The organism is Kribbella sp. NPDC055110 (assembly GCF_053607525.1).
The window spans coordinates 1-114,670 of the sequence record NZ_JBSGTS010000022.1; the positions used below are offsets into that span (position 1 = coordinate 1).

The window sequence follows — 114,670 nt, forward strand, 5'->3', positions numbered from 1 at the left end:
ACACGGACACGACTCCTTCGGTCTCCGGTACGACGGCAGTCACCCGGAGGCGATGTCGCGCGTTGCGCCAGATCGGTACGCCGATCCGGTACACGAGCACGGCCGCGGCGGCGACTGCCCAGAGCGTCCACCAGAACACAATCCGGCCGGTCGACGCGAGGAACTCCTGCCCCGTCCACAACTGGTGCGGGAGCGCGATGCCGACACCGAGGTACGCGTAGAGGTGCAGGAGGTGCCACGACTCGTAGCGGATCCGCCTGCGTGCCGCTCTGATGCTCGTCAGCACGCTCAGACAAAGGCAGACGGTGCCACCGATCGCCAGCAGCCCGGGTAGTCGACCGTCAGGTCCCACAGGGTCGCTGGTGTCCGACGCAGTTCGCCCGCTGCGTATCCCCAGGTGATCGTGACCAGGTGCGCCAGCATCAGGTTGAACGACGTGAACCCGGTGATGCGGTGAATGCGTGCCAGACGGTCCTGTCCGAACGCGGCTTCCAGCATCGGCACTCGGGCCATCAACACGACCTGCGCCAGCAGCAGGATCGCCGCGACCAGCCCGGTGAGTCGCCCCACCGAGGTCAGTCCTGTTGCCCAGCCGCCGAGCTCCTGCACGCCGCCGTCGGCGACCCACCAGTACGTGACGAGCAGCAGACCGAGCCAGAGTGCAGCGACGGCACCAAGCCGTACGGCGCTGTCGTGACGAGACCGCATGCACGTCAGTGTTGCGGCGCCGGCTGAGCACGTCCTTCGGCTTGTCTGTGAGTCCGCTGTGAAGCGCTCGTTTGGCGCGCGGTTGCCGGCCGACCGGGAAATAGGTACCGTTGAGTGTTTGTGCCGGAAAACAAAAAAGAAGCCCTCTTGGGGCTTCTAAGTTCAGATTATCAGAGCTTTTCGGTGAATGCAAGAACGGATCGGGGGCAGGGGTGCTCGAGCAGGAGATCGCTGTGGAGCAAGGCGAAGTGACGGTCATGTACGAACGGCTGGATGTGTTGCGTGAAAAGGCACGTGGTGAGCTCGGCCGGGTGCAGGGCGAGGAAACCACCGGGACGGATCAGGCCTGGTCAGAGCGGGAGTCGTTCACGGATCTGTTCTCCGGGCGGTTCTCGCAATTGTCGTCGGTGGAACGCGGATTGTGTTTCGGGCGGATCGACGAGACCGCGGGCGATCGGTTCCACATCGGCCGGATCGGGTTGTTCGACGAGGACTACAACCCGCTGCTGATCGACTGGCGAACGCCGGTCGCGCAAGTGTTCTACCGGGCCACCGCGGCCCAGCCGCTCGGCGTCAAACGCCGTCGGCACATCCGGTTGCGGGGCCGGACCGTGGTGGGGGTCGACGACGACCTCCTGGACGCCGAAGCGATCGACGACGGTGAACGCAGCACGCTGATCGGCGAGGCGGCGCTGCTCTCGTCGCTCGGCGCGAGCCGCACCGGGCGGATGAACGAGATCGTCGCGACGATCCAGTCCGAGCAGGACGAGATCATCCGGTCCGGCCTGCCCGGGGTGCTCGTCGTGCAGGGTGGTCCGGGCACCGGCAAGACCGTGGTCGCGCTGCACAGAGCGGCGTACCTGCTCTACACGCATCGCGAGCAGCTCGGGCGTAGCGGCGTACTGGTCGTCGGACCCAACAGCACGTTCCTGCGCTACATCGACCAGGTCCTCCCCTCGCTCGGTGAGACCGACGTCGTACTCGCGACGATCAGCGAGATGTTCCCGGGCGTCGCGGCGACCGCGCCGGAGTCGGCCGAGGCGGCGCGGATCAAGGGCAACCTGTCGATGGTCGACGTGATCGAGCAGGCGATCGCCGGCTACCGGGTCGTGCCGGCCAAGCCGATCCGGCTGAAGATCAACCAGGACGAGCTCGTACTGCGTCCCGACGCGATCCGCAAAGCGCAACAGGGCGCACTCGCGGCGCAATCCCAGCACAACCGGGCTCGACCGCTGTTCGTCCGGCGCGTCCTCAAGACCCTCACCAATCAGGTGGTCGACCGCATCGGCCGGCAGTACGTCGGGGACACGGACATCGAGGACATCCAGCAAGAACTGTTCGACGACGATCAAGTCCTCGAGCTCCTCGACCAGTTATGGCCCGAGCTCACACCAGAGCTCCTCATCTCGGTGCTGTTCTCGTCGGACGACCGCTTGGCCGCCGCCGCACCGCATCTCAGTGCGTCGGAGCGTTCCGCCGTACTGCGTCCACTCACCGCGGACTGGGCCGCGTCGGACGTCGCATTGCTCGACGAAGCAGCTGAACTGCTCGGCGAGACTGCGGACGTTGTTGTCGGACGCAAGCGCCAGGCGGCCGAAGAAGCTGCTGCAGAGGAGGCGGGCCGGGAGTACGCGCACGGCATCGTCGACATCGAGCTGACCGCCGAGCGGATCACCATCGAGCCGTGGGAGATCGAGCAGTTCAAGGATCTGATCGCCCAACGCACACGGGTCTTCAACCGCCCGGCGGTCGGCACCGAGAGTGCGGCGTACGACCGCAACTGGGTGTTCGGCCACGTCATCGTCGACGAGGCGCAGGAGCTGTCCGCGATGGACTGGCGGATGCTGATGCGCCGCTGCCCGCGCCGGTCGATGACGATCGTCGGCGACATCGCACAGACGGCGTCCGCCGCCGGCGTACGGTCCTGGGCCGAACTCCTCGACCGGTACGCGCCCCGCCGCTGGCGGACCGCCGAACTGACCGTCAACTACCGCACCCCGTCCGAGATCATGACGGTCGCCGCCGACGTCCTCGCCGCCATCGACCCGACCTTGCAGCCACCCACCTCGGTCCGCGAAACCGGCACCGAACCCTTCATCGATCCCGTCCCGGCCGCGGCCCTCACCGACGCGGTGCGGACCTCGATCACGTTCGAGCGCCGGGCGATCGGCGACGGCCGCCTGGCCGTGATCGTCCCGGCATCCCGGTACGACGAGTTCGCCGCCGCACTGCCCGACGTTGCCCACAGCCACGACCCGTCCGTCCTCGACGGCACGGTCGCCCTGCTCGACGTACCGCAGTCCAAAGGCCTCGAATTCGACGCAGTCCTGATCGCCGACCCCGCCACCATCGTGGCCGAGTCCGACCGAGGCCTGTCCGACCTCTACGTAGCCATCACCCGCGCCACGAAACGCCTCAGCATCCTCGGCGAGCTCCCCGACGTGCTCACTCCGGTGTGAGGGGTGGGATGATCGTCGGGTAGTGAAGTTGTGGTCACTGACGGTGAGATCGTTGGGCTAATGTGTAAATTCCGTAACGAGGAGACTCCCGGAAAGCACTCTCCTCACGTAATCTGCCCAACCATGCACAGAGGCGAGCGGCGGGCCAAGCGGCCCAATGTCGCGTGGTCAGTGTTCGTGTTCCTCGTGGTCAGCGCGCTCGCCGGCGCCCTGACCGCCGGGCTCGCCCTCCCCTTCGCCGGGCTGGCCGGGGTGACCACGGCCAAGGCACACGACACCGTACAGTTCCTGCCCCAGGACCTGCAGACGGCGCCGCTGGCGCAGAAGTCGATCATCCAGGCCGCGGACGGCAAGGTGATCGCGACGCTGTACCAGCAGAACCGGACCCCGGTCACGCTGAAGGCGATCAGCCCGGTGATGCTGAAGGCGATCGTCGCGATCGAGGACGACCGCTTCTACGAGCACGGTGCGCTGGACTTCAAGGGCACCCTGCGCGCGCTGCTGCGCAACCAGTCGTCCGGCGGGGTCTCCCAGGGCGGCTCGAGCATCACCCAGCAGTACGTGAAGCTGAGCCTGATCAACAAGGCCCGTACGCCGGAGGAGGTCAAGGACGCCACCGCCGAGACCTACGAGCGGAAGATCGCCGAGCTGCGCTACGCGATCGCGGTCGAGAAGGAGATCCCGAAGACCGAGATCCTCAACCGCTACCTGAACCTGGCCTTCTTCGGTGACCGTTCGTACGGCGTCGAGGCCGCGGCGATGCACTACTTCGGCGTCCACGCCGCGAAGCTGAACCTGCCGCAGGCCGCGATGCTGGCCGGCCTGGTGAAGAACCCGACCGGGTACGACCCGATCGACAGCCCGCTGCGCGCGAAGGCCCGGCGCGACGTCGTCCTGCGCCGGATGAACGAACTGAACATCATCACCGCCAAGCAGGCCCAGGACGCGATCAAGACCCCGGTGATCGACCCGAAGAAGGTCCGGGTGATCCCGAGCGGCTGCGCGAACTCGGCGTACCCCTTCTTCTGTGAGTACGTCGTCTCCAAGCTCAAGGCGAACAACGCGTTCGGGAAGACGCCGGAGGAACGCGAGAACTACATCGAGACCGCCGGCCTGGTGATCAAGACCTCACTGGACCGGAACGTGCAGACCGCCGCCCAGTCCGCGATCGCGCAGCATTCGAAGGCCGGCGACCAGGCCGTCGCCGCGATCACGATGGTCGAGCCGGGCACCGGCCTGGTGAAGGCGATGGCGCAGAGCCGCCCGTACGGTTCGAAGAAGGGGCAGACGGCGTACAACTACAACGTCGAGAAGTCCTACGCCGGCGGGTTCGGGGGGTTCCAGAACGGGTCGACGATGAAGGCGTTCACGATCGCCGCCGCGATCGGCAAGGGCGTGCCGACGACGTACCGGATCCGCTCGCCGCAGACGATCAGCCTCGGCGGCCAGAACTTCAGCACCTGCAACGGCCCGATCTCGGTCGACTCGTACAACCCGAAGAACTCCACGAAGACCGTCCTCGATCCGTCGATGGTCGACGCCGCCCGGTCCTCGACCAACACCTACTTCCTGCAGTTGTCCCAGCAGATCGGTCTCTGCCCGATCACCACGATCGCGTCCCAGCTCGGCATGTTCGACGCGCAGACGCTGAAACCGCTGCAGCAGGTGGTCTCGTTCACCCTCGGCTCGGCGGGTCTGATCACGCCGCTGATGCTGTCCAACGCGTACGCGACGTTCGCCGCGCGCGGCATGTACTGCAACCCGCAGATCGTCACGTCGATCACCTCGCTGAAGACCGGCAAGGCGATCCCGACGCCCGGCCCGAACTGCCACCGGGTGTTGTCGCCGGGCGTCGCGGACGGCGTCAACTACGTGCTGCAGCAGGTGATGGCGAAGGGCGGTACCGGCGCCAAGCTGAAGTTCGGGAACAGCGACCTGGCCGGCAAGACGGGCACGATCCAGGAGAACCAGGCCGTGTGGTTCGCCGGCTACTCGTCGAAGCTCGCGGCGGCCTCGGTGGTCGCTGACGCCGACCCGCCCGCGAAGAACCTGATCGACCAGGTCTTCAACGGTAAGAAACTCAGGGACGCCTCGGGTTCCGGGACCGCCGGACCGATCTGGGAGGCTGCGATGCAGGGCGCGTTGCTCGGGCTGCCGACCAGCAAGTTCGTGAAGCCGGACGACATCATCATCCGCGGCAAGGTGAAGGACCTGCCGTACCTGAAGGGCATGACGCCCGCGGACGCTGCCGCGAAGCTGTTGTCGATGGGCTTCAAGGTCCAGATGAGTCACGGTCCGCAGGTCGACTCGGATGCGCCGCTCGGGACGGTCGCCTGGACGAACCCGCGGCAGGAGGACGGCGCACCGGAAGGCGCGACGGTCCTGCTGTACATCTCCAACGGCAGCAAGGCCCAGCCACCGACGCCACCGGTCACCCCGCCGACCACACCCCCGACGATCAAGCCACCACCGGGCTTCCCCACCTGCCCGCCGTGGGACCCGCGCTACCCCAAGTGCAAGGGTCGCTGACCCCGGTTCTCGCCTACCGTTCGGAGTGCAAACCGGACGAGGGGTGAGGGTGTGCGGCGTCGGAAGCTCGCGGTCACAGGTCTGATCGGTTTCGTACTCGGGGCGTTGATCGCCACGGTGATCGTGGTCCTCGTGACCCGCGACGACTCAGGTAGGGCGCCGTCCGCCAGCGGTACTGCGCCGGTGCCGACCGCGACCCCGCTCACCGCCAAGCTGCCGAAGCTGAACGTCACCGCGGCGAACCGCCGGGCACCGGTCCCGGGGCTCCCCGACTGGAGCAAGGCCGGGTACCGCGAAGGCGCCGGACTGCCCGACGACTCGTTGGTCAACCCTGACCAGACGTGCAGGATCGGCGCGGACCGGCTGGCGAGCGAGTACGGCGTGAAACCGGACGACTCGAAGGACGACTCCGACGGTCTGCAGAAGGCGATCGACGCGATCCGGACGGGCTGCTCGGCGCAGGCGTCGTACGACAAGCTCTCGCTGATCTCGTTGCCCGCTGGTCAGCTCGACGTGTCGAGGCAGCTCGCGGTGGACGCCGACTACCTGATCATCCGGGGTGCCGGCGCGGACAAGACGCACTTCGTGTTCCGGCCGGACGAGAACACCCGGTACGACGCGCTCACCAAGGACGGCGGTGACTGGGACGAGGACGGGATGGAGTTCGAGGACGGCACCGGCGGCTGGCTGTGGCCGGGGCGCGGGCTGTTCCGGGTGCAGAGCCGCGGCGTCGATCCGGACTACCAGGAGGCGTACGAGAAGGCGCCGGCGAACCGCAAGGATCTGTTCGAGGGCACCGTCAATGTGCATTGGAAGGCGGGCCTGAAGCTGCGCGAGAAGCCCGGTGGCGCGGGGTTCTCCGCGAAGGCCGGTGACACGGTGATCTACCTGGACGAGAAGGCCAAGCTCGACACGGTGAAGCCCGGCGGGTACGTGAACGTGCGCGCCGCGAACACGATGAAGTTCTACGAGCAGCAGCAGGCGCTGCCGACCGAGCACGAGCTGCAGAACCTGCACATGCGGCAGCAGATCTTCACCGTCAAGGCTGTCGACGAGGCACAGCACACCGTCACGATCGACAAGCCGCTGGAGTACGACGTACCGGTCGACTCGACCTCGGACGGGTCGGAGAAGATCGAGAACAAGTCGTACGCGTCGAAGCTCTCGCCGCTCGTCGACCCGGTGCTCGGGGTCGGGCTGGAGAACTTCTCGCTCACCCAGGCCGTCGACGCCAATGCCGCCGACGCCGTACACAACTACGGCAACCTCGCGCCCGCGGATGAGATGCACGGGATCGTGCTGAAGTGGGCGGTGAACTCGTGGGTGCGCGGCATCCGGACCACGATGACCGGCTCGCACGCGATCGTCACCGAGGAGGCCAAGAACCTGCAGATCCAGGACAACGTCTTCGACGGCGCCTGGAACAAGGGCAAGGGCGGCAACGGCTACCTGCGCGGCTCGCGGGTCTGGGACTCGGTGTACGCCGGCAACATCTCCCGCGGCCTCCGGCACCTCACGCTGCAATGGTCCGCGTCCGGCAACGTTGTCATCGGCAACGACCTGGACTCGGACCTGAACCTGCACGGCGGCTGGGAACGCCGCAACCTGTTCGAGCTGAACACCGTGCACGTCCCGTACGAGCACCGCTCCGCGAACTGCAGGTCGAACTGCGGCGGCGAAGGCGGCGAGCAGAAGGACGACTCCACCTGGTTTCCGATCTGGTGGGGCGCCGGCCAGAAGGCAGTCAAGTGGTCCGGCGCGACCGGCCCGCAGAACGTCTTCTTCAACAACACCCTGACGAAGCAGCTGCAGGCCGGCGGCTCGTACCAGCCGTACCTGCCGAACGCGCACACCGTCTACCAGTTCGGCTGGAACGGAACGACGTACCAGCACCTGTCCCAGGACGCCAAACCGATCCCCGACTGGGCCGGTCACGAACAAGACGACTTCACCAAGTCCTCCGGAGTCGACACCACCAAAACCGACCCAGGCCAGTCCCTGTTTCTGCGCTCCATCGGGTAATCACTAGGCTGGGGGTCAACACCTAGTACTTGTGAAAGGACTCCCCAGTGAGTGTCGACGAGCTGACTGCCCAGGTTGAGCGTGCGCGCCAGGACTACGAGGCGCTGGTGGCCAAGGGGCTCAAGTTGGATCTGACGCGGGGGAAGCCGTCACCCAAGCAGCTGGATGCGGCGAACGGGGTGCTTACGCTGAGCGGGGACCCGGTGGCCGCCGATGGGACCGATCTGCGGAACTACGGCGGGCTCAACGGGCTACCGGAGATGCGGGCGATCTTTGCCGAGGATCTTCAGGTGCCGGTGGAGCAGCTGCTTGCGGCCGGGAACTCCAGCCTCGAGCTGATGCACGACGCGATCGTGTACGCGTTGCTCGGCAAGGTGCCGGGTGCGGAGCAGCGGTGGGCCGACGTGGAGGGGCTGGCGTTCCTCTGCCCGGTTCCCGGGTACGACCGGCACTTCGGGATCTGCGAGCGGTACGGGATCAAGATGATTCCGGTGCCGATGACGCCCGAGGGCCCGGACATGGATGTCGTCGAGCGGCTGGTCGCCGAGGACGCCGCGATCAAGGGCATCTGGTGCGTGCCGAAGTACAGCAACCCGGACGGCACGGTGTACTCCGACGAGACCGTCCGGCGGCTCGCCGCGATGGACACCGCGGCACCGGACGTCCGGATCTTCTGGGACAACGCGTACGCCGTACACCACCTGACCGACTCCCCTGCGCAGCTCGCCGACATCCTCGCTCTGTGCGACGCGAACGGGCACCCCGACCGCGCGTTCGTGTTCGGGTCGAGCTCGAAGATCACCCTCGCCGGCGCCGGCGTCGCGTTCTTCGGGTCGTCACCGGCGAACATCGAGTGGTGGCTGAGCCACACGGTCAAGCGGAGCATCGGGCCGGACAAGATCAACCAGCTGCGGCACGTGCAGTTCCTCCGCGATGCCGACGGCCTGCACGAGCACATGCGGACGCTGGCCGCGCTGATCCGGCCGAAGTTCGACGCGGTCGACAAGATTCTCACCGCCGAGCTCGGCGGCACCGGCCTCGCGTCCTGGACCGCCCCGGCCGGCGGCTACTTCGTCAGCCTGCAGGTCCCCGAGGGCTGCGCCCGCGAGGTGGTCGCCAAGGCGAAGGCGGCCGGTATCGCGATCACCCCGGCCGGCGCCACCCACCCGTACGGTGACGACCCGACCGACCAGGTCATCAGGATCGCCCCGACATTCCCGGAGCTGCCCGAGGTCGAGACCGCGATCACCGGCCTCGCCACCTGCGTCCGCCTGGTCGCAAGCGAGAAGCTGCTCGCCGATCAGGCCTGAGGTAGCTCGAAGAGCAGGCAGTTGGACGTTGCGTGGGCGAGGAGTTTGCCGCGTTCGTCGTACAGGTGGGCCTCCGCGACCGCCGTACGACGGCCGCGGCTGATGATCCCGCCCTCGCAGCGCAGCACGCCCGAGTCGATCGTGACCGGCTTGATGAAGCGGGTCATCAGGTCGAGTGACGTGTAGCCGACGCCGGCCGGCAGCGTCGAGTGGACCGTGCAACCGGCGGCGGTGTCGAGCAGCGTCGCGATAACGCCGCCGTGCACCGTGCCGAGCGGGTTGTAGTGGAACTCGGCCACCGGCATCAGCACCGTGACCTTGCCCTCCTCGACCTCGAGGCCGGTCCCGCCGACCAGGTGCAGGATCGGCGGCGCCGGGAGCTCCCCGTCGCGCATCGCCTGCAGCATCTCCAGCCCGGACGAGCGCCCGACCCGGGCCGCGGTCTCGGCCGGATCATTCCAGGTGAACGTCCGGCTCCGGGTCGCCTGCTCAGTCTCCGTCATGGATCGAGCCTCACACCACCTACCTGAGTCTGTCAACGAGACTTAGCACTCAGTGCCGGACAAACGTATGAAATACAGGGGATTCGAGGGGTAGAGGTTTCTCCTTGCGGCAGGGTGGCTAGGGTGCCTGCTGGGAGGATGCAGTGAGGCAGTTCAACACGCCACCGGAGTGGCCCGACCCGCCGACGCCGGACTGGCGACCACCACGACGGTGGCAGCCGCCGGAGTCCTGGCCGGCCGCACCGGATGGATGGGCGTTCTGGGTCGACAAGCACGGCCGATCGGTGCGCGGACCCATCGGGAGGTACGGCGGACCACGTCCGCTGGCGGCCGCGGCGATCATCGCGATCCCCGTGACGCTGATGGTGCTCGTGGTGCTGAGCCCGTTCGGTCGCGGCGGAGAACCCACGAGTACGGCGCCGACGCTCCGGCCCAGCGCGCCCGCGACGATACCGGTGCCGCAGGCCCCGACCCGTCACACCGAGGAGCCCGCACGAGTCGTCGTACGGACGCCAACACCGACGCCGACGCCCACACCGACGCCCACCGAGTCACCGTCGCCGTCCGCGACGATCACCTCGGCGCCGACCACCCCGACTCCCACGCCCAGCGTCGTACCGAAGCCGACCTCGACATCAACGCCCACGACGGTCGTGTTCCAGAGCTGTGCGGAGGCGCGCGCCGCCGGCAAGGCGCCGCTGCACCGCGGGGACCCGGGCTACTCGGCGGCGCTGGATCGCAACGGTGACGGGGTGGCCTGCGACCGCGGCAACTCCTGACGGATCCCGTCGTGCCACAGCTCCTCGGTCTGGCTGATCCAGAAGGCCGCGAACAGCAGGATCAGCGTGCCCTCGATCCAGAGCACCGCATGTTCCCAGCCGAAGATCTTCCTCCAGGCAAACATCACCAGCGGTACGACGACCATCGCGAGCGCGATCACCGAGTACCGGTTCGCCGGTGAATGCGGGACCGCGTGCTTGCGTTGCTTGCGCCGGAACTGTTCCGCGTTCAGCACGACGACCGCGACGATGCACACGAACATCACGATCGCGGCCGCGTAGTGCGCGTTGCCGATGAACCCGGACCGGTCGACGAAGAACCAGGCCAGCCCGCCGCCGAAGATCGCCACCGCGACGGCGAGGCCGAGCACGTACATCGGCGTCCACCCGTCCGGCCGGCGGATCCGGTCCCGGACGATGAAGATCGCGGCGAGGACCAGGCACGGACCGCCGGCCACGAACAGCGCGAGCATGTTGTTCGCGACGTTCGCGGCCGCGTCGCCGAGCGCGACCTGCACCGAGTGACACGTGCCCTGTCCCGGCGTCGGCACGAGCGCGACGGCCGGGGCCAGGATGCCGGCCACGTTGAGCAGGATGTCCTCCGGCTCGGTGTTGCCCTTCAGCACCACCATGCAGACGCCGATGGTGACGAGCGAGCCGACGAAGATCGCGCGGACCGGCGTGTAGTAGTACGCGCTGATCGACGTCTGCAGGCAGTGCGGATCGGTCTTCGCCCATTCGATCACCAGCGCGGCGGCGAGCACGGCGATCATCGCCGGCATCGCCATCCGCAGGTACCGATAGGTCTTGATGGAGTACTCACCGGGCACGGTCATCCTCGGCCCCCCTCGACACGAGCTCCCTGGTGCCGTCAGTATGCGCCCGTTCAGGGGCGTACGACGAGGGGCCGGAACGCCGCCTGGACCTGCGCGTCGCTCGGGGTCACGCTCTCCTCGTCCGTACTGCTGGAGCTCAGGCGGTACGGGCAGGCCTCCCCCGACATCTGCACGGTGGTGGACATCACCAGTCGCCCGGTACGCAGCTCGTACACCTTGGCCGGGACCGTCACCTTGCGGAACGTCACGTACGTGACCTCGCCGCCGTACGGATTCGTCTCCGGCACGTACGGGCAGGTCCGCACCGCCGCGCCCAGTCCGGCCGCCTCGGTGCACACGATGACGGCCGCCCGGTACGGGTCGTCGATCGACCAGGCCGGCGGCAGCTGGTCGGCGTACTGCGAGCCGTCGCCGAGGAAGATCGCCGGGTTGAAGCCACGGTGGTACGGCTTCGCGCCGCTGTACTTCGCGGGGCTCGCGCAGTACGCCCCGCCCACCATCAGGCTCCGGACGTTGTCCAGCTCGATCGCCAGCGTGGCCCGCGCGAGTCCGGCGCGTGCGCGCGTCGCCTGCTTGGCCTTCGGGTACGCCGTGACGAGCCGCTGGTACATCGCGCGCGCGGACACCCAGGTCTTCTGAGACGCGTAGCCGTCAGCACACGCCAGCAGAGCGTTCGGTTCGATCCGGGGTACGACGGCATTGGCGCGATCGACCAATGTGCCGGACAGCTTGCGGGTCCGCAGCCATGCGGTCATCGTGACCTGCTCGCACGGCTGCATCGCCTGCAGGTCCTTGACGAACCGATCCATGACGGCGCCCGCGGTCGCCTGCTGCCGCGGGTCGGAGGCGATCGGGCCGAGGATGCCGTAGCCCTTTTGGAGCGACACCACGTCGCCAAGTCCTACGGCTGCCGTGAGGTGGCCCTTCGCCATGTCCAGCCGGCCGCAGGTCTCTACGTCGCGGTCACCACGGTCCATGTCCTTCCCGGCGAGGACCCGGTCGCCGAGCCAGACCTCGTCCTGCGCCGACACCACCTGCGCGCAGTCGCCCGCCTCCCGTGCCGCCGTCACCTGGTCGGCGACATCGGCGGCACCGCGCTTGAGCAGGACGCCCGAAGTCACGACCGCGAGCATCACCACAGCGGCGACGATCCGCTTCGGAATGCTGGCCGTCCGCTCGGGCGGCCGGGTCGCCAAGAACAGGCCGTGCAGCACCTGCAGCAGCCCCCACCCGATCAGCCCGAACTGGTACGCCGCGTCCTTGCGCTGGTACATGAGGACGAGGAGTACCGCCGTACCGGCGAGACCGAGGATCCCGAAGAACCAGCGGCGGATCAGGAAGTAGCCGAGGCCGAGCAACGAAGCGTTGCCCAGGGCAACGGCCAGCGGATCGTACCGCTTCGGCCGTGGTCCCGGGTACGGCGTGCCTTGCGGAGGCGGGAGCTGCTGCTGGTAGGTCACCTCCACGACTGTGACGCCGACGACCTCCGCCCGCGGCGCGCTGGCCGGTTCCTGTCACCCGAGCCGGATCGACTTCTTGTTCATGAATTCCTCGATACCGGCCGGGCCGAGTTCGCGGCCGAGGCCGGAACGTTTGATGCCGCCGAACGGGAGGTCGGCCTGGGAGCCGCCGGCGCGGTTCAGGTAGACCATGCCGGCGTCGATGCGGTCGGCGACGCGGCGGTTGCGGTCGGGATCGGTGCCCCAGACCGAGGCGCCGAGCCCGAACGGGGTGTCGTTGGCGATCCGGATCGCGTCGTCGTCGTCCGTTGCCCTGAAGACGATCACGACGGGTCCGAAGATCTCCTCGTAGTACGCGTCCATCTCCGGCGTGACATCGGTGAGGACGGTGGCTTCGAGGTACGCGCCGGGCGTGATCCGGTGGCCTCCGGCGCGCAGGGTCGCGCCCTGGCCGACCGCCTTCGCGACCTGTGCGGCCACCTCGTCCGCGGCGGCGATCGAGGCGAGCGGCGGGAGCTTCGTCGCGGGATCGGCCGGGTCGCCGGGGACGTAGTACTCCGTGACGCGCTTGGTCAGCCGGTCGACGTACTCGTCGTACAGCTCGGCGAGCACGATCATCCGCTTCGGGGCGTTGCAGGACTGGCCGCAGTTCCGCATCCGCGCGGTCGCGGTGGCGTTGACGGTCTCGTCAAGGTCGTCCGTGTCGAGAATGATCAGCGGGTCGGAGCCGCCAAGTTCGAGCACGGTCTTCTTCAGGTTCTTCCCGGCCTCGGCGGCGACCGAGATCCCGGCCTGCTCGCTGCCGGTCAGCGAGACGCCGGCGATCCGCGGGTCGGCGAGGATCGCGGGGATCTGCCGGCTGGACGCGTACGTGTTCACATAGACGTCTTCCGGTACGCCGGCCGCGTGCAGGATCTCCTCGATCGCGCGTGCCGACCGCGGGCAGATCGAGGCGTGCTTGAGTAGGATCGTGTTGCCGAGCACCAGGTTCGGGGCGACGAAACGGGCGACCTGGTAGCACGGGAAGTTCCACGGCATGATCCCGAGCAGCGCACCGATCGGCCCCTTGGTGATGATCGCCTTCCCGTCCTTGAGGTCGATCGGTTCGTCCGCGAGCAACGCCGGCCCGCGCTCCGCGTAGTACCGGAAGATGTCGACGACGATCCCGACCTCTCCGCGGCCCTCGTTGATCCGCTTGCCCATCTCGAGCGTCATGATCGCGGCCAGCTCGTCGGCCCGCTCCGCGAACAGGTCCGCCGCCCGCGCCACGACCGCGGCCCGCTCCCCCACGGTCCGCCGTCGCCAGTCCGGGTACGCCGCGTGCACCCGCCCGATCGCCGCGCGCACCTCCTCCTCCGTCGAGTTCGCCACTTCCTCCACCAACACCCCACGCGCCGGATCGCTGACCGAATACATCCCAACCTCCATCCAAACCCCGAACCGTCAGCATACGGTATACAGTCTTCCCGTACCTGATCAACTTTGAGAAGCCACCAACCGTTTCGCGGCGCCCGGAATGGTTGGTGGCTTCTCAAAGACACGCGTACGGCGGGAAGTTTCGTCGTGTTGTGCGGCTGGTCGCCGTGCTGGCCCAAGGGGTCGACCGCGTTCGGCAATCTGAGCGCCGCCGCGAACGGCGTACCGCGGGACCAGACCGCCCAGTTCTACAGGAACTTCCTCAACACGCCCGAGCCGCTGAACCACGGTCACACGCTGCACGAGTACTGGATGGAGGACTCCGGCGGCCGGTACGGCGTCGACCTCACCGCGTTCGGGCCGTACCGGATGCCGGGCAAGTCGCACGAGTACGCGATGGAATTCCAGAGCGCCGAGGACTGCCCGGCCGGTGACAACTGCTCGCGGAACATCCGCACCGACGGCCAGGCGGCGTGGGTCGCCGACCAAGGTCCCGACGTACCGGCCGGGTACGACTTCGTGTTCTTCCTCAGCGCCGGCCAGGACGAGTCGTCGACCTGGCAGGAGTTCGGGATGATGAAGTTCCCGACCAAGGAGGACATCACCGAGGAGTTCGGTCCGCCGGATCCCGCGCAGCGCAACTGGTCGCAGACCCGGTACGTCGACTGGACGTCGTGGGCGGCCGGCTCGTCGATCTGGCCGAACGCCGGCGGCGGCTCGTCCACCCAGGCGGAGAGCTCCGGCATGGCGGTGTTCGCGCACGAGTTCAGCCACATCCTCGGCATCGGCGACAACTACAACAACCCGTACGGCGTCCCGCCGAGACGCGCGTACACAGGCATCTGGGAGATGCTCAGCCGGGGCAGCTTCAACGGCCCGGGCGGCCCGCACAGCCGCTGGATGATCCCCGCGACCGGTGGCGCGGGTGATCTCGACGCGCCGTGCGATGTGACGAAGGATCCGCTCTGCGACGGCCGCGGGTACCAGAACTACACGGTCGAGGTCGTGGACCGGATGGGTACCGACTCGTTCACGCCCGACGCCGGCGTACTGCTCGCGAAGACCAAGAACCAGGACCGCGCACCGTTCGAGTGGGTGGTCGACGCGAACCCGCAGGACATCAACCTGACCGACCACGTGCTGCCCGACGGCGCGAAGGTCCCGATCACGATCGGCGACTACCGGCAGCTGTCCGACGCACTGTTCCACGCGGGCACGAACTCGGGCAGCGAGTACGAGTACACCGACACCGCGAACCGCCTGCACTTCTACATCGCAGGAGTGCACCGCAACGCGAAGGGTGAGTTGTCGTACACGGTCGCGGTCCGCTCGCTCGACGGCGCGGGCGCTCAGAAACGCGGCGTACGGCTGCTGCCGACGGTCGCGAAGCCGGATCGCAGCGGGGTACAGACCTGCAACTTCAGCCTCACCAACACGGGCAAGGCGGGTACGACGACCGGCCCCGAGGACGTCACGCAGTACGTGAAGGGCGACGTCTACCGCCTGTCCGCGAAGACCAACGGCTGGCCGATCGCCCTCCCCAACGCCCTCGCCACCGCGAACGCGGGCCAGCAGGTCACAGTCCCCGTCTACACGAAGCCCGACACCGGCCCCCTCGCCAAGATCACCCTCACCGCCACCTCCGAAAGCGACCCCACCAAGTCATCCACCGCCACCTGCATCGCCGTCAAGCACTGACAACAGCGCGCCGGGCGTCCACCCGAGTTGGACGCCCGGCGCCGCGTGCAGGTACTCGACCACCTGTTGGGGCGACCAACGGTGGGCCTCAACCAGACCGGTCGCGATCCAGCGCAGGTACGCCGCTGTTGGCGCGACCGGTTCGAGGTCCGCGACCGTTCCGTGGGTCACTGTGAACATCGGCATGCCGTCCAACTCCCCCAACCGAACCACCGTCTCGTACCGGCCCGGCCCCATCGTGTGGATCGCGTCCACGCCGGGCAGGAGTGCCGCCACCTCAAGGGCGAACGGGCCGCCCGGAGCGCGCCACATCTCCTGGGCTGCCACGTCACCGAGTTGGTCAGCGGTGAGGAGATACGCGCGGCCGGCCAGCTGCGTGGACGCAGACGGGTTGTAGAACGCCGACCCACCACCCCAGACCTTGGACGCCCCGGCGAACACCAGTCCGCCTGGCACGGTGACCGCCGCGGTGCGCTCGGGCGGGGTCTGGTCGCGGCAGCCAGGATATTTGCGGGCACCCCCTCGCGGCCGGCCGCCGGACAGGTAGCAGCTGAAGCGGTCGAGCGCGAGGTTCGACCCGTAGGCGACGTACCAGACGCGTTCCATCGGGGCCTCTCTCAACATATTGATTGCTATTGGCAACAACCTGGTCGGTGACATCACCAGCCATCATCCCACTGCTGCCCGAATTTGTTGGCTGTGGATAACTCCGGTCACCGAATTCCCTTGAAAACAAGGAGATCTGGGTTTGAAAACTGTCGGTGGGGCTGTCTACGCTGTGGGTATGGAGATTCTCGGGGAGCGGCCGGTGTGGTCGATGAGCGGTGGCGAGATGGTGTCAGCGCTCGACGCCACGTGTGCCGAGATCGCGCGCCTGAAAACCTACGCTCTGCAGCTGACCGGCGGCCTCGAGACGATCGGTTACGCCAAGGAGGTCGGCGCCGGCACCACCGCGCGGTTCCTGACCTTCCGCTACCGCGTCGACCCCATCGAGGCCCGCCGCGACGTCCATCTGGCCAACGCTCTGCCGAAGTACCCGGCCGTCGCGGCTGCACTCCCCGATCCCGATCCCGACCATGCTCCGGAGACGGCAGGCGACCAGGCCGGCCAGGGCGGTGCAGGTTCCGGGGTGCTGGTGCATCCAGCGCAGGCCGAGGCGATCGTGTCCGCGCTGGACAAACTGCCGAACACGGTGCCGGTCGAGGACCTGCGCGTCGCCGAGCAGGAAATGGTGGAACTGGCGCGGACTCACGGTCCGCTCGACCTGCGCAAGGCCGGCGTACAAGTCCGCAACCGACTGGACACCGACGGCCCCGAACCCGCCGAGCAGAAGGCCTACGACCGCGAGACGCTGAAGTTGAAGACGACCGACAACGGCGTCGCGTTCACCGGGTTCCTGGCCAACGAGAACGCCGAACTGTTCCGGACCCTGATCCACACCCACGCCAAACCACACAAAACCGTCGACGGCGCCCTAGATCCCCGCAGCCGCGACAAACGCCAGGCCGACGCGCTCACCACCGTCCTCGCCGCCGCCACCGGCGACGGCCAGAAGCCGCAGGTCCTCGTCACCATCGACTTCAACGATCTCAAGGCCGCCACTGCAACCGCGACCGGTCAACTGATCTACGGCGACGCCCTGTCCGCGGCCACCATCCGTCGACTCGCCTGCGACGCGCACATCCTGCCGATCGTTCTCGGCTCGGACTCGCAGCCCCTTGACGTCGGCACCACCGTCCGGCTCGCCACCGGCACCATGCGGAAGGCCCTGATTGCCCGAGACAAGGGTTGCGTCTGCTGCGGAGCCCCACCGATCTACTGCGACGCCCACCACGTCATCAGCTGGATAGACGGCGGTGAAACCAAACTCACCAATCTCGTCCTGCTCTGCAAACGCTGCCACCGCGACCTACACGCCGGCCACTGGAACATCCACATCACCCACGGCGTGGTCCATGTCGCCCGCCCAAGCTGGGCCGTTCCCGACCCGGTCCCCCGCGGCAGATACAGACCACCCACCACCGAGCCTCTCACCACCGCAACCACCACGGGCGGTACATCCGCTCGCGTCTGGCCACGTGAGACCGATCCGCCCTGGATCACCGCCGAGGACGCCACCCGCCTCAACCCCTGGGGAGACGCGCCTGACGAACAGCCAGCCCGCACTCGAACGCGCCCACCTACCGCTGACTTCGATCCCTGGGGCGACGGCGGGAGCTCAACTGCGAACGTCAATCCTCACAGCAACTTCATGCCGCCCAACACCCTCGCGTTCGACCCGTGGGGTGACCTTGCCACCGTGTCCGGCGACAACGAGAGCAGCCCTGGCGACGATTCCAAACTCAAGCCCGGCACTACTGACGCCTCACCTGATTCCGCGGAGCCTCGCACCACGACCGCCGCATAGACGCTGCAGCCCACCTCACCACCTCTGATGAAACGACCACGACCCCCCGCGGCAGATACCGCCCACCAACAACCACGCCCGGCACCAGCAGACCCAACGCGACCAGCCATCGACGGTCGCGCCGGCATGACGTCTGAGCGGTCTGCGGACGGGATGATTACCAGCACTAGCATCAACGCATGCCTTTGCTTGTGGGTCCGGCCTTGCTTCGGGGGACGTTGCGGGATGTTGCGCAGCCGCGGCTGGCAGGTGATGGGCTGATGCTGCGGCCCTGGCGGAGGAGTGACGCTGCGATGGTGCGGACCGCGTTTGCCTGTCCTGACATTCAGCGCTGGCACGTTCGGCGGTTCGACAGTCTCGATGAGGCAGGTGAGTGGGTCGCGGGGTGGGCCGATAGCTGGGACGGCGAGACGGCGGCGAGCTGGGCGGTTGTTGATGGGGACGACCAGCCGCTCGGCCAGGTCGGACTGCGCAATATCTCGCTGGCCGAGGGGTCAGCCTCGCTGTCCTACTGGGTGACCCCGGCAGCCCGGGGCCGAGCCGTCGCCGCGCGATCAGTCGACGCTCTGTCTGCCTGGGCCTTCGGGCTGATCGGTTTCAACCGGCTCAACATCCACCACTCCACCGCCAATACCGGGTCATGCCGGGTCGCCGAGCGCACCGGGTACAGGCTGGAGGGGACGCTGCGGCAGGCGATCAAGCACGCCGACGGCTGGCACGACTGGCACGTCCACGGACGGCTGCACACCGACACCTGAGGGAGAGTTCATCTTCCGTCGGTTAATCGTTCAGATTAGGGTGCCTGCGACGCAGTGCTGGTGTTTCAGACTCCATCCGCCCCACCGCCCGTCAGGAGGCTTTGCATGCCAGATATCAATCGTCGTAGGTTCCTGCAGCTCGCCGGAGCGTCGGCTGCGTTCGCCGCGATGGCGAACAGCATCGAGCAGGCCGCCGCGATCCCCGCGCACCGCCGGTTCGGCAACATCCAGGACGTCGAGCACATCGTCGTACTGATGCAGGAGAACCGGTCGTTCGACCACTACTTCGGCAGCCTCAGCGGCGTTCGCGGGTTCGGTGACCCGCGCCCGGTGACGCTGCCCAGCGGACAGTCGGTGTGGCACCAGAAGAACGCCGTCGGCAAGGAGATCCTGCCGTTCCACCCGGACGCCGACGACCTGGGGATGCAGTTCATCCAGGACCTCGCGCACAGCTGGTCCGACGCGCATCTGGCGGTGAACAACGGCAAGTACGACCAGTGGATCCCGGCGAAGACGTCGACCACGATGGCGTACCTGACCCGCGAGGACATCCCGTTCCACTACGCGCTCGCGGACAAGTTCACGCTGTGCGACGCGTACCACTGCTCGTTCATGGGCTCCACCGACCCGAACCGCTACTACATGTGGACCGGCTACACGGGGAACGACGGCACCGGCGGCGGCCCGGTCCTCGGCAACGACGAGGCGGGCTACGGCTGGACGACGTACCCGGAACGGCTCGAGCAGGCCGGTGTGTCGTGGAAGATCTACCAGGACATCGGCGACGGCCTCGACGCCGCCGGCGGCTGGGGCTGGATCAACGACGCGTACCGCGGGAACTACGGCGACAACTCGCTGCTGTACTTCAACAACTACCGCAACGCCTCGGCCGGGAACCCCTTGTACGACAAGGCGCGGACCGGCACGAACGCGAAGGCCGGCGAGAGCCTGTTCGCGCAGCTCGCCGCCGATGTGAAGGGCAATCGCCTGCCGAAGATCTCCTGGATCGCGGCGCCCGAGGCGTTCACCGAGCACCCGAACTGGCCGGCCAACTACGGCGCCTGGTACATCTCCCAGGTCCTCGACGCGCTCACCGCGAATCCCGAGGTGTGGAGCAAGACCGCGCTGTTCATCACGTACGACGAGAACGACGGCTTCTTCGACCACGTCGTACCGCCGTATCCGCCGATCGACGCCAACCAGGGCCTGTCGACGGTCGACCCGAACCCGGATCTGTACACCGGCTCGAAGGCCGCGCACGGCGCCTACGGTCTCGGTCAGCGGGTGCCGATGCTCGTGGTGTCGCCGTGGAGCACCGGCGGCTACACCTGCTCCGAGGTGTTCGACCACACGTCGATCATCCGTTTCATGGAGTCCCGTTTCGGCGTCCACGAACCGAACATCTCGCCGTGGCGCCGCGCGATCTGCGGCGACCTGACATCGGCGTTCGACTTCGGTACGGCGTCGACGCAGCCGGCCACCCTCCCGGACACCAGCTCCTACGAGCCACCGGACAACAAGCGGCACCCGGACTACGTGCCGACACCGCCCGCGGTCGGCAAGATCCCGGCGCAGGAACGCGGACGCCGGCGTACCCGGCCGTTGCCCTACGCACCGGTCGTCGACGGAGCCGTTGCCAACAGCAAGTACCGGCTGACGTTCAGCTCCGGGGCGCAGGCCGGCGCACAGTTCCTGATCACGTCCGCGAACCGCACCGACGGCCCGTGGACATACACCACCGAGGCCGGCAAGACCGTCGCCGACAGCTGGAACCCGATCTACTCCGGCGGCGTCACCGACCTCACCGTCCACGGCCCGAACGGCTTCCTCCGCACCTTCAAGGGCAAGCCCGCGACCGGCCTGGAACTCACCGCCCGCGAGAACGCCACCACCGGCAACGTCGACCTGACCATCACCTCCGACGTGGCCCGGCGCATCACGATCACCAACACGTACGCCGGAACCACCCAGCAGCTCGACCTGCCCAAGGGCACCACCAAGCGCACCATCACCACCACGGGCCGCTGGTACGACGTCTCGATCACCACCGCCACCGACACGACGTACCTCCGCCGCCTCGCCGGCCACGTAGAAACCGGCACCCCCAGCCTCAGCGACCCCGCCATCAAGACTGTTTGACGGCCGGAGCCGGAGCCCCGATTTACAGGATCGGGGCTTCCGGCTTGGTGTCGGCTGCGGGGTTTGCGTCGTCGACGCGTTCCAGTTCGTCGACGGCGATGCGGGTGGTCCAGCGTTGGTCGGGGTCGGGTTGGGGGATGGAGTCGAGGAGGAGTTTGGTGTACGGGTGGGTGGGCTCGTGCATCACGGTGGAGACCGGGCCGCGTTCGACGATCTGGCCCTTGGTGATGACCATGACCTCGCCGCCGAGGTAGTAGACCGTGGACAGGTCGTGCGTGATGAACAGCGTCGTCATCCCGTGCTCGGTCTGGAAGTCGAGCAGGATGTCCAGGAAGTGCCTGCGCACCTGGGCGTCCAGCATCGACACCGGCTCGTCCGCGATGATGAACGACGGGCGCAGCATGTGGACCCGGGCCAGCATGATGCGCTGGCGCTGACCGCCGGAAAGCTGGTGCGGGTACCGCCCGAGCACGTTCTCCGGCTCCAGCCGGACCGCGCGCAACGACTCCTCGATCAGCGCGAGCCCGGCCGCCCGGGTCGACGCCAGTTTGAACTTCTTCACCGCCTTCCAGAGGACGCGATCGACCCGGTAGAACGGGTTGAAGATCGCGTACGGGTCCTGGAACACCGGTTGGACGTCGCGCCGGTACTCGTCGTACTCGGCCCGGTTCAGCTTGAAGATGTCCTTCCCGCCGTACAGCACGGATCCGGCTGTGGGCTTCTGCAGGCCGAGGACGTTGCGGGCGATCGTGCTCTTCCCGCTGCCGCTCTGGCCGACCAGGCTGACGATCTGCGGCGGTGACGCGAGCAGGCTGAAGCTCACGTCGTCGACCGCGGTGATGTAGCCGTCGGCGACCCCACGGGCGTGGAATCGTTGCTGTACGCCACGAAGTTCGAGCTCCGACTTCATGAGGCCCTCCGTCCAAGCTTCGGGATCGACTCGATCAGCTGCCGCGTGTACGGATCCCGCGGATCCTTGAAGACCTGCCGTACGTCGCCGACCTCGACCAACTGCCCCTCGTACATGACCGCGACCCGGTCCGCGAGCTGTGCGTGCACGCCCATGTCGTGCGAGATCACCATCAGGGTCACCCCGAAATCGGTGCGCAGATCCGCGAGCGACTGCAGGATCACCCGCTGGATCGTCACGTCCAGCGCGGTGGTCGGCTCGTCCGCGATCACCAGGTCGGGTTCGAGCGCGACCGCGATCGCCATCAGCACCCGCTGCTTCATCCCGCCGGACAGCTCGTGCGGGTACATCTTGGCCACCCGCGGCTCAAGACCGACTTGCGCCAGCAGCCGCGGGATCATCTCGTGCAAGGAGTTCTTGCGTTCCGGCGCGTGCTCCAGGATCACGTCCTTGAACTGGTCCTGCACGCGCATCACCGGGTTCAGCGAACTCATCGAGCCCTGCGGGAGATACGAGAGCGCGCTCCACCGCAGTACCCGCAGTTCCTCGCCGTGCACCTTCAGCAGATCCACCGGCGAACGACCGGCCGGGTGGAACATCACCGAGCCGCCGGCCACCTTGCCCGGTGCCTTCAGGAGCCGGAGCAGTGCGACCGCGAGCGTGCTCTTCCCGCTGCCCGACTCCCCCGCGATCCCGAGGATCTCACCGCGACGTACGTCGAGATCGATCCCGCGGACCGCTTTCACGTCACCGCGGTTCGTGGAGTAGACGACCTCGAGCCCCGTGATCTCCAGGACAGAGTCACTCACCGGCCACTCCTCTCAGCCGCGGGTTGTAGACCTCTTCCAACCCGATGTTCACCATGTTCAAAGCCGCGAACAGCAACGTCAGCAGCCCGACCGGTACGACGAACATCGGCCAGGCTCCAAGTGTCAGCGCACCGGTGCTGATCGCGCTGTAGATGATCTGGCCGAGGTCGATCACACCACCGGGCCCGAGTCCGATGATCTCCAGACCGACGAGCCCGAAGATCGCGCCGAGGGCCGACGAGGCGAACCCGACCCCGATGAACGGCAGCAGGTTCGGTAGCAGTTCAGTGGCGATGATCTCCAGGTCGCGCGCCTTGCTCACCCGGGCCAGATCGACATACGGCCGGGTCCGGAGGCTCAGCACCTGTGAGCGGATCGTCTTCGCGGCGAACGGCCAGGCGAAGATCGAGATCATCACGCCGACCTGGAACAGGCTGACGTTCTTCGCGTAGGCCGAGAGCGCGATCAGCAACGGGAACGTCGGGATCACCAGCAGGATCCCGGTGAACGTCGACAAGATCCCGTCGATCCAACCGCCCTTGTACCCGGCCACGAACGCGACGATCACGCCGACCACGGTCGAGATGATGCCGGCGATCGCGCCGATCTGCAGTGAGACAGCGAGCGCCTTCACCACCATCGCGAACACGTCCCGGCCGAACTGGTCGGTCCCGAGCAGGTGCCCGGGCCCCGGCACCAGCCACTTGTCGTACGCCGCCAGTTCGATCGGATCCTGACCGCCGCCGATGGCCTTCGCGATCAGCGGACTGAGCAGGGCGAGCAACACCATCAGTCCAAGGATGATCAGCCCGATCGCCAGCCGCCGGCTGTGCCGGATCGTCCGCAGTACAGCGTTGAGGATTCTCATCGGCATCACTTCCAGTACTTGACGCGCGGGTCAAGCAACGGCAGGAGGAGGTCGAGCAGAAGTACGGCGGTCAGCACCGAGAAGATCGCCATGTCGGTGACGCCGAGGATCGTGTTGAAGTCGAGCTGCTGGATCGCCGTGACCAGCGTGGTCCCGAGGCCGGGGTAGTTGAACAACTGCTCGACGAGCACGTTGCCGTTGAAGATGAACCCTAGCGAGATCCCGAATGCGGTGATCTGCGGCAGGTAGCAGTTCCGCAGCGCGTACCGGGTCAGGATCCGCCAACTCTTCAGTCCCTTGGCCTCGGCGTACACCAGGTAGTCCTCGCCGAGGATCGGGACCATCAGCATCCGGGTCGACAGGATCCAGCTGAACGTCCCGATGATCACGATCGACAGTCCGGGCAGCAACCCGTACTTGAGCACACTGCCGATGAACTGCGGTGAGATCCCGGGACTGATGTTCGAGTCGTACGCCGATCTCGCAGGCAACACACCCATCGAGTACGCGAAGATGTACACCAGGATCAGCGCGACGAAGAAGTACGGCACGTGCGACAGCGCGATCGACAGGTTGGTGGCGATCGCCGAGCCGAGCTTGCCGCGCCGCCAGCCGGCGATCGCGCCGATGACGACGCCCAGGATCCAGGAGAGTACGGAGGCGATGCCGAGCAGACCGATGGTCCAGGGCAACGCTCGCAGGATCACCGTCTGGGCCGGCGTCGGGTAGTTGATCAGGCTCGGCCCGAGATCGCCGTGCAGGATCAGCTTCTGCATGTACACCAGGTACTGCGTCAGCAGGTTCCCGTCGAGCCCGAACTCGTGCTTGTAGCGGGCGATGATCTCCGCGCTCGCCTGCGCGTTGTAGATGTAGTTCTGCTGCAGGGTCTGGATCAACGTCTGGATCGGGTCGCCCGGCATCAGCCGGAAGAAGAAGAACGCGATGGTGAGCGCTCCCCAGAGCTCCACCACGTACAGCCCGAGCCTCCGGATCGCGTACGCCGCCAGCGGATGCCGCGACAGCCAGGCCCGCACCCCGCTCGGGGGTGCGGACGACTGCGACTGATCGACAGCGACCACCGGCGGGGCTTCCGCCGTCACGCCGGTCCCTTCTGCCCGGTGGGCTCGATCTTGCCGAGGACGAAGATGAAGTGCTGCCACCAGTTCAGCGGCACCTCGTACAGGTCGTCGTCGGTCGGCCAGCCCTTCCAGAACGTCGTGTTGAAGTACGACGGGTACCCGGTCTGGATCACCGACAGCATCGGCAGGTCCTGGAAGTAGATCTCCAGCGCCTGGTTCAGCAGCGGCTTGGCCTCCTCGCTGTTCGGGTCCAGCCCGGCCAGCTTCTTGGACACCTCGTCGAACTTCGGGTTCCGGTACCGCAGCTTGTTCTTGCCGGCCGCGTTCTTGCCGACCGGCTGGTACTTGTCGCTGGTCCAGTCGGTGTAGAGCTGCTCGGGGTCGATCGCGATCCCGGCCCAGCTGGAGTCGATGTCGTACTGGCCGCGCTGGAACTTCTCGTCGTGCACGTTGCCGGCCAGGCTGCGCAGGGTGGCCGGGACGCCGACCTTGGCCAGTTCGGTCTTCAGCACGTTCGCGATCGCGTACTCACCGCCGTCGACCGGCGAGGGAGTGATGATCTCGAGGTTGATCTCCTTGCCCTTGTACGTGCGCTTGCCGGCGGCGTTCTTCGGGGCGATCTCGTCGAGGAGCTGGGTCGCCTTGTCGGGGTTGAACTCGAACTTGTACTTGTTCGCGAGCTCGTCGTTCTTCCACTTGTCGTTGGTCGGGTAGTCGGCCCACGGGTACTGCGCCGGCGGCACCGGGACCGGCCAGATCGACTTGCCGATCTTCTCGCGGTCCAGGCAGTAGTTGATCGCCCAGCGCATCTTCGGCTCCGAGATCACGCCGCGGGACGGGTCGCAGTTCAGCCACATCACCCGTGGGTTCGGGTCGTGGAACTGGGTGGTCTGCAGGGCCGGGTAGCCGGTGTTGCGCAGCTGCTTGGCGTGCTGCTCGTCGATCGAGCCGACGTCGAACTCGGCCCGCTCGAACGCCAGCGAGGCCTGGTCGAGCTGCTTCGAGGTGCTCTGGTAGACGACGTACTGCGGCTTGACGTCGAGCTTGTCCTTGTTCCAGTAGTTCGGGTCCTTCTCCCAGATGAACATCTTCTGGTTCCGGATCGCCTGCTTCAGCTTGTACGGACCGCTGTGCACCGGCGGGTTGTCCTTGTACTTCGTCGGATCCTGCGACTTCCAGATGTGCTCGGGCATGATCCCGAGCGGCGGTCCGGCGATCGCGGAGATGAAGTTGTAGTGGAACCGGGGCGTCGGCTTCAGCAGCTTGACCACGGCGGTCTGGGCGTCCGGCACCTCGATGGCCTTGACGAACTCCTTCAGCTCACCACCGCCGCCGAACAGGTCCGGCCGGTCCTTGAGGAGCATGATGGTGAACTTGAAGTCGGCCGCCCCCAGCGGCTGTCCGTCGTTCCAGTGCGCCTTCGGGTCGAACTTGAAGGTGACCTCGGTGTGGTCGTCGTTGTACTTGTACTCGGTCGCCAGCCAAGGACGCATCTCTCCGGTGGCGAAACTCAAGTAGAACAAGGGCTCGGTGCTCAGCTCCACGCCGGCGCCCGAGGGCGAGCCGTTGGGGATCATCCCGTTGAAGCTGTCGAAGACGGTGTACTCGACCTGGCCGACGATCACCGACTGGTCCCGCGGGACCGGGATGTTGGCCTTGCCGATCTGGATGGACTTGGTGGCGACCGGCTTGTTGCTGTTGGCCGGCTTGTCGGAGTAGGAGCCACCGCCGGAACAGGCAGCCAGGAAGGCGGTCAGCGCCGCGGCACCGCCACCGATCATGCTTCGCCGGGTCAACTGGTAGCGGACGACGTCTTCGACATCTTCGTACTGCGGGCGCGGGCCTGCGCTGTTCTGGGACTCCGTGTTCATGACGAAGGTCACCTCCGTTTACGTTGCGTGGACTGGCGGATCACCGACCGAGAGGTGCCACGGACTATAAGTAGCGTTGACAACGTTGACAAGAGTTCGTTGCCACGTTGAATGCCAGACGTCATATCCGCAGCTCAGTCGATATACCAACCTCTGACAACGTTGCTCGCTCTGCGTGACTCCCGTAGGCGGAAACGCTTCCAACGACGGTCACGCGGCGTAGAGGTTTCGGCCTGGTGTCCGGTTTCGGTCAGTCGTAGACGGCGTCGACCAGAAGTTCGGCGGAACGGTCCGGTTCGTTGAGAACCGCGCGGATCACATGCCGCTGGTCCCAGCGCCCCGCGGACCACGCGAGGGCCTTCGCCAGCCCGTCGAACGTCGCCGCGTGCGGAGCGCCGTCGGCGTCCACCCACCAGGAGACCTCGACACCGTCGACGGTGAGCTCCTCGTGTTCCCACCAGGTCGCCGGGACCTCGGGCACGAGTTCGCGGACGATCGCCGGCACGTCGGCCGCCGTACCCTCGCCGTTGATCTTGCCCTCGGCAACTTCTTGGGCGAGCGGTACGTCGAACAGGTCGCTGAGTCCGTCCGCCGCGGCACCCGATCCGATCACGAACCCGCCGAGGTCGTCGCGCTGCACCCACATCGGCCCGTCGACCACGACCGCACCGTCCGCGTCGGTCACCCGAGTCCCGCCGTCGGCATCGAGCACGCGGACCTGGGCCGGCGCCGCTCCCGGGAACAGTGCGAGCGTCCCGAGACGGTTCCACAGCCGCAGGATCGACGCCTCGTCGACATCGCGCTCAGGGTCGGCCAGCCGGTCGAGGACGAGACCGAGACCGTCCGCATCGAGGTCGCCGACGTCGCGGACGAGGCCCGCCGCCGTACGGACCTCTGGATCGAGCCCGGCAGTCCAGTCGGGGGCTTCGTCGAGGAACGTCGCCAGCACCGGTTCGGCGTCGGGATCCGCGCGTCCGGCGAGCGGTTCGCCGTCGTCGAGCAGGACGTGTTCACGGATCCACCAGGCGGCGTACGACGGTACTCCGAGCGGCCGGTCGTCCGGGCCGACGACGCGCACCTGGGTGACGAGCGCGCGGCGCAGTTCGGGCTCAGAACTCAGTAATTGCAGGGCTTTCGGCCAGCTGTCGTCGGTGATCCAGTCGAGGTCGCGGATCGCGATCAGTTCGCCGACCGTGGCGCCGTACCGGGATCCGTCGGGGGCGACGTCGTACGCCCAGTCCTCGATTCCGTCGAGATCCTGGAGGGCTTCGGGGAGGCGGTCGAGGGCGACGTCGGACGCTGCGACGACGCCGAGTGAGGCGAGTACGCCGACGGCTTCCAGTGCGGGCAGGCCGTAGCGGTCGAGGACGTCGCCGGAGATGGGTGCGACCTCGTCGGCGTCGAGCACTGCTTGTGCGTCGGAGCCCTCGACGACCAGGGCGTTCGCGGGAACGAGTTCACCGTCCGCGTCGCGGAGTACGAGATCGGAGAGCCACCACAGACCGTCCGCCTGGGCGGGGTCGGCGGCTACCAGGCTGAGGATGGCGTGCGCGATCGCGTCCGGGTCGTCGGCGTCCGCGGCATGCTCGACGGCAGCGCGGACCGCGCCGTCTTCGAGGAGTGAGCGTGGGGTGGCGGGGATCGCGCCGAGGCGTTCCAGGACGGGGTCGACGGCATCGGGGTGCACGACGCGTACGCCGTACTCGCCGAACGCGGCGAGCGTGTCGACCGGGATCTCAGGTCCGGGCAGGAGCAGACCGCGGGCGCCGCGGACGAGCCGCCCGTCGGCGAGCGGTACCGGAAGGGTGCCGAGCGATTCGCGGATCAGCGGGTCGGTGACCATGGTCGACAGCGCGGCGTAGAGCGTGCGCCACCAGGTGGGCGGTTCCTCTCCCCCGAGCTGATCCACCACCTCGGCTAGGTCGAGGCGTCGTACTCGCAGGGCGTCGAGCGCTAGGCGGTCCTCGCGGCGGGCGTGAATCAGGCCTGGTACGAGGGGCGCCAGTACTTCGTTGAACGGTTCGTCGGCACCGTCTACTACGACGGCCTCGTTCGGGCGCAGCGTGGTGCCGTCGAGGGCGGGGAGGATGGGGATGCTTGGTAGTACCCGGAGGATTTCGTCGCGGAGCATCCGGTCCAGCGCGCCCGCCGCGAGGCCGGTGGGGATGAGCGGCAGTACGTCATCCCCGGCGGCGGCTCGCTCCCGCAACAGTTCCCCGTACGCCGGCGCGGCCTCCCGGACGAGCCGATCCGTCAACGGCCCCTTCGCCACGTGCCGCCGGGTGGAGTCGAGCGGGAAAGTTGCCAAGAGCAACGCCGGAAGCGAGAACGGTTCGTCGGTCGGGGTGGGCGCGTGGATGACGCCCGGAAGGGCGGGTGGAGGGGCCGACGGAAGAGTGGCCGGGGTCGGTGGAAGGGCGGGCGCGGTGGGCGATGGCAGGTCGGTGGGTGACTGGGCGGGTTGGGTTCGGGGTAGGGCCCAGACGACTGACCAGGTTGGGCGGGTGCGTTCTTCGGTGGGGCGGTCGGCGAGGAGGTGTTCGCGTTCGGTCGTGGTAAAGGTGCCGGCGGCGCGGTGGATGTGCCAGCGGTCGGCGGCGTTCTCGAGGATGCGGTGGGTGTCGTCGGTTTCGATCTCGATGCGTTCGAGGCCGGGGAGCGCGAGGAGGAGCGCATCGTCGGCTTCGGCGAGCAGGCGGCGTACGAGATCCGCGGCGGCCTCGTCGCGGAGTGGGAGGATGACCGCGGTGTCGTACCCGGCGGGCGGCTCGCCTTCGGTCGCGAACGGGAGCCGCAGAACCGGCACCTGACCGTCGCGCCGCCGCAGCTCGGTGTCCAGGGACGCCTTACCCAGGTCGGCAATCGCAGCAGCGGTATCAGCCTTCGAGAACCGAACACCCCCGGTCCGCGACAACACCACCGGCTCATCCGTCACCGCAAGCACAGCAGAAAACCCCACCCCGAATCGCCCCACCGAGGAACCCATCCCACCGCCGAGCGCACCTCCCGCACCACCGTCCGCACCACCGTCCGCAGCGCCGTCTCCACCGCCCGGACCACCATCTCCGCCAGTCGACGTGCCGCCGTCGCTGGACGGTGCGTCTGGGGGCGGTAGGTCGCGGGGGCTCTCACGTTTGGCTGAGGCGCGGAGGGTTGCCAGTGACTCGACGCCTTCTGCGTCCAGCGGTGCGCCGGTGTTGGCAACCACGAGGGTGTTTTCGCGGAACTCGTACAGGACGCGCCCCGGCGTGCCGGCGCGGGTGGCTGCGTCGGCGGCGTTCTGGGCTAGTTCGATCACCAGGCGGTCGACGTACCCGCCGAGGGCGAGTTCCTCCTCGGCGTTCGCGTCCTCCCGGAACCGCACAGGCGCCGCCGCCCACCCGGCCAGCACCCGTCCACGGATCCCCGCACTACCAAACACGTCGCCAGTCACCGGGGCAGTATGACGCACCCCCGGGCACCCGCCTCTGTCCCAACGGGCAGTGGACAGCGAGCACGCATCTGCCTCCCGGGTCCGTCCCCTCCCCCGCCACCGACCAACCGCCCAACCGCCCAACCGCCCAACCGCCCAACAAGAACGGATATCCGGCCCCGTGCGCGAGCCGCCGAGTCGTGGAAAGAGGTTGCGTTTGGGCGCCGAAATCCACGACTCGACGGGCACCGGCGGCGGGTTACTGGAACGGGCAGCCTGGGTTGGGGGCGTCTTCGGAGAGGGGGCTGCCGGTTGGGAGTACGTAGAGGACGTCGAGTACGACGGGTTTGGCGCCGAGGTTGCGGCCGAGGTGGACGTGGTCGGTTCCGCTCGGCTCGGTGAACGCGGCGCCGGACTTGTACACGCCGTCCGTCGTGCAATCGTGATCCGAGTGGGTCAGCGTGCCCGCCTTCACGAACGCGTAGAGCGTCCCGTCGTGGAAATGCCACCCGGTCGTACCGCCCGGCTGGATGGTGATCTCGCGCAGTACGTAGTCGGTCCGCCCGATCGTCGTCTTGGACAGGATCGTCCCGGTGACGCCGGATCCCGGTGTCGCGTCCGCGGTGACAGGCATCAGCCCGATCGCCAGACTGCCGACCGCGACGGCGGCGAGTGCTCCCCGAGTGCGCATGGTGTGGTTCCTTTCGTCCGGTAGAGAGATCGACCCATCATCTATCGTGGTGCGGTGATCGCTTCCGGCAGTCGGTACGTCGCACTCGGCAGCTCGTTCGCGGCCGGACCGGGGATCCGCCCGATCGTGCACCCGCCCGCGGGACGTTCGGGCAACAACTACGCGCACCTCGTCGCGACCGAGCTCGGCCTCGATCTCGTCGACGTCACGTACTCGGGCGCGACCACCGCGCACGTGCTCGACACCCCGCAGGACGAGGCGCCGCCGCAGCTCGACGCGCTCACCCCGGAGACCGCTCTCGTGACGATCACGGTCGGCGGCAACGATCTCGAGTACGTCGGGACGTTCCTCCGCGGGAGTTTCCTGAACACGGTGGCGAAACCCGCGTCGATCCTCGGCCGCCGGGTGGCGAACCGGATCCGCGCGCGGGTCAGCTACCTCAAGGACGAGGCGTCGTACCAGACCGTCACGGATTCGCTGACGACGGTGGTCGAGAGCGCCAGAGAGCGCTCCCCGGAGGCGCGGATCCTGCTGGTCGACTACCTGAGTCTGGTCGGCCCGGCGACTCGGCCGCGGCTCGACGTACCGCTGAACGAGGAACAGCTGCCGAGCATTGCGCTGATGGCCGACGGTCTGGCGGCTGCGTTCGCGAAGGCGGCCGCCGCCTCGGGAGCCGAGCTGGTGGCGGCGTCGGCGGCGAGCCGGGAGCACGCGATCGGATCGGCCGAGCCGTGGACCACCGGCTTCACCATCCGGCCGTCCTATCTGGGCGGCCATGTCTCGTACCACCCGAACGCGGCAGGCATGCGCGCCGTCGCCGACCTGATCCTCGAGACGCTCCGCACATGAAGGTGCGCGAGGCAACCATTTCGGACGTCGACGCCGCCGTCAGCACCCTGACGCGTGCCTTGGCCGACTACCCGATGAGCCGCGCGTGCTTCGACCCGGATGGTTACCTCGACCGACTCACGGAGTACCACCGGTTGTTCGTCAGCGGGATCGGGCTGCCGCACGGTCGCGTCTGGGTCACCGACGACGTGAGCGCGGTCGCTGTCTGGCTCCCACCCGACCTCCCCGCTGACGCTTTCGCGCCGCACGCGGCTGCGTTTCAGGAACTCGCCGGATCCCGGGGACCGCTCACAGCGGAGTACGGCCAGGCGATCGCTCTGTTCCATCCTCGCCAGCCTGCCTGGCTTCTCGCACTCGCCGCCGTCGACCCGGACCGCCAGCGACGGGGCCTGGGCCGCGCGGTCATCACTCCCGGTCTCGCAACCGCGGACGCCGCGCACTCCCCCGCCTTCGTGGAAACCCAGGACCCGGCGAACATCAGCTTCTACGAGTCACTGGGCTTCACCGTCATCGCAGAACTGGAACTCCCCCACAACGGCCCCATGCACTACGCGCTCTACCGCGCACCGCGTTAAGCCGGTGTGTGGACGTACGGCGTGGTGGTGGTGACTGCGAGGAAGCCGAGGCGCTGGAGGATCGGGGAGCTGTCGTCGGAGGCGTCGACGTGGAGGTACTTGTAGCCGAGTTCGGTTGCCCGCGTCGCGCGGACCGCGACCAGCGCCTTGTAGATGCCCTTGCCGCGCCACTCGGCGAGCGTCGAGCCGCCCCACAGGCCGGTGAACTCGGTGCCCTTCTTGTACACGGCCCACGCAGCGGAGACCACCTGGCCGTCGGCCTCGGCGACGTAGACGTCGGTACCGCTCGCGTGCCGGCGTACCAGGTCGTCGGTCAGCCAGGACCAGTCCTCGCCCCATACCGTCGACTCCATCCCGGCGATGCGCTCGAAGTCCGCGCGCTCGCTCACCAGCCGGATCGTGATGCCGTCGACCACCTCGCGGCCCTGCAGGCGCTCCGCGATGGCCGCACTCTCGGCGACGAGTACGGTCTCCTGCTCCTCGGGCTCGAACCCCGCCGCTTTCAGCCGGTCCGGGAGGTCGGCCGGCAGGTCGTGACCGCGCAGTTTCCACTCGACGGCCTGGCCCTTGGCGGCGAAGTAGTCGCGCTGCCGGGCGATCAGCGCGTCGATCTCCGCGCCGTCGAGACCATCGAGAGAGCGATAACTCACGAAGCCGCGGCTCGGGTACTCGACCCGGATCACCGGCCCGTCGGTGCTCATCGGCACGTCCGCGCTCTCAGCCGTCCCCCGCAGCTGGTCGTCGTACACCGCGAGCAGGTCGTTCTTCAGGGCATCAGTCACGGGAGGACTCTGGCACGCCTTGCCCAGATCCGCCTCACATTTCGTCCTGCCGTGAGCTTGCGCGCCTTCCGGTCGGCGCGGCGACCCCGCCCGGCGGGCTGGCTGAGGCCGTGCTTGTTCTCACGCTCGGCGTTCGCGAAGTGGCTCAGCGACACCATCAGGTTCAGCGGTTCCATCGGTCCGTCCTCCGGTCTCTCGGTGCTTACACGGAGACGTCGGATCAGATCGGCCGAACTTGACATGCACTGATCAGGTGGTCGCCGCCCGCACGCCGCGCAGGACGACGTCCAGCACCACATCAGCCTCGACACGGGCGGCTGCGGGGTCGGCGGCACGGGCAATGTAGAGGGCTGAGCCGTAGAGACCGCCCAGTGCGAGGTGCGCCAGCGCGTCGAGTGTGACGCCGGGCAACGCGCCGCTGTCCACCAGCGGCGTCAGCACGGTCCGCAGCATCGGCAGCTCGACGCCTTCCGCACCGCTGTCCCACGCGCGGGCGGCCAGTACGGTCACACTGTCGATGATCACGATCCGCCGGAACGCCGGCTGCAGGCAGGCGTCGAGGAACGCGGCCAGGCCCGCTCGTACCGCGACCCACGGATCCTCTTCGGCCAGGGCCGCGGCCATCACCGCCCCGGCGGTCTCCTCCAGCACCACGTCGTACACCGCCTTGAACAGCGCGTCCTTGCCGCTGAAGTGGTGGTACAGAGCGCCCTTCGCGAGACCCGCGCGCTGGACGATGTCGTCCATCGCGGTCGCCTTGTAGCCCTGCTCGACGAACCGCTCGCGCGCGATCCCGACGAGCAGTTCCCGGGTCGCCTCCGCCTGCCGATCACGCAGCCTCTTGACAGTCACCGGGTAAGCATAAAAGACTGACCGCAAGTCGGTGACCGACCGTCGGTCGGTGAAGGAGGTTCATGATGGTGCCACTTCCACCCGGACAACGCCGTGTCGAGGGGTTCCCGCGCTTCGGCACCCACCTGCACCGGCCGCCGCCCGCGGTGCCGGACGCTCCGGTGATCGAGGTCAGCGGCGTCGTGCGCGCGCCGTCGGAGGTGCGGTTGCCGGAGCTCGCCACGCTGCCGCGGCGCGAACTCGTCGCCGACTTCCACTGCGTCTCCGGCTGGACGGCGACCGACCTGCAATGGGAAGGGGTGCGGTTCGCCGACTTCTTTCACGCCTTCGTCGGGCCGGCTCTCGACGCGGAGGTCCGCGTCAGTCACCTGACGTTCGTGGGTCTGGACGGGGTCAGCTCCGTGGTCGAGTTGCAGGACGCGCTGGCGGACGACGTCCTGCTCGCGGACCGGGTGAACGGGCGCCCACTCGGCGGCGACCACGGCGCGCCGATCCGGTTGGTCAGCCCCGCCCAGTACGGCTACATGAGCATCAAGCACCTGAGCCAGGTCGAGGTGTGTTCCACGTTCCCGGCAGACCGCATCAATCGGGGCATCATCGGCCGGCTGATCGAGGGCCATCCCCGAGCTCGGGTCTGGCACGAGGAGCGCCACGGCCGCATCCCGGGACGGCTGATCCGACCGTTCTACCGCCCGCTGATCCGACCTATCCGTGCCCTCTGCGCGAAAGGAACGCACGACCGATGAGACTTCCCAACGACGTACTGAACAGCCAGGACTGGATCATCGACGACGTCGTGCCCGACTTCGACGTCGAGGACGTCTGGGCGCTTCCCGTGGAGGGCGGCGCAGACGACTTTCCAGCCGTTGTCGAGTCGCAGCAAGCGCTGGACTTTCCGGCGTCCGCGCCGCTGCCGGTGCGCTTTCTGTGGGGCCTTCGCGACGTGCTCGGACGCGCGTTCGGACTGGGGCGCATTTCGACGTCCGCAGACGCCGCCGGCGCCTGGCCGCCCGTTCCCGGTACCGGCGAACCGTCGCTGCTCGAGCGGGTTCCGGACGACCTCCGCGACACGTCCCCCGCAGCGCAGCTCACCGACAAGCCGTTCCGGCCGCTGTACCGCACCGGCACCGAACTCGCCGAGGAGATCTCCAACCGAACCATGTACGGCGTGATGCACCTCGCCTGGGTCGACCAGGGAAGCGGCCGCTATCGCGCGCAGCTGACCGTCTACGTCAAACCCCGCGGCACCTTCGGCAAGGCGTACATGGCCTTCATCAAGCCGTTCCGCTACGCGATCGTCTATCCCGCACTCATGCGCCACTTCGAACGGACCTGGTCGCAACGGCACTGACGAGTGATCAGCCGGTCTCGGTCACCAGGACCAAGCGGCGGAGGAGGTTGTCGAGGCGGGTCCGGTCGGCTGGGGGCAGGTGGTGGATCAGCTCCTCCTCGACCCGGAGGATGTCGCCGATGCCGCGTTCCCAGAGAGCACTCCCCGAGCGGGTCAGCGTCGCGACGACCTTGCGGCGGTCGTCGCGGTCGTGCGTGCGTTCGACGTACCCGCGGCTCTCGAGCGCGTCCAGCCGATTGGTCAGGGCGGCCGGCGACATGCCGAGCTGCCGGGCCAGTTCGCCGGGCGTTGCACGGTACGGCGTACCGCCGCGACGCAGCATGTGGAGCGTCTTGAACTCCCACAGCTGCAGTCCGTACGTCGCCAGCACGGCTTCTCGCCGGCGCTCGAGGTACCGCGTCAGAACTTGGAGGCGGACCGTGATGCCTTCGACGTCCCGGTCGAGGTCGTCGAGCTCCCCGGCCCAGAGGTCGACATGCGCGTCTACGAAGTCTTTCACCCGACTAACTTTTCAGCCACTGAAGGTTAGTTGTCAAATATTTCGATGTCGAAATACTGTACTAGACATGAGCCAACTCCCAGCCATCGAGGTCGTCACCGCCGCCACCCACCTGATGCGCGCCGGCCAGTGGGCCGCCGCGACCGATCTGCTGACCGCCACCCGCCCCGACGATGCCGCCGAGCGTGAGCTGCTCGCGCTGACACTGGCCGAGGTCACCGTCGACCAGGACTTCGGGCGGCAGACCGACCACGCCTCCGCCGCCGTCCCCGGCGACTCGTGGGATCTCGCGCTGCTGAAGTTCCGCAAGGACTACGCGACCGCGCTGTTCCAGTCCGGCGGCAAGGACCTGAGAGAGCGCGTTCTCACGCTCATCGAGGAGGCTCCCGACGAGGCCCGTCGAGGTACTGCGAGCTTCTGGGCCGGAGCAATGGCCGACAACGTCTACGAGCAGCCCGCCGAGGCGATCGAGTACTACCAGATTGCGTTGGAGCTGGGTGAGAAGTACGACGACGAGTGGCTGGTAGCGATGGCACTGAGGCATCTCGGCTACCACGCCCACGCGGCCGGCGATCTGGCGCTCGCGCGGACGCAGTGGGAGCGGTCCACCGAGCTCCTGCAGAACGCCGGATACCTGCGCCCCACGCTCGCCCAGCAGGCCATGCTCGCGGTCCTCCTCCGCGACGAGGGCGACGTACCGGGATCAAAGGCTCTCGCGACCGAGGTCAACCGCTGGGCCCGTCAACTGAACATCCCGTTCATCATCCAAGAGACCGAAGAGCTCATGGCCTGACCGGTACGCCGAACTCCGCGGGAACACCGGCGCTGAACGCGACATGATCCGGCGCGCGGTCGGGCGGCACGAGTCCCACGGACCGCAACAGCCCGTCGACGTCCAGCGCCGTAAGGCTTGCGGAGTGGAGGATCCAGGGCGGGTGACCGTTCGGCAGGTACCAGGTGCGACCGGCGCGCTGGACGTGCAGGCCCCACCGCGCGGTGAGGAAGTCCTCCAACGGCCCGGCCTGCAGGCGTTCGCCCATCTCGACACCAACGAGCGCTTGTACGCCGGACTCGCGCACGGTCGACGTGTACGTGTGGTGGTTGCCGTGCCGTTCATGGCACATCCGCGCCCAGCGGTACGGCAGCCCGAAGACCGTCCGCGCGGTCGCCACCACAGCCAGCCGATTCGCGTCGAGGCTCAGGAACACCACGCCACGCCGGCCCGTCTCGTCGACGGAGTACAGCCGGATGTTCGTCTCCAGAAACGACCCGAAATACGGAACGGCCGGGCCGTGCGGCATCCCGGTCCCGACCATCCGGAACGGGACCAGGCCGACGTACGTCCGTCCGTCGAACGTGTCCGGCCTGGTCCCCGGCGGGAAGAAGTGCGCGACATCGGCCGGCGCGAAAGCCCAATGCACAAAGGTCAAATCAAGCCACCGCTGCCGCAGAATCCGCGGCCGCGACAACCCCGGCGCCACCGGCCAACTCATGCCATCGAGCGTAGCCCCCTAGGAAGAGAAGGCGGCGTCGAAGGATGCTGTGGGTGGGTCGAAGGCTAGGGTGCGGACGAACTGGACTGCTTCGGCGGCTCCTACCAGGCGGTCCATGCCGGCGTCTTCCCACTCGACCGAGATCGGGCCGTCGTAGCCGATCGTGTTGAGCATCCGGAAACACGCCTCCCACGGTACGTCGCCGTGCCCGGTCGAGACGAAGTCCCAGCCGCGGCGCGGGTCGCCCCAGGCGAGGTGCGACCCCATCCGTCCGTTGCGGCCGTTGCCGACCTGGCGCTTCGCGTCCTTGCAGTCGACGTGGTAGATCCGGTCCTTGAAGTCCCACAGGAAGCCGACCGGGTCGAGGTCCTGCCAGACGAAGTGCGACGGGTCCCAGTTCAGCCCGAACGCCTCCCGGTGCCCGATCGCCTCCAGTGTCGCGGTCGTCGACCAGTAGTCGTACGCGATCTCCGACGGATGCACCTCGTGCGCGAACCGGACACCTTCGGCGTCGAACACGTCGAGGATCGGGTTCCACCGATCCGCGAAGTCGGCGTACCCGGCCTCGATCATCGCGGGCAGCACCGGCGGGAACATCGCGACCGTCTTCCAGATCGACGACCCGGTGAACCCGACCACCACGTCGACGCCGAGTGCCCGCGCCGCCCGCGCGGTCGTCTTCATCTCCTCGGCCGCCCGCTGCCGGACGCCCTCCGGATCGCCGTCGCCCCAGATGTGCGCGGGCAGGATCGCCTGGTGCCGCTGGTCGATGGGATCGTCGCAGACCGCCTGCCCGAGCAGGTGGTTGGAGATCGTCCACACCTTCAGGTTGTGCTTCTCGAGGATGTCCAGCCGGTCCCGGACGTACGCCGGGTCCTCGGCGGCACGTCGTACGTCGAGATGGTCGCCCCAGCAGGCGATCTCCAGTCCCTCGTATCCCCACGAGGACGCCAGCCGAGCCACCTCCTCGAACGGCAGGTCGGCCCACTGGCCGGTGAACAGCGTGATCGGTCGAGCCATCTTCTCTCTCCTTGTCGTGTACTGGGATGTCCCCGGCGGCGTCCGGAGCGCAGGCCCGCCGCCGGGGACTGTCACCGTGGGACTCGCTGTGCCATCGCCCGTCTGGGGCCGAACCAGCCGGAGCGGCGGCAGGTGTCTGGCGGCGAGTGCCCACGGCGACGTCATCAGCCGAGCCGCGCCTTCAGGTCCTGACCCACCGCGGTCAGCAGGGTCCGCGCCGGTACGTCGGCGACGGTGCGGGCTGTGGTCAGGTACAGCGTGAGCGCGACGGTCGCGGGCACTACCTGGTGACGGCCCGCGGCGCGTTCGGCGGTTCTGAGGTGCGCCTTCAGTACCGTGGCCGTTGCCAGCGGCACCTTTCCGGCGGCGCGGTAGCGGTCGACCAACTTGACCGCTTCGGCGTACGACGCAACCACCGTGAAGGGAACACTCGTCACCGAGGTATTCCCGGCGACATCGGTTGCCGTCGCGGTCAGGGTGTGCGCGCCGAGCCCGAGCACGACACCGTCCAAGGTGCTGGTCGTCGGCTTCCCGTCGACGGCGAGCGTGACCTCGCCCGGGCCGGACAACGCGTCCGCGACGGTCGCCGTCACCGACGCCGTGGACGCGACGCCGAGCGACCCGCCGCTCGACAGCCCGGTCACTATAGCTGTTGGCGGTGTCTGATCGATCTTCACCGTGACCGACGAGGGCTCCGACACGTTCCCGGCCGTGTCACTCCCCCGGACCGCGAGGGTGTGCGTCCCGTCGGCCGTCAGCGCCACGGGTGCGGTGTACTCCGACCAGTTGCCCTCGCCAACCTTCTGCTCCAGGTAAACCTGACCGGGCTGGTCGTCCGTACCCATCGCAGTCGCGGTCACCGGACCCGTCCACCAGCCCGCCTGCCCCGAAGGCGTCGACGGGTTGAGCGTCAGGCTGACCGCGGGCGCCACCGTGTCACGAACCAGCTTGAAGTAGTCGAACTTCGCGGTCTTCGACGCCGCCTGATCCACTCCGAACGCATACACCCCGAACTTCGCCGAACCGAGCGCGGTGTTCGTCACGGGCGGAAGTGCCGACCACACCAGGCCGTCCGAGCTGTACGACCCGGTGAAGGTAGAACCCGACTTCGCCAGCCGGAGATACCAAACGCCCTGAGTGGGGCTGGGCGCGTTCGGCTGCGGCGACTGGACGACGTCCCCGACTTCGCTGCGGAGCTCGATGCCCCGGGCAACCGTCGATCCCGCGGCGTTCGTCGTCAGGTAGTCGAGTTTCACGTAGTTCGCGTCGTCGGCGTAGACCAGCAGACCAGCCTGCTGATAAGCCTCGTCGAACGTCGACGCGTCCACCTTGGTCTCGATCGTCCAGTCGCCGTCCGGTGCACCCTGAAGCATCAGGTTCTTCGGGCCCGAGTTGCCGCCGCCGTAGACGTCTCCCTTACTCGTGTCGATCTCGAGCCCGCCGCCAGTGACTCGGTACGCGGCCGGATCGGGCCGTACGACGTCCGTCCAGCGGCACGCGTCGAGCGTCGTACCCGCGAACTCGTCGTCCGGTGTGGGCTGCTCGGCGGTGTCGTCGGGCGTGATCGTGAAGTAGTCGAACGACGCCGCGATCGGCAGCGCCTCGGTCCGGTTCGCGAGACCGAACAGCCCGATCCGCGGATTCGCGATCCCGGCGAGCTGCTTCGTCTCCGGCATCTCGGTGAACGTCGCGCCGTCCGCGCTGTACGCCGCTTTCAACGAAGCGCCGTCCGACGTGAACCGCACCCAGACCGTATCCGGGTAGGCGGCGCCGAGGTTCGCCGTGTTGGACGCGGCCACCTCGTTCGGTACGCCGGCTTCCTCGCGGATGAACTGGAAGATCCGGTCCGCCGCGGACGGCGATCCCGTGGAGCGACCTTGGAGAACCATCTTGGCGTAGTTGTCGTCGTCGCCGTACACGATCAGCCCGGCCTGCTGGTACGCCAACCGCGCCGGCAACGTCACCTTGGCGGTCGCCGACCAGGCGCCCGCGGGGAGCGGCTGCAGGACGAGGTTCGGGGTCCCGGTGTTGCCGGTGCCGTAGATATCCGTTGCGGTCAACGGGATCGACAACGCGCCGTTCCCGACCGACAGTTCTTGGTTGCCGCGGACAACTGACGACCAGCGGGCGGTGTCGAGCGCCGTACCCTCGAAGCCGTCGGAGCGGCCGGTCAGGCAGGTTGGTGCGGATGGTGAGTCGACTGTGACATCGACTTTTGCTGTCCCCATGGCCCCACGCGAATCAGTTACTGTCGCCGTCACGGTGTGTTTGCCTGGGACCGTGAAGGTGTGGGAAGCCGCGGCCCCGGTGGCAGTCCCTCCGTCACCGAAGCTCCACGCGTAGGTGAGCGGGAGGTCGCCCTCAGGGTCGGTGGCGGCCGCGGTGAAGTCGACGGCGAGTGGCGCCTTGCCCTGGGTTGCCGAAGCCGTGACGGTCACCGACGGGCGCTGGTTCTCCGTGACGCCCTTGCCGATGAACTTGACCCAGTTGACGTTCAGTTGCCCGGTCGTCTTCACGAAGTACAACGGGCCGCTGTCGAGCGACGCGCCGCTGACCGCGCCGGTGAAGTCGCCGTACGTCTGCCACCCGCCCGTCGGCGTCACCTGGATGGTTGCCACCACCGGCCCGTCCGTCGGCGAGCCCTGGCGCACCTGCACTGTCGCGCCCGCGTCGGGTGATGCGGCCCGGAGTTGGAGCTGGTCGATGTTGGTCAGGTTGGTCGGTTTCCAGCCCCACCAGTCGCCGTCTTCGATGAACCCGATGTTCTTCCCACCGCCGGCGGTGTCACCGGTGTCCTCGACCTGTACGCCGGGAGCCGATCCAGGCCCACCGGTCTCGCTGAAGAACTCCGCCTCCCGGGTCTTCGGCTGCAACTGGACCACCTTCTGCGTGGTGATCTTGCCGGTCCCCGGGGCACCCTTGTCCGTGTACGTCACGGTCACGATGCCGAAGATGTTCGCGCCGACATGCCCCTGGTCGCCGGGCAGCGGGAACGTGCCCTCACACCCGTGGTACTGCTCGTACGGGTGCGCGTGCTCGTCGTGCCCGAGCGCCGGCTGGGTGATCACGTCATTGCAGTCGACCGTCCCGTCCTCGGGGTCGGTGACCGTCACCTTGTAGTGGATCGTGTCGCCGAAGTCGAAGAACCCGCCGTCGACCGGTGCTTGTACGGTGATCGTCGGCGCGGTGTTCCCTGCCGTGATGGTTCGGTTCGACACCGCCGTACGGCCGTCCGGATCGGTCACCGTCAACCGCGCAGTGAACACCCCGGCCGTCGCATAGGTGTACGTCGGCTTGGCGTCGGTGCTGTCCGTCGTACCGTTGCCGTCGAAGTCCCATGCCAGCGTCACGGATTGCCCGTCCGGGTCACGCGATCCGGTCGAGTCGAACGCGACCGTCAACGGCACCGGACCGGACGTCTTGTCGGTCGTGAACTGCGCGATCGGCGCGCGATTCCCTTGCACGTAGTCGATCCGGTAGAGGCCCGAGTCGGTGTTGTTCCCGCCGAATCCGCTCCCCCACTCGATCACGTACAGCGCGCCGTCCGGCCCGAACTGCAGTGCGTGCGGCCGGATGAAGTTCAGCTTCTGCAGCATCCGCGACACGTCCGCGACGCCGCTGCGATCGTCGTTCAGCTGCACGGAGAACAGCCGGCTGTCGTTCCAGTCCGCCCAGACCGCCTTGCCGTCGAAGTACTCCGGCCACTTCCGGTCCGACGGGTTCGCGGCGTCGTACTTGTAGGCGCCACTCGTCATCGGCGCACCGCTGCCACCGATCTCCGGTACGCCGGTTGTCGACTTCCCCTGCCACATCGTCGCGGGAATCGCCGCGGGCAGTTGCGTGATACCGGTGTTGTTCGGCGACTCGTTGACCGGTGCGTTGCAGTTGAACGTCGCACCCGACGTACCGGTCGCGAAGTCGTAGTCGTTGTACGGCGTGTTCGCGCCGACGCAGTACGGCCACCCGTAGAAGCCCGGCTTGGACAGGATGTTCCACTCGACCCGGCCGTCCGGTCCGCGCGTCGGCGAGACCGCACCGGCATCCGGCCCGAAGTCCGCGACGAACAGGTGATTGGTGGTCGGATCGATCCCGATCCGGAACGGGTTGCGGAAGCCCATCGCGTAGATCTCGGGCCGCGCCAAACCTGACAACACCGGTGCCGTACCTTCTGGGAAGAGGTTTCCAGCGGGAACGGTGTACGAGCCGTCGTCCGATGGGTGGATGCGGAGGATCTTGCCGTTCAGCACGTTGCTGTTGGCCGCCGATCGCTGCGAGTCCCACGCGGCCCGTCCGGCCCGCTCGTCGAGCGGCGCGTAACCGTCGGAGTCGAAGGGATTGCTGTTGTCACCGGTCGCGATGTAAAGGTTGCCGTTGCCATCGAACTCGAGCGCGCCGCCGGCGTGGCAGCACTGGTCGCGTTGCGTGTCGATCCGCAGGACCTGTTGCTCGCTCGCGAGGTCAAGAGTGTCACCAGTCACCTTGAACCGCGAGACCCGGTCGAACGGCTCCGTGCTCACCGGGGAGTAGTACAGATAGATGAACCCGTTCGACGCGAACCCGGGATCCAGGGCAAGACCGAGGAGCCCGAATTCCTGGCCGGTATAGACGTTCAGCGTCCCGGCCGTGACGACCGAGCCGTCGGTCTTGATGATCTTCACCGCGCCGTTCCGGTCGATGTAGAACACCCGGCCGTCGTCGGCGATCGACAACTCCATCGGGTTCGACGTGTTGTCGTCCAGCGTCACCTTCTCGTAGCTGTCGCTCAGCGACGCGCCGCAGTCCGCCGGCTCCACACCGGCCGCGGTCTTGATGCCACCGAGCAGTTGTTTGCGGAACGTCGGATCGGCGTACGACTCGATGGTGTGCCCCATGCCCGTGTACCAGGCGCGGCCGCCGTCGTAGTCCTGGCACCACGTGATGGGGTGCTCGGGGCCCATGGTGCCCCCGCTGTACGACGACTCGTCGAGCGACGCGAGCACATGGACGGTGCCGCGCGGATTGGTCCGGTAGTTGTACCACTCGTCCGTCCGCGGCCAGAGCGTCGGCGCATCCTTCGTCGACGGGTGCGCGTGATCCTCCACCTTCACCGTCGCGTTCGGCGTACCTGCGGGATGGCTGTCGAAGTAGCTGCCGACGAGCTGCCCGTACCAGGGCCAGTCGTACTCCGTGTCGGACGCTGCGTGAATCCCGGCGTACCCGCCGCCGGCCCGGATGTACCGCTCGAACGCGGCCTGCTGGTCCGCGTTCAGGACGTCACCGGTCGTGGACAGCCAGATGACGACCTCGTACTTCGCCAGCTCGGTGTCGTTGAACATCGTGGCGTCCTCGGTCGCGGTGACCGTGAAGCCGTTCTCGGTCGCCAGGTCCTTGATCGCCTGGATGCCGGCCGGGATCGAGTCGTGCCGGAAACCGGCGGTCTTGCTGAAGATCAGGGCGTTGAACGTCTCGTCCCCGTGCCCCGGATGGGCCCGAGCGGGTAAGGGGGTCAGTAAAGCCGCGAACAGGGCGAGCACGAGAAGGCACACCAAGGTGCCAGGTCTGCGTAGCTGGATCATGCGGAGCTCCTCATGGGACGGACAAGGGTGCGCGCTCCATCACTACGAATCCCGTGCTCTGCCCTGCGCGGGACTTACTACAGCCGGATCAGCGGACGCCGAGCAGGTGCTCCATCGCCAACTGGTCCAGCCTTTCGAACCCGAGACCGCGCTCGGCCAGCGCTTCCCGGTCGTACGTCGCGTTGCGGAGCTCGTCCAGCGATTCACCCTCGGCCAGGGTGGGTTCGGACAACTCCGCGACCCGTGCGGCGGCGAGTGCCTCCACAACCTCCGGGTCGGCGCGGAACGCCTGCACCTTGTCGCGCAGGATCAGGTAGTTCCGCATGCAGCCCCGCGCGGTCTCCCAGACGCCTTCCTCGTCCTCGGTCCGCGGCGGCTTGTAGTCGAAGTGGATATAACCGTCGTACGCCGGATAGCTCCCGGCGCCCTGCAGTACGTCGACGGTCCAGAACGCCTCGCGCAGGTTCCCGGCCCCGAACCGCAGGTCCTGATCGAACCGCGGACCGTGCTGCCCGTTGAGGTCGATGTGGTACAGCTTCCCGTGCCACAACGCCTGCGCGATCCCGTGCGCGTAGTTCAGCGACGCCATCTGCTCGTGCCCGACCTCGGGGTTGATGCCGACGAGTTCGGGGTCGGCGAGATCGTTGATGAAGGCAATCGCATGCCCGATCGACGGCAGCAGGATGTCGCCGCGCGGCTCGTTCGGCTTCGGCTCGATCGCGAACCGGAGGTCGTACCCCTGCTCGCGCACGTACGCGCACAGGAGGTCCATCGACTCCTTGTAGCGATCGAGTGCGGCCCGCACATCCTTCGAACCACCGGACTCCGCGCCTTCACGGCCGCCCCAGAGCACGTACGTCGTCGCGCCCAGCTCGGCCGCGAGGTCGACGTTGCGGAGCACCTTCGCCAGCGCGTACCGCCGTACCTGGCGATCGTTGGCGGTCAGGCCGCCGTCCTTGAACACCGGGTGGCTGAACAGGTTCGTGGTCATCATCTCGACGGCCAGGCCGTTCTCGGCCAGCGCCTTGGAGAACCGCTCCAGCACCTGTCCGCGGGTGGAGTCGTCGGGTACGACGTCGTCGTCGTGGAACGTGACCGCGGCGGCCCCGAGTTCCGCGAGCTTCTCGACCGCGTGCACCGGATCCATCCGCGGGCGGACCGCCGTACCGAAGACGTCGACGCCTTCCCAGCCGACGGTCCACAGACCGAAGGAGAACTTGTCGTCCTTGGTCGGGGTGTAGTCATTCATTCGGGAATCTCCTGCCATTGTCGTGACGTCGAACTGGTCTCGACCGCGGCCAGCACCCGCTGGACCTGCAGCCCGTCGGCGAACGACGGCTCGGGATCGGCTCCTTCGGCGATCGCGGTGACCAGGTCGACGACCTGATGGGTGAACCCGTGCTCGTAGCCGAGCAGGTGACCCGGCGGCCACCAAGCGGCGACGTACGGGTGGACGGGTTCGGTCGCGAGGATGCGGCGGAAACCGGCTGTCCTCGAGTCTTCGGTGGCGTCGTAGAAGTGCAGGAGATTCAGGTCCTCGAAGTCGAACGCCAGACTGCCGAGGCTTCCGTTGATCTCGATGCGGATCGCGTTCTTGCGGCCGGTCGCGAAGCGGGTCGCCTCGAAGACGCCCAGTGCGCCGGAGCGGAACTGCGCCAGGAACACCGCCGCGTCGTCGACGGTGACCGGTCCCCGTTCGACTCCCGCCGTACCGGAAAGCCCGGAGTGCTCTGCAGCGACGGGGCGCTCCTTGACAAAGGTTTCCAGCCGAGCGCTCACCTCGCCGATCGTGTCGCCGGTGATGTACTGCGTGAGGTCGACGATATGCGCGCCGATGTCGCCGAGCGCGCCCGACCCGGCCTTCGCCTTGTCCAGCCGCCACGACAGCGGCGCCTCCGGATCGGCGATCCAGTCCTGGAGGTACTGTGCCCGGACGTGCCGGATCGTGCCGAGTTTGCCCTCGGCAACAAGCTGGCGGGCCAGCCCGATGGCCGGCACCCGGCGGTAGGTGAACCCGACCATCGACCTGATCCCCTGGGCCTTCGCCTTCTCAGCGGCCGCGGTCATCGCCTCGGCCTCCTCGACGGTGTTGGCCAGCGGCTTCTCGCACAGGACGTGCTTGCCGGCCTCCAGGGCTGCGATCGCGATCTCGGCGTGACTGTCGCCCGGCGTGCACACGTCGACCAGCTGGACGTCGTCGCGACCGAGCAGCTTGCGCCAGTCGGTCTCGGTCTCCTTCCAGCCCAGTTTCGTCGCGGCCGCCCGAACAGCCTCGGCGTTGCGACCGCACAGCACATTCATGGCGGGGTTCAGCGGCAGGTCGAAGAAGCGCGGCGCGCTCCGCCAGGCCTGCGAATGGGCCGCCCCCATGAACGCGTAGCCGATCAGGCCGATGCCCAGGTCACTCATAACTCTCCAATCAGCTCTCGAATGCAGTAGGTAGGTACTGGTCCACGTTGTCCTTGGTCACCACCGGCGCGTACAGCTGCACGGTGCGCGGCACCTCGACCTCCACCAGGTCGCCGAGGGCCTTCTTCTGCACCAGCAGCCGCGCCAGCCGGACGCCGTCGGCGCCCTGCGTGGACGGGTAGATAACGGTGGCCTTGAGCAACGAGCTGCCGGACTTGATGTCCCGCATCACGTTCGCCGAACCGGCGCCGCCGACCACGAAGAACTCCTTGCGGCCGGAGTTCTTGATCGCGGCCATCACACCGACGCCCTGGTCGTCGTCGTGGTTCCAGATCGCGTCGATCTTCGGCGCCGCCTGCAACAGGTTGGTCGCGGCCTCCTCACCGGACTCGACGGTGAACTTCGCCGCCACCCGGTTGCTCACCTTCAGGCCGCAGTCGGTGAGCGCCTCCTTGAAACCCTTGCTGCGGTCCTGAGTCAACGGCAGCGAGTCGATCCCGGCGATCTCCGCGACCACCGCGTCCTTCTTGCCCTTCAGCTGCTGGCAGATGTACGTGCCGGCCGACACGCCCATCCCGTGGTTGTCGCCGAGCACCGTCGTACGGGCGGCGAACGGGCTGTCGAACTCGCGGTCCACGTTCACCACCGTGATCCCGGCCTGCATCGCCTTCGTCGCGACCGGGGTGAGCGCGGCCCCGTCGAACGGCAGCAGGACGATCGCGTCGACCTTCTGGTTGATGAACGTCTCGACCTGGCTGATCTGCAGGTTCACGTCGTTGGTGCCTTCGGCAACGATCAGCTCGACGTCGGAGTACTTCTTCGCCTCGGCCTGGGTGGCCTTGGTGATCGCACCCATCCAGCCGTGGTCGGCGGCCGGTGCGGAGAACCCGATCTTGACCTTCTTGCCGGGCTCGTCGTTCTTCACGGCGGCCTGGTTGGCCGGCGGGTTGCCGGCGTTCTCCTCGGCCTTCGGAGTGTTGCTCGTGCAAGCAGCCAGTGCGAACACGCTGAGGCCCGCGATCACCAGGGTCCGGGCGGAACTTCGGGACATCCTTGTCCTCCTTCTACGATCCGGTGGAACGGCGCGCCAGCCGTTGCTGGAGGAGGACGGCGACCACGATGATCGCGCCCTTCGCCACCGACTGGGCGGAGATGCTCAGGTTGTTGAGGGTGAAGACGTTGTTCAACGTCGTGAAGATCAGTACGCCGAACACGGTGCCGACGATCGTGCCGCGGCCACCGGACAGCAGCGTGCCGCCGATCACCACCGCCGCGATCGCATCGAGTTCGTACAACTGACCGTGGGTCGAGCTCCCCGTTGTCGTCCGTGCCATCAGCATCACCGCGGCGATCCCGCAGCAGAGGCCGGCCAGGACGTACAGCGCCACGGTGTGCCGCTGGACCTTGATACCCGCCAGGCGGGCGGCCTCGGCGTTCCCGCCGACGGCGAACGTGCGGCGGCCGAAGGTGGTCCGGTTCAGCAGCACCCAGCCGGCCGCGGCGACCAGCAGGAAGATCCAGATCAGCACCGGTACGCCGATCAGCGAGCCGCCGAAGAAGTCGGCGAACGAGTTGACCGTGATGATCTGAGTCTTCCGGTCGGAGATGATCTCGGCCAGACCACGGGCCGACGCCAGCATCGCCAGCGTCGCGACGAACGGCACGATCTTGCCGTAGGCAACCAGCAGGCCGTTAACCAGACCGCACGCCGCGCCGACCGCGAGCGCCGTGGTGACCATGAAGATCCAGTGGTAGTCGGCGGCCAGCTGCTGGGTCGCCAACGTGGTCGCCCAGACCGACGCCAGCGCGACCATCGCGCCGACGCTCAGGTCGATCCCGCCGCCGGTGATGACGAACGTCATCCCGACGCTGACCACCCCGATGACCGCGGCCAGCCGCAGGATCGTCAGCACGTTCGCACCGGTCGCGAACGTGTCGCCCGCGGTGACGACGCCGACGATGCACAGCAGCACCAGAGCGACGACGAGCCCTAGGTTGCGACCGAAGCCCGACCTCAGCAGGTCCGCCGACGACCGGGGCCTCGCAGGCCCCTTGAGGATCTCCTCACTCATCACCTCGCCCTCCTTCCATCACCAGGTCGAGGACCTGGTGCTCGTCGATGTCTTGCGCGGGCCCCGTGTGGACGGCACGCCCCTCCCGCAGTACGACGACCCGGTCGGACAGACCGAGCACTTCCGGGACTTCGCTGGAGACCAGCACGATCGCGACCCCGTCCGACGCCAGCTTCCTGATCAACGCGTAGATCTCCGACCGCGCACCGACGTCGACACCCCTGGTCGGCTCGTCGAGCAGCAGCACCCGGCAGTCCCGCAGCAACCAGCGCGCGAGCACCACCTTCTGCTGATTGCCGCCCGACAGGTTGCGCACCGGTTGATCCACGCTCGGGGGACGCACATCCAGCGCCACGGCAAGCTTCGTGGCGGCGTCCCGCTCGGCCCGGTTGTTCAGGAATCCAGAGCTGGCGAACCGCCCCAGCGTCGACACGGTGATGTTCTTGAACACCGCCTCGTCGAGCAGCAGCGCCTGACTCTTCCGTTCCTCCGGTGCGAGTCCGACACCGGCCTTCACCGCGTCCTGCACCCGGCCGGGCCGCAGTACGGCACCGTCGACCCGGACGGATCCGGTCGCCGCGCGTCGCGCGCCGTACACGGTCTCCAGTACTTCGGAGCGCCCGGAGCCGACCAGCCCGGCCAGGCCGACGATCTCGCCGGCGCGCACATCGAACCCGATCCCGGCGAACTCACCGGGCCGACTCAGGTCGACCACTTCGAGTACGACGGGCGCGGTGTCCGGGATCTCGTTGCGGGGCGGGAAGACGTACTCGATCGAGCGCCCGGTCATCAGCTGGATGAGTTCCTTGGTCGGCGTCTCGCGGGCGTCGAGACCGGTCGCCACGGTCGCGCCGTCCTTGAGCACCGTGACCCGGTCGCCAATCTCGCGGATCTCCTCGAGCCGATGCGAGATGTAGACGACCGCGACGCCACGCTCGGTCAGACCGCGGATCACCCGGAACAGATTGCTGACCTCTTCAGGATCGAGAACCGCGGACGGCTCGTCCATCACGATCAGCCGAGCGTCACGGGACAGCGCTCGCGCCATGCTCACGACCTGTTGACCGGCGGCCGGCAGCGAACCGACCGTCCGGTGGGTGGGGATCTCGGAGTGCCCGAGACCCTGCAGGATCGCGCGGGCCTTCGTGTTGGCCTCGTGGGTCCGGCTGAAGCCGTACCGGGACGGTTCGTGGCCGAGAAAGATGTTCTCGGCAACGGTCAGGTCCGGTACCAGGTCGAGCTCCTGGTAGATCGCCGCGATACCGCGCTGGATCGCCGCGGTCGGGCTGTTCAGCTGCACCGATTCGTCGTTGATCCGGATCATGCCCGCGTCCGGCTGATGGGCGCCGGTCAGCACCCGGATCAGCGTGGACTTGCCCGCACCGTTCTGCCCGAGCAGGCAGTGCACCTCACCGGCCCGTACGTCGAGGTCCACACCGTCGAGCGCCCGTACGCCGGGGAACTCCTTGACGATGCCCGTCATGTTCAGCAGGTCCGTCACGACATGACCCCGATCCGCGTCGGGTCGACGAAGACCTGGTCGAGCGAGATCTGCGCGCCGCCCCGAACTGCGGCGGCGAAACCGAGCTCCGACCGGACGACCCGGCAGCCGCCGCCGTCCGGTGCGATCACCCGGTCCTGGATCGCCTTCTCCAATGGTTCTTTCAGCCACGGCCCGAGGACGGCGAAGTAGCCGCCCAGTACGAGCACGTCCGGGTTCAGGATGTTCACCAGGATCGCTCCCCCAATCCCCAGCCAAGTGCCGACGTCCTTCAACGCGGACAGCGTCCGCGCGTCCCCCGCAACGGCGCGCCGGGTGATCCCGGCCAGCCGTTGCTCCACGTCCAGCGACGGGTCCCGTACCGGATCGTCCCTGTCCGTTGCCTTGTGCAACAGTGCGGTCAGCCCGACGACCGTCTCCCAGCACCCCGTACGCCCGCAGCCGCAGGTCCGCCCGGGCGGGGCTACCGGCATGTGCCCGACCTCGCCGCTGTACCCGTGCCCGCCGCGCATCAGATGCCCGCCGGCCACCACACCACCACCGACGCCGACCGCACCGGTCAGCAGTACGAGGTCCTGCACTGATTCGTCGTCGGTCCGCCGGAGTTCGGCGTACGCCGCCAGCGCCGCCAGGTTCGCCTCGTTGTCCACATGCAACGGGTACGTCGGCTCACCCAGCCGCGTGCGCATCTCCTGCGCGACCGACAGCTCGCCCCATCCCAGGTTGGGCGCCAGCTTCAACTCCCCGGTCTCCGTTTGCACGAGCCCGGGTACGGCGAGCGTCACACCAGCCAACTGACCGTCACGCGCCTCGACCGCGTCGACAGCTTCCCTGACCAATTCGGCGAACCGATCGAGCGTCGTACCCGGCTCGAGATGCGCGACGTCAACCGGAACCCGCTTCTCGAGTACGACGCCGCCGGCCAGGTCAAGCGCCGCGACCGCCAAGTAGTCGACGTTGATCTCCGCGCCGACGCCGCAGACACCGGTGCCGTCCAGTTCGACGAGCTGCCCCGGGCGGCCGAGGGCGCGACTCGAGTCGGCCAGGCCTTCGCGGAGCAGGCCGCGTTCGACGAGCTCGGCGACCAGGCTGCTCACGGTCGCCTTGTTCAGGCCGGTCTCCTCCGCGATCCGGGCCCGGGACCGGGGGCCCAGGTCGCGGACATGCCGCAGTACCACCGAGAGGTTGTTGCGCCGTAGCGACACGTGATCGGCGGCAACGCCCCGGTTCCCCGGGCGACGGCCGTCGGTCAACGTCATCTGGGCACCCCTCTCCAGAATTTGTCTGTTGAGCCAACAAACTAAGTTCACGCAGAGAGGCCGTCAAGAGTTCGCAACAGTCGAGTTCTTGCAGGAATTTGTCGGGGTTTGTACGCTCACCGCATTCTCTCCTGCCCGCCCCCACCAGGAGCACGCCCATGAAGCTCACGCGCCGTACCCTCCTCGCCACCACCGCCGCAGCCGCTCTGGCCGGCCGGTCCCAGTTCGCCTCCGCCGCCAGTCCCCCAGGTGACGTCGTCGGCAAGGTCACCGTCGGCTACCAAGGCTGGTTCGCCTGCGCCGGCGACGGCGCACCGATCAACGGGTGGTGGCACTGGAGCAACAACTGGGGCCAGCCGCCGTCGCCGACCAACAACGCGCTCGGCAGCTGGCCCGACGTCCGCGACTACACCGCCACCTACCAGACGGCGTACTCGAACCTCGGCAACGGACAGCCGGCCAAGCTGTTCTCGTCGTACGACCAGCAGACCGTGAACACGCACTTCCAGTGGATGCAGCAGAACGGCTGCGACACGGCCGCCCTGCAGCGGTTCAACCCGACCGGCGGCGAGGGCCCGACCCGCGACGCGATGGCCGCGAAGGTCCGGCAGGCCGCGGAACAGTACGGGCGGAAGTTCTACATCATGTACGACGCGACCGCCTGGACGTCGATGCAAACGGAGATGAAGGCGGACTGGACCTCGAAGATGAGCGCGTACACGTCGTCATCGGCGTACGCGCGGCAGAACGGGAAACCCGTCGTCTGCATCTGGGGATTCGGGTTCAACGAGGCCAACAAGGCGTGGTCGCCCGCCGTGTGCCTGGACGTCGTGAACTGGTTCAAAGGGCAGGGCTGCTACGTGATCGGCGGCGTACCGACGCACTGGTTGCCGGGCAACGAGGACTCGCGGCCCGGGTACCTGGACGTGTACCACGCGTTCAACATGCTGTCGCCGTGGATGGTCGGGCGGATCAGCGACATCGCCGGGGCGGATCACTACTACAACAACGTGAACCAGCAGGACCAGGCGGACTGCAACGCCCACGGGATCGACTACCAGCCGTGCGTCATTCCGGGCGATCTGCAGTCCGGGCACCGGGCACACGGCGAACTCATGTGGCGGCAGTTCTACAACCTCACCCGCGTCGGCGTGCAGGGGCTGTACATCTCGATGTTCGACGAGTTCAACGAGGGCAACCAGATCGCCAAGACCGCCGAGTCGTCGGCCTGGATCCCTGTGAGCTCGGGCATCCGCGCCCTCGACGAGGACGGTACGGCGTGCTCCTCCGACTACTACCTTCGTTTGACGAACGACGGCGGCCGCATGTTCAAAGGCCAAGCTCCACTGACTTCAGTGCGCCCGACTGCTCCGATACCTGTTCAGGGCACGGGCGGCGTGATCTTCTACGAGCACGTGGACTACGGCGGCGCGGCCGGCGCGACCCTTGCCAAGGGCAACTACACCCGCGCGCAGTTGCTGGCTGCCGGGGTGCAGGACAACTGGGCGTCCTCGGTGCGGGTGCCGTCCGGCTGGACCGTGACGATCTACGCCGAGGACAACTTCGGCGGGCAGACGTGGGTGCGGACGGCCGACACGCCGAACTTCGTCGCGTTGTCGCCGAACGCGAACGACCAGCTGACGTCCTGCCGGATCTCCTAGAACAGCTCCATGCTGTCGGCGGTGGCCGTGATGACCGGGTTGTCGAAGTACAGACGGCAGGCGATCGCGTGCCCGGCGCAGGTGAGGAGGGATGGCCCGGCAGCATCGACGACGCGGTACCCGACCGGGTGAACGCAGCGTTCCACCTCACCCTCGTTCTCGCGGCCGCAGCCGAGGACGTGGCAGGTGACCGTGTCGCCGACGTTCATCAGCGTCAGACCGTGCTCAGGACAGACACCCCAGCCGACGCCGCAGGCCTGCCCCTCGTTCGCGGCCAGCCGGACGAGCTTGCCGGCGGTGACCTCGAGCTTGGTCGCCAGGTCGCGGAACGTGGTCGCGGCCTGGTCGAGGTCGCGCCGGAAACGCCGCAACTCGACCGACTCGGGCATGTTCTGCGTCGCGGCGTGCAGGTCCTCGGCGAGCGTCATCGCCGCGACCGCGATCTCGTCGACCCGGACGGGCGTGTTGAACTGGCGCAACGTCGTACCGCTCTGCTCCCGCGGCCGGTCCCGCACCTCGGACAGCCACTCCGACCGCGGTGCGACGTCTTCCGGCCCATCCCCTTGCCACTCCGTTGGTGGATCTGGGTGAGTGGTTTGTTGCGGAGTGTGACCGTTGGTCCCCGGCACGGTCCCGTTCACCGGGATCCGGCTTTCCTGCGCTGTCCGCCCGTTCATACAGCCTCACTCGTCCAGTGCATGACACCCGCCATTGCGCGTCCCCTGTAGTGCCTCTGGTGGCCGATCGTGCCATGCCTGCGGTACCCACGACCAGAGGAACAACAACGGCGTCACCCACCGCTCCCCCGCACTTGCGGACCGCAACGATCAACCCCCAGGCATTGGCAGAATCCCCCGCTGTGGGAGCACCGAATCACACCGTTCGGGTTACCCAACGTAGTTTTGACATTTCCGCACGGACGGTTGTCAGTCCGTTGCTGTCAGGTGCTCCCGGAGGAACTCCACGGTCCGCGTCCGGGCGTGGTACGCCGAGTTCGGCGGGTCCTCGCGCAGGTCCCGGGTGAGCACCGAATGGGCGCCCCTGGTGTACCCGTCCGGATTGCCCGGCGCCGAGTCCAGCTCGATCACTTCGAACGCGTCACCGAGCTGCGCACGGAGCGTGACGAACCGGTCCGCCGGCGCCATCCGGTCCTGACTGAACCGCATCCCGAGAACGCACAGCCCGTCGGTGCGGGTGCGTTCCTTGACCGTTTCGAGCTCCCGCTCCGACAGACCGGGATCGCGGCGCAACTTCGCGCTCACCGGGAACGGCGTCGACGGCTGGCTCAGTACCGGCGCCTTCACCACGTCCTCCACCGCGGTGGCGAGCGCGAACCCTCCGGTGAAGCACATCCCGATCACACCGACACCACGGCCCGGCGTCCGCGCGGCCAGGTCGGTCGCGACAGCCCGCAGGTACTTCGTGATTGGACGCTCGGCGTTCGCCGCGAAGCACCGGAACTCCTTCGACACGCACAGCCGCGCGAGCACGCCCAGCGCGTACCCGGTGGTCTCCGGGCGTCCCGGCGTACCGAATGGCGACGGGATCACGACCGTGAACCCCTCGCTCACCAGATGCTCGCCGAACGCGGCCACCTCAGGCGTCAGACCAGGGATCTCCGGAATCAGCACGACACCGGGGCCTTCACCCTTCTCGAAGCAGTCAAAGGTCAGGCCACCGCCACTGAACGGTGCCCTCCGCCAGGAGCCCAGGTCTGCATTCATGGAGAGAAGTCTGCATCACGGGGCGTAGTGCTGGACGGCGCCACCTTGGGAGAGGTCGACGAGGGTGTGGGCCAGGGACTTCGCGTCGGCCAGGACTTCTGTCAGGTCCATGGTCGTGAGTTGGCGGTCGCGCACCACGACCTGGCCGGCGACGAGCACGGTGACGACGTCGGAAGCCCGGATGGAGTACACGAGCGCGGCGCGTGGGTCGTGGACCGGTTGGTTGTGCGGTGCGCTGAGGTCGACGAGGGCGATGTCGGCTTGGCGGCCGGGCTCGAGTACGCCGATCTCGTCCTTGAGTCCGGCGGCTGCGGCGCTGCCCCGGGTGGCGAGGCGGAGCGTGTCCGACAGGGTCATCCATTCGGCGTCGCGCTCGCGCTGCTTCTGGGTGAGGGCGACCATGCGGATCGCTTCCCAGACGTCGAGCGTGTTGTGTACGGCGGCCCCGTCGGTGCCGACACCCACGTCGACGCCCGCTGATCGCAGGGCCTTGATCGGGGTGACCTCGCCCATCGCGAGTTTGAGGTACACCTTCGGGCAACACGCGACCGTCGTACGGTCGGCGTACCGCTCGAGAATTGGCAGATCCTCCGCCCGGATGCCGCAGCCGTGCGCGATCAGGGCACCGGCCTCGAGGACACCGGTCCGCTCGAGCACCTGGATCGGCGTGACACCGCGCTTGTCGAGCGAGGCCTGCGTCTGGTCATCCGTCTCGGCGGCATGCAGATGGATCCGTCGCCCGTCGGACCGCGCGAGGTCCGCCGTACGCCGCAGGTCCTCGTCGGTCACCGTGTACGTCGCGTGCGGTCCGAGGCTCGCGGTGATGCGCGGATGCAGGCTGCCGAGCTCGCGGGTCATCTCGAACGTCGCGGCCTGTCCTCCTGTCTGTCCTGCTGTCTGTCCTGTTGATGAGAAGAACGTTGGCGCGAGATCCGCCCTGATCCCGGACTCGATCGCGGCAGCGGCGATCTGGTCGGCGTGAAAGTAGTGATCGACGAACGTGGTCACGCCGGCCAGCAACATCTCCGCACACGCCAGCCGCGCACCGACCCGCACCCGCTCCGGCGTCAGGTTCACCTCCATCGGCCAGATCCGCCGATTGAACCAGTCCTCGATCGCCAGATCCTCCGCCGCACCCCGCATCATCACCATCGGACTATGCGTATGCGAGTTCACCAACCCCGGCACCGCCAGCAGCCCACTCCCGTCAACCACCTCGGCAGGCGGTTCACCCGCCCCCGCATCCGGAGCGCCGGAGGTCGGCGTGATCGCGACGATTCGATCGTCCTGAACCTGGATGTCCTGCTCCTCGTCGACGCGGCACTCCCCCTGTTCGGGCACGATCAGAACGGAGACATTGCGGATCAGCACTCGCGACATTCACCCTCCTGGCCGCTCGTCGACGTACAGCAGTCTCGCCGACCCACAGGTCCACCTGACGGATCCCAAGCCCACGGCAACTCGATGCTGACGAACGACGACCTGCGCCAGACCGCCGGCGTATTTCCATACGAGCACCTGCCGGCCATCCGCTCCCTCTGCATCGCGCGCACGGAGGCGTCTCAGAACGCAGACGACCCCGAGGCCCTCGAGCTCCGCGCACGCCTGGAGACTGCCGCTCACACGCTGCGCGCGTCCGGACCGGAATCCTGACGGCAGGCCGAGACGGACATCGAAGACATCGCCCACCCGCGTCGCCACTCATCCCGACCACCCGGCCCTCGGCCTCACCAGTCACTCCGGAGGGTCTCGTGGGTCGATCCGGTGGGTGCCGTTGGGATCGACGTGGAAGGTGAACCCGTGGGGCGTGGTCCACTCGAGCGTCCTGTAGTCGACCCGGCGCACGTTCCAGCCGCGGGCATGGGTCTTCACCCGGTGCCCGAACCTGCCCAGCGGCGCAAGGTTCGTCGTACTCGTCTGGCCGGTGGGTCCGTGCGGGTCGTACGGCTCGATGTGATCGAGATCGATCGTGCTGGTGGTCTCCCGGTTGCCGTACGGAAACAGCTCGACCGGGTAGGTGAACCTGACGCGATCACGGATCCGGGTCGGAATCTCATACGCATCAACACTCACCGCATCATTCAGATCGATCACCGGCTTCACCGTGTACGGCCCATAACCGATCACTTCGGCCAGTTGCGCCGCAAGCAACGGCCCGATCGTCTCGACCCGCAGTACACCGCTGCCGGTGGCCAGCGTGTGGTCGGTGAGATGCACGACCACCTCGGTCTGCCCCGGACGCACCTGCCCCACCCGCGCCGATCCCAGACGCACCTGTCCCGCACGGGCCGATCCCGGACGCACCAGTCCCTTGGTCCCGTTGATCGGGTCTGCCGGTCCCGCCGGCGCACCGGGGCACGCCAACTCGGCTGAACCGCCGAGTCCGGCTGGACCGTCAGGTTCGGCTGGACCGTCAGGTTCGGCTGGACCGCGCGGCCTTTCCGAGCTGCCCGGGTGGAGTGTTCCGCCTGGGCCAGCGGGGCGGCATGGGCTGCCCGAGTCAAGCGGACTGCCAGGGCCGGCAGAGTTGCTGGGGTTGGCCTGGCGGGTGAGATTGGCCTGGCGGGCGGGGATGCCGGGCTCGGCAAGGTTGGCGGGCTCGGCAAGGTTGGCGGGGTGGGTGGGGTAGCTCGGGTTGGCGTAGGCGTCCTGCTTGATCTGCGCGAGCCGGGCGCGGAGTGCCCGCAACGCGGCGGCATCCATCGCCGAACCCTCCCCGGGTTCGTTGCACGCATCCGCATCCGCGGCCTGGGCTGCTGTCCGCCGGTCGAACGGGTCCGTTGGCGGGTCGGGGTCGTAGGGAGCGGCGGCTTCCAGCCACGGATCGTCCGGCGGACCCGAGGGCTCGACCAGATCGAGCGAGTCCGGCGATTCGAGCGACGGGCTCGGCGCACTCGCCGGCGCGGCGGAAGCCGGACGGGGGCCGGACCCCTGCAGTTCGAACGAATCCGGTGGCTCGGGCGAGCCCGGTGGCTCGGGCGAGTCCTGTGGCTCGAGAGGGTCTGGTCGGCGTCGGGAGCCGGGAAGCGGCCGGTCGAGGACGCTGGCCTGCGGCCCATCCCCCGCGCGCTCACCAACCGGCACCACCGCATCGCCCGGCACCACGTCGTCCTGCACCCCCGGGCTGTCCTGCACCACCGGGTTGCTCGGCATCACCACGTCGTCCTGCATCACCACGTCGTCCTGCACTGCCGCGTCGTCCTGCACCACCGCCTCGTTCGGCACCGGGTTGTCCTGCATCACCACGTCGTTCGGCGCCGCCGGGTCGTCCTGCACCATCGCGTCGTTCGGCATCACCGGGTTGTCGGGTGTGGCCGGGTTGTCTGGTGGGGCTGTTTCGATGTGGGTGCGGGCTTGGGTGAGGAGTTCTTGGGCGAAGCGGGGGTCGGACAGGATCTCGAGGGCGTCGGCGCGGCGGTGCTGGATGGGGCGGATGTCGCCGAGTTTCTTGAGGGCGTCGGCGAGGTCGGTGATGGTCGCGTTGAACCGGTTGGCTGCGGCGGCCGCGGCTTTGATGTAGATGGTTTTGTTGCCGTGGCCGTCGCCGCGGCCGATGTAGACGCCGCGTTCGTCGGCGGCCTCGGCGGTTTCGTCGGCGGCTTGGGCGGGGTCGGCGTGGTTGCGCGCGGCGCGGGCGATCTTCTCGAGCCGGTGCGGGGAGATGGTGTCGATCACGGCGGCGACCTTGCGGTCGACGTAGGCGGCGGCGAGGCGGTCGAGTTTGGTGCAGGCGCGCACGATCTGGCGGGCCTTCCACGGAGTGGCCTCACCGGCCAGGATCGCGATCCAGGTGCGGGGGAAGCGGTGGCGGAGGGCGAGGGCGTCGGCGAGCAGGTCGCGGCCGACCCCGGCCGAGACGCCGAGGACGAGGGCGAGTTCGGCGATCGCGAACTCGGCGATTTCGGGGCAGCCGTCGCCGCCGAGTACCACGGCGCGTTCGCGGCCGTCGGTGGCGCGGCGGGTGGGGCGGGTCGGGCAGATGGAGGGGTGGTGGCGGTCGGCGTAGATCTGGGCGCATTCGAGTAGCCGCGCGTCGGCCTGGCTGGCGATGGCGCGGCATTCCGCGGCGTTTTCCAGCAGGTCGCGGGTCGGGAGCGACTCCAGATCTTCCTCGAACATGTGTTCGATTCTATGCTAGGTGGGACGGCCGGTTCAAGCCGGTGGCGGGCTCGGATTCCCTTATCCACAAGGGGGAATGTCACACCCTCGGCGTGCCAGGAAACGTGTATGCGGCGGCGGTCACGAGTCGGTGGCGGGTGGTCTGGAGAGGTGATGCGATTGGTCGGGAGCGCTGAGGTGGGCTGGCTGCGCCCTGTCCACGCGGCGCTATCCGCGCAGTGCGGGGGCGGTGCGCTGCGGTGCAGGGGCGGTGCGGTGCCGGGCGGTGCAGTGCCGGGCGGGGCAGTCCGGTGCAGGGCGCTGCGGTGCAGGAGCGGTGGGCGTGGCAGGGCGGTGGAGGGCAGTACGGGTGCGGAGCAGGCGGCGCGGAGCAGGCGGCGCGGCGTGACAAGGCGGTGGAGGGCAGTACGGGTGCGGAGCAGGCGGCGCGGAGCAGGCGGCGCGGCGTGACAAGGCGGTGGAGGGCAGTGCGGGTACAGCGCGGAGCAGGCCAGCGCGGTGGCAGCGTGGCGCGCTGCGTGCAGCGCGAGCGGTGCGGTGCAGGGAGGCGCAGCGGGGCAGGCCGGTAGAGGGCAGTGCGGGGGGCAGTGCGGGGGGCAGAGCACTGCATGTCGCAGTGCGTGCGGTGCGGTGCGGTGCAGGCGGTGCGGTGTGGTGTGGTGCAGGCTGCGCGGTGTGGCGGGTCGGTGGAGGGCAGTGCGGGTGCGGGGCCGACAGTGCGGTGCAGGGTGGCTCGGAGCAGGCGGTGCGGTGCGGTGCGCGGTGGTGCGGCGCAGGGCGGTTCGAGGGGTGTGGTGCGGGCTGCGAAGGGCGTTGTTTTTAAGGTGAAACGGCGCTGTTTCGGCCCGCTCTCTAGAGGTCGGTGTGCGCGCGAGTCAGGCAATCATCCTGCGTGTGTGAGGGACGAGCGGGGGCCGAGGCGTACGCGGGTGCGGCAGGGCGGAAGGGGGTCGGTGCGTGTGTCGACGTGCGGTCGGCGCGAACTCGTGCGGCGCCAGCGGGTCGCACCCCGGCCGCGTCGGCCGGGGTGCGGGCGTGGGTGAGGACTGGACCGTGGGGTGGGATGAGGCGCAGGGCCGTGGGGCTGGGCCGTGGGGCTGGGATTTGGGGCTGGGCCGTGGAAGGCGTTTGTGTGTGGCTTGGTGGTCGCGGTGGGGGTGCGGGTGGGGCGTGCCGTGAGTTGGGTTTGGAGGGGAACGTTTGTTCGAGTTTCGGGTAGGGTGGGGGGATGGGTGGTGATCTTCAGGGGTCGTTGCTGGATGCTTTTGCGGATCCTTTGTTGGGGTCTTTGGGTGGGCTGGCGCGGGCTGAGTTGGGGCGTGGGGCCTGGGTTGATGTGCTGCCGGGGTGGCTGACGGGGGCGGATCAGGTGTATGAGCGGCTGGCTCGGGAGGTGCCTTGGCAGGCGGAGCGGCGGCAGATGTACGACCGGGTGGTGGATGTGCCTCGGTTGTTGTGTTTTTACGGGGAGAACGCCGAGTTGCCGGTGCCGATTCTGGATGAGGCGCGGGATGCCTTGAGTGCGCATTACGCGGACGAGTTGGGTGAGCCGTTCCGGACGGCGGGGTTGTGTTACTACCGGGACGGGCGGGACAGCGTCGCGTGGCATGGGGATCGGATCGGGCGCGGGAATCACGAGGACACGATGGTGGCGATCTTGTCGGTGGGTGAGCCTCGGGTGCTGGCGCTGCGGCCGCGGCCGGGGGCGTCGAGTGGGCCGGTCGGCTCGACTGTGCGGTATCCGTTGGGGCATGGGGATCTGATCGTCATGGGCGGCTCCTGCCAGCGGACTTGGGAGCATGCGATTCCGAAGGCGGCGGGGCGGGTCGGGCCGCGGATCAGTATTCAGTTCCGGCCGCGTGGGGTGCGGTGACGGCGTTCAGGCGGCGGCGGATTCGGTGATGGCCGGTTGGTGGATGCCGTCCTTGGTGGCTACGTAGAAGCCGAGTAGGCGGATGCCGACGGCCTCGCAGATGGTGGTGGCGGCTTCTGCCCATTCGGTGTCGAAGTCGGGCAGGTGGGTGGGGCCGGGGCGGCCGAGGACGAGGACCAGGGCTGTGCCGGGGGCGGTGTGGACGGCCGGGATAACCGGATGCAGGGCGGTCGCGCAGATTTGAGCGGGGCTGAGGCTCGCATGACCGGGGTGCGGGTTGGGGAGGCAGTTTGCGGGGAGATCGATGAGTAGGGTCGCTCGGTAGCGGGCGTCGGGGTCGCAGATGAGGACGGTGAAGCTGCCTCGCCGGCGGTCGCCGAGGCTGACCATGAGGTCTACGACGTCGGCGGTGAGGTCGGGGTCGGTGAGTGGCTGGTCCACCCAGGTCGCGGAGAGATTCTCGAAGCTCATGTCTGTAAAGGTGCCGTGATTCCCACCCTCGATCCGGGTTGTCCACAGGGCAAAGTGGCCCATCGTTCGGCATTACGAATGGACCTGAAACCTGGGCCGTCAAACCCATAGGCTCAAGGACATGAGCAGCAGACTTGGGCAGATGCTTCCCCCGGCCGGAGCGCCGCGGGACCTGGCGATGGCGCAGTTGGCGAACGCGGTCGGCGACGGCGCGTTCGTCGTCACCTCGGCGTTGTTCTTCACCCGCGTCGTCGGGCTCTCGACCGCGGAGGTCGGTCTCGGGCTGACGATCGCCTGGCTGGTGGGATTCCTGGCCGGCGTGCCGCTGGGCAACCTCGCGGATCGGCGCGGAGCGCGCGGCACCGCGGTCCTGCTGGCGCTGACGACCGCAACCGCTGTCGCGTCGTTCCTGGTTGTCAGGAGCTTCGCCGGCTTCCTCATCGCCGCCATCGTCTACGCGTGCAGCCAGACCGGACTGACCGCGGCGCGGCAGGCGTTGCTGGCCGGGCTGGTCGCCCCGGCCGAGCGGACCAGGATCCGCGCGTTTCTGCAGTCCACGGTGAACGCAGGGCTCGCGTTCGGCGCGCTCCTCGGCGGTGTGGCGCTCCGGTTCGACAGCAAAGCGGCGTACCTGATCGTGTTCGGGATCGACGCGCTGAGCTTCCTGATCGCCGCCGGCCTGCTCAAAAGGGTGCCGTCGATCGCGACCACCCGCCGGGTCGTGGGTGAGCCGCGGCTGGCGGTGCTGCATGACCGTCCGTACGCCGTTCTCGCGCTGATCAATGCGGTGATGCTGCTCTTCATGCCGCTGATCAGCCTGGTCGGTCCGCTCTGGATCGTCACCCGCACCAGCGCCCCCAGCTGGGTGGTCGCCTCGCTGATGATCGTGAACACGCTCGGCGTCACGTTGTTCCAGGTCCGGATCGCGAAGAGCGTCAAGGATCTCCGCACCGCATCCCGCAGTGTCCGGTACGCCGGAGTCGCCATGCTGGCCGCCTGCGCGGTGTTTGCCACCACGGCAGCAACCACAGGCGCCACCACAGCAGGTGTTCTCATCGTTGCCGCGGCGCTGCTGACGCTAGGAGAGATGAAGCTCGCGTCCGGCGCCTGGGAGATCAGCTTCGGACTCGCACCGGCTGACAAGCAGGGTCAGTACCAGGGCTTCTTCGGCACCGGCCCCGCGATCGCCAGGATGCTCGGCCCGGCGCTGCTCACCACGGTCATCCTCGGATGGGGTCCGATCGGCTGGCTGGTGGTCGGTGCACTGTTCCTGGGGACCAGTTGCGCAACTGGTCCCGCCGTACGATGGGCTGCGCGGACGAGGGCCGTCAACGAGGACGCCACGCCGTCGCTGGTAGAGGAGAGCGCCGCCTGATGGAGATTCCCGGACTGGTCGAAATCACTACGCAGGACGAGCTGCGGGCGATCGTCCCGCAACCGCTGGCAGCAGCTGCCGGCAAGGCCCGCAAGGAGCTGCACGACCTGGATCGCGAGTGGCTCGCGGCGTCGCCGTTCTGCCTCATCGCCACCTCCGCCGACGACGGCACCTGCGACGTCTCCCCCAAGGGCGACCCGGCCGGATTCACCAAGGTCCTCGATGCCGGCACCATCGCGATCCCCGAGCGCGCCGGCAACCGGCGGGTCGACGGCTTCACCAACATCATCTCCAACCCGCATGTCGGGCTGATCTACTTCCTGCCCGGCCGCGGTGACACGCTGCGGATCAACGGCCGCGCGCGGATCGTCAGCGAGGCGCCGTTCTTCGACGAGATGATCGTGAAGGGCAACCGCCCGCAGCTCGCCCTGCTGGTCGAGATCGAGGAGATCTTCCACCACTGCTCGAAGGCGTTCCTGCGCTCGAAGCTCTGGAAGCCCGAGACCTGGGATCCGGACGCGCTGCCGGCCCGGGCGCGGATCTCGCAGGCGCTGGAGCGCCCCGACGAGGAGCTCTCGACGCTCGAGGAGTACTACGGGCAGGCGTACGAGGAGAAGATCTATAAGGTTCAGTACTGAACTACCTCAGCCGGCGCAGGCCGATGTACTCCGTGGCGACGATGACATCGCCCCGGCCGCCCTCTACGGTTTCGTAGTGTGACCGAACCTGTCCACGTCCCGACCTTCGGGGCCCGTGTGCGCCGCATCCTGCTGCCGGTGGCGCTGGCCGTGTTCTCGGTGGTGGGGTCGTTCGGCGCGTCGCGTGGTCAGGCCGACCGCCACGCGCCCGACTGGATCATGGTGGTCCTGCTGCTGGTCGGCGCACTGTCCCTGTACTGGCTGCGGAGCAATCCGATCCCGGTGCTGTGGGCAACTGTCATCTCGACGCTGATCTACATGCTCCGCGAGTACGCGTGGGGCCCGGTCATCTTCGCGTTCGTGATCGCCGTGTTCACCACGATCCGGCTCGGTCACCGGCTGGCGGGCTGGGTCGGGCTGGTCACGTTGTACGTCGGGCACGTCGGCGGACGGATGATCCTCGGCATCAACCATGACGGCGTGTACCAGGTCCTGCTCGTCGGCACCTGCTTCTGCGTACTGGGGTTCGTCGCCGAACTCTTCCGCGCCCATCGCGACCGTGTCATGGCGGCCGCACGTACACGGGAAGAGGAAGAACTGCGCCGAGCCGGCGAGGAACGCCTGCGGATCGCGCAGGAGCTCCACGACGTCGTGGCGCACCACATCTCGCTCATCAACGTGCAAGCGTCCACCGCGCTACACCTGGTCGATCGGCAGCCGGAGCAGGCCGCTCCGGCGCTGTCCGCGATCAAGGACGCGAGCAAGGAAGCCCTGGTCGAGTTGCGATCGATCGTCGGCGTACTGCGTCAATCCGACGAGTCTGCGCCCCGTCAACCAGTCGCGGGGCTGGATCACCTGGACCACTTGATCAGCCGCACCGCGAGGGCCGGGCTCGAGGTGCACAAGATCGTTCACGGCGAGCCGCGACCGTTGCCGAGCGGGCTGGACCGGGCCGCGTTCCGCATCATCCAGGAGTCCCTGACCAACGTCGTACGGCATGCGCGCGCGACGTCGGCGACGGTTCGGATCCAGTTCGGCGAGCAGGCGCTGGTGCTCCAGATCGACGACAACGGCGAGTGCCTGGACGGACCGCCGAAGGAGGGCAACGGCATCTCCGGGATGCGCGAGCGTGCCACCGCGCTCGGCGGCACGCTGACCGCGAACCGCACACCAGCCGGTGGTCTGCGGATCACGGCGACCCTGCCGTCGCTAGGGCAGGCGGACGTGGGACGGGTTCAGCTCGGCAACGCTGGAGACGCCGAGTAGCGCCATCGTGCGCCGGACCTCCTTGGTGAGGATGTCCGCGGCGCGGGCGACACCGCGCTGGCCGCCGACCATCAGGCCGTACAGGTACGCGCGGCCGACCAGGCAGGCGTCGGCGCCGAGTGCGATCGCCGCGACGATGTCGGCGCCGGACATGATGCCGGTGTCGAGGTAGATCTCCGCGTCGGTCCCGATCGCCTTCCGGACCTCCGGGAGGATGCGCAGCGGTGTCGGGGCGCGGTCGAGCTGGCGACCGCCGTGGTTGGACAGCACGACCGCGTCGGCGCCCGCGTCGACCACCCGGCGCGCGTCCTCGACGGTCTGGATGCCCTTGACGATCAGGGGTCCGTCCCAGATCGACCGCAGCCAGTTGAGGTCGTCGATCGTCATCGTCGGGTCGAACAGCTTGTCGAGCAGTTCGGCGACCGTGCCGTCCCATGTGGACAGCGAGGCGAACGTCAGCGGTCGCGTGGTGAGCAGGTTGGCCCACCAGGCTGGGTGCAGGGACGCGTCCAGGACGGTCTTCACGGTCAGCGACGGCGGGATCGTGAAGCCGTTGCGTACGTCGCGCAGACGCGCGCCGGCGACCGGTACGTCGACGGTCAGCATCAGCGCCTCGTACCCGGCGGCGGCCGACCGCTTCACCAGGTCCTCACCGGCGGTGCGGTCCTTCCAGACGTACAGCTGGAACCACTTGCGCGCGTTCGGCGCCGCGGCCGCGACGTCCTCGATCGAGGTGGTGCCCATCGTCGACAGCGCGTACGGGATGCCGACCTGCTCGGCGACCTTCACGACCGCGCTCTCACCTTCGTGGTTCATCATCCGGGTGAACCCGGTCGGCGCGAACGCGAACGGCAGTTCGGAGCGGCCGCCGAGGATCGACGTACCGAGGTCGATGTCCGACACGTCCCGCAGGATCGACGGCTGCAGCTCCATCTCGGCGAACAGTCGGCGGGCGCGGCGCAGGCTGATCTCCGCCTCGGCGGCACCGTCGGTGTAGTCGAACACCGAACGCGGCGTCCGGCGCTTCGCGAGCGCCCGCAGGTCCGCGATCGTCAGCGCCTTCTCCAGCCGCCGCTCGGTCGGGTTCACTGTGACCGGCTTCGGCCGCAGCAGCGGCTTCAGCTCGGACCATTTGGGCAGCTGGCGATCGGTCATCACAACACCATATCGTGTGGTCTGACCACACAGGTAGTGTCGTCCACATGAAGAACTACGAGCTGGTCCTGCATCGGGTCGAGGCCGACCTGGCGGCGGGGCGGCTGCGGATCGGCGGGCGGTTGCCGGGTGAGCGGACGCTGGCCGAGCAGCTCGGGATCAGCCGGCCGTCGGTGCGGGAGGCGGTCCGGGTGCTCGAGGCGATGGGCGTCGTACGCACCGCGACCGGATCCGGCCCGGAGGCGGGGGCGGTCATCGTGGCGGAGCCGGTGTCGCCGTTGACCGCCGTACTGCGGTTGCACCTGGCAACCAATCACCTGCCGATGGGTGACGTCGTGCAGACCCGTCTGCTGCTGGAGTCCTGGACGGCGCGGGAGGCGGCGGCGCGGGAACTCGGGCCGGACGAGCTGAAGGTCGCGGAGGAGCTGCTGGACCGGATGGACGACCCCGGGTTGTCGCCGGAGGAGTTCCATCTGCTCGACGCGGAGTTCCACGTCGCGCTGTCCGCGCTCGCCGGGAACGTGCTGATCGCGGCGGTGATGACGTCGTTGCGGACGGCGATCCACGGGTACGTGCTGGCCGCCGTACCCAATCTGCCGGACTGGGAGGCGACGGCCGTCGGGCTGCGGTCCGAGCACCGGTCGATCCTCGCGGCGGTGCGCGGCGGTGCGCCGGAGCGCGCGGCCGAGCTCGTGACCGCGCACATCCGGGGGTTCTACCAGGCTGCTCAATTAGGGGGCGTCTGAAGCGACAGGAAGTCAGGGGGGTTCGACTTTGGTCGGTGGTGGGAACTGCCTGCGGCCGCCTAGTCTCGGCGGCATGGAGGAGTCGTGCGTGCCGCGGAAGCCGTCGAAGCGGGTGTACTTCGTTGCGACTGGCGCGATCGCTGTGATGGTCGCGATGACGATCGTCGGGCGGCTGCCGGATCCGGAGCACCGGACGTTCCTGCTGCTCGACCTCGCGGTCGGTCTCCTCTCGGTCGCGCTCATCCCAGTAGTGATCCGCCGGCCGGTACCGGGCGCGATCGCCTTGGCGGTGCTGGCCGTCCTCTCCCCCGCCGCGACTCCGCCGTCCACCGTCGGCACGCTGTCCGTCGCGTTGCGCCGGCCGTTGCGTACGGCGATCCTGGTCGCCCTCGCCGGTACGGTGGCGCATCTGATTCAGGGCCTGTGGCAACCGATCAACGGCCTGCCGTTCCTGTGGTTCGCCGTACTGGATGTCGTCGTGCACGCCGCGCTGGTCGGTTGGGGGCAGGGCGTGCAGGCCCGCCAGCAGTTGCTCGAATCGCTGCGGGAGCGTGCCCGTCGCGCGGAGGCCGAGCAGGGGCGCCGGGTCGCCGAGGCGCGGACCCTCGAGCGCACCAAGATGGCGCGCGAGATGCACGACGTACTCGCACATCGCCTGTCGCTGCTCGCGACGTACGCCGGGGCGCTCGAGTATCGCCCGGATTCGTCGCCGGAGAAGCTCGCGAACGCGGCCGGCGTGATCCGCACCGGCGTACACCAGGCGCTCGACGAGCTCCGCGAGGTGATCAACGTGCTGCGCGACGAGGATGTGTACGAAGGGCGGCCGCAGCCGACGTTCGGGGATCTGCGCGCGCTGGTCGACGAGTCGCGGGAGGCGGGTACGACGATCGCGTACGACGACCAGGTGGCGGATCCGGCGTCGTTGCCACCGGCAACCGGCAGGACGGCGTACCGGGTCGTGCAGGAAGGACTCACGAACGCGCGCAAGCACGCCGCGGGGCATCCGGTGACCGTGCTGGTGGCGGGGCGCGCGGGCGACGCGTTGCGGATCGAGCTGACGAACCCGGCGTCGAACGGTACGCCGTTGGCGCCGGGTAGCGGGACCGGCCTGGTCGGGCTGACCGAGCGCGTGCAACTCGCGGGCGGCACGCTGGACCACGGGCAGGCGCCCGGTGGCGGATTCCGGCTGGAGGCCTCGCTACCGTGGCCCTCGTGAACATCAGGGTCTTGGTGGTGGACGACGACGCGCTGGTCAGGGCCAGCCTCGAGATGATGCTCGACGGCGCGAACGGGATCTCCGTGGTCGGGCAGGCCGCCGACGGGGACGAAGTACCGGCCGCTGTCGACGCCCACTTCCCGGACATCGTGCTAATGGACCTGCGGATGCCGCGGGTGGACGGCATCGTCGCGACGCGGCGGCTGCGGGCGCGGACGAATCCGCCCGAGGTCGTGGTGCTCACCACGTTCGACACCGACGAGAACGTCCTGCACGCGCTCCGCGCCGGGGCGAGCGGATTCCTGCTCAAGGACACGCCGCCGGCGCAGATCGTCGACGCCGTACGCCGGGTCGCGGCCGGTGACCCGATCCTCTCGCCGGCGATCACGCGCCGGTTGATGGACCGCGCCGCCACCCAGGCCGACGCGCACACGATCGCGCAACAGCAACTGAAGCGGTTGTCGCCACGGGAGTACGACGTGATGCTCGCGGTCGCGCAGGGCAAGGCGAACGCGCAGATCGGCGCGGAGCTGTACATGAGCCTGGCGACGGTGAAGGCGCACATCTCGCACATCCTCACCAAGCTGGAACTCGGGAACCGGACCCAGATCGCGCTCCTCGCCCACGACGCCGGGCTGGCATAAGCTCCAGCGCATGATTCGGGTGTTGCTGGCGGACGATCAGGCGTTGGTGCGGGCCGGGTTCCGGTCGTTGCTGAACGCCGAGGACGACATCACGGTGGTCGGCGAGGTGCCGGACGGCGCCGAGGCGGTCGCGGTGGCGCGGCGGGAGAAGCCCGACGTGGTGCTGATGGACATCCGGATGCCGGGGATGGACGGTCTGGAGGCGACGCGGCAGATCGGCGCGGATCCTGAGCTGGCCGACGTTCACGTGGTGATCCTGACGACGTTCGACCTGGACGAGTACGTGTTCGAGGCGCTGCGCGTCGGGGCCAGCGGGTTCCTCGTGAAGGACACCGAGCCGGTCGAGCTGCTGCAGGCCGTGCGGGTGGTGGCGCGCGGGGATGCGCTGCTGTCGCCTGGGGTGACGCGGCGACTCGTGGCCGAGTTCGCGTCGCGGTCGCGGCAGCCACATGCGAGCAAGGAACTCGACGTACTCACGGAACGCGAGAAGGAGATCGTCGCACTCGTCGGAGAAGGGTTGTCGAACGACGAGATCGCCGGGCGGCTCGTGCTGAGTCCGGCGACCGCGAAAACCCATGTCAGCCGAGCAATGATCAAACTCGGCGTCCGCGACCGCGCCCAACTCGTCGTACTCGCCTATCAGACCGGCCTGGTACGCCCGGGCTGGCTGGGTTGATCCCACTACTCCGACGGAGGTAGGCGGGGTCACTCCCTCGAGGCGACGCGGTGGGTGGCTTGTGCGCGGCACTCTCGATGCATGGATGCGCTAGTTGAGGTCAGTGGGCTGACCAAGAGGTACGGCGGCACCTTGGCGGTTGATGGTGTCGATCTGAACGTGTTGCCGGGTGAGGTGTACGGGTTCCTCGGGCCGAACGGGGCGGGGAAGACGACCACGCTCCGGATCCTGACCGGGCTGATCGCGCCGACGAGCGGGAGCGTGCGGGTGCTGGGCGGGCGGCCCGGGGAGTCCGACGTACTGGGGCGGACCGGGTCGATGATCGAGTCGCCGGCGTTCTACCCGTACCTGTCGGGGCTCGACAACCTGCGGCTGCTGGCCGAGTACGCCGGGGTGTCGCGGCAGCGGATCGACGAGGTGCTCGAGCTCGTCGACCTCACCGATCGCGCGAAGGACCGGTTCTCGACGTACTCCCTGGGGATGAAGCAACGCCTCGGTGTCGCGGCCGCGCTCCTCAAGGACCCGGAGCTGGTGATCCTCGACGAGCCGACCAACGGACTCGACCCGGCCGGCATGCGCGACATGCGCCGGCTGATCCGCGAGCTCGGCACCGAAGGCCGGACCGTGCTGCTGTCCAGCCACCTGCTCGGCGAGGTGCAGCAGATCTGCGACCGGGTCGGCATCATCAACGCCGGCCGAATGGTTGCCGAGCACAACGTCGAGGAGCTGCGCGGCGAGCAGGAACTCGTCGTCCGCGCCACCCCTCGCGAGGACGCGCAGCGACTCCTGACCCGCTTCGGCAGCGTTCACCAGTACGACGACACGCTGCGGGTGCAGGTGGATCCCGCGAAGGCCGCCGAGGTGAACCGCGCGCTCGTCGAGGCCGGGATCGAAGTGTCCGAGCTGCGCACCGGCGAGCGAGCGCTCGAGGACATCTTCTTCGAGCTGACCACCGCGAAGGAGCAGAGCGATGCTGGGTAGCTACCGCGCGGAGATCCTCAAGCTCCGCAAGCGATCCGCCGTCTGGGTGCTGTTCGGCGCCGGCCTGGTGCTGAGCCTGATCTTCGGCTACCTGCTGCCGTACCTCGGCTACGCGACCGGTGACGACAACCCGCAGACCGACGGCGTACCGCGCGCCGAGATCCTCCGCGGCATGCTGCCGGCCCACGTCATCGACAACACGATCGGCGGGTACCCGATCTTCGCCGGCGCGCTCGCACTCGTACTGGGCGCGATCGTGATCGGCGGCGAGTACACCTGGGGAACGCTGAAGACCGTCCTCACCCAGCGCCCACGGCGCGGCACGATCCTCGGCGCGCAGTTCCTGGCGCTGGGCACGATGATCGCGCTCTGGGTGCTCGGGATCTTCGCCGCCTGCGCACTCTGCAGCGTCGGCATCGCCGCGGCCGAAGACGGTTCGACGAGCTGGCCGGGCGCCGGCGATCTCGTGCAAGGACTCGCGGGCGGCTGGCTGGTGCTGATGACGTGGTGCCTGGCCGGCGCCGTGCTGGCCGTTGCCTTCCGCAACGTTGCGCTGCCGATCGGCCTCGGCGTCGTGTGGATCCTCGGCATCGAGACGCTACTGGCCGGCGTGGTGAGCAGCCTGCTACCGAGCCTCAAATGGCTGGCCAACATCCTGCCTGGCACCAACGCCGGCTCCCTCGTCTTCAGCGTGACAGGAATGGCAGCCACCGACGCCCCACCAGGCGTCCGCGACGCCGTCGACGGCGGCCGCGCCCTACTGACCCTGCTCGCCTACTGCGCAGTCTTCGCGGTCCTCGCCGCCTGGACCACGCGACGGAGGGACGTCACCTGAAACACAGTTGCTCCCCGCGCCGGGGTCCAGCAGTATCGCGGGCATGACGCACCCAGCCGAACGACCAGTAGCCCTCGTCACCGGCGTCGGCCGGACCGTTGGCATCGGCGCCGGCATCGCCCGCCGCCTGGCCGCCTCGGGGTGGGACATCGCGTTCACCTACTGGACGGCGTACGACGAACGCATGCGGTGGGGCGTCCAGTCCGGGGCCACGGACGAGATCTCTCAGGAGCTCACGGCCCTCGGCGCCACCGTCGTACCGATCGAAGCCGATCTCGTCGAAGCCGACGCACCCGAGCGGATCTTCGTCGCCGCCGAGGAACAGCTCTGCAACGTCACGGCGCTCGTCATGTGCCACTGTGAGTCAGTCGACTCCAGCATCCTCGACACCACGATCGAGAGCTTCGACCGGCACTTCGCGGTCAACGCGCGGGCGACGTGGCTACTGATCCGCGAGTACGCCCGGCGATTCGCCGGACCGCACGGCACCGGCCGGATCGTCGCGCTGACCAGCGACCACACAGTCCACAACCTGCCGTACGGCGCGAGCAAGGGCGCCTTGGACCGCATCACACACTGGCGGCCGCGCAGGAACTCTCCCACCTGGGCCTGACTGCGAACGTGATCAACCCCGGCCCGATCGACACCGGCTGGATGACCGACGAGATCCGCAGCGCCGGTACCCGGCAGACGCCGCTCGGAAGACTCGGTACGCCGGAGGACACCGCCAACCTGGTCGAGTTCCTCTGCTCCGAGCGCGGCCAATGGATCAACGCCCAACTACTCAAGAGCAACGGCGGCTCGGCCTAGTGCCGCACCCGCCGAGGTCAGCTGATGCCGGCGTGGATCAGGGCTAGTTCGCAGAACATGGCGTTGGCCCAGGAGAACCATTCTCGGGTGAACTTGCGGGGGTCGTCGACGTCGAAGCCCTCGTGCATCTGGCCGGTGCCGCCGGTGGTGTCGCGGAGGAGTTCCAGCAGCTGTTGGCGTTCCTCCGCCGACGTGCTCGAAATCCCCTGTACGGCAAGGGCGATGTGCCAGATGTAGCGCGGCGGGGTGTGCGGGCTGCCGATGCCGGCGGCCGCGGTTCCGCTGTAGTAGTAGGGGTTCTCGGGGCTGAGCAGCAATGAGCGCGTCGCGAGGTACGTCGGGTCGTCCGGGGCGGCGTACCCGGTGAGCGGGATCGACAGCAGGCTCGGCATGTTGGCGTCGTCCATCAGCAACGTCTCGCCCAGCCCATCGACCTCGTAGGCGTAGACGCGACCGTGCTCCGGATGCTCCACCGTGCCGAACGAAGCGATGCCCTCGTCGATCTCGGCCTTCAACGTCTTCGCGCGATCGGCCAGCGGCTCGTCCCGCAGTACCTCGGTCGCGATCTCCTGCAGGTACCCGAGCACCACCGACGCGAACATGTTCCCGGGCACGTTGAAGCCCAGCTCCGTCGCGTCGTCACTCGGCCGGAACGCGCTCCACGACATCCCGGTCGGTCGCGTCAGCCGCCCACGTCCCTCGCGGACGAGCGTGTCCGACGGACGGTCGTGGTGCCTCTGGAAGCGGTACGGCGAACGCGCCTCGTGATCCTGCTCCACGGTCCACAGCTCGACGATCGCCTCCGCGGCGGCCCGGTACCGGTTGTCGATCACGTCCGCGCGACCGGTGATCCGCCACAGCCGGTACGCCAGCTCGAGCGGGAAGCACAGCGAGTCGATCTCGTACTTGCGCTCCCACACCCACGGCGACATCTCGGTCTCGTCCGAGGTGTGCCCGGCGCCGTTCGCGTCCTGGTTGAAGGCGTTCGCGTACGGGTCCAGGACGACGTACTCGAGCTGCCGGTGAAGCACGCCGATCAGGACGTCCTGCAGGCCCGGGTCGTCCTTGCACAGCAGCAGGTACGGGCGGAGCTGCGCGGCCGAGTCACGCAACCACATCGCCGGGATGTCGCCGGTGAGGACGAACGTCGTACCGTCCGGCAGCGGCTCGGCGACGGCCGGCAGGTTGCCGGCCATCGAGCGCTGGAACATCTCCGCGATCGCGTCGTCACCGGTGGCCTCCCGGACGGCCGCAGCGGCGCGGGCGAGGACCTCGGGGTCGATCATCAACACTTCTACCTTTCACCGATCAGTGAGGGGCTGGGCGAAAACGTGCGGTCGAGGACCAGGCTCGCGGCGCCGATCGCGCCGACATCCGCGCCGAGCGCCGTACCCGTGACGTCGAACGGGTGCACTGCCGCCAGCAGGAAACGTCCTTCCAGCGCGGTGCGCACGCGGTCGTGCAGAACCGGGGCGAGCTGCTCCCAGTGCGGGCCGCCGAAGACGACGCGCTCCAGGTCGAGCAGGTTCGCGATGTCCTCGACCACTTTGGCGATCCGCTCCGCGAGCGTGGTGAGGATGTCCAGGGCGGCACCCGGGCTGCCGGCGTGCGCGCACAGCTGGGCAAAGGCGGTTTCCACCGCGAGCCGGTCGTCGAGGTCGATGCCTTCGGCAAGTACTCCGGCGCGCATCGCCTGCTCCACCAGGTATCTGGGCTGGCTCGCCTCACCGACGCACCCGCGCCGCCCGCAGTAGCAGAGCGGACCGTCGGGATCGACGATCACGTGGCCGATCTCGCCGACGTTGCTCGACGAACCACGGACCACCTCGTCACCGATCACCAACCCGGCGCCGACACCGGTGCCGAGGTAGAAGAACACGAAGCTGCCGCCCTGACCGGCCCACTTCTCCGCGGACGCGGCCGCGGTCACGTCCTTGTCGAGGACGATCGGCAGACCGGTCCGTTCGCTCAGCTCGTCGCGGAGCGGGACGAGGTGCCAGGTCGAGAGGTTCGGCGGGTCGACGACCACACCGCGCTCGACGTCGATCGGCCCGGGCGCGGCGATCCCGACACCGGAGACCCGGTCGCGCGGTGCACCGGACGCGGCGATCACTTCCTCGATCGTCTTCGCGATGCCGTCGATGAGTACGCCGGGGTCGTCGGCGTACTGGTCGACCGGCCGCCGCGCGACCACCTCGCCGGTGAGATCGAGCAGTACGACGGTGACGACGGACGGATCCAGATGGACGCCGACGGCGTACTGACCGGTGGGCTCGAGCTCGAGCAGGGTCCGTGGTTTACCGAGGCCGGCGCCGCGCAACCGGCCGGCTTCGCGGACCAGGCCGGCGTCGAGCAGGCGGCGCACGATGTTGGAGATCGCCTGACCGGACAGGCCGGTCGCCTCGGCCAGCTCGACGCGGCTCAGCTGCTCGCTGCGGCGGATCGCGTCCAGCACCACGGCATCGTTGAATCCCCCGACGCGATCGAGGTTCGTCCCCCGTCTAACCAATTGGATCCGCACCCCACGGTTGCGACCAGTCGTAACGAATGGTGTCGTCGCCCGCCCGCCACACGTTCGGCGTGGTGTTCACGAGCCAGTCGGCCGGCTCGATCTCACTCACCGCGCCGCCATTGAGCGCCAACCGTATACCGTCGCGCAACGCGCGGTCCGTGCGCTCGGTCCGGGCGGCCGGATCGATCGACAGGAACAACGCCGTACCGGAGCGCGCGACCAGGTCCAGGAACCGTTCGTTCAGCTCCCACGGCGTCTGTGGCGTACAGGGGACGCAGTCGGCGTCGACCGTGAAGAACCGGTTGTGCTGCGGGAGCCGGAACGCGAGCGTGTTGACGCCCATCCTCCGGGTCCGCTCCCAGTCCCGGCCGGACGTGTCGTCGCCGGTGCGCTGGACGTCGACGAGGCCGGCAGCGAGATGGCCGACGGTGTTGCAGCCGATCAGTACGACGCCCTCGGCCGCCGCGCGGATCTCGCGGTAGAACGCGAGGATGATCTCGGCCGTTGTCCGCGACGGGTCATGGAACTGCCAGCCATCGCGCGTCAGCCGTGACCCCATCGCAGGACCGAAAGCACCGAACACGTCGTACGTGCTGAAGTCGTGCTTGACCAGCTCGAAACCCCAGTCCTTGAACCGCTGCAGGTCCGCGCGGACACCGTCCAGGACCTCCGGGTACGACGGATCGAGCGCGCGCCCCGGCTTGTCGTGCGGGCCCTTCGAGGCCAGCGTCGACGGCGCGCGGACCAGGAGCGGGCGGAACCACAGGCCCGGTCGCGCACCGATCGCCTTGATCGCGGCCGCCGTACCGGGCAGGTCGTCGAAGACTCCCGGCGTACCGCGGTCCCAGGGTCCGCCGGAGGCGATTCCGCCCGGGTACCAGCCGTCGTCGACGACGCTGAACGGCTTCACCGGGTGACCGTCGGCGAGCTCGACGATCGTCGACGCGTCCTTGAGGACGGCCTTCTCATCGAAGTTCTCGCCGTACGCGTAGTACCAGTTGTTGGCACCAACTACAGGCCCGGCCACCGGCGCGGGCTCAGGTCGCGCCGGTAGCCGGGTGCTCATGGAGGCGACCGCTGCGTTCAGGGTCAGCCAGGGTGTGCCAGCGTCCTCGAATCGTCGCACGACTGCTGCTGTCAGCGTACGTCCGTCCAGAACCACGGGGCCGCCGCCGTTGCGCAGGTCGAGCCAGAGGGTGAAGCCGTCACCGTCGACCGTCCAGGCGCAGAACGCGTTCGGCTGTACGTCGACGCCCATGCCGAACGTGCCTGCTGCCGAGTGGGCGAGGAAGTACCAAGGCAGGAGGCGCTCGGGTTGCTGGTGACGCCACTGCAGGTCGCCGTACGAACGTTCCCACGCGTCGCCGAGGATCAGCGCGTCGCTCGGCAGCTTCTCCGACCAGCGGAGCGCGACCCGGGAGATCCGCTGGGCCGTGACCTCGACCGCTCCGTCGTACCAGCTGATCTCGGCCCCGGCGCGCGCCGGGGCGACCAACTCTCCCGAGGGATCCACCTGGACGAAAACAGCGCTCGGTTCTCTCACGTGGCTCCCTCGGAGTTAATTTCCCCAGAGACTTTAGTTAGTGCTTCTCGGGCCGGTCAAGGCGGAAACCGCGGCCACGAGACGGTCCACGTCCGACTGGTCCGTGTACGGCGCGAGACCGGCGCGGATCGCACCGGCCGGGCCGAGACCGAGGTGGCGGGCGGGCTCGTAGGCGTAGAACGAACCGGCCGGGGCGTTCACGCCCGCCTTCGCGAGGTGCTCGGAGACCGCCGCCGGGGAGTGACCGTCGACGGTGAAGAGGAGGGTCGGCGTCCGGTTCGCGGCGTGGCCGTAGAGGGTGACGCCGGGGATCGCCTTCAGCCGGGCCTCGAGATCGTCACGGAGCGCGTCTTCGTGCGCACCGGCGGCCTCCAGCGAGCTGATCAGGCGCTCCCGCCGGGTGCCGCCGGTGCCCGCGAGACCGGCGATGAAGTCGACCGCAGCGGTCGTGCCGGCGAGCAGCTCGTACGGCAGCGTCCCGAGTTCGAAGCGCTCCGGTACGACGTCCGTCGACGGCACCAGCTTGTCGGGCATCAACGTCTCGAGCAGCTCGGGCGTCGCGGTCAGTACGCCGAGATGCGGGCCGAAGAACTTGTACGGCGAGCAGACGTAGAAGTCGGCGTACCGCGCGTCGATCGGAGCGTGCGCGGTGAGGTGGACGCCGTCGACGTAGATCAGCGCCCCGGCCTCGTGCACCTGGTCGGCGATCTTCTGCGTGTCGGGGCGAGTGCCCAGGAGGTTGGACGCGGCAGTGACCGCGACGAGGCGCGTGCGGTCGGTGAGCAGCGGGGCGATGTCGTCCAGTTCGGAGGTCTCCGGGTCGAAACCGAGCCACTTGATCGTGGCGCCGGCAGCCTCGGCGGCTTGGACCCACGGGCGGACGTTCGCGTCGTGGTCGAGGCGGGTGACGATCACCTCGTCGCCTGCGGACCAGGACTTGGCCAGAGTGCGGGAGAAGTCGTACGTGAGCTGCGTCATGCTGCGGCCGAACACGATCCCCTGCGCGGTGGTGCCGAGCAGGTCGGCCATCGCCTGGCGGGCGCCGACGACGATCTCGTCGGCGCGACGCTCGGCGGCGGTCAGCTGGCCGCGGTTGGCGAGCGCCGAGGTCATGGTCCGTGCCACCGCGTCGGCGACGGCCTGTGGCGTCTGCGAACCACCAGGGCCGTCGAAATGCGCCGCTCCCTCGTCGAGCGCGGGGAACTGCTTCCGAACGGCGACGACCTCAAAGGCACTCATGCGCGTCATCCTCTCTCGCTCCTGACAGCCGACGCCAGCGCCTGCCCGAATGCGGATATAAATGCGCGAACTGTCGGCGGAGTAGTGCAGGATGTCAGGAGTGAGCACGGTAACGACTACTGACAAGGCACCGGTGCGGGCGTGGCTTCCCGTCATGGTGGCGCTGGCGGCCATCTGGGGCTGCAGCTTTCTGTTCATCTCGGTCGGCGTCCGCGAGTTGCCGCCGCTCTACCTCGCGCTCGGACGGGTGGTCGCGGGATCCGTCGTACTGCTCGCGATCCTCGCCCTGAAACGCGAGCCGCTCCCCCGGGACCCGCGGCTGTGGGCGCACTCGTTCGTGGTCGGGGCGATCGGTTCGGCGATCCCGTGGACCCTGTTCGGGTACGGCGAGGAGCGGATCCCGTCCCTGCTCGCAGGCATCTGGAACGGGATCACCCCGCTGGTCGTGCTGCCCATCGCGGTCCTGATCTTCCGGACCGAAAAGTTCTCGGCGCAGCGCGGATTCGGGCTGCTGATCGGGTTCGTGGGGATGCTCGTCGTCCTCGGAGCCTGGCGGGTGAACGCCGGGGCGGACCTCCTCGGCCAAGGACTGTGCATGCTGGCCGCGGTCTTCTACGGGCTCGCGATCCCTTACCAGAAACGATTCCTGGCCGGGACGACCCTGTCCGGTACAGCGTTGTCCACAAGCTTGTTGCTGTGCGCAACGGTCCAGCTGGCCGTCGTCGCTCCCCTGGTCACCGGGCAGGCTCCCCCGGCGCCGTGGTCGCTGTCACCCAAGGTGGTGCTGAGCGTTCTCGCCCTCGGCGCGCTCGGCAGCGGACTCGCGTTCGTCCTCAACATGCGCAACATCCGGCTGATCGGCGCCAGCCGCTCGTCGATGGTCACGTACCTGATGCCGATCTTCTCGATCATCGTCGGCGTCCTCGTCCTGCACGAACACCTCACCTGGTACCAGCCCGTCGGCGGCCTCGTCGTCCTGCTCGGCGTAGCAGTCTCCCAAGGCGTCCTGGGAGGCTTCCGCCGCAGGGTCCCGGTGGAGGCACCCGCCACCTAGGGGCCGCGGAGGTTGGGGACGGCGGCGACCACCACGGCGACCAGTGCGAGCAGGGTGCCGGCGACGACCGGGGTCGTGATCGGCTTGTCGGCGACCGGTAGGAAGACGTCGATGAACAGGCTCGCGATCAGTTGGCCGGCGATCGTGCCGAGGCCGAGCACGAAGACGCCGACCACTCGAACCACGGCGGCCGCGGCGCTGATGAAGATGACGCCGCACGAGCCGCCGAGGTACAGCCACGGCTCGCTCGGCAGGTGCCGTGGCGCACCGCGCAGCGCGAGATCGACGGCGAACACGATCAGCAGCGCGACGAACCCGACCAGGAAGTTCACGACCCCGGCCGCGACCGCGCCGTACGCATCGGGTGCTGCAGCCCGCGCCACCCGACCGTTAATCCCCTGCTGCACCGCCGTACCGACGCCGGCCAGCGCGGGCAGGATCGCCAGCATCAGACCGTCGGGGTGACTCAGCTGCCCCGACACGGCCAGGCCGACCGCGGCGAGCGCGATCAGTGCGCCGACGATCCGTACGGCGGTGAGCGGCTGCGGGCCGGCCGGACCGAATCCGAGACGGTCGACGACCAGGCTGCTGATCGCCTGCCCGGCCACACCCGCCACCAGGAACACCGCGACACCGATCACAGAGACGGTGATCGACTGCGTCGCGACGAGAAACGCGCCCGCGAGTCCGCCGAGACACTGCCACCAGCGCAGACCGCCGTACCCGCGCATCGGCCGCCGGATCGTCCACCACACCTTGGCCAGCGCGCGCCGAACCGGAGGCACCAGCGCCGTCGCGACCAGCAGGATCAGCAGGCCGGAGCCGAACGAGATCAGCGCCGCCGCGATCCCGTCGCCGAGAATGCCGCCGAGCTCGCCGTTCAGGCGGGACTGGACCGCGACCAGCATCCCGATCCCGAAGGCCGAAGTGAGTCCGACGACGTGGTGCCGCCGGGTCGAGGGCGCGGGACGGGTGGCGGTCGTTGTCACCTCACCATCATGACCGTTCGACCGATAGCGCCTGACACCGGTCCGGATTATGACCGGCGGATCAGCGCCAGGTACATCGCGTCGGTGCCGTGCAGGTGCGGCCAGAGCTGGACATCGGGTCCGTCACCCAGATCCGGTACGCCGGGGAACAGCGGTCGTGCGTCCTCGAGGGTCGCGTCGTCGCGGCGGCTCAGGACAGCGTCGACCACCGCACGGGTCTCGTCGGGATGCGGCGAGCAGGTCACGTACGCGACCACTCCACCCGACCGGGCCGACGTGATCGCCGAGTCGAGCAACGCCTCCTGGAGCGGGCGAAGCTCCTCGACGTCTTCCGGCGTACGGCGCCAGCGGGCTTCCGGACGGCGGCGCAGCGCACCGAGGCCACTGCACGGTACGTCGGCCAGCACGCGGTCGAACGAGCCCTCCGGCCAAGTGGGCTTCGTCCCGTCGCCGACGAGCACCTTGTGGTTGCCGGGGATCGCGCGCAGATTCTGGCGCACCAACTCCGCACGGTGCTTGAGGGGCTCCACAGCGGTCAGCTGACCGTCCGGCATCAGCGCCGCGAGCAGCGCCGACTTGCCGCCTGGTCCCGCGCACAGGTCGAGCCAGTTCGCGTCGTCACCGTCGACCTTCGCGGACGCCAGCGCGATCGCGACGAGCTGCGAACCTTCGTCCTGTACGCCGGCCCGCCCGGTCGCGACCGCTCCGATACGACCCGGATCCCCACCACCGTCGAGCACCGCGCCGTACGGCGACCAACGCGCCGGCACCGCACCGGCATCAACCAGCTCGTCCACGTCCGACAACCCAGGACGAGCCACCAAACTCACCCGCGGCGGCTCATTGTCGGCGACAAGCAACTCCTCCAGGCCCTCGTCGAGAACCCGGTCGAACGCCTCGATCACCCACCGCGGATGGGCTTCGGCGATCGCCAGATACCCCAGGAGATCCTCTGCCGGCGAGGGCGCTGTCGTGGAGATCCACTGGTCCAGCGAGCGCTGACTGATCTTGCGTAGCACCGCGTTGACCAGGCCCGTGCGCTTCTGTCCGAGCTCGGACCGAGTGAGAGTGACCATCTCGTCCACCGCGGCGTACGAGTCAACCCGCATGTTGAGCAGCTGATGGGCGCCGAGGCGGAGCACGTCCAGGAGTTCGGGGTCGAGGTCCGCGAGTGGACGCGAGACGCACCGCGCCAGGAACGCGTCGTACGTCCCCTGCCAGCGCAGCGTGCCGTGCACCAGCTCGGTGCAGAACGCGGCATCACGGCCGCCGAGTCGCGCGTCGCGGAGGGCCTTGTTGAGTGCGAGGTTCGCGTAGCCGCCCTCAGCGGTCACCTGGCGGATGACCTGGTACGCAACCCGCCGTACCGGATCCGGACGCCGCTGCGGCGCCCTGTTGCGCGCGTTCCGATCACTCACCTAGAACGTCCTCGTCAGTGAGCCGGATGCCGCGGGCCCAGTCGGCCGCAGCCATCGGCTTCTTGCCCTGCGGCTGGACCGTCACGAGTTCGATCGCCTTGCTCCCGGTGCCGACCTTCACACTCGACTTGGTCGCCTGCAGCTCGCCGGGCTTCAGCTCGTCGTCGCTCAGCCGTACGGCGAGGATCTTCAGCCGCTCGCCACGGAACGTCGTCCACGCACCGGGTGCCGGGTTGCACCCGCGCACGAGCCGATCGACGCGCTGCGCCGGCGCGTTCAGATCCAGCTCGGCGTCCTCGACCGTGAGCTTCGGCGCCAGCGTCACCCCGTCGGCCGGCTGCTCGCGGGCCTCCAGCACACCGGCCTCGATCCCGTCGAGCGTGTCGACGAGCAGCTTCGACCCGGACACCGCGAGCCGCTGCAGCAGGTCGCCGGACGTGTCCTCGGGGCCGATCGGTTCGGTGAGTACGCCGTACACCGGGCCGGCATCGAGCGCCTTCACGATCCGGAACGTGCTCGCCCCGGCCACGTCGTCGCCCGCGATGATCGAGTGCTGCACCGGCGCGGCCCCGCGCCACGCGGGCAGCACCGAGAAGTGCAGGTTGATCCAGCCGTACCGGGGGATGTCGAGCGCCGCCTGCGGCAGCAGCCCGCCGTACGCGACGACAGGGCAGCAGTCCGGCGCGATCTCCCGCAGCCGGGCCAGGAACTCGGGGTCGCTCGGCTTCACCGGCTTCAGGATCTCGATTCCGCCGAGCTCCTCGGCGTACTGCGCGACCGGCGACGCCACGAGCTTGCGGCCCCGGCCCGCGGGCGCATCCGGGCGGGTCACGACCCCGACCAGTTCGTGGCGACTGGCAACGATCGCCTCGAGCGCGGTGACGGCGGGTTCCGGCGTACCGGCGAAGACGACTCTCACAGCTGGAATCCGTTCGTGGGGTGCGGCGAGACCTTGAGCTGGGGCGGGCCGCTGAGGCCGGACCAGTCGGACTCGCGGATCGCCTTCATCGCCTGCTTACGGGTCTCGCGGTCCAGCCGATCCACGAACAGGACGCCGTCCAGGTGGTCGGTCTCGTGCTGGATGCAGCGGGCCAGCAGGTCCGAACCCTCGATCACCACGGGTTCGCCGTACATGTTGAAGCCCTTGGCGATCACCGACTGGGCGCGGCGGCAGTCGAAGGTCAGGCCGGGGATCGACAGGCAGCCCTCCGGGCCGAACTGCTCCTCGAGCGACAGCGTCAGCTCCGGGTTGATCAGGTGCCCCAGCTCGCCCTCGACGTGGTACGTGAACACGCGCAGGCCGACACCGATCTGCGGCGCGGCCAGGCCCGAACCGGGCGCGTCCTGCATGGTGTCGGTGAGGTCCGCGACCAGGCGGCGCAGCTCGGCGTCGAAGTCGACGACCGGGTCGGCCTTGGTGATCAGCACGGGGTCGCCGAACAGGCGGATGGGTTGGACGGACACAGACACTCCACAGCACTCCACGGACCTGGACCGGGCAAGTCTACGGGGCGCACCTGGCGGATTCCCGACCGGTGGCCTCTCCCGTTTGTTGCCACAAGCACGTACTGTGGTCCCAGGCGTACCCTCAGTCACTGCCGTCACACGCCGCTCGGGAGACCCAATGCTCACAGCAGCACGGGGGGCCACTCTGATCGTCCTGGGTGCACTGCTCACCCAGGCACCCCTCACCGCCCAGGCCTACCAACCGCACGACGCCGCACGTCCCGCCGCGCCGCCTACTGGACCGACCTCTGGACCGACCTCTGGAGTGCCGGAGGCGAGGTCGTGGAGTGAGGTGGTTCAGGAGGTCACGGAGACGTCGCCGGGTGATGTGCAGCTCCGGTCGGCGGATACGTCGGCACAGGCTGCCTCGATGCTCCGGTGTTTCAAGCTCGATACCGAGAACTACTGCCTCGGCCTCGGCTTCGTCAGCCAGGTGCCGACCGGCGCCCAGCGGCATGCACTCATGGCCGAGCCGAACCTGCGCACCGCGGACGAGACCGCCACGGAGACCGGTGATCTGACGCCGGCCGCGTTCGTGGCCGAGCGCGCCGCGATGCCGAAGAGCCGGCGCGTCACCGCCGAACTCGACGAGATGGAAGCCGCCTGGAACGGCCGCGAGAAGGCCCGTGAACTCCGCCAACTCGCCGAAACCGAAACCCCACCCCCGAACCCAGAACCCACACCGGCGCCGACTCCAGTCGCGACTCCGGTGCCGACTGCGACGCCGACATCGACTCCGACTCCGACTGCGACTCCGGTGCCGACTAGGACTGTTCCTACTGTCGGTACGCCCACGGAGGTGCCGTCGACTCCGGCTGCTCCGGTGGTGGCGCCTGCGTCGGCGTACATCATGAAGGGGTTCCAGACCTCGCAGGAGAAGGGGTACTGGTGTGGTCCGGCGACGTTCCAGTCGATCGACTGGGCCGACGACAACCAGAAGGACACCCAGGCGTCCTGGGCGAAGGATCTCGGTTCGACCTCGGGGGGTACGGCGATCTCCGCGATGGTGAAGCAGACGAACCTGAAGACCGCCTGGCCCAAGTCCGCCGGCACGTACATCGTGCAGAACGTGTCGAGCTGGAACGCGCAGACCTTCTTCACCGTGCACCAGAAGCACCTCGGCGTGTACAAGGCCCCGGTGATCGAGCACGTCCAACTGCTGAAGCGGTACTTCCCGTACCTCGCCTTCAACCACAGCGGGCACTACCAGGTCGGCCGCGGCTACGACAAGGCGAAGGGCACGATCGCGATCTTCGAGGTGTTCAACGAGCGCCGCTTCAACAGCCGCGGCAACGTCACCGACGGCCCGAAGAACATCCCCGCAAGCGCGCTGTTCAACGCCACCTTGGCCAACTCGTTCCAGAACATCGGGCTGTAAATGCGTCGCCGTACCGTTGCCGTCAGCACCCTTCTGCTCCTGACCGTGGCGGGCTGCTCCTCCACCCCACCGGAAAGCAGCCCGTCACCTAGCAGTTCATCACCTAGCCGCCCGACGCCGACTCGGCCAACAGACACAGGTACGGCGCTGCCCGCCTGGGCAAACGTCCTGCGCCAACCGGTCGACGGTCAGCACCTCGTCACCCAGCAACGCAAGTACGTCGTGACGCGCGGCAGCGACGAGGCCGGTACGACGACCATCGCGGACCGCGCCACCAAGAAGGTCGTCGTACGGCACGTGCCCGCGAGCGGTTTCATCGCCCAGTCCCCCGTCGTCATCGACGACCACTGGGCGCTGATCGAGGACATTCGCACCGACGGCCCCGACCCGCAGATCAAGATCCTCCGCTACGACCTCACGACAGGCAAGGCCGCCTCGCCGACCGCACTCCCGCCCGTCTCCGAGCCGGAGATCGGCGCGTACGACGGCACGTTCGCCTACAGTTCCACCGACGCGAAGAACCGCTCCTGCCTGATCGTCGCCGATCTCGCGACGCTGAAGTCCCGCACCGTCACCTGCGTCGCGGCACCTGGCTACGTGGCCGATCCCGTGGTATCGGCGGACACGGTGACGTTCAGCGAGATCATCGCGCCGGAGACCGCCGGCCGCTGCAAACGGATCCTCACCGCTCCGCTGGCCGGAGGCGCCGCACAACCGGTGCCTGCAGCAACCAACTGCATCCAGTGGAGCGGCGCGACGGTCCGCGGCGCGACGGTCTGGTCCGAGGTCGCGGCCGCAGACCCGGATCAGTACCAGAGCAAGGCGTACGTCCGGGAGTCCGGCGACTCCCCCGCCCGCGCACTCGGCACTGTCGTCACCGACACGATTCTTGCCTGCGGCAACTGGATCCTGTGGGAGACGAGGACGGTCGGTTCGGGCGGCGAGGAGACCTACCAGATCAGCCGCTGGCGCTCCGGTCTCTCTGCCCCGCAACGGCTGTACGCCGCCAAACCCGGGGTCGCGCTCACGCCGATGACGTGCCAGGACAACACGGTGTACGTCGAAGCGGCGTACCTCGCGAGCACCCCGACGTACACCGAAACCATCTCCGCCGCACTCTAAGGGCGGTCTTCTGGCCCGGAAGTCACCGGATCACTGGAGTGGCAGGCCGCGCGCACGCAGCTGGGTCCGCAGGTCCGCGGCGCCGGTGAAGACCTCGGCGTCGAGCCCGACCGCACGCGCACCGTCGACGTTGTACGCCATGTCGTCGGTGTAGAACGTGCGCGCCGGATCCAGGCCGAACCGGTCGATCAGGATGCGGTAGATCTTCTCGTCCGGCTTCACCGTCTGCTCGACCCCGGACACGATCTCGCCGTCGAAATGGGTGAGGATCGGGAACGCCTCCTTGGCGACCTCCCACTTGTCGCCGGAGAAGTTCGTCAACGCGTACGTCGGTACGCCGAGCGCCTGGAGCTCCGCGAGTACCGCTGCGGTGTCCTCGAACACGCCCTTGACCATCTTCAGCCAACCGGTGTCGTACGCCTCGATCCACTCGGCGTGCTCCGGGTGCAGACTGGTCAGCTCGACCACCGCCTCCGCCCACGGCCGCCCCTCGTCCAGCTTGTGGTTCCAGGCCGGTGAGGCCACGTTGGTCAAGAAGTGCGTCCGCTGCTCCTCGTCCGGAATGAGGTCCGCGTACAAGTACGTCGGACTCCAGTCCAGCAACACCCCACCGATATCGAACACCACTACGTCGATCGTCCGTGCGCTCATACGGGCAACCCTACGAGACCCGCCGAGAACGGTGCCGCGGCCTTCACGGTCCGCAGGATCGGGACGGTCTCGATCGCGGTGATGTGTTCGATCGCGCCGACGCGTTCGGTCAGGTAGGTGTGCAGGGCGTTCGGGCTCGCGCAGATCGCTTGCGCGACGAGATTGGTCCGGCCCGTCGTCGCGGCGACAAAACCGAGTTCGTCGTGCTCGGACAGCCCGCGACCGACCGCGTCGAGGTGTGCGGGTGGCACGGACAACCACAACATCGCGCTCGTGGTGAAGCCGAGTGCGGACGGGTCGACGTCGACATCGAAGTAGATCGCGCCACTGTGCTGCAGCTCCTCCAGCCGTCGCGCAACGGTCGCAGCTGACCACCCCGTCCGCACGGCGAGCTCCGCGTGCGTAGCCCGCCCATCCGCACCGAGCGCAGCCAACAGCTTCCCGTCACCAGCATTCAACCCCCGCACCACTCCCCGCCCCGCGCCCACATCCGCCACCCCAGCCGCAAACGCGCTCTCTTGGGCCGCCGTGAGGGCTTTTGCGCGTCCTCGCCAGGCTGCTGGACCGCCGACGTACATGTGCAGCAGGTAGTGCGCGGACACCGACGTGATGCCGGCGGTCCGCGGGATGTCGTGCAGGAGCAGCGCGTTCCCGTCGGACTGGGTGCTGTGCACGATCGACACGATCTCGGTACCGCCGGACGCCAGCTTGATCCAGCTGGTGTCGGAACGCCGGGAGAGTGCTCCCGCAAGATCTTGCGCCGCGTGCGGAGCGGCTGTGAGTCGGAGCAGCCACTGCGCCCGACCCGCGACCTCCGGATCCGGCAGGCCGATCACCCGCAGTCCAGCCTCGGCCCGCAGCCGGTTGAACCGCCGCGCGACGGTCTGTGTGGAGACGCCGAGCACCTCCCCGATCCGGCTGTACGGCGCCCTGCCGTCGAGCTGCAACGCGTGCACCAGACCCCGGTCGATCGCATCCACCATAGTGATGATCATCGCTCCAGCGGCGTTCCAATGGAAGATTCCCTCAGATTTTGTCTGCTCGATGGAAGATCATTCGTCCCCAGCGGATGGTGGCGCCATGACGAACAAACCCACCGCCCTGCCATTCCAGACCGAGATGCGATGGATCGGCTTGATCGCCCTGCTGGTCGCCGAGGCGATGAATCTGCTCGACGCGACGATCGTCCAGGTCGCGGCGCCGGTGATCCACACGGAGCTCGGCGGCCGGACCGCGGACATCCAGTGGTTCAGCGCGGCGTACACGCTGCCGTTCGCGGCCTTGCTGATCACCGGCGGCCGGCTCGGCGACCGCTTCGGCCGACGGCGAATGTTCCGCGTCGGCGTGACGGTCTTCGTCCTGACCTCGGCCGCCTGCGCACTCGCCACAGCTCCGGGCGAACTGATCAGGTTCCGCGCGGTCCAAGGCGCCGCGGCCGCCCTGGTGATCCCGCAGACCATCGGCCTGATCAGGTCGAGCTTCACGGGGAGCGGTCTCTCGAAGGCGCTCGGCACGATCGGTCCGGTGATGGGCCTGGCCGGCATCTCTGGTCCGCTGCTCGGCGGCTTCATCACCGAGGCCAGCTCCTGGCGAGTCGTCTTCCTGGTGAACGTGCCACTCGGCGTCGGCGTACTCGCCCTGTCGCACCGGCTCCCCGAGTCCGCCTCTCCCCAACCGCCACGGATCGACGTCCTCGGAACGCTGTTCCTCACCGGCGGTACGGCGCTCGTCGTCTACCCGATCCTGCAGTCCCGCGACTGGTTCCTCCTGGCGGCCGGAGTCGCGCTACTCGGGTTGTGCCTACTGCGGAAGGACGGTCGACTGATCGAGCGGAGCCTCTTCGCACACCGCGGGTTCGCACCAGCGCTCGTCACGTCGACGTTGTTCTTCGCGGTGCTGAGCGGTCTGACGTTGGTCGTCGTACTGCATCAGCAGCTGACCTTGCACCACAGCGTGCTGCGCTCGAGCCTCGCGTTGCTGCCCTGGTCCGCGGCAACCGGGATCGCGTCGCTCGTCGCCGGCCAGTGGTTGGTCACGCGGCTCGGGTCCCGCTTGATGTACGTCGGACTCGGCGTACTGCTCCTCGGTCTCGCGATCGCGCCGTACCTGCTCCTGCCCGCACTGGCTGTCGGCGGAGCCGGTGTCGGACTGTTCACGACCGCGTTCTTCACCGAGGCACTGCACCGGGTGGGGCCGCACGAGACCGGGTCCGCGGCCGGACTCCTGAACGCGGTGCAACAGTTCGGCGGAACGCTCGGGGTCGCGGTGTTCGGCACGATCTTCCTGCGGCACCCGGCGACGATCGATCGCGCGGCGTGGGTAGCGGTTGCGGTCATCGTGGTGACAGTCGCGACCGCTCACCTCATGCGTTCGAGTTGGCGCGGGCGTGCAGGGCGGGGGCCAGTGCGTACTGGCCGATGAAGATCGCGACGCCGAGGACGGCGCAGGCGAGCCAGGTGGTGGTGGAGCCGAGGTGCTCGAGGGCGTTGGTGCCGGCCAGTGGGCCGATCACCGTGCCGACGCCGAACGCCATACCGGACAGGCCCATGTAGCGGCCGCGCAGGTCGATCGGCGCGAGGTCGGCGAACACCGCGCCGATGACCGCGGCGAAACCGATCTCCCCGATCGTCCACACCACGACCGATATTCCGTAGCCCCACCAGGTGTGCACGACCGCTCCCAGACCGAACCCGAGCCCGACCACCAGCATCGAGGAGGCCAACAGTTTCGGCCGGTCGAGCTTCGCCATCCATCGGCCGAGGAACGGCTGGGCGAGCACGATCACCACGCCGTTGAGTGCGATCACGAGCCCGTACGTCCGCGACGACAGACCGTCTCCCGCCATCGCCAGTGGAAGCGTCGAGTACCCCTGCATGTAGATGGTCGCGTAGCCGATCTGGATCAGGACCATCAGCAGGAACACCGTGTCGCGCGCGACCACCGGCAGCAGCGCCCGCCCGACCGAGTTGTCCTCGGGCGCCGGGCGGCTCTCCGGCACCATCATCCAGATGACCAGACCGGCAATCACCGACGTGGCGGCATTCACCCAGAACAGCAGGCCATAGCCGAAGGATGCCAGGACGCCGGCACTGACGGTCGAGACGGAGAAGCCGAGGTTGATCGCCCAGAACAGGAGGCCGTACGCGCGGACCCGCTCGGTCGGTTGCAGCAGGTCCGCGACCGTTGCCTGGACCGCCGGGCGGAACAGGTCGCCCAGCAGGCCGACCAGGAAGGCGGTCACCCAGATGAGCACCATCGAACGGGCGGATCCGAGCAGGATCAACGCGGCGCCGGTGCCGAAGAAGCAGATCAGCATCGTCACGCGGCGTCCGGCCCGGTCGGACAGCCAGCCGCCGACGAGCTGCGCGCAGACGGTTCCGGCCCCGACAGCGGCCGCGACCGCTCCCGCTGTACCAGCGGAGAGGTGCCGATCGTGGGTCAGGTAGAGAACAAGGAACGGTTGCACGAAGCTGCCGAGCCGGTTGACCAGCTGGCACACCCACAACGCCCAGAAGGCCCGCGGCAGTGCGGTGGGCGTGGGGTTGCCGACGGCGATTGCGCTCATAGGTCAACTGTCCGGGCTCGCCACGGCCTTGTCGACGATTAGGCTCAGAGCTAATCTGACCCGGTGATCACGATCAGGCTGAACGCCGGCGACATCGGGCGGATCCGGTTCGCGCTGTCGCCGGTCTGGGAGGCCGTGACGAGTGTGCGGGCGCTGAGCAACAACACCGCGCGCAGCGTGCACGGGCCGTGGCTGCAGAAGGTCCGGCCGACGATCGAGGGCGATGACCTGACGTTGCTCAGGGCCCTCATTCCGTCGTACGGCTATATCCCGGACTTCATCACCCCGGCCCCGCCGCGCCGGTCGACGAGCCTGGAGTCGGGCCTCGCCGCGATCGCCGCGACACCGCACGCGCTGGTCGCCGACGAGCTCGCGAAGCTGCACGCGGAGAACCCGAGCCCGATGCTGCCCGAGCTGATCGCGCACCCGGCGAAAGCGCTGGACGTGATCACAAAAGCGCTCGAGACGTACTGGCGACGCGCGATCGAGCCCGACTGGCGGCGGATGCGTTCGCTGCTGCAGGAGGATCTCGCGTTCCGGCTGGACGAGCTGGCCAGTGGTGGGATTGAGAGGCTGTTCCGCAACCTGCATCCGTCGATCAAGTACGCCGACGACCGCATCGAGATCGATCGGCCGTTCTGCTGCGACGGCGAACCGATGACCGGACAGGGCCTGCTGCTGGTGCCGTGCGTCTTCACGTGGCCGGCCGGGCTGGCCGTCACCGCAGCACCGCACGTCCCGACCGTCACGTATCCGCCGCGCGGCCTCGGCCGTCTGTGGGAGGACCGTCAGGACACCACCGACTCCCCACTCGCCGACTTGGTCGGCCGCACCCGAGCCGCGATCGTCAGCCACCTCGACCTACCCATGTCCACAACGCATCTCGCCCACCAGCTAGGCGTCACGGCCCCCACCCTCAGCGTCCACCTCAGCATCCTCCGCAACGCCGGCGTAGTGACGTCCCGCCGCGACGGCCGCACTGTCCTCTACTACCGCACTCCCCTGGGCCACCAGCTCCTCACCGCCGCAACCCCCCTCGCCACCTCAGCGTGAGCGCTGCAGCCCACCTCGGGCGTTAGGTGTGGCTGCTGCCGGATATGTGCAGGTCGACAGTACGTATACGTCCACTGTCCGCCGATCCGGCCCACGGCACGGTGCGCGGTAACGGGTGCTAGACGTATACGTACTGTCGAGATGCAGTTTTCGGCGGACCGCGTCCACACAGGAGCACCGTCAGCCGGTTGCCGGAGGAACGGACACCCTTTGGGCGCACCAGACAGGAAATACCAGGTGCCAGCTCACCAGAACCTGTCTCACGACCCCAGTCCGTGACTGCGGCGCGGGAGCGGACCAGGTCAGCCGAAGGTTGGGGGGTCTACCTGGATTCGGACTGTGCCGGGGTTTTTCTTGGTGGTGCGGGCTGATTGGGCTTCTTTGAGGGAGCGGACGAGGGCGGTGCCGTGGGTGCGGGGGGTGCGGACGACGGCTCGGACGGTGTCTTCGTCGAGGTCGACCGGGCCGAGGACCTCGAGGCCGGCGGACGGTGGGATCAGGTCGCGGACGCGGGTGACGAGGTCGTTGACGGATTCGGCCGGGCCGGTGAGTTCGGCGAGTTTGGCGGCCGGGGCGAGGCGGGCGGTACGGCGTTCCTCGATCTCGCGGGCGGCGTACCCCTCGGGGCTCCATCGCACGATCGCCTGCAGCGGCAGCGCCGACGGGTCGCCGACCAGGATCACCATCCCGCCGGAGCTAGCCGGACGGACCAGGGCGGCCGCGTTGAACCAGCGGCGTACGGCCTCTTCGGATGCCCTGAGGTCGGGGCGCGCGAGCATCAGCCACGTGTCGAGGAGTAGCGCTGCGCTGTACCCGCCCTCGGCGACCGGTTCGGCCCCTGGCGTGCTGACGATCAACGCCGGCGCATCCGGTACGACGTCGAGCATGTTGTCCCCGCCCGACGTACGCACCACGACACCGGGGAACGCGCGCCCGAGTTCCTCCGCCGTACGCCGTGCGCCGATGATCGCCGCGCGCATCCGGGTGTCCCCGCACTCCGGGCACCGGTGATCCGCCGCCGGCCGGCCGCACACGCTGCAGCTCGCCGGCCCGGATCCCCCGGTACGGCGCAACGTCCCGCCACACGTGGAGCACCGCGAAGGCGCCCGGCACGTCTGGCACACCAAACTCGGCAAGTACCCGGCCCGCGGCACCTGCACCAGCACCGGCCCGGTCCGCAGACCCTCGCGCGCGATCTCGAACGCCCGGGACGGCAACCGCGCCGCGCGCGCCGACGGATCGCGCGCCAGGTCGATATCCGACTCCCCCGCGATGTGCACCGACGGCGCCGCCGCCCGCGTCACCTTCCGGTCCGCGATCAGCTCGTGCGCGAACCCGGACTCCACCAACGCCGCCGCCTCCGCGGACCGCGCGTACCCTCCGATCAGCGCCGCGCATTTCTGCCGGAACGCCCGGAGCAGCAGGACTTCCCGGGCATTCGGGTACGGCGCGCGCGGCTCGGCGTACGACTCGTCGCCGTCGTCCCACATCGCCACCAGCCCGAGATCCGCCACCGGAGCGAACGCCGCCGCGCGCGTCCCGATCACCACCCGCGCACGGCCGTGCAACGCGGACAGGAACGCGCGATAGCGAGCCGTCGGACCCAGATCCGCCGACAACGTCACGAACCCGGACTCGCCCAGCACCTCCGCACACGCAGCCGCGAGCCGCTCCAGGTCGCGCGCGTCCGGCGCCAGCAAGAGCGCGCCCCGGCCCGACGTCGCACACACTGCCGCGGCCTGCGCGAACGCGAGCGGCCAATCAGCTCCCGGTACGGCAGTCCAGACCGCACGCGGCTCCTCTCCTCTGGCAAGCGCGTCCAGAAAGCCAGGAGGGTACGGCGACCACTCCGAGCGGGACGTCGACACCGGCGGACGCGGCGGCTGATCGCAGTGCAGCGACTCGCCCTCGACCTTCGCGTGCCGCGGCGGAACCGCGAGCCGTGTGACGTCCGCGAGCACCCCGGCGTACCGATCGGCGACTGCTCGGCACAGGTCCGCGATCTCCGGCGTGAGCACCTGCTCGGGCGAAACGACCTTGCGGAGCCGGACCAGCTTGCCGTCGTGGTCCGACGCGTCGAGCCGCTCCAGCACGAACCCGTCGAGGTCCTTGCCGGCGAACCGCACCTTCACCCGCGCACCGGGCTGCGCGGCCGCGGCCAGGTCGTCCGGCACCAGGTAGTCGAACGGCCGGTCCAGGTGCGGGAGCGAGACATCGACCGCGATCCGGGCCACCGGCAACGTCGTGGTGATCTCGGCCGGTTCCTTGGTTCGTGACTTGCGAACGGTGTCGCGCAGCAGCGTCAACTGCTCCGGCGAGTCTCCGTTCGATGTCACCGGGAAACTGTAGTCGTCCGCGACGACACTCCGTCGGAGGCCGACGGCCCGCCTGTGGACAACTAACGGCCCGGCCGCCGTGTAGGCGACCGGGCCGTCTGTAGTGCTTACTTGGTGACCGCGGCCTTGAGGGCCTCGACGCGGTCCGTGCGCTCCCAGGTGAAGTCCTCGCCGGTGCGGCCGAAGTGGCCGTTCCGCGCGGTCTGGGCGTAGATCGGCCGGAGCAGCTCCAGGTCGCGGATGATCGCGGCCGGCCGCAGGTCGAAGACCTCACGGACCGCGGCGGCGATCTTCTCCACCGCGACCTTCTCGGTACCGAACGTGTCGACGTAGAAACCGACCGGCGCGGCCTTGCCGATCGCGTACGCGACCTGGCACTCGACCCGGTCCGCGAGCCCCGCCGCGACGATATTCTTCGCCACCCAGCGCATCGCGTACGCCGCCGAGCGGTCCACCTTGGACGGGTCCTTGCCGGAGAACGCGCCGCCGCCGTGCCGCGCCATCCCGCCGTAGGTGTCGATGATGATCTTCCGCCCGGTCAGCCCGGCGTCGCCCATCGGGCCGCCGATCTCGAACCGGCCGGTCGGGTTCACCAGCAGCTTGTAGTCGGCCGCGTCGATGTCGAACTGCTCGAGCACCGGGTCGACCACGTGCTTCTTGATGTCCGGCGTCAGCATCGAGTCCAGGTTGATGTCGGCCGCGTGCTGGCTGGACACCACCACAGTGTCGATCCGGACCGCCTTGTCGTCGTCGTACTCGACCGTGACCTGGGTCTTGCCGTCCGGCCGCAGGTACGCCAGGGTGCCGTTCTTACGAACCTCGGCGAGCCGCTCGGACAGCCGGTGCGCGATGGTGATCGGGAGCGGCATCAGCTCCGGCGTCTCGTTGGACGCGTAGCCGAACATCAGTCCCTGGTCGCCTGCCCCCTGCAGGTCCAGTTCGTCCTTGGACGCGTCCGACCGCGTCTCGTACGCCGTGTCGACACCCTGTGCGATGTCTGGGGACTGGCTTCCGATCGCGACCTGCACCCCACAGGACGCGCCGTCGAAACCCTTCAGGGACGAGTCGTAGCCGATCTCGAGGATGCGCGCGCGCACGATCCCCGGAATATCGACGTACGCCGTCGTCGTGACCTCACCCGCGACGACGACCAGACCCGTGGTGATCAGGGTCTCGACCGCAACCCGGCTCTTCGGGTCCTCGGCCAGCAGCGCGTCGAGGATGGAGTCGCTGATCTGGTCAGCGATCTTGTCCGGGTGACCTTCGGTCACGGACTCGGACGTGAAAAGGCGCCTCGCCACAGTTCTCCCTCGGATTCCTCTTGTGCCGCCCGGTTGCGCGTTGGCACAGCCGCACGATCCCCCCATGCACCGGCGGTTGGCGATGCATCTTGGGAAGTATGCCAGCAGTTTCCACCCGAGTCCCGGTGACGCTCCGAATTCATCCAGGATACGAGATTCGCGATCATATCCTGGACAGGAGGTCCTGGATCAGGCGTGCGCGCCGACCGTCACGTCGCCGAGTGTGAGCGACGGCGCACAATCAGGCGCGCCGCCAAGGATGGCAGCCAACCGGTCCACCTCGGCGTCCAGAAGCTTGCGGCGGCGGCGGTTCAGCGGGGTCAGCGCCTCGACCGTCACGTGCAGCTTCCGGCCGGCCTTGTTGTGGTGCCAGACGCCGGCCACGATGCCGTCGACGAGAAGCAGCGGGTAGTTGCCGGCCTGGCCGCGGGCGGTCGCGCGGTCGAACGCCTTGCCCGGAAAGAGCAGTTCGCGCGGGTAGCTGCCTACGCCGTACGCGTCGAAGTACGGCAGCAGCCTCACGCCCTCCGCGCGCTCGTCGGGCAACTCGTCGTCGGGAGCGATCCACGCGGTCTGGCCGTTGAGCTCGACCTGCGGCAGGTCCTCGAAGTACGGCTTCACCATCGTCGGCGTGGCCTTGAGCCAGCGGGCGAACTGCTGCGGCGTCGCGGGACCGTAGGAGTAGAGGTACCGGTGCAGGAGTTCGGTGAGCGCTTTCTCAGCGGGCATCGGGTCGAACGCGCGGAGCCGGTGCGGATTCGAGTACGTCGTGAGTCGGCCGCGCATCGGCCCGTGGCAGAGGACACCGGCGTGCGCGGCGACGTGGACCGCCTGACGCCAGCGGGCCCAGGCGCCCTGGAAGGCCGGGATCGTCGGCGTCCGGGCCCATTCACCGGTACGCCGTACGACTTCCTCCGTGAGCTCGTCGACGGTCAGATCGGCGTTGGCAAGGGCCTCACCGATCGCGACCACGACCTGGTCGAGCTCGTCCGGCGTCATGCGGATGGGTTCGGGCTGCTGGCCGCCCGCCGACAGCACTGACAGCGCACCGGTCCACATCGGCAGGTCGTCGAGCGGCAGCAGGTGCACGGTCCCGCGCGGCCCGAACGTCTTCACCAACCCTTCGTCGCGCTGCACCGACTCACGGTCAGCTCCGTCCACGCGCAGCGCCACAGACACCTCACCCGCCGCCGCGATCTGCGCATGCGCCCCACACATCGCCCGCACAGCATCCACCGGCGACCCAGCCGCCTCGGTCAGCCCATGCCGCCGCACCCGCCGCGCAACCACGGCCTCCCAGGAGATCTCCATACCCTCAGCCTAGGAGCGGAAGCGGACAGCTTCTGACCTCCACCCACCCCAGGCTCGCAGTACACAGGTCACTTTGTGCACCAGATCCGCAGCAGCGGAGGCTGAGCCCACGGATCCGGTGCACAAGGTGCGATCCGCGCGAGGCTGGGCGACGAAAACCTCGGGCTCTTTGCGGCTTCCTAGGGCAGGCTGGGGGCGTGACTACGACCATTCGGACGGCGATTACCGACGCCGATTATGAAGCCTGGCGGGCGGTGCGGATTGCGGTTATGCCGTACGAGCGCTGCCCGTCCGTCGCCGAGCTCCGCGACCTCGACCGACCCGGCCGGCTGATGCTGCTGGCGGAGATCGACGGCGAGGTGGTCGGCAGCGGCGTGGCGGATCGCTCGGGCGACGGCGAGCGGGCGGCGCTGGCGCCGCGCGTCCATCCGGACTTCCGCCGCCGCGGCGTGGGAACCGACCTGCTGCGGGCGCTCGCCGACCATGCCGTTGCCCAGGGCTACGACACTGCAGGAGCCAGTGTCGACGACGAGGGGTCCCGGCTCTTCGCTGAGCGGTTCGGCTTCGTGGAGAGGAATCGGGAGGTCGAGCAACTACGGAAGATCGGCGACGAGCCGCAGCCGGCGCCGCCGACGGAGTACCAGATCGTCTCGGTCGCCGAACGCCCGGAGCTGTGGGCGGCCGCCTATCACCAGGTCGCGCTGCCGACCTTCCCGGACATGGACCACCCGATCGCGCTGAAGGTTTCCGAGGACGACTGGGCGAAGGAATGGATCAACGACCCGGCCGCGATGTTCGTTGCCGTCGCCGGTGACGAGGTGATCGGCGTGGCGGGGCTGATGCTCGACTCCGATCGCCCCGAGCGCGCCGAGGTCGCCTACACCGCCGTACGCCGGGAGTGGCGGGGCAAATCGGTCGCCGCAACCCTGAAACGCACCAGCATGGCATGGGCCGCCGCCAACGGAATCACCGAGATCTACACCTGGACGCAGCGCGGCAACGACGCGATGCGCCGCCTCAACGAACACCTCGGCTTCACCTACGGCATCGTCAGCATCAGCCTGCGCGCGCCGCTGCCGCTTTAGTGCCAGTGGGCGGCGACGAGGTTCCAGATCACGCCGGCTAGAGCGTCTTTGCTCCCCGAGGGGACGGGGAGGGCGTTGCCGGCGCGGTCGAGGATGACAGCCTCGTTGAGGTCGCTCCCGAAGACCTTGCCGCCGGAGACGTCGTTGACGACGAGGAGGTCGCAGCCCTTGCGTTCCAGCTTGGCGCGGCCGAGCTCGAGGACGGTGTGGTCGGCGTCGCCGGTCTCGGCGGCGAACCCGACGATCACCTGATCGGTGCGGGACCGGTCGTGCGAGATCGTCTGCAGGATGTCCGGGTTCTGCACCAGGCTGACCGCTGGCACCGAGCCGTCGGCGGTCTTCTTGATCTTGTGCTCCGCGACAGCGGCCGGGCGGAAGTCGGCCGGAGCCGCCGCCATTACGATCGCGTCCGCATCGGCGGCGCGTCCGGTGATCTCGTCGTACAGGTCGCGGGTGCTGGTGACCGGGACGACCTGGACGCCGGCCGGGTCGGGCAGCTCGGAGTTGGCCGCGACCAGCGTGACCTTGGCGCCGCGGGCGGCCGCGATCCGGGCGAGGGCGTAGCCCTGCTTGCCGGACGACGAGTTGCCCAGGTACCGCACCGGGTCGAGGTGCTCACGCGTCCCGCCGGCGCTGATCAGCACGTGCTTGCCGGTCAGGTCGGCGACCGACTGGCCGGCCGCGCGGGCGGCCTCGTCGGCGAGCATCAACTGGCTGATCGCGAAGATCTCCGACGGCTCCGGGAGCCGGCCGCGGCCGGTGTCGGCGCCGGTCAGGCGCCCGACCGCGGGCTCGAGGACCGTGATCCCGCGGGAACGCAGCGTCGCGACATTCGCCTGGGTCGCCGGGTGCTCCCACATCTCGGTGTGCATGGCGGCCGCGAACAGGATCGGGCAGCGCGCGGTGAGCAGGGTGTTCGTGAGCAGGTCGTCGGCCAGCCCGTGGGCGGCCTTGGCGATCAGGTTCGCGGTCGCGGGCGCCACCACGACCAGCTCCGCCGCCTTGCCGATCCGGACATGCGGGACCTCTTGCACGTTGTCGAACGGGTCGGCGGTCACCGGCTGACCGGACAGCGCCGCCCAGGTCGCCGCGCCGACGAACTCCAGCGCGGCCGCCGTCGGCACCACACGCACGCTGTGCCCGGACTCGGTCAGCCGGCGGAGCAGATCACAGACCTTGTACGCCGCGATACCGCCGCCGACGCCCAGCACGACGTTGGGCTTGTGCTTGGGCACGACATCAGCCCCCGGAGCGTGCTCGGTTCCGGGGGTCTGGTCACCGGTTGCGGACATCTGTTTCTAGGGGACTACGCGGACTTCTCCGCGGCAGAGGCTTCCGCCTCGGCCTCGGGGTCGATGTCGGTGCAGGTCAGCACGCCCTCGTTGATCTCGCGCATGGCGATCGACAGCGGCTTCTCCTGGACGTGCGTCTCGACCAGCGGTCCGACGTACTCCAGCAGGCCCTCGCCGAGCTGGGAGTAGTAGGCGTTGATCTGCCGCGCGCGCTTGGCCGAGTACAGCACCAGCTTGTACTTGGAGTCGGTGCGGGTGAGCAGGTCGTCGATCGGCGGGGACGTGATGCCGATGGCGACGGGCTGGTTGCCAGACAAGGTCAGGCCTTTCCAGAGATGTGGGGTGATCGAATCAACTTTACCAACTGATCGGCAGCTTCCCGAACCGAGGCGTTGACGATCGTCACGTCGAACTCCTTCTCGGCCGCCAGTTCGACGGTCGCGGTCTCCAGCCGCCGCTCCCGCTCCTCCGGCGTCTCGGTGCCGCGGTAGAGCAGACGGCGCACCAGCTCGTCCCAGCTCGGCGGAGCCAGGAAGACGAACTGCGCCTCCGGCATCGACGCGCGGACCTGGCGCGCACCCTGCAGATCGATCTCCAGCAGCGCCGGCCGGCCGGCGGCGAGCTTGTCGAGCACGGGCTGCCGCGGCGTCCCGTAACGGGCCGCCTTGTGCACCACCGCCCACTCCAGCAACTCGTCTTCGGCGATCATCCGGTCGAACTCGGCGTCGGAGACGAACAGGTAGTGCACGCCGTGGACCTCGCCGGGTCGGGGTTTGCGGGTGGTCGCGGACACCGAGATCCAGATGTCCGGGAAGCGTTCGCGGATCTCCGCCGCGACCGTCCCCTTCCCCACCGCGGTCGGTCCGGCCAGCACGGTCAGCCGCGCGGGGCCGTCGGCGGCCCGGCCCGGCTCGTTCGAGACGTTCTGCGAGTGCGTGGTCATCGTCACACCAGTGTCCAACGAGCCGGTCGAGGTTTCAGACACGGTCTCAGTCTGGATCACTCGGCGAATTCGCGCTCGAGCGCGGCGATCTGGTTCGAGCCGAGGCCGCGCACCCGCCGCGTCTCCGAGATCCCCGCGCGCGCCATGATCTGCTGGGCGCGGACCTTGCCGACCCCCGGGATGCACTGCAGCAGCTGGCTGACCCGCATCTTGCCGATGACGTCGTTCTTCTGCCCCTCGTGGAGCACCTCCGTCGGAGACGCTCCCGAGTGCCGGATCCGGTTCTTGATCTCGGCTCGTTCACGCCGCGCCGCCGCGGCCTTGTCCAGAGCGGCCGCACGCTGCTCCGGCGTCAAAGAAGGAAGTGGCACCGTTTCACCTGTCCCGTTGTATGGCTTCGCAAGGGAACCTAACACGGGTTCAGCCCGTGTTCGGGCGCTGGTGGAACAGAGTCGCGGGACAAGCGGGCGATTGGAACGATCAGTTGATCAGTTCAGTGCCGGAAGGTCCACCTTGCAGCTGTCCTTGGCCTGGCTGGTGATGTTCTTGTACGCCGTCATCACGCTGCCGGTCTGCTTGCTCAGTTTCCCCAGCGCGGCGGCGTCCGTACCGGCCTTCTTGGCCTTCTCCGCGAACGCGACGACGACACCCCAGTCGTCCTTCACGTCCTTCGGCGCGGACTCCTGGAGCTTCTTCGCGTCGTCCAGGATCTTCACGTAGTCGACCGGCTTCTGCGGGTCGACGTCGACCGCCTTGGCGGCGTACTTGGCGAGGTCCACGCAGTACGCCTGCTCGTCGGTGCAGGCAGTCAGCACACCTGCGGTTGCGGCCATGGTCGCGAGTACGGCGAGAGAGCGCTTCACGACGTTCACGCTACAGGTAGGCGGGACTACTGGGCGAAACCGCTCAGAGAGGGCACGCGCTGGTGGGACGGAACGGGCAGAGCCGTCCCACCAGGCTGCGCCGACGGCAGCTCAGCTACCGGCGCCCGGCAGGTCGATCTTGCAGGAGTCCTTCGCCTGCTTGGTGATCGCGTCCATCGCCGGCTGGATCTTGGAACCGTCGGACTTGGCCAGCTCCATCAGCTTGTTGGTGTCGCCCTTGGCCGCCTGCGCCTTCTCGGCGTAGTCGATGACGACCTTCCAGTCGTCCTGGATGTCCTTCGGCGCCGACTTCGAGACCTTCTTCGCCTGGTCCAGCATCTTGCCGACCGCGTCGGAGTCCTTGATGTCCAGGTCCTTCGCCGAGTCGACGTAACCCTTCAGGTCACCGCAGTAGTTGCCACCCGAGCAGGCCGTCAGGGCACCAACACTCATCGTCACAACGGCCGCGAGGGCTGCCAGCTTCCGCATCGTGTTCCTTCACTGTGTCAAGCGGGAAGTCCGTGGCTCCCCGTCCGCCGACACCTTTCCGAACGCCGGGGTCACCGCGAGCTCCGGCACGCCGTGAAGAACATCGCACCCGCCGACTGGAACCCGGCTGTGATCTGCCGCGTCGTCGTTCGAGTCCACTTCAGGTACGCCGTACTTTCGCCCGCCGAACGTGATGGCGACCGCGTTCGCCGACACGATCACCAGGATCGCTGCCCAGTCGAGGATCGCGAACTGCTGATCGAGAACGACCAGCCCGACGAGCGCCGCCAGTACCGGGTTGACGCTCATGAAAACACCGAAGAACTGCGCCGGAACGCGGCGAAGCGTGAGCAGATCAACGAGGAACGGCACGGCCGAGGAGAGCACGCCGGCCACCAGCGCGTACGACGCTGCGGCGAACGTCGGCGGGTGATGCAGCAGCACGACCACGCCGATCGGCACATACGCGAGGCCCGACAACCCTGCCGCTGCGGCCGAACCGGTTGCACCCGGCAACTCTTGGCCGACCTTCCGGTTCAGCAGGATGTAGAACGCCCAGCACAACGCGGCGAGCAGACCCAGGCCGATCCCGACGTAGTCCGTCGTTGCCTGCGGACGGGCCAGCAGGACGACCGCGGGCGCGGCGACCAACGCACAGGCCAGGTCAAGCACGCGCCGTGATCCCACGAGCGCAACGGCCAACGGGCCCAGGAACTCCAGCGTGACGCCCAGGCCGAGACCTACTCGGTCGATGGCGGTGTACAGGGACAGGTTCATCACGGCGAAGACCGCCGCCAGCGCGACGACCAGGCGCCACTGTGGGCCCGTAATCGACCGCAGCCGCGGCCTCCCGATCGCGAGCAGCACGATCGCCGCGACCCACTGCCGGATCGCCACCACACCCGCCGGGCCGATCACCGGGAACGCGAGCGCCGCCACCGACGCACCCACCTGCGTCGACAGCCCGCTCCCGAGCATCATCACCACACCGACCAACCGTTGTCGCCTCACGATCACGAGAGTCCGCCCGCCGCTGCGCTGGGCAAAATGCATCGCGCAGCCGATCTATACGCTGGAGTCATGGATATCCGGCAGCTGCGGTGCCTCGTGGAGATCGTCGACTCGGGCACGTTCACCGACGCCGCGATCGAGCTGGGGATCTCGCAGGCCGCGGTCTCCCGCAACCTGCTGGCCCTGGAGCGCGAACTGGGTGTACGCCTGCTGCACCGGACCAGCCGTTCGCTCACCCCGACCACGGCCGGCATCAGGGTTCTGGCGCGGGCCCGGCACATCCTCGCCGAGATCGACGAACTCGTGAGTGAGGCGACGAGCGGTCACACCCGCCTGCGCGTCGGTCACGCGTGGTCGGCGTTCGGGAGTCGCACCCGCGAGTTCCAGCGCCGGTGGGCTGCGGAGCATCCCGGCATCGAACTGCAGCTGATCCGCACCAACACCGCGACCGGCGGGCTCGCCGAGGGACTGTGCGATCTCGCGGTCGTCCGCAGCCAGTTGGACCTGCGGCGCTTCGGGCAGGTGTTGCTGACGCAGGAACGGCGGTACGGCGTTCTGCCCGCCGACGACCCGCTGGCGCGCAAACGGGCGCTGACGCTCGATCAGCTCCGCGACCGGACGTTGGTGATCGACCGCCGTACCGGGAGCACCACGGTCGACCTGTGGCCTGAGGACGCGCGGCCGAAGATCGAGCTCACCCAGGACGTCGACGACTGGCTGGCCGCGATCGCGTCCGGGCGGTGCGTCGGCGTGACGCCCGAGGCGACCTCGACGCAGTACCGGCGGGACGGGGTGGTGTACCGCCCGTTGCGGGACGCGCCGCCGGTCGACGTACATCTGATCTGGCATCGCGAGGACCCGCACCCGGCGACGCCGGCGGCCGTGAACCTGCTGATCGCGCTCTACCGGGAGTCGAGCAGCCCGAGCAGCTGACGACGATCGCCGGTCCGGTGCAGGACGTCGCGGACCTGTTCGATCCCGCCGACGGGCCAGCGATCCGCGATCCGCCGTACCTCCGGGTCCTGGATCGCAGCGGAGAGCGCCCCCGGGAAGTCACCCCAGACGACCTCGAACGGCCGACCCCACATCCGCTCGACACCGACCTCGACCGGCGACGTGATCCCAAGCCGGTTGTGCAACTCCCCCACCGCCGACACAACTCCAGCCCTGAACCCATGCCGAAGAGGATCGCATGGTCTGCAGCTCGACAGGAGGTGTCGGCTTTTCTGGCCCGATTGGTCGGGCGGTTGAGCGTGATCGAGCCCGGCGAAGCCGAACACCTCCTGTCGAGCTGCAGATCTGTCAGTAGCCGAGGACCGTTCGGTAGGCGTCGTTCGTGCGGGCGGCTGCGTCTTGGAGGGCGGTTGCGTCGGGGCCGGCTCCTAGGATCTCCCGGGAGCTGGACGGTACGACGTTGCGCACCGCGGACCCGAACACCTCGATCAGGCCCGCGGCCGTGCCGCCCTGGGCGCCGAGACCCGGTGCGAGCAGCGGGCCGTTGATGTCCAGGTCCTCATCGGTGGAACTGATGGTCGCCCCAACGACCGCGCCGAACGAACCGAGTCCGTCCGCGTCAGCGTTCAACGCGCGCAGGCCGTCGAGGACTGCACCAGCGACGGTCGGGCCGTCGGCGGTGCGGGCCGTCTGGAACTGCGGGCCCTCCGGGTTCGAGGTGAGCGCGAGCACGAACAGCCCGGCGCCCGCCTCCCGCGCCTCGTCGATCGCGGGCTGCAGCGAGCCGAACCCGAGGTACGGGCTGACCGTCAGCGCATCGCACGCCAGCGGGCCCTTCTCGGCCAGGTACGCCGACGCGTAGCCCGCCATCGTCGTACCGATGTCACCGCGCTTCGCGTCGATGATCACGAGCGCTCCGGCCTCCCGCAGCCGGATCGTGGCCTGCTCCAGGACGGCGACACCGGCCGACCCGAAGCGCTCGAAGAACGCGGACTGCGGCTTGAACACCGCGACCCGGTCGGCGAGTGCGTCGACGACGCCGTACGTGAACGAGGCCAGACCCTCCGCTGTGTCGGGCAGGCCCCAGGCGTCGAGCAGGTGCGCGTGCGGGTCGATGCCGACGCACAGCGGGCCGCGGGTGTCCATCGCCGCCCGCAACCTGGTGCCGAACGGTTTGCTACGCATGTCGCTCCCGATGGTCTCGTTGCTCAAGGCAATCTCCTGTTGATCTGCCGGACCAGACCCGGCCCGCGATAAATCAGTCCGGTGTACACCTGCACCAGGCTCGCGCCGGCGTCGAAGAGGCGAGCCGCATCCGACGGGTCGACGATCCCGCCGACCCCGATCACGGGGAGCGCTCCCCCGGTTTCCCCGTGGATGTGCGCGACGACCTTCGCTGCGGTCTCGGCGAGCGGCCGCCCGGACAAGCCGCCGGTCTCACCCGCCAGTGGATGCCCCGCGACACCCGCACGGTCGATCGTCGTGTTGGTGGCGATGATGCCGGCGACGCCGGTGCCGGTGCAGACCTGGAGGAGCTCGTCGATCGCCGGCGTGGTCAGGTCCGGCGCGATCTTCACCAGGATGGGCTTCGGCGCGAGCCCGGCAACGGTCAGCGAAGCGGCCTTGGTGTGCAGCGCGGTCAGGAGTTCGCGGAGGTGGCCGGCGTCCTGCAGAGAGCGCAATCCCGGCGTGTTCGGCGACGAGACGTTGACCGCGAAGTAGTCGCCGTACCGGTAGAGACGGCGCAGCGAGGTCACGTAGTCCTCGACCGCGTCCTCCAGCGGCGTCACCTTCGACTTCCCGATCGAGATCCCGAGCGGGTAGCCGAGGTCGCCGTACGCCGCCAGTCGCGCGGCGAGCGCTTCGCTGCCGAGGTTGTTGAAGCCCATCCGGTTGATGACCGCCTCGCGCTCGACGAGGCGGAACAGGCGGGGCTTCTCGTTTCCGGGCTGCGGATGCGCGGTGACCGTGCCGACCTCGACGAAGCCGAACCCGATCGCGGGCCACGCACGCAACGCGACCCCGTTCTTGTCCATCCCGGCCGCCAGCCCGACCGGCGACGGGAACCGGATCCCGAAGACCGTGCGGGCCGAGGCGACTCCGAACAGGCGCGCGCCGGCCGCCGCAGCGCCCGGTATGCGCCCCAGGAGGCGCATACCGTTGAGCGTCTGCTCGTGCGCCACCTCCGCGTCACCGCGACCCAGCCGGTACAGGACCGGCCGGACCACTCGCCTATACACCGCGGATCCTCGGCACCCAGTCCTGCAGCGACCGGACGCCGATATCGCCGGCGCGCTGCGCCTCGATCCCCTGCACCGCGGCCGCCAGCCCCTGCACGGTGGTGATGCACGGGATGTTCCGCGCCACCGCCGCGCTGCGGATCTCGTACCCGTCGATCCGCGGCGAACCGCCCTGGGTGATCCCGATCGGCGTGTTGACGATCAGGTTCAGCTCGCCGTCCTGGACCATCTGGACGATCGTCGGCTCACCGTTCGGACCCGGGCCCTGGCTGCTCTTGCGGACCGTGACGGCCTCGACGCCGTTGCGCCGCAGTACGTCGGCCGTGCCTTCGGTCGCGTAGATCTGGAAGCCGAGATCCGCGAGCCGCTTGACCGGGAAGATCATGTGCCGCTTGTCCCGGTTCGCGACCGAGACGAACACCTTCCCGTCGATGGGCAGCGGCTGTGACGCCCCCGCCTGCGACTTCGCGAACGCCGTACCGAACGTCTCGTCGATGCCCATCACCTCGCCGGTGGACTTCATCTCCGGACCGAGCACGGTGTCGACCGACGAACCGTCGATGGTCCGGAACCGGTTGAACGGCATCACGGCCTCCTTGACCGCGATCGGTGTCGTCGGCGGCAGCGTGCCGCCGTCCCCGGAGGCCGGCAGCAGACCCTCGGTCCGCAGCTCAGCAATGGTTGCCCCGAGCATCACCCGGGCCGCGGCCTTGGCGAGCGGTGTCGCGGTCGCCTTGGACACGAACGGGACCGTCCGGGACGCCCGCGGGTTCGCCTCCAGCACGTAGAGGACGTCGCCGGCGAGCGCGTACTGGACGTTCAGCAGACCCCGTACGCCGACACCGCGGGCGATCGCCTCGGTGGACTTCCGGATCTTCTCGATGTCCGCGTTCCCGAGCGTGATCGGCGGCAGCGCACACGACGAGTCGCCGGAGTGCACGCCGGCCTCCTCGATGTGCTCCATCACGCCGCCGAGGAACAGTTCCTCGCCGTCGAACAGCCCGTCGACGTCGATCTCGACCGCGTCGTCGAGGAACCGGTCGATCAGCACCGGGTGCTCCCACGAGCCGGTCCCGGCGCTCAGCCGGTCCAGCGCCGCGGTCAGCTCGGCCGAGCTGTAGACGATCTCCATCCCGCGACCGCCCAGCACGTACGACGGCCGGACGAGGACCGGGAACCCGATCTCCTCGGCGACTTCGTGGGCCCCCTCGGCCGACATCGCCGTACCGTGCTTCGGCGCCGGCAGCTTCGCGTCCGCGAGCACCTTGCCGAACGCACCCCGCTCCTCCGCCAGGTGGATCGCCTCGGGCGACGTGCCGACGATCGGTACGCCGGCGTCCGCGAGCCGCTGCGCCAGGCCGAGCGGCGTCTGCCCGCCGAGCTGGACGATCACGCCCGCGACCGGTCCGGCCTGCAACTCGGCGTACACGATCTCGAGCACGTCCTCGCAGGTGAGCGGCTCGAAGTAGAGCCGGTCGGAGGTGTCGTAGTCGGTCGAGACCGTCTCCGGGTTGCAGTTCACCATCACCGTGCAGTATCCGGCCTCACGCAGCGCCATCGACGCGTGCACACACGAGTAGTCGAACTCGATGCCCTGCCCGATCCGGTTCGGCCCGGAGCCGAGGATCAGCACGGCCGGCTCCGAGCGCGGCGCGACCTCGGTCTCCTCGTCGTACGACGAGTAGTGGTACGGCGTCTCGGCCTTGAACTCGGCCGCACACGTGTCGACCGTCTTGTAGACCGGCCGGATCCCGAGCGCCTGCCGGACACCGCGGACGACGTCCTCGGTCAGGCCACGGATCTCGGCCAGCTGCAGGTCCGAGAACCCGTGCCGTTTGGCCAGCTTGATGACGTCCGGCGTCAGCCGGGGCGCGGCCGCGACCTGGAGAGCGGTCTCGTGGATCAGGTACATCTGGTCCACGAACCAAGGATCAATGCGAGTGTTGTCGAAGATCTGTTCCGGCGTCGCACCGGCCCGGATGGCGTCCATGATGATCCGCAACCGGCCGTCCTGCGGCGTCTTGATTGCCTCCAGCAACGGGCCGAGTTCGGAGGGCTGGCCGGCCCAGGAGAACCGGGCCTCCGGCTTCTCCAGCGACCGCAGCGCCTTCTGCAACGCCTCGGTGTAGTTCCGGCCGATCGCCATCGCCTCGCCGACGCTCTTCATGTGCGTGGTCAGCCGGGCGTCCGCGGCCGGGAACTTCTCGAACGCGAACCGCGGCACCTTCACCACCACGTAGTCGAGCGTCGGCTCGAAGCTGGCCGGCGTCTGCTTGGTGATGTCGTTCGGGATCTCGTCCAGCGTGTAGCCGATGGCGACCTTCGCGGCGATCTTCGCGATCGGGAAGCCGGTCGCCTTCGACGCCAGCGCCGACGAGCGGGACACCCGCGGGTTCATCTCGATGACGATCAGCCGACCGTCGTCGGGGTTCACCGCGAACTGGATGTTACAGCCGCCGGTGTCGACGCCGACCTCACGGATGATGCCGATCGCGAGGTCCCGCATCACCTGGTACTCGCGGTCGGTCAGCGTCATCGCCGGTGCGACCGTGACCGAGTCGCCGGTGTGCACGCCCATCGGGTCGACGTTCTCGATCGAGCAGATGATCACGACGTTGTCGGCCTTGTCGCGCATCACCTCCAGCTCGTACTCCTTCCAGCCGAGGATCGACTCCTCGATCAGGACCTCCGTCGTCGGCGACGCGAGCAGCCCGGCGCCGGCGATCCGCCGCAGGTCGGCCTCGTCGTACGCCATCCCGGAGCCGACGCCGCCCATCGTGAACGACGGCCGCACGACCAGCGGGTACCCGAGCTGGTCCGCGGCGCCCATGACGTCGTCCAGCGTGTGGCAGATCACCGACCGCGCGGTCTCCGCGCCGAGCTTCTCGACGATGTGCTTGAACGACTCCCGGTTCTCGCCGCGCTGGATCGCGTCGACGGACGCCCCGATCAGCTCGACGCCGTACTTCTCCAGTACGCCGTTGTCGTGCAGGGCGATCGCCGCGTTCAGCGCGGTCTGGCCGCCGAGCGTGGCGAGCAGCGCGTTCGGGCGCTCCTTCTCGATCACCTTCTCGACGAACTCCGGGGTGATCGGCTCGACATACGTGGCGTCGGCGAACTCCGGATCCGTCATGATCGTCGCCGGGTTGGAGTTCACCAGGACGACCCGGAAGCCCTCCTCGCGCAGCACCCGGCACGCCTGGGTGCCGGAGTAGTCGAACTCGCAGGCCTGGCCGATCACGATCGGGCCGGACCCGATCACGAGGACCGACTCGATGTCTGTGCGACGTGGCATCAGGCCCGCCCCTCCATCAGTTCTACGAAGCGGTCGAACAGGTACGCCGAATCGTGCGGACCTGCTGCGGCTTCAGGGTGGTACTGCACCGAGAAAGCAAGCACCCGGCCGTCGTGACCGGTGAGCTTGAGCCCTTCGACCACGTTGTCGTTGAGCGACACGTGCGACACCTCGGCGGTGCCGTACGGCGTTTCGACCGTCTCCTCGAGTGGCGCATCGACGGCGAACCCATGGTTCTGCGCGGTGATCTCCACCTTGCCGGTCGCCCGGTCGAGCACCGGCTGGTTGATCCCGCGGTGCCCGTACTTGAGCTTGAACGTCCCCAGTCCGAGCGCCCGCCCGAACACCTGGTTGCCGAAGCAGATCCCGAAGTACGGCTTCCCGCGCTGCAGCAGTTCCTTCAGCAACGTGGTCGGGTGCTCGGTGGTCTCCGGGTCGCCCGGTCCGTTGCTCATGAAGATGCCGTCAGGGTTGACCGCGAGAATGTCTTCCAGAGAGGTCGTCGCGGGCATCACGTGCACCTCGATGCCGCGCTCGGACATCCGCTTCGGCGTCATCGACTTGATGCCGAGGTCGAGCGCCACCACGGTGAACCTGCGTTCGCCGAGGGCGGGTACGACGTACGGCTCGAACGTCGTGACCTCGGACGCCAGGTCGGCGCCGACCATCGGCGGCTGCTCGAGAACCTTCTGCAGCAGCTCGGCGGGGTCCAGGATCTCGGTGGAGATCCCGGCGCGCATCGCACCGCGTTCGCGGAGGTGCCGCGTCAGCGCGCGGGTGTCGATCCCGGAGATCCCGACGATCTCCTGGCCCTTCAGCTGGTCGTCGAGCGATCGCTTCGCGCGCCAGTTCGACGGCACCCGGGCCGGGTCGCGGACGACGTACCCGGCGACCCAGATCTTCTGCGACTCGTCGTCCTCGTCGTTGATCCCGGTGTTGCCGATGTGCGGCGCGGTCTGGGTGACGATCTGCCGGTGGTACGACGGGTCGGTCAGTGTCTCCTGGTAACCGGTCATCCCGGTGGTGAACACCGCCTCGCCGAATGTGGATCCGGTCGCCCCGTACGACGTACCGGCGAACGACCGGCCGTCCTCGAGGACCAGCAGTGCCTTTAGCTGGGCCGGCTGGCTCATGATGCTCCGATCAAGGTCGAGATGGATGCGGTCAGGGCGGCGGTGTCGGCCTTACGACGCGGACGGAACCCGGTGTCGAGCTCACGGCCGTCGTGGGTCCAGGTGACCACGACCAGGCCGGACTTCTCCGCGGTCACCTTGCCGGCGATGCCACGGTCGGTCCGGACCCCGGTCAGGTGGTCCGCGGGAATGAACACATCCGCCGCGCCCTGCCGGTGGAAGATCAGGCCGGCCTCACTGACGGCCAGGTCCGCGGTGGCGCGGACGCCCAGTTCGTGCACGGCGATCCGGTCCATCCAGTCGCCGGCGCTCGTCGTCGCGACGTACACACCCTCGACGCCGCGCGTGGTTTCCGCCGGCGCCGCGGGCAAAGGCGCCAGGTCGGCCTGCCGGGCCTGGCGGTTCCGCCAGCCCCGGTACATGCCGAAGTAGCCCGCTGCCAGCACCAGCAGCGTGCCGAGAATGCCGAGGAAGGCCTTCACTTGGTGAGCTCACCGTCCAGGACGGTCGGCGTACCGCGCAGGAACGTCGCCACCACCTTGCCCGGCAGCGTCATCCCTTCGAACGGCGTGTTCCGCGACAGCGACACCGATTCCTCCGGTACGACGGTCCGCTCGACCCTGGGGTCGTAGAGGACCACGTTCGCGGGCGCGCCGGCCTCCAGCGGTCGCCCGTGGTCGGGGGCCTGACCGATCGCGGCCGGCCGGTAGCTCATCCGGTCGGCGGCCTCGGCCCAGGTCAGCAGCTTGGTGTCGATCATCGCCTGCTGGACCACGCTCAGCGCGGTTTCGAGCCCGGTCATACCGAACGCGGCCGCGCTCCACTCGCAGTCCTTGTCCTCGACCGGGTGCGGCGCGTGGTCCGTGGCGACGATGTCGATCGTGCCGTCGGCCAGGCCCTCGCGGACGGCCTCGACATCCTCCTTGGTGCGCAGCGGCGGGTTCACCTTGTAGACCGGGTTGTAGGAGGCAGCGAGCTCCTCGGTCAGCAGCAGGTGGTGCGGGGTGACCTCGGCGGTCACCTCGAGCCCGCGGCGCTTCGCCGCGCGGACGATCTCCACCGAGCCCTTGGTGGACAGGTGGCAGACGTGCAGCTTCGACCCGACGTGCGCGTTCAGCAGGATGTCGCGGGCGATGATCGCCTCCTCGGCGACACTCGGCCAGCCGGTCAGGCCGAGAACGCCGGAGAGCGCGCCCTCGTTCATCTGTGCGCCCTGGGTGAGCCGCGGCTCCTGCGCGTGCTGGGCGATCACACCGCCGAACGCCTTCACGTACTCGAGGGCGCGGCGCATCAGTGCGGCGTCCCAGACGCAGTCGCCGTCGTCGGAGAACACCCGGACCCGGGCGGCGGAGTCAGCCATCGCGCCGAGCTCCGCGAGCTGCGTGCCCTTCCGTCCTACCGTGACCGCGCCGATCGGGTACACGTCGGCGTACCCGGCGTCGCGGCCGAGGCGCCAGACCTGCTCGACCACACCGGCGGTGTCGGCGACCGGGTCGGTGTTGGCCATCGCGAAGACCGCGGTGAACCCGCCCTTCGCGGCCGCGCGGGTGCCGGTGAACACCGTCTCGGCGTCCTCCCGGCCGGGCTCGCGCAGATGCGTGTGCAGGTCGACCAGACCCGGCAGCGCGACCAGCCCGTGCGCGTCGATCGTCTCGGCGCCCTGAGGTGTTTGCAGGTTGGTGCCGGTGGCAACGATCTCGCCGTTGTCGATCAGCAGGTCCGCTCGGTCACCGCCAACGATCCGCGCGCCGGTGATCAGGTATGCGGTCATGCCGTGTGCTCCTCGGTCTCGTTACTTCCAGATAGCAGCAGGTACAGGACGGCCATCCGGATCGCCACGCCGTTCGTGACCTGCTCGACGATCACCGAACGGGTGGAGTCGGCGACCTCCGCACTGATCTCCATACCGCGGTTCATCGGGCCGGGGTGCAGCACGATCGCCTCGTCCGGCAGTTGCGCCATCCGGTTCCTGTCCAGGCCGTACCGGCGTGTGTACTCGCGGGCGCTCGGGAAGAACGCCTCGTTCATCCGCTCCCGCTGCACCCGCAGCATCATCACCGCGTCGCTCTTCGGCAGCACCGAGTCGAAGTCGTACGTCGTGACGCACGGCCACCTGCTCATGTCGACCGGGACCAGCGTCGGCGGGGCGACCACGGTGACCTCGGCGCCGAGTGTCGAGAGCAGCAGCACGTTCGACCGCGCGACCCGCGAGTGCAGGACATCGCCGACGATCGTGATCCGTCGGCCCTCCAGAGAGCCGAGGTGCCGGCGCATCGTGAACGCGTCGAGCAACGCCTGCGTCGGGTGCTCGTGAGTGCCGTCACCGGCGTTCACGACCGAGCCGGTCATCCAGCCGGACTTCGCCAGCAGGTGCGGCGCACCGGACGAACCGTGCCGGCAGACGACGCCGTCGGCGCCCATCGCCTGCAGGGTCAGCGCGGTGTCCTTCAGGCTCTCGCCCTTGCTCACGCTCGAGCCCTTCGCGGAGAAGTTGATGACGTCCGCGGACAGCCGCTTGGCGGCCGCCTCGAACGAGATCCGCGTCCGGGTGGAGTCCTCGAAGAACAGGTTCACCACGGTCCGCCCGCGCAGCGCGGGCAGCTTCTTGATCGGGCGGTCGGCCAGCGACCGCATCTCCTCGGCGGTGTCGAGGATCAGATTGGCCTCGTCGCGGCTCAGGTCCGCGGCGCTCAGCAGATGCTTCATTTCGCCCCCTCGTCGGCGATCAGCACCGCGTCGGTTCCGTCGTACTCGGTCAGGTGCACGGTGACCCGCTCATCCAGGGACGTGGGCAGGTTCTTACCCACGTAGTCGGCTCGGATCGGCAGCTCGCGGTGGCCGCGGTCGACCAGGACGGCGAGCTGCACTGCGCGCGGGCGGCCGATGTCGCCGAGCGCGTCGAGCGCCGCGCGGATCGTCCGGCCGGAGAACAGCACGTCGTCGACGAGCACGACGACCTTGCCGTCGATACCGTCCGCGGGGATGTCGGTGTGCTCCAGGCCGCGTGGTGGTTTAAGACCGATGTCGTCGCGGTACATCGTCACATCGAGTGACCCCGTGGGTACGCTCTGCCCCTCAACGGCCTGGATCCGGGCCGAGACGCGCTGCGCGAGCGGGACTCCGCGGGTGGGGATACCGAGCAGGACGACCGGGTCGGCGCCGCGGTTCCGCTCGAGGATCTCGTGGGCGATCCGGGTCAGTGCCCGGGAAATATCGGAAGCGTCGAGGACCTCGCGGCTGCTGCGGTTCGGCGGCTGCGCTGTCTGGTGTTGCTCTGCACTCTGGGCAGGGCTCATCGCTACCGTTCCTCCTTTCCCGCCTCTCTGGACGGGTCTTTAAAGGACGTTCGGACCGCTTGACATGGTATCGGATGTGACACGCCGTCTTGACGCTGGCCTCTGACCCAGAATATTGTTACTCTGTGTAATCGAGGGGGGTTTGGCCATCCGGCCCGTTCCCTGCGGGCCGGACATGACGAAACTAGTCGGAGGGAAGAACCAGCGTGCCTAGCGAATACGCGAAGACACTGGGTGGCAAGCTACGCGCCATCCGCCAGCAGCAAGGGCTGTCGCTGCATGGTGTGGAAGAGAAGTCCAAGGGTCGCTGGAAGGCGGTTGTGGTCGGCTCGTACGAGCGCGGCGACCGAGCCGTCACGGTCCAGAAGCTCGCGGAACTCGCCGATTTCTACGGCGTGCCGATCCGTGAACTGCTTCCTGGGTCCGCCAGCGCGGCGGCCGCGGCTGCCGCTCCGCCCCGGTTGATCCTCGACCTGGAGGCCCTGCAACACCTCGACGCGAGCGAGGCCGGTCCGCTGACGCGGTACGCGGCCACGATCCAGGCTCAGCGCGGGGACTACAACGGCAAGGTGCTGTCGATCCGTCAGGACGACATGCGGACGCTCGCGGTGATCTACGACGAGTCGCCGACGACGCTGACCGAGCGCTTCATCTCCTGGGGTGTGCTGAACCCTGAGGCGAAGGGTGACGTCGAGGATTCGTCCGAGGCCGCCGGCGCCTGACGCCTGACAAGGCATCACCTGGTGAAGGCTATAGACGGTCGGGGCTTGTAGCAGCTGGCCCGCGGCCGCCCGCCTTCTCCAACTGACCGAACAGAGCAGTAGCAACAGCAGTACCAGCGGCAGGTACCACCTCACCAGCCGCTAACGGGGACGCAACGGCGGCCCGGGACCGTACCGAGACGGTCACCGGGCCTGACAGAGAGGGCTCGCCCCCCTCATTCCCTGCAGTGACTTCTCCCCTGCAGCGACTTCCCGCAGCGACTCAGACGCCCAGTGTGGGCTTCAGCTGCAGCAGTCTGGCCAGCAGGCCGTTCACGAACGTCGGGGACTCGTCGGTCGACAGGTCCCGCGCCAGCGCGACCGCCTCGCTCACCGCGACCACGTCCGGCACCTGATCGTCGAACAGCAGCTCGTAAGCGCCGATCCGCAGGATGTTCCGGTCGACGGCCGGCATCCGGTCCAGCGTCCAGCCCACCGAGTGGGTCTCGAGCAGGTCGTCGATCTGCTCGCTGTGTTTCGCGACTCCTTCGACCAGCGCGACGGTGAACTCGTTCACCGGCGGGTCGTTGTCGGCCACCCGGTCGGCCAGGGTGCCGCCGACCGGCAGTCCCCTGACCTCCGACTCGAACAGCACGTCGAGAGCGCGCTTGCGGGCCTTGCTCCGGGCAGACATCTTCTGTTGTCGCTTTCGCTAGAGGTTGCGCTGCTCAGGAGGTGACGCGGCCGAGGTAGTCCCCGGTGCGGGTGTCGACCTTGACCTTCTCGCCGGTGGTCAGGAAGAGCGGGACCTGGATGTCGTACCCGGTCTCCAGCTTGGCCGGCTTGGTGCCGCCGCTGGAGCGGTCGCCCTGCAGACCCGGCTCGGTGTACTCGACCGTGAGCTCGACCGAGGCCGGGAGCTCGACGTACAGCGGGAGCTCGTCGTGCACCGCGACGATGGCGTCCTGGTTCTCGAGCAGGAAGTGCACCGCGTCGCCGACCACCTCGGGCGTCAGCTGCAGCTGGTCGTACGTGCTCTTGTCCATGAAGACGTACGCCGTGCCGTCGTTGTACAGGTACGTCATGTCGCGCTTGTCGACCGTGGCCACATCGACCTTGACGTCGGCATTGAAGGTCTTGTCGACCACCTTGCCGGACAGCACGTTCTTCAGCTTGGTCCGGACGATGGCGCCGCCCTTGCCCGGCTTGTGATGCTGGAACCACACGACGGACCACAGCTGTCCGTCCAGGTCGAGCACCATGCCGTTCTTGAGGTCGTTCGTCGATGCCACGCGGGTATGCCCTTCGAAATCGATCAGCGGTAACAGCAGATTGTAGCGGTCACTCTCGCTTTCCTCCGATTCCGCTGATCTGCTAGACCCGGCCGGCCGTACGCTGGCACTGCAGACCCGTCCATCGAGGGGCCAGGAGGCCGGCATGACGGAGTTCGTGATCTTCGTCGTCGTGATGATCGTGCTGAGCCTCATCTCCAAGGCGCGGCAGGGATCCAAAGGCCGCAACGGGCAGCCGAACGCGCGGATGCAGGCGCTGATCGAGCGGATCCAGGCCCAGCAGGGCGGCGGCAACCAGCCGGTCCAGTTCCAGGGTCAGTTCACCCAGGCCGCCGGGCCGGGTGGACCGCCTCCGGCACCCATACCGGGGCAGATGCAGACCGGGACTGCGCAGGGCAGTCAGCAGGCCGCTGCCGCTCTCCAGCAGCTTCTGCAGAACGGCCGGCAGCCACGGCACGCGGGCGAGCGGAACTCCCCCGGCCTGGCGGCGCAGCAGCCCGGCACCGGTACGCCGTACCCGCCGACCGGGGTGTACCAGCCGCCCGCGCATCGGCCGCCGCAGAACAACCTGCCGACGTCGAAGCAGGACCTGGACACCAGGGTCCGGGCCTTGATGAACGCGGGCAACGAGGTCGGCGCGGTCCGGTTGCTGAGCGACGAGCGCGAGTTGGGGATCCTCGAGGCGCAGCGGTACGCCCGCACGCTGGTCGCGCCGCAGGCAGCTCAGCAGAGTGCCGACGTACGTGACGAGCCTGATGAGGACGAGGGGCGGTACGTCGGTTCGGCGGCGTTCGCGGAATCGACCTTCAACGTGAACGACCGCGACGAGAACGTGTGGGCCAGCGGCTGGGTCGACGAGCCGGAGCCGGAGGACCGCTCCGACATCGAGGAGCTGTGGCAAACCGTCAGCAACCCACAGCGGCCGACTCCTCCCAGTTAGTCCCGTCTGTCCCCGAGGGACTCCAGCAACGTCCGCAACAGGCCTGCTAGCTGGTCGCGTTCCGCGTCCGACAGGCCGGCCAGTAGCCGCGCCTCGGTGTCGATGTGCGTCGGCAACACCCTGTCGATCAACTCCAGGCCCTCGGGCGTCAAGGTCACCAGCACGCCGCGGCGGTCGGTCTCACTCGGGGCACGCGTCACCAGCCCACGCGCCTCCAGCCGGTCCAGCCGTTGACTGATCGCACCCGACGTGACCATCGACGAGTGCATCAGCCCGGCCGGCGTCAAGCTGTGTTCGGCGTTGCTGCGCCGCAGGGTCGCCAGTACGTCGAAGGACGCGCGGTCCAGGTCGTGCTTGCCGAAGTTCCGCCGCAGCTCGGCGTCGAACAGCGCGCCGAGGCGGCTCATCCGCCCGATGATCCCCATCGGCGACGGATCCAGGTCGGGCCGCCGCGCGCGCCACTGCTCGAGCACCAGGTCGACGTGATCTGCCATCCCCCCAGCCTAGCGCGAGATTGCTTAGCGGTGAGGTACTTGAAAGATTCTTAGCGCTGAGATACTTTATCTTAGTGCTAAGCAATCGACGTTCGATCATTCTGCTGACCACGGCGATCGCGCCGATGCTCTGGGGCACCACCTACGTGGTGACCACCGAGTTCCTCCCGCCGCATCGCCCGCTGCTGGCTGCGCTCCTGCGGGCGCTACCGGCCGGCCTCCTGCTCGTCGCGATCACCCGCGTCCTGCCGCGCGGCAGCTGGTGGTGGCGTTCGCTGGTCCTCGGCACGCTCAACATCGGCGCCTTCAACGCGCTGCTGTTCGTCGGCGCGTACCGGCTGCCAGGTGGCGTGGCCGCGACCGTCGGTGCGATCCAGCCGCTACTGGTCGCTTTGCTGTCAGCTGGTCTGCTCCGGCAGCGCCTGTCGCTGCGCACGGTCTTCACTGCGCTGGCAGGTGTGTTCGGCGTTGGTCTGCTGGTACTGCGAGCTACCGCACGGCTCGACATGCTGGGCGTACTGGCGGCTGCCGGCGCTGCGGTCGTCATGGCGTTCGGCGTCGTACTCAGCAAGCGGTGGACCTCACCTGCTCCC

The 114,670-nt window shown here is 68.5% G+C and carries 102 protein-coding genes and 2 pseudogenes (1 of these 104 cut by a window edge); 38 read left to right on the plus strand and 66 right to left on the minus strand.

Translation table 11 applies throughout. The annotated features are described in order from the left end of the window. Positions 1-286, minus strand: a pseudogene (locus ACWF0M_RS28170) (oxidoreductase); the annotation flags it as partial. A 2-nt stretch (positions 287-288) separates the two neighbouring features. Beyond that, a complete protein-coding gene (locus tag ACWF0M_RS28175) occupies positions 289-708 on the minus strand; it encodes a ferric reductase-like transmembrane domain-containing protein (protein ID WP_452238730.1) in 420 nt (139 codons plus the stop codon). Between the two features lie 233 nt (positions 709-941). Here ACWF0M_RS28175 and ACWF0M_RS28180 point away from each other — a divergent pair, with 233 nt between their 5' ends. From ACWF0M_RS28180 to ACWF0M_RS28195, 4 genes are all read left to right on the plus strand, one after another. Continuing rightward, positions 942-3,167 carry a HelD family protein gene (locus tag ACWF0M_RS28180; protein WP_452238731.1) on the plus strand — a complete coding sequence of 742 codons (2,226 nt, stop codon included), beginning with the start codon at positions 942-944 and terminating at the stop codon, positions 3,165-3,167. A gap of 123 nt (positions 3,168-3,290) precedes the next feature. Further along, positions 3,291-5,696 (plus strand): transglycosylase domain-containing protein, encoded by a 2,406-nt coding sequence (locus ACWF0M_RS28185; protein ID WP_452238732.1) that lies wholly within the window; start codon positions 3,291-3,293, stop codon positions 5,694-5,696. Between the two features lie 51 nt (positions 5,697-5,747). Further along, the gene (locus ACWF0M_RS28190) at positions 5,748-7,718 is read left to right on the plus strand and encodes a hypothetical protein (protein ID WP_452238733.1); all 1,971 of its coding nucleotides are present in this window, start codon (positions 5,748-5,750) and stop codon (positions 7,716-7,718) included. 47 nt (positions 7,719-7,765) lie between these two features. Beyond that, positions 7,766-9,028 carry an aminotransferase class I/II-fold pyridoxal phosphate-dependent enzyme gene (locus ACWF0M_RS28195; RefSeq protein ID WP_452238734.1) on the plus strand — a complete coding sequence of 421 codons (1,263 nt, stop codon included), beginning with the start codon at positions 7,766-7,768 and terminating at the stop codon, positions 9,026-9,028. Here ACWF0M_RS28195 and ACWF0M_RS28200 read toward each other — a convergent pair. Then, positions 9,019-9,531: a PaaI family thioesterase gene (locus ACWF0M_RS28200; RefSeq protein ID WP_452238735.1), complete on the minus strand. Its 513-nt coding sequence runs from the start codon at positions 9,529-9,531 to the stop codon at positions 9,019-9,021. The two genes, ACWF0M_RS28195 and ACWF0M_RS28200, sit on opposite strands and share 10 nt — an antisense overlap. 143 nt (positions 9,532-9,674) lie before the next feature. Between ACWF0M_RS28200 and ACWF0M_RS28205 the strand changes: the two genes are divergently transcribed. Further along, a complete protein-coding gene (locus tag ACWF0M_RS28205; protein WP_452238736.1) occupies positions 9,675-10,310 on the plus strand; it encodes an excalibur calcium-binding domain-containing protein in 636 nt (211 codons plus the stop codon). On the opposite strand, the gene ACWF0M_RS28210 is transcribed toward ACWF0M_RS28205, so the two are convergent. From ACWF0M_RS28210 to ACWF0M_RS28220, 3 genes are read right to left on the minus strand one after another with little or no spacing between them, the layout of a single operon-like run. Then, positions 10,250-11,146, minus strand: a complete 897-nt coding sequence (locus tag ACWF0M_RS28210) for a hypothetical protein (RefSeq protein WP_452238737.1) — start codon at positions 11,144-11,146, stop codon at positions 10,250-10,252. The two genes, ACWF0M_RS28205 and ACWF0M_RS28210, sit on opposite strands and share 61 nt — an antisense overlap. 50 nt (positions 11,147-11,196) lie before the next feature. Beyond that, positions 11,197-12,606, minus strand: a complete 1,410-nt coding sequence (locus ACWF0M_RS28215; RefSeq protein WP_452238738.1) for a hypothetical protein — start codon at positions 12,604-12,606, stop codon at positions 11,197-11,199. A 54-nt stretch (positions 12,607-12,660) separates the two neighbouring features. Continuing rightward, on the minus strand, positions 12,661-14,022 hold the full coding sequence (locus ACWF0M_RS28220) for an NAD-dependent succinate-semialdehyde dehydrogenase (protein ID WP_452238739.1): 1,362 nt from the start codon (positions 14,020-14,022) through the stop codon (positions 12,661-12,663). A 147-nt stretch (positions 14,023-14,169) separates the two neighbouring features. Between ACWF0M_RS28220 and ACWF0M_RS28225 the strand changes: the two genes are divergently transcribed. Beyond that, the gene (locus ACWF0M_RS28225; protein WP_452238740.1) at positions 14,170-15,720 is read left to right on the plus strand and encodes a M6 family metalloprotease domain-containing protein; all 1,551 of its coding nucleotides are present in this window, start codon (positions 14,170-14,172) and stop codon (positions 15,718-15,720) included. On the opposite strand, the gene ACWF0M_RS28230 is transcribed toward ACWF0M_RS28225, so the two are convergent. Next, a complete protein-coding gene (locus ACWF0M_RS28230; RefSeq protein WP_452238741.1) occupies positions 15,685-16,326 on the minus strand; it encodes a histone deacetylase in 642 nt (213 codons plus the stop codon). The two genes, ACWF0M_RS28225 and ACWF0M_RS28230, sit on opposite strands and share 36 nt — an antisense overlap. Positions 16,327-16,504: 178 nt before the next feature. Between ACWF0M_RS28230 and ACWF0M_RS28235 the strand changes: the two genes are divergently transcribed. The 3 genes from ACWF0M_RS28235 (at position 16,505) to ACWF0M_RS28245 (ending at position 21,024) form a co-directional block, all read left to right on the plus strand. Beyond that, a complete protein-coding gene (locus ACWF0M_RS28235; RefSeq protein WP_452238742.1) occupies positions 16,505-18,127 on the plus strand; it encodes a DUF222 domain-containing protein in 1,623 nt (540 codons plus the stop codon). A gap of 179 nt (positions 18,128-18,306) precedes the next feature. Next, positions 18,307-18,885 carry a GNAT family N-acetyltransferase gene (locus tag ACWF0M_RS28240; protein ID WP_452238743.1) on the plus strand — a complete coding sequence of 193 codons (579 nt, stop codon included), beginning with the start codon at positions 18,307-18,309 and terminating at the stop codon, positions 18,883-18,885. 105 nt (positions 18,886-18,990) lie between these two features. After that, positions 18,991-21,024, plus strand: coding sequence for a phosphocholine-specific phospholipase C (locus ACWF0M_RS28245; protein ID WP_452238744.1), 2,034 nt, complete (start codon positions 18,991-18,993; stop codon positions 21,022-21,024). 22 nt (positions 21,025-21,046) lie between these two features. On the opposite strand, the gene ACWF0M_RS28250 is transcribed toward ACWF0M_RS28245, so the two are convergent. The 7 genes from ACWF0M_RS28250 to ACWF0M_RS28280 form a co-directional block, all read right to left on the minus strand. Further along, positions 21,047-21,934, minus strand: a complete 888-nt coding sequence (locus ACWF0M_RS28250; RefSeq protein ID WP_452238745.1) for an ABC transporter ATP-binding protein — start codon at positions 21,932-21,934, stop codon at positions 21,047-21,049. After that, positions 21,931-22,743 carry an ABC transporter ATP-binding protein gene (locus ACWF0M_RS28255; RefSeq protein ID WP_452238746.1) on the minus strand — a complete coding sequence of 271 codons (813 nt, stop codon included), beginning with the start codon at positions 22,741-22,743 and terminating at the stop codon, positions 21,931-21,933. The genes ACWF0M_RS28250 and ACWF0M_RS28255 overlap by 4 nt, the downstream gene beginning before the upstream one ends. Further along, a complete protein-coding gene (locus tag ACWF0M_RS28260; protein ID WP_452238747.1) occupies positions 22,736-23,611 on the minus strand; it encodes an ABC transporter permease in 876 nt (291 codons plus the stop codon). Before ACWF0M_RS28260 ends, ACWF0M_RS28255 begins: the two co-directional genes overlap by 8 nt. A gap of 5 nt (positions 23,612-23,616) precedes the next feature. Beyond that, positions 23,617-24,711, minus strand: a complete 1,095-nt coding sequence (locus ACWF0M_RS28265) for an ABC transporter permease (protein WP_452238748.1) — start codon at positions 24,709-24,711, stop codon at positions 23,617-23,619. Beyond that, entirely contained in the window at positions 24,708-26,561 is a 1,854-nt protein-coding gene (locus tag ACWF0M_RS28270; RefSeq protein WP_452238749.1) for an ABC transporter substrate-binding protein, read from the minus strand. The genes ACWF0M_RS28265 and ACWF0M_RS28270 overlap by 4 nt, the downstream gene beginning before the upstream one ends. A gap of 250 nt (positions 26,562-26,811) precedes the next feature. Further along, on the minus strand, positions 26,812-29,994 hold the full coding sequence (locus tag ACWF0M_RS28275) for a sacsin N-terminal ATP-binding-like domain-containing protein (protein ID WP_452238750.1): 3,183 nt from the start codon (positions 29,992-29,994) through the stop codon (positions 26,812-26,814). Between the two features lie 238 nt (positions 29,995-30,232). After that, complete coding sequence (locus tag ACWF0M_RS28280; RefSeq protein ID WP_452238751.1) at positions 30,233-30,664, minus strand: cupin domain-containing protein; 432 nt, start codon at positions 30,662-30,664, stop codon at positions 30,233-30,235. 54 nt (positions 30,665-30,718) lie between these two features. Between ACWF0M_RS28280 and ACWF0M_RS28285 the strand changes: the two genes are divergently transcribed. Then, a complete protein-coding gene (locus ACWF0M_RS28285; RefSeq protein ID WP_452238752.1) occupies positions 30,719-31,513 on the plus strand; it encodes an SGNH/GDSL hydrolase family protein in 795 nt (264 codons plus the stop codon). After that, positions 31,510-32,088, plus strand: a complete 579-nt coding sequence (locus tag ACWF0M_RS28290; protein ID WP_452238753.1) for a GNAT family N-acetyltransferase — start codon at positions 31,510-31,512, stop codon at positions 32,086-32,088. Before ACWF0M_RS28285 ends, ACWF0M_RS28290 begins: the two co-directional genes overlap by 4 nt. Here ACWF0M_RS28290 and ACWF0M_RS28295 read toward each other — a convergent pair. The 3 genes from ACWF0M_RS28295 to ACWF0M_RS28305 form a co-directional block, all read right to left on the minus strand. Next, positions 32,085-32,870 carry a GNAT family N-acetyltransferase gene (locus ACWF0M_RS28295; protein ID WP_452238754.1) on the minus strand — a complete coding sequence of 262 codons (786 nt, stop codon included), beginning with the start codon at positions 32,868-32,870 and terminating at the stop codon, positions 32,085-32,087. The genes ACWF0M_RS28290 and ACWF0M_RS28295 overlap by 4 nt on opposite strands. Then, positions 32,867-33,046 (minus strand): hypothetical protein, encoded by a 180-nt coding sequence (locus tag ACWF0M_RS28300; protein ID WP_452238755.1) that lies wholly within the window; start codon positions 33,044-33,046, stop codon positions 32,867-32,869. Before ACWF0M_RS28300 ends, ACWF0M_RS28295 begins: the two co-directional genes overlap by 4 nt. 73 nt (positions 33,047-33,119) lie before the next feature. Then, on the minus strand, positions 33,120-33,722 hold the full coding sequence (locus ACWF0M_RS28305) for a TetR/AcrR family transcriptional regulator (RefSeq protein ID WP_452238756.1): 603 nt from the start codon (positions 33,720-33,722) through the stop codon (positions 33,120-33,122). A gap of 62 nt (positions 33,723-33,784) precedes the next feature. On the opposite strand from ACWF0M_RS28305, the gene ACWF0M_RS28310 reads away from it, so the two are divergent. Beyond that, the gene (locus ACWF0M_RS28310; protein WP_452238757.1) at positions 33,785-34,468 is read left to right on the plus strand and encodes a molybdopterin-dependent oxidoreductase; all 684 of its coding nucleotides are present in this window, start codon (positions 33,785-33,787) and stop codon (positions 34,466-34,468) included. Then, positions 34,465-35,073, plus strand: a complete 609-nt coding sequence (locus ACWF0M_RS28315) for a DUF2867 domain-containing protein (RefSeq protein ID WP_452238758.1) — start codon at positions 34,465-34,467, stop codon at positions 35,071-35,073. Before ACWF0M_RS28310 ends, ACWF0M_RS28315 begins: the two co-directional genes overlap by 4 nt. A 7-nt stretch (positions 35,074-35,080) precedes the next feature. Here ACWF0M_RS28315 and ACWF0M_RS28320 read toward each other — a convergent pair whose 3' ends face one another. Next, on the minus strand, positions 35,081-35,572 hold the full coding sequence (locus tag ACWF0M_RS28320) for a MarR family winged helix-turn-helix transcriptional regulator (protein WP_452238759.1): 492 nt from the start codon (positions 35,570-35,572) through the stop codon (positions 35,081-35,083). Between the two features lie 67 nt (positions 35,573-35,639). Between ACWF0M_RS28320 and ACWF0M_RS28325 the strand changes: the two genes are divergently transcribed. Continuing rightward, positions 35,640-36,365, plus strand: a complete 726-nt coding sequence (locus ACWF0M_RS28325; RefSeq protein WP_452238760.1) for a hypothetical protein — start codon at positions 35,640-35,642, stop codon at positions 36,363-36,365. Here the strand turns inward: ACWF0M_RS28325 and ACWF0M_RS28330 are convergent. The 9 genes from ACWF0M_RS28330 to ACWF0M_RS28370 form a co-directional block, all read right to left on the minus strand. Further along, on the minus strand, positions 36,355-37,065 hold the full coding sequence (locus ACWF0M_RS28330; protein ID WP_452238761.1) for a YqjF family protein: 711 nt from the start codon (positions 37,063-37,065) through the stop codon (positions 36,355-36,357). The two genes, ACWF0M_RS28325 and ACWF0M_RS28330, sit on opposite strands and share 11 nt — an antisense overlap. Positions 37,066-37,083: 18 nt before the next feature. After that, complete coding sequence (locus ACWF0M_RS28335; RefSeq protein WP_452238762.1) at positions 37,084-38,085, minus strand: sugar phosphate isomerase/epimerase family protein; 1,002 nt, start codon at positions 38,083-38,085, stop codon at positions 37,084-37,086. Between the two features lie 164 nt (positions 38,086-38,249). Continuing rightward, entirely contained in the window at positions 38,250-43,640 is a 5,391-nt protein-coding gene (locus ACWF0M_RS28340) for a ThuA domain-containing protein (RefSeq protein WP_452238763.1), read from the minus strand. A gap of 88 nt (positions 43,641-43,728) precedes the next feature. Continuing rightward, positions 43,729-44,889, minus strand: coding sequence for a xylose isomerase (gene xylA / locus ACWF0M_RS28345; protein WP_452238764.1), 1,161 nt, complete (start codon positions 44,887-44,889; stop codon positions 43,729-43,731). Next, a complete protein-coding gene (locus ACWF0M_RS28350; protein WP_452238765.1) occupies positions 44,886-46,049 on the minus strand; it encodes a Gfo/Idh/MocA family protein in 1,164 nt (387 codons plus the stop codon). Before ACWF0M_RS28350 ends, xylA begins: the two co-directional genes overlap by 4 nt. A 10-nt stretch (positions 46,050-46,059) precedes the next feature. Then, positions 46,060-47,100 carry a substrate-binding domain-containing protein gene (locus tag ACWF0M_RS28355; RefSeq protein ID WP_452238766.1) on the minus strand — a complete coding sequence of 347 codons (1,041 nt, stop codon included), beginning with the start codon at positions 47,098-47,100 and terminating at the stop codon, positions 46,060-46,062. A 13-nt stretch (positions 47,101-47,113) separates the two neighbouring features. Then, a complete protein-coding gene (locus ACWF0M_RS28360) occupies positions 47,114-48,121 on the minus strand; it encodes an ABC transporter permease (RefSeq protein WP_452238767.1) in 1,008 nt (335 codons plus the stop codon). Then, positions 48,114-49,622 carry a sugar ABC transporter ATP-binding protein gene (locus ACWF0M_RS28365; protein ID WP_452238768.1) on the minus strand — a complete coding sequence of 503 codons (1,509 nt, stop codon included), beginning with the start codon at positions 49,620-49,622 and terminating at the stop codon, positions 48,114-48,116. The genes ACWF0M_RS28360 and ACWF0M_RS28365 overlap by 8 nt, the downstream gene beginning before the upstream one ends. Then, positions 49,619-50,881: an ROK family transcriptional regulator gene (locus ACWF0M_RS28370; RefSeq protein WP_452238769.1), complete on the minus strand. Its 1,263-nt coding sequence runs from the start codon at positions 50,879-50,881 to the stop codon at positions 49,619-49,621. Before ACWF0M_RS28370 ends, ACWF0M_RS28365 begins: the two co-directional genes overlap by 4 nt. A 158-nt stretch (positions 50,882-51,039) precedes the next feature. On the opposite strand from ACWF0M_RS28370, the gene ACWF0M_RS28375 reads away from it, so the two are divergent. Further along, positions 51,040-52,542 (plus strand): lectin, encoded by a 1,503-nt coding sequence (locus ACWF0M_RS28375; protein WP_452238770.1) that lies wholly within the window; start codon positions 51,040-51,042, stop codon positions 52,540-52,542. On the opposite strand, the gene ACWF0M_RS28380 is transcribed toward ACWF0M_RS28375, so the two are convergent. From ACWF0M_RS28380 to ACWF0M_RS28390, 3 genes are all read right to left on the minus strand, one after another. Beyond that, positions 52,539-53,219, minus strand: coding sequence for a hypothetical protein (locus tag ACWF0M_RS28380; protein ID WP_452238771.1), 681 nt, complete (start codon positions 53,217-53,219; stop codon positions 52,539-52,541). The two genes, ACWF0M_RS28375 and ACWF0M_RS28380, sit on opposite strands and share 4 nt — an antisense overlap. 249 nt (positions 53,220-53,468) lie before the next feature. Beyond that, positions 53,469-54,266, minus strand: coding sequence for a dienelactone hydrolase family protein (locus ACWF0M_RS28385; protein ID WP_452238772.1), 798 nt, complete (start codon positions 54,264-54,266; stop codon positions 53,469-53,471). Between the two features lie 15 nt (positions 54,267-54,281). Then, entirely contained in the window at positions 54,282-55,646 is a 1,365-nt protein-coding gene (locus ACWF0M_RS28390) for an amidohydrolase (protein WP_452238773.1), read from the minus strand. Between the two features lie 84 nt (positions 55,647-55,730). On the opposite strand from ACWF0M_RS28390, the gene ACWF0M_RS28395 reads away from it, so the two are divergent. Then, positions 55,731-55,919 carry a hypothetical protein gene (locus ACWF0M_RS28395; RefSeq protein ID WP_452238774.1) on the plus strand — a complete coding sequence of 63 codons (189 nt, stop codon included), beginning with the start codon at positions 55,731-55,733 and terminating at the stop codon, positions 55,917-55,919. Between the two features lie 81 nt (positions 55,920-56,000). Here the strand turns inward: ACWF0M_RS28395 and ACWF0M_RS28400 are convergent, their stop codons facing one another. Beyond that, a complete protein-coding gene (locus tag ACWF0M_RS28400) occupies positions 56,001-58,385 on the minus strand; it encodes a DUF222 domain-containing protein (protein WP_452238775.1) in 2,385 nt (794 codons plus the stop codon). 1,369 nt (positions 58,386-59,754) lie between these two features. Between ACWF0M_RS28400 and ACWF0M_RS28405 the strand changes: the two genes are divergently transcribed. Continuing rightward, positions 59,755-60,258 carry an alpha-ketoglutarate-dependent dioxygenase AlkB gene (locus ACWF0M_RS28405; protein WP_452238776.1) on the plus strand — a complete coding sequence of 168 codons (504 nt, stop codon included), beginning with the start codon at positions 59,755-59,757 and terminating at the stop codon, positions 60,256-60,258. Positions 60,259-60,264: 6 nt separating this feature from the next. Here the strand turns inward: ACWF0M_RS28405 and ACWF0M_RS28410 are convergent, their stop codons facing one another. Further along, a complete protein-coding gene (locus tag ACWF0M_RS28410) occupies positions 60,265-60,729 on the minus strand; it encodes a hypothetical protein (protein WP_452238777.1) in 465 nt (154 codons plus the stop codon). 121 nt (positions 60,730-60,850) lie between these two features. On the opposite strand from ACWF0M_RS28410, the gene ACWF0M_RS28415 reads away from it, so the two are divergent. From ACWF0M_RS28415 to ACWF0M_RS28425, 3 genes are all read left to right on the plus strand, one after another. Next, positions 60,851-62,104, plus strand: a complete 1,254-nt coding sequence (locus tag ACWF0M_RS28415; protein WP_452238778.1) for an MFS transporter — start codon at positions 60,851-60,853, stop codon at positions 62,102-62,104. Next, positions 62,104-62,742, plus strand: coding sequence for a pyridoxamine 5'-phosphate oxidase family protein (locus ACWF0M_RS28420; RefSeq protein ID WP_452238779.1), 639 nt, complete (start codon positions 62,104-62,106; stop codon positions 62,740-62,742). The genes ACWF0M_RS28415 and ACWF0M_RS28420 overlap by 1 nt, the downstream gene beginning before the upstream one ends. Before the next feature lie 78 nt (positions 62,743-62,820). Beyond that, complete coding sequence (locus ACWF0M_RS28425; RefSeq protein WP_452238780.1) at positions 62,821-64,008, plus strand: sensor histidine kinase; 1,188 nt, start codon at positions 62,821-62,823, stop codon at positions 64,006-64,008. Here the strand turns inward: ACWF0M_RS28425 and ACWF0M_RS28430 are convergent. After that, positions 63,952-65,163, minus strand: a complete 1,212-nt coding sequence (locus ACWF0M_RS28430; protein ID WP_452238781.1) for an alpha-hydroxy acid oxidase — start codon at positions 65,161-65,163, stop codon at positions 63,952-63,954. The two genes, ACWF0M_RS28425 and ACWF0M_RS28430, sit on opposite strands and share 57 nt — an antisense overlap. A gap of 47 nt (positions 65,164-65,210) precedes the next feature. Between ACWF0M_RS28430 and ACWF0M_RS28435 the strand changes: the two genes are divergently transcribed. From ACWF0M_RS28435 to ACWF0M_RS28470, 8 genes are all read left to right on the plus strand, one after another. Continuing rightward, positions 65,211-65,909, plus strand: a complete 699-nt coding sequence (locus ACWF0M_RS28435) for a FadR/GntR family transcriptional regulator (RefSeq protein WP_452238782.1) — start codon at positions 65,211-65,213, stop codon at positions 65,907-65,909. A gap of 73 nt (positions 65,910-65,982) precedes the next feature. Beyond that, the gene (locus ACWF0M_RS28440) at positions 65,983-67,125 is read left to right on the plus strand and encodes a sensor histidine kinase (RefSeq protein WP_452238783.1); all 1,143 of its coding nucleotides are present in this window, start codon (positions 65,983-65,985) and stop codon (positions 67,123-67,125) included. Next, complete coding sequence (locus ACWF0M_RS28445) at positions 67,122-67,769, plus strand: response regulator (protein ID WP_452238784.1); 648 nt, start codon at positions 67,122-67,124, stop codon at positions 67,767-67,769. The genes ACWF0M_RS28440 and ACWF0M_RS28445 overlap by 4 nt, the downstream gene beginning before the upstream one ends. Before the next feature lie 10 nt (positions 67,770-67,779). Continuing rightward, positions 67,780-68,445: a response regulator gene (locus tag ACWF0M_RS28450; RefSeq protein WP_452238785.1), complete on the plus strand. Its 666-nt coding sequence runs from the start codon at positions 67,780-67,782 to the stop codon at positions 68,443-68,445. Positions 68,446-68,526: 81 nt separating this feature from the next. Further along, a complete protein-coding gene (locus tag ACWF0M_RS28455) occupies positions 68,527-69,426 on the plus strand; it encodes an ABC transporter ATP-binding protein (RefSeq protein WP_452238786.1) in 900 nt (299 codons plus the stop codon). Next, positions 69,416-70,261, plus strand: coding sequence for an ABC transporter permease subunit (locus ACWF0M_RS28460; protein WP_452238787.1), 846 nt, complete (start codon positions 69,416-69,418; stop codon positions 70,259-70,261). The genes ACWF0M_RS28455 and ACWF0M_RS28460 overlap by 11 nt, the downstream gene beginning before the upstream one ends. A gap of 43 nt (positions 70,262-70,304) precedes the next feature. Next, entirely contained in the window at positions 70,305-70,874 is a 570-nt protein-coding gene (locus tag ACWF0M_RS28465) for an SDR family NAD(P)-dependent oxidoreductase (RefSeq protein ID WP_452238788.1), read from the plus strand. An 8-nt stretch (positions 70,875-70,882) separates the two neighbouring features. Beyond that, positions 70,883-71,071, plus strand: coding sequence for an SDR family oxidoreductase (locus tag ACWF0M_RS28470; protein ID WP_452238789.1), 189 nt, complete (start codon positions 70,883-70,885; stop codon positions 71,069-71,071). Between the two features lie 17 nt (positions 71,072-71,088). Here ACWF0M_RS28470 and ACWF0M_RS28475 read toward each other — a convergent pair whose 3' ends face one another. Genes ACWF0M_RS28475 through ACWF0M_RS28490 form a run of 4 tightly spaced genes read right to left on the minus strand, consistent with a single transcriptional unit; the run spans position 71,089 to position 76,365 of the window. Next, positions 71,089-72,357 carry a glycoside hydrolase family 125 protein gene (locus ACWF0M_RS28475; protein ID WP_452238790.1) on the minus strand — a complete coding sequence of 423 codons (1,269 nt, stop codon included), beginning with the start codon at positions 72,355-72,357 and terminating at the stop codon, positions 71,089-71,091. A gap of 8 nt (positions 72,358-72,365) precedes the next feature. Next, entirely contained in the window at positions 72,366-73,526 is a 1,161-nt protein-coding gene (locus ACWF0M_RS28480) for an ROK family transcriptional regulator (protein ID WP_452238791.1), read from the minus strand. 46 nt (positions 73,527-73,572) lie between these two features. Next, positions 73,573-75,126, minus strand: coding sequence for a hypothetical protein (locus ACWF0M_RS28485; protein ID WP_452238792.1), 1,554 nt, complete (start codon positions 75,124-75,126; stop codon positions 73,573-73,575). A gap of 33 nt (positions 75,127-75,159) precedes the next feature. After that, positions 75,160-76,365, minus strand: a complete 1,206-nt coding sequence (locus tag ACWF0M_RS28490; protein ID WP_452238793.1) for a cysteine desulfurase-like protein — start codon at positions 76,363-76,365, stop codon at positions 75,160-75,162. Between the two features lie 100 nt (positions 76,366-76,465). Here ACWF0M_RS28490 and ACWF0M_RS28495 point away from each other — a divergent pair, with 100 nt between their 5' ends. Beyond that, positions 76,466-77,419, plus strand: coding sequence for a DMT family transporter (locus ACWF0M_RS28495; RefSeq protein ID WP_452238794.1), 954 nt, complete (start codon positions 76,466-76,468; stop codon positions 77,417-77,419). On the opposite strand, the gene ACWF0M_RS28500 is transcribed toward ACWF0M_RS28495, so the two are convergent. Genes ACWF0M_RS28500 through def form a run of 4 tightly spaced genes read right to left on the minus strand, consistent with a single transcriptional unit; the run spans position 77,416 to position 81,290 of the window. Next, a complete protein-coding gene (locus ACWF0M_RS28500; protein WP_452238795.1) occupies positions 77,416-78,408 on the minus strand; it encodes a DMT family transporter in 993 nt (330 codons plus the stop codon). The genes ACWF0M_RS28495 and ACWF0M_RS28500 overlap by 4 nt on opposite strands. Positions 78,409-78,455: 47 nt before the next feature. Beyond that, on the minus strand, positions 78,456-79,826 hold the full coding sequence (locus ACWF0M_RS28505; protein ID WP_452238796.1) for an RsmB/NOP family class I SAM-dependent RNA methyltransferase: 1,371 nt from the start codon (positions 79,824-79,826) through the stop codon (positions 78,456-78,458). After that, entirely contained in the window at positions 79,819-80,745 is a 927-nt protein-coding gene (gene fmt, locus ACWF0M_RS28510; protein WP_452238797.1) for a methionyl-tRNA formyltransferase, read from the minus strand. Before fmt ends, ACWF0M_RS28505 begins: the two co-directional genes overlap by 8 nt. Continuing rightward, complete coding sequence (gene def, locus ACWF0M_RS28515) at positions 80,742-81,290, minus strand: peptide deformylase (RefSeq protein WP_452238798.1); 549 nt, start codon at positions 81,288-81,290, stop codon at positions 80,742-80,744. Before def ends, fmt begins: the two co-directional genes overlap by 4 nt. 412 nt (positions 81,291-81,702) lie before the next feature. On the opposite strand from def, the gene ACWF0M_RS28520 reads away from it, so the two are divergent. Then, on the plus strand, positions 81,703-82,710 hold the full coding sequence (locus ACWF0M_RS28520) for a C39 family peptidase (RefSeq protein ID WP_452238799.1): 1,008 nt from the start codon (positions 81,703-81,705) through the stop codon (positions 82,708-82,710). Further along, positions 82,711-83,832 (plus strand): hypothetical protein, encoded by a 1,122-nt coding sequence (locus ACWF0M_RS28525; protein ID WP_452238800.1) that lies wholly within the window; start codon positions 82,711-82,713, stop codon positions 83,830-83,832. 30 nt (positions 83,833-83,862) lie between these two features. Here ACWF0M_RS28525 and ACWF0M_RS28530 read toward each other — a convergent pair whose 3' ends face one another. Then, on the minus strand, positions 83,863-84,483 hold the full coding sequence (locus tag ACWF0M_RS28530; protein WP_452238801.1) for an HAD family hydrolase: 621 nt from the start codon (positions 84,481-84,483) through the stop codon (positions 83,863-83,865). Continuing rightward, on the minus strand, positions 84,480-85,466 hold the full coding sequence (locus tag ACWF0M_RS28535; protein ID WP_452238802.1) for an Lrp/AsnC family transcriptional regulator: 987 nt from the start codon (positions 85,464-85,466) through the stop codon (positions 84,480-84,482). The genes ACWF0M_RS28530 and ACWF0M_RS28535 overlap by 4 nt, the downstream gene beginning before the upstream one ends. 97 nt (positions 85,467-85,563) lie before the next feature. On the opposite strand from ACWF0M_RS28535, the gene ACWF0M_RS28540 reads away from it, so the two are divergent. Beyond that, complete coding sequence (locus tag ACWF0M_RS28540; RefSeq protein WP_452238803.1) at positions 85,564-86,904, plus strand: MFS transporter; 1,341 nt, start codon at positions 85,564-85,566, stop codon at positions 86,902-86,904. On the opposite strand, the gene ACWF0M_RS28545 is transcribed toward ACWF0M_RS28540, so the two are convergent. Then, on the minus strand, positions 86,846-88,048 hold the full coding sequence (locus tag ACWF0M_RS28545) for an MDR family MFS transporter (protein ID WP_452238804.1): 1,203 nt from the start codon (positions 88,046-88,048) through the stop codon (positions 86,846-86,848). The genes ACWF0M_RS28540 and ACWF0M_RS28545 overlap by 59 nt on opposite strands. A gap of 63 nt (positions 88,049-88,111) precedes the next feature. On the opposite strand from ACWF0M_RS28545, the gene ACWF0M_RS28550 reads away from it, so the two are divergent. Next, positions 88,112-89,101, plus strand: a complete 990-nt coding sequence (locus tag ACWF0M_RS28550) for an ArsR/SmtB family transcription factor (protein WP_452238805.1) — start codon at positions 88,112-88,114, stop codon at positions 89,099-89,101. A 302-nt stretch (positions 89,102-89,403) separates the two neighbouring features. On the opposite strand, the gene ACWF0M_RS28555 is transcribed toward ACWF0M_RS28550, so the two are convergent. The 3 genes from ACWF0M_RS28555 to ACWF0M_RS28565 all read right to left on the minus strand — a co-directional run bounded on the left by ACWF0M_RS28555 (position 89,404) and on the right by ACWF0M_RS28565 (position 94,049). Then, positions 89,404-91,437 carry a primosomal protein N' gene (locus ACWF0M_RS28555; protein ID WP_452238806.1) on the minus strand — a complete coding sequence of 678 codons (2,034 nt, stop codon included), beginning with the start codon at positions 91,435-91,437 and terminating at the stop codon, positions 89,404-89,406. 107 nt (positions 91,438-91,544) lie between these two features. Then, on the minus strand, positions 91,545-92,738 hold the full coding sequence (gene metK, locus ACWF0M_RS28560; RefSeq protein WP_452238807.1) for a methionine adenosyltransferase: 1,194 nt from the start codon (positions 92,736-92,738) through the stop codon (positions 91,545-91,547). A gap of 189 nt (positions 92,739-92,927) precedes the next feature. Beyond that, positions 92,928-94,049 (minus strand): winged helix DNA-binding domain-containing protein, encoded by a 1,122-nt coding sequence (locus ACWF0M_RS28565; protein WP_452238808.1) that lies wholly within the window; start codon positions 94,047-94,049, stop codon positions 92,928-92,930. 197 nt (positions 94,050-94,246) lie between these two features. On the opposite strand from ACWF0M_RS28565, the gene ACWF0M_RS28570 reads away from it, so the two are divergent. After that, a complete protein-coding gene (locus ACWF0M_RS28570) occupies positions 94,247-95,134 on the plus strand; it encodes an N-acetyltransferase family protein (RefSeq protein ID WP_452238809.1) in 888 nt (295 codons plus the stop codon). On the opposite strand, the gene coaBC is transcribed toward ACWF0M_RS28570, so the two are convergent. The 7 genes from coaBC to ACWF0M_RS28605 all read right to left on the minus strand — a co-directional run bounded on the left by coaBC (position 95,131) and on the right by ACWF0M_RS28605 (position 99,732). Beyond that, a complete protein-coding gene (coaBC, locus tag ACWF0M_RS28575) occupies positions 95,131-96,426 on the minus strand; it encodes a bifunctional phosphopantothenoylcysteine decarboxylase/phosphopantothenate--cysteine ligase CoaBC (protein ID WP_452238810.1) in 1,296 nt (431 codons plus the stop codon). The genes ACWF0M_RS28570 and coaBC overlap by 4 nt on opposite strands. Positions 96,427-96,440: 14 nt before the next feature. Then, on the minus strand, positions 96,441-96,743 hold the full coding sequence (rpoZ, locus tag ACWF0M_RS28580) for a DNA-directed RNA polymerase subunit omega (protein ID WP_452238811.1): 303 nt from the start codon (positions 96,741-96,743) through the stop codon (positions 96,441-96,443). A gap of 2 nt (positions 96,744-96,745) precedes the next feature. Next, positions 96,746-97,369 carry a guanylate kinase gene (gene gmk / locus ACWF0M_RS28585; protein WP_452238846.1) on the minus strand — a complete coding sequence of 208 codons (624 nt, stop codon included), beginning with the start codon at positions 97,367-97,369 and terminating at the stop codon, positions 96,746-96,748. 56 nt (positions 97,370-97,425) lie between these two features. After that, complete coding sequence (gene mihF / locus ACWF0M_RS28590) at positions 97,426-97,740, minus strand: integration host factor, actinobacterial type (RefSeq protein WP_130388471.1); 315 nt, start codon at positions 97,738-97,740, stop codon at positions 97,426-97,428. 117 nt (positions 97,741-97,857) lie between these two features. Next, positions 97,858-98,232, minus strand: a complete 375-nt coding sequence (locus ACWF0M_RS28595) for a hypothetical protein (RefSeq protein WP_452238812.1) — start codon at positions 98,230-98,232, stop codon at positions 97,858-97,860. Between the two features lie 111 nt (positions 98,233-98,343). After that, on the minus strand, positions 98,344-98,721 hold the full coding sequence (locus ACWF0M_RS28600; RefSeq protein ID WP_452238813.1) for a hypothetical protein: 378 nt from the start codon (positions 98,719-98,721) through the stop codon (positions 98,344-98,346). A 9-nt stretch (positions 98,722-98,730) separates the two neighbouring features. Then, the gene (locus tag ACWF0M_RS28605) at positions 98,731-99,732 is read right to left on the minus strand and encodes an EamA family transporter (protein WP_452238814.1); all 1,002 of its coding nucleotides are present in this window, start codon (positions 99,730-99,732) and stop codon (positions 98,731-98,733) included. 69 nt (positions 99,733-99,801) lie between these two features. On the opposite strand from ACWF0M_RS28605, the gene ACWF0M_RS28610 reads away from it, so the two are divergent. Then, a complete protein-coding gene (locus tag ACWF0M_RS28610; RefSeq protein WP_452238815.1) occupies positions 99,802-100,665 on the plus strand; it encodes a LysR family transcriptional regulator in 864 nt (287 codons plus the stop codon). Here the strand turns inward: ACWF0M_RS28610 and ACWF0M_RS28615 are convergent. From ACWF0M_RS28615 to pyrR, 9 genes are all read right to left on the minus strand, one after another. Further along, the gene (locus ACWF0M_RS28615) at positions 100,635-100,871 is read right to left on the minus strand and encodes a hypothetical protein (RefSeq protein ID WP_452238816.1); all 237 of its coding nucleotides are present in this window, start codon (positions 100,869-100,871) and stop codon (positions 100,635-100,637) included. The two genes, ACWF0M_RS28610 and ACWF0M_RS28615, sit on opposite strands and share 31 nt — an antisense overlap. A gap of 163 nt (positions 100,872-101,034) precedes the next feature. Then, positions 101,035-101,871 (minus strand): orotidine-5'-phosphate decarboxylase, encoded by an 837-nt coding sequence (pyrF, locus tag ACWF0M_RS28620; protein WP_452238847.1) that lies wholly within the window; start codon positions 101,869-101,871, stop codon positions 101,035-101,037. 23 nt (positions 101,872-101,894) lie between these two features. Further along, on the minus strand, positions 101,895-102,926 hold the full coding sequence (locus ACWF0M_RS28625) for a quinone-dependent dihydroorotate dehydrogenase (RefSeq protein WP_452238817.1): 1,032 nt from the start codon (positions 102,924-102,926) through the stop codon (positions 101,895-101,897). Further along, positions 102,919-106,221, minus strand: coding sequence for a carbamoyl-phosphate synthase large subunit (carB, locus tag ACWF0M_RS28630; RefSeq protein ID WP_452238818.1), 3,303 nt, complete (start codon positions 106,219-106,221; stop codon positions 102,919-102,921). The genes ACWF0M_RS28625 and carB overlap by 8 nt, the downstream gene beginning before the upstream one ends. Next, complete coding sequence (carA, locus tag ACWF0M_RS28635; RefSeq protein ID WP_452238819.1) at positions 106,221-107,354, minus strand: glutamine-hydrolyzing carbamoyl-phosphate synthase small subunit; 1,134 nt, start codon at positions 107,352-107,354, stop codon at positions 106,221-106,223. The genes carB and carA overlap by 1 nt, the downstream gene beginning before the upstream one ends. Then, the gene (locus ACWF0M_RS28640) at positions 107,351-107,836 is read right to left on the minus strand and encodes a PH-like domain-containing protein (RefSeq protein ID WP_452238820.1); all 486 of its coding nucleotides are present in this window, start codon (positions 107,834-107,836) and stop codon (positions 107,351-107,353) included. Before ACWF0M_RS28640 ends, carA begins: the two co-directional genes overlap by 4 nt. Beyond that, positions 107,833-109,125 (minus strand): dihydroorotase, encoded by a 1,293-nt coding sequence (locus tag ACWF0M_RS28645; protein WP_452238821.1) that lies wholly within the window; start codon positions 109,123-109,125, stop codon positions 107,833-107,835. The genes ACWF0M_RS28640 and ACWF0M_RS28645 overlap by 4 nt, the downstream gene beginning before the upstream one ends. Beyond that, positions 109,122-110,060, minus strand: coding sequence for an aspartate carbamoyltransferase catalytic subunit (locus tag ACWF0M_RS28650; RefSeq protein WP_452238822.1), 939 nt, complete (start codon positions 110,058-110,060; stop codon positions 109,122-109,124). Before ACWF0M_RS28650 ends, ACWF0M_RS28645 begins: the two co-directional genes overlap by 4 nt. After that, complete coding sequence (gene pyrR, locus ACWF0M_RS28655; protein WP_452238823.1) at positions 110,057-110,650, minus strand: bifunctional pyr operon transcriptional regulator/uracil phosphoribosyltransferase PyrR; 594 nt, start codon at positions 110,648-110,650, stop codon at positions 110,057-110,059. Before pyrR ends, ACWF0M_RS28650 begins: the two co-directional genes overlap by 4 nt. 206 nt (positions 110,651-110,856) lie before the next feature. Here pyrR and bldD point away from each other — a divergent pair, with 206 nt between their 5' ends. Then, a complete protein-coding gene (gene bldD / locus ACWF0M_RS28660; RefSeq protein WP_452238824.1) occupies positions 110,857-111,372 on the plus strand; it encodes a transcriptional regulator BldD in 516 nt (171 codons plus the stop codon). Positions 111,373-111,634: 262 nt separating this feature from the next. Here bldD and nusB read toward each other — a convergent pair whose 3' ends face one another. Both nusB and efp read right to left on the minus strand, forming a co-directional pair. After that, positions 111,635-112,045, minus strand: a complete 411-nt coding sequence (gene nusB / locus ACWF0M_RS28665) for a transcription antitermination factor NusB (protein ID WP_131293877.1) — start codon at positions 112,043-112,045, stop codon at positions 111,635-111,637. 34 nt (positions 112,046-112,079) lie between these two features. After that, positions 112,080-112,643: an elongation factor P gene (gene efp, locus ACWF0M_RS28670; RefSeq protein WP_131293876.1), complete on the minus strand. Its 564-nt coding sequence runs from the start codon at positions 112,641-112,643 to the stop codon at positions 112,080-112,082. Between the two features lie 145 nt (positions 112,644-112,788). Here efp and ACWF0M_RS28675 point away from each other — a divergent pair, with 145 nt between their 5' ends. Then, positions 112,789-113,583, plus strand: coding sequence for a hypothetical protein (locus tag ACWF0M_RS28675; RefSeq protein ID WP_452238825.1), 795 nt, complete (start codon positions 112,789-112,791; stop codon positions 113,581-113,583). Here the strand turns inward: ACWF0M_RS28675 and ACWF0M_RS28680 are convergent. Continuing rightward, positions 113,580-114,077, minus strand: a complete 498-nt coding sequence (locus ACWF0M_RS28680; protein WP_452238826.1) for a MarR family winged helix-turn-helix transcriptional regulator — start codon at positions 114,075-114,077, stop codon at positions 113,580-113,582. The genes ACWF0M_RS28675 and ACWF0M_RS28680 overlap by 4 nt on opposite strands. Positions 114,078-114,151: 74 nt before the next feature. Between ACWF0M_RS28680 and ACWF0M_RS28685 the strand changes: the two are divergent. Further along, positions 114,152-114,670, plus strand: a pseudogene (locus tag ACWF0M_RS28685) (EamA family transporter) (its annotated part continues 300 nt past the right edge of the window); the annotation flags it as partial.

Coding starts and splice junctions, on each gene's coding strand:
- ACWF0M_RS28175 (WP_452238730.1), bottom strand. CDS start 708: ATGCGGTCTCGTCACGACAGCGCCGTACGGCTTGGTGCCGTCGCTGCA.
- ACWF0M_RS28185 (WP_452238732.1), top strand. CDS start 3,291: ATGCACAGAGGCGAGCGGCGGGCCAAGCGGCCCAATGTCGCGTGGTCA.
- ACWF0M_RS28200 (WP_452238735.1), bottom strand. CDS start 9,531: ATGACGGAGACTGAGCAGGCGACCCGGAGCCGGACGTTCACCTGGAAT.
- ACWF0M_RS28210 (WP_452238737.1), bottom strand. CDS start 11,146: ATGACCGTGCCCGGTGAGTACTCCATCAAGACCTATCGGTACCTGCGG.
- ACWF0M_RS28220 (WP_452238739.1), bottom strand. CDS start 14,022: ATGTATTCGGTCAGCGATCCGGCGCGTGGGGTGTTGGTGGAGGAAGTG.
- ACWF0M_RS28230 (WP_452238741.1), bottom strand. CDS start 16,326: ATGGAACGCGTCTGGTACGTCGCCTACGGGTCGAACCTCGCGCTCGAC.
- ACWF0M_RS28235 (WP_452238742.1), top strand. CDS start 16,505: ATGGAGATTCTCGGGGAGCGGCCGGTGTGGTCGATGAGCGGTGGCGAG.
- ACWF0M_RS28240 (WP_452238743.1), top strand. CDS start 18,307: ATGCCTTTGCTTGTGGGTCCGGCCTTGCTTCGGGGGACGTTGCGGGAT.
- ACWF0M_RS28245 (WP_452238744.1), top strand. CDS start 18,991: ATGCCAGATATCAATCGTCGTAGGTTCCTGCAGCTCGCCGGAGCGTCG.
- ACWF0M_RS28250 (WP_452238745.1), bottom strand. CDS start 21,934: ATGAAGTCGGAGCTCGAACTTCGTGGCGTACAGCAACGATTCCACGCC.
- ACWF0M_RS28260 (WP_452238747.1), bottom strand. CDS start 23,611: ATGAGAATCCTCAACGCTGTACTGCGGACGATCCGGCACAGCCGGCGG.
- ACWF0M_RS28270 (WP_452238749.1), bottom strand. CDS start 26,561: ATGAACACGGAGTCCCAGAACAGCGCAGGCCCGCGCCCGCAGTACGAA.
- ACWF0M_RS28280 (WP_452238751.1), bottom strand. CDS start 30,664: ATGCGCACTCGGGGAGCACTCGCCGCCGTCGCGGTCGGCAGTCTGGCG.
- ACWF0M_RS28290 (WP_452238753.1), top strand. CDS start 31,510: ATGAAGGTGCGCGAGGCAACCATTTCGGACGTCGACGCCGCCGTCAGC.
- ACWF0M_RS28300 (WP_452238755.1), bottom strand. CDS start 33,046: ATGGAACCGCTGAACCTGATGGTGTCGCTGAGCCACTTCGCGAACGCC.
- ACWF0M_RS28310 (WP_452238757.1), top strand. CDS start 33,785: ATGATGGTGCCACTTCCACCCGGACAACGCCGTGTCGAGGGGTTCCCG.
- ACWF0M_RS28315 (WP_452238758.1), top strand. CDS start 34,465: ATGAGACTTCCCAACGACGTACTGAACAGCCAGGACTGGATCATCGAC.
- ACWF0M_RS28325 (WP_452238760.1), top strand. CDS start 35,640: ATGAGCCAACTCCCAGCCATCGAGGTCGTCACCGCCGCCACCCACCTG.
- ACWF0M_RS28330 (WP_452238761.1), bottom strand. CDS start 37,065: ATGAGTTGGCCGGTGGCGCCGGGGTTGTCGCGGCCGCGGATTCTGCGG.
- ACWF0M_RS28335 (WP_452238762.1), bottom strand. CDS start 38,085: ATGGCTCGACCGATCACGCTGTTCACCGGCCAGTGGGCCGACCTGCCG.
- ACWF0M_RS28340 (WP_452238763.1), bottom strand. CDS start 43,640: ATGATCCAGCTACGCAGACCTGGCACCTTGGTGTGCCTTCTCGTGCTC.
- xylA (WP_452238764.1), bottom strand. CDS start 44,889: ATGAATGACTACACCCCGACCAAGGACGACAAGTTCTCCTTCGGTCTG.
- ACWF0M_RS28350 (WP_452238765.1), bottom strand. CDS start 46,049: ATGAGTGACCTGGGCATCGGCCTGATCGGCTACGCGTTCATGGGGGCG.
- ACWF0M_RS28355 (WP_452238766.1), bottom strand. CDS start 47,100: ATGTCCCGAAGTTCCGCCCGGACCCTGGTGATCGCGGGCCTCAGCGTG.
- ACWF0M_RS28360 (WP_452238767.1), bottom strand. CDS start 48,121: ATGAGTGAGGAGATCCTCAAGGGGCCTGCGAGGCCCCGGTCGTCGGCG.
- ACWF0M_RS28370 (WP_452238769.1), bottom strand. CDS start 50,881: ATGACGTTGACCGACGGCCGTCGCCCGGGGAACCGGGGCGTTGCCGCC.
- ACWF0M_RS28375 (WP_452238770.1), top strand. CDS start 51,040: ATGAAGCTCACGCGCCGTACCCTCCTCGCCACCACCGCCGCAGCCGCT.
- ACWF0M_RS28380 (WP_452238771.1), bottom strand. CDS start 53,219: ATGAACGGGCGGACAGCGCAGGAAAGCCGGATCCCGGTGAACGGGACC.
- ACWF0M_RS28385 (WP_452238772.1), bottom strand. CDS start 54,266: ATGAATGCAGACCTGGGCTCCTGGCGGAGGGCACCGTTCAGTGGCGGT.
- ACWF0M_RS28390 (WP_452238773.1), bottom strand. CDS start 55,646: ATGTCGCGAGTGCTGATCCGCAATGTCTCCGTTCTGATCGTGCCCGAA.
- ACWF0M_RS28395 (WP_452238774.1), top strand. CDS start 55,731: ATGCTGACGAACGACGACCTGCGCCAGACCGCCGGCGTATTTCCATAC.
- ACWF0M_RS28400 (WP_452238775.1), bottom strand. CDS start 58,385: ATGTTCGAGGAAGATCTGGAGTCGCTCCCGACCCGCGACCTGCTGGAA.
- ACWF0M_RS28410 (WP_452238777.1), bottom strand. CDS start 60,729: ATGAGCTTCGAGAATCTCTCCGCGACCTGGGTGGACCAGCCACTCACC.
- ACWF0M_RS28415 (WP_452238778.1), top strand. CDS start 60,851: ATGAGCAGCAGACTTGGGCAGATGCTTCCCCCGGCCGGAGCGCCGCGG.
- ACWF0M_RS28420 (WP_452238779.1), top strand. CDS start 62,104: ATGGAGATTCCCGGACTGGTCGAAATCACTACGCAGGACGAGCTGCGG.
- ACWF0M_RS28430 (WP_452238781.1), bottom strand. CDS start 65,163: ATGACCGATCGCCAGCTGCCCAAATGGTCCGAGCTGAAGCCGCTGCTG.
- ACWF0M_RS28435 (WP_452238782.1), top strand. CDS start 65,211: ATGAAGAACTACGAGCTGGTCCTGCATCGGGTCGAGGCCGACCTGGCG.
- ACWF0M_RS28440 (WP_452238783.1), top strand. CDS start 65,983: ATGGAGGAGTCGTGCGTGCCGCGGAAGCCGTCGAAGCGGGTGTACTTC.
- ACWF0M_RS28450 (WP_452238785.1), top strand. CDS start 67,780: ATGATTCGGGTGTTGCTGGCGGACGATCAGGCGTTGGTGCGGGCCGGG.
- ACWF0M_RS28455 (WP_452238786.1), top strand. CDS start 68,527: ATGGATGCGCTAGTTGAGGTCAGTGGGCTGACCAAGAGGTACGGCGGC.
- ACWF0M_RS28460 (WP_452238787.1), top strand. CDS start 69,416: ATGCTGGGTAGCTACCGCGCGGAGATCCTCAAGCTCCGCAAGCGATCC.
- ACWF0M_RS28465 (WP_452238788.1), top strand. CDS start 70,305: ATGACGCACCCAGCCGAACGACCAGTAGCCCTCGTCACCGGCGTCGGC.
- ACWF0M_RS28475 (WP_452238790.1), bottom strand. CDS start 72,357: ATGATCGACCCCGAGGTCCTCGCCCGCGCCGCTGCGGCCGTCCGGGAG.
- ACWF0M_RS28490 (WP_452238793.1), bottom strand. CDS start 76,365: ATGAGTGCCTTTGAGGTCGTCGCCGTTCGGAAGCAGTTCCCCGCGCTC.
- ACWF0M_RS28520 (WP_452238799.1), top strand. CDS start 81,703: ATGCTCCGGTGTTTCAAGCTCGATACCGAGAACTACTGCCTCGGCCTC.
- ACWF0M_RS28525 (WP_452238800.1), top strand. CDS start 82,711: ATGCGTCGCCGTACCGTTGCCGTCAGCACCCTTCTGCTCCTGACCGTG.
- ACWF0M_RS28530 (WP_452238801.1), bottom strand. CDS start 84,483: ATGAGCGCACGGACGATCGACGTAGTGGTGTTCGATATCGGTGGGGTG.
- ACWF0M_RS28535 (WP_452238802.1), bottom strand. CDS start 85,466: ATGGTGGATGCGATCGACCGGGGTCTGGTGCACGCGTTGCAGCTCGAC.
- ACWF0M_RS28540 (WP_452238803.1), top strand. CDS start 85,564: ATGACGAACAAACCCACCGCCCTGCCATTCCAGACCGAGATGCGATGG.
- ACWF0M_RS28545 (WP_452238804.1), bottom strand. CDS start 88,048: ATGAGCGCAATCGCCGTCGGCAACCCCACGCCCACCGCACTGCCGCGG.
- ACWF0M_RS28565 (WP_452238808.1), bottom strand. CDS start 94,049: ATGGAGATCTCCTGGGAGGCCGTGGTTGCGCGGCGGGTGCGGCGGCAT.
- coaBC (WP_452238810.1), bottom strand. CDS start 96,426: ATGTCCGCAACCGGTGACCAGACCCCCGGAACCGAGCACGCTCCGGGG.
- gmk (WP_452238846.1), bottom strand. CDS start 97,369: ATGACCACGCACTCGCAGAACGTCTCGAACGAGCCGGGCCGGGCCGCC.
- ACWF0M_RS28600 (WP_452238813.1), bottom strand. CDS start 98,721: ATGCGGAAGCTGGCAGCCCTCGCGGCCGTTGTGACGATGAGTGTTGGT.
- ACWF0M_RS28610 (WP_452238815.1), top strand. CDS start 99,802: ATGGATATCCGGCAGCTGCGGTGCCTCGTGGAGATCGTCGACTCGGGC.
- pyrF (WP_452238847.1), bottom strand. CDS start 101,871: ATGCGTAGCAAACCGTTCGGCACCAGGTTGCGGGCGGCGATGGACACC.
- carB (WP_452238818.1), bottom strand. CDS start 106,221: ATGCCACGTCGCACAGACATCGAGTCGGTCCTCGTGATCGGGTCCGGC.
- carA (WP_452238819.1), bottom strand. CDS start 107,354: ATGAGCCAGCCGGCCCAGCTAAAGGCACTGCTGGTCCTCGAGGACGGC.
- ACWF0M_RS28645 (WP_452238821.1), bottom strand. CDS start 109,125: ATGACCGCATACCTGATCACCGGCGCGCGGATCGTTGGCGGTGACCGA.
- ACWF0M_RS28650 (WP_452238822.1), bottom strand. CDS start 110,060: ATGAAGCATCTGCTGAGCGCCGCGGACCTGAGCCGCGACGAGGCCAAT.
- pyrR (WP_452238823.1), bottom strand. CDS start 110,650: ATGAGCCCTGCCCAGAGTGCAGAGCAACACCAGACAGCGCAGCCGCCG.
- nusB (WP_131293877.1), bottom strand. CDS start 112,045: ATGTCTGCCCGGAGCAAGGCCCGCAAGCGCGCTCTCGACGTGCTGTTC.
- ACWF0M_RS28675 (WP_452238825.1), top strand. CDS start 112,789: ATGACGGAGTTCGTGATCTTCGTCGTCGTGATGATCGTGCTGAGCCTC.
- ACWF0M_RS28680 (WP_452238826.1), bottom strand. CDS start 114,077: ATGGCAGATCACGTCGACCTGGTGCTCGAGCAGTGGCGCGCGCGGCGG.